This is a genomic window from Streptomyces sp. NPDC028331 (genome assembly GCF_055565775.1).
In genome coordinates this window covers 187,090-301,171 of sequence record NZ_JBVHTR010000007.1, presented here as the reverse complement: position 1 = coordinate 301,171, position 114,082 = coordinate 187,090, and the positions used below count along the sequence as shown (strand labels likewise).

At 71.7% G+C, this 114,082-nt stretch carries 96 protein-coding genes, 1 tRNA gene and 3 pseudogenes (2 of these 100 running past the window's edge); 45 read left to right on the top strand and 55 right to left on the bottom strand.

Annotated features, from left to right (window positions below):
• The 3 genes in view from ACZ4SW_RS13330 to ACZ4SW_RS13320 are tightly spaced (at most 20 nt apart) and all read right to left on the bottom strand, a layout consistent with a single transcriptional unit that may run on beyond the window.
• Positions 1 to 963 carry the beginning of an ABC transporter permease gene (locus ACZ4SW_RS13330; protein WP_468242017.1) on the bottom strand. It extends 1,038 nt beyond the left edge of the window, so the window shows 963 of its 2,001 coding nt (coding positions 1–963); its start codon is at positions 961 to 963; its stop codon lies off the left edge, out of view.
• Complete coding sequence (locus ACZ4SW_RS13325; protein WP_468241875.1) at positions 963 to 2,051, bottom strand: quaternary amine ABC transporter ATP-binding protein; 1,089 nt, start codon at positions 2,049 to 2,051, stop codon at positions 963 to 965. Before ACZ4SW_RS13325 ends, ACZ4SW_RS13330 begins: the two co-directional genes overlap by 1 nt.
• A 20-nt stretch (positions 2,052 to 2,071) precedes the next feature.
• A complete protein-coding gene (locus ACZ4SW_RS13320; RefSeq protein WP_468241873.1) occupies positions 2,072 to 3,541 on the bottom strand; it encodes an aldehyde dehydrogenase family protein in 1,470 nt (489 codons plus the stop codon).
• Positions 3,542 to 3,760: 219 nt separating this feature from the next.
• Between ACZ4SW_RS13320 and purU the strand changes: the two genes are divergently transcribed.
• Positions 3,761 to 4,633 (top strand): formyltetrahydrofolate deformylase, encoded by an 873-nt coding sequence (gene purU, locus ACZ4SW_RS13315; RefSeq protein ID WP_468241871.1) that lies wholly within the window; start codon positions 3,761 to 3,763, stop codon positions 4,631 to 4,633.
• Positions 4,634 to 4,863: 230 nt separating this feature from the next.
• Here purU and ACZ4SW_RS13310 read toward each other — a convergent pair whose 3' ends face one another.
• Both ACZ4SW_RS13310 and betA read right to left on the bottom strand, forming a co-directional pair.
• Positions 4,864 to 5,700 (bottom strand): methylenetetrahydrofolate reductase, encoded by an 837-nt coding sequence (locus tag ACZ4SW_RS13310; protein ID WP_468241868.1) that lies wholly within the window; start codon positions 5,698 to 5,700, stop codon positions 4,864 to 4,866.
• A 3-nt stretch (positions 5,701 to 5,703) separates the two neighbouring features.
• Positions 5,704 to 7,374 carry a choline dehydrogenase gene (gene betA, locus ACZ4SW_RS13305; RefSeq protein WP_468241866.1) on the bottom strand — a complete coding sequence of 557 codons (1,671 nt, stop codon included), beginning with the start codon at positions 7,372 to 7,374 and terminating at the stop codon, positions 5,704 to 5,706.
• 202 nt (positions 7,375 to 7,576) lie between these two features.
• On the opposite strand from betA, the gene ACZ4SW_RS13300 reads away from it, so the two are divergent.
• On the top strand, positions 7,577 to 8,323 hold the full coding sequence (locus ACZ4SW_RS13300; RefSeq protein WP_468242015.1) for an IclR family transcriptional regulator: 747 nt from the start codon (positions 7,577 to 7,579) through the stop codon (positions 8,321 to 8,323).
• A gap of 1 nt (position 8,324) precedes the next feature.
• On the opposite strand, the gene ACZ4SW_RS13295 is transcribed toward ACZ4SW_RS13300, so the two are convergent.
• The 5 genes from ACZ4SW_RS13295 to ACZ4SW_RS13275 all read right to left on the bottom strand — a co-directional run bounded on the left by ACZ4SW_RS13295 (position 8,325) and on the right by ACZ4SW_RS13275 (position 13,042).
• Positions 8,325 to 9,455, bottom strand: a complete 1,131-nt coding sequence (locus tag ACZ4SW_RS13295) for an aromatic ring-hydroxylating oxygenase subunit alpha (RefSeq protein WP_468241864.1) — start codon at positions 9,453 to 9,455, stop codon at positions 8,325 to 8,327.
• Positions 9,456 to 9,586: 131 nt separating this feature from the next.
• The gene (locus ACZ4SW_RS13290; protein WP_468241861.1) at positions 9,587 to 10,750 is read right to left on the bottom strand and encodes an NAD(P)/FAD-dependent oxidoreductase; all 1,164 of its coding nucleotides are present in this window, start codon (positions 10,748 to 10,750) and stop codon (positions 9,587 to 9,589) included.
• Positions 10,747 to 11,109: a bifunctional 3-phenylpropionate/cinnamic acid dioxygenase ferredoxin subunit gene (locus tag ACZ4SW_RS13285; protein WP_468241859.1), complete on the bottom strand. Its 363-nt coding sequence runs from the start codon at positions 11,107 to 11,109 to the stop codon at positions 10,747 to 10,749. Before ACZ4SW_RS13285 ends, ACZ4SW_RS13290 begins: the two co-directional genes overlap by 4 nt.
• 215 nt (positions 11,110 to 11,324) lie before the next feature.
• On the bottom strand, positions 11,325 to 11,957 hold the full coding sequence (locus ACZ4SW_RS13280) for an MBL fold metallo-hydrolase (protein WP_468241857.1): 633 nt from the start codon (positions 11,955 to 11,957) through the stop codon (positions 11,325 to 11,327).
• Complete coding sequence (locus ACZ4SW_RS13275) at positions 11,957 to 13,042, bottom strand: S-(hydroxymethyl)mycothiol dehydrogenase (RefSeq protein WP_468241854.1); 1,086 nt, start codon at positions 13,040 to 13,042, stop codon at positions 11,957 to 11,959. Before ACZ4SW_RS13275 ends, ACZ4SW_RS13280 begins: the two co-directional genes overlap by 1 nt.
• A gap of 61 nt (positions 13,043 to 13,103) precedes the next feature.
• On the opposite strand from ACZ4SW_RS13275, the gene ACZ4SW_RS13270 reads away from it, so the two are divergent.
• The gene (locus ACZ4SW_RS13270) at positions 13,104 to 13,334 is read left to right on the top strand and encodes a hypothetical protein (protein ID WP_468241852.1); all 231 of its coding nucleotides are present in this window, start codon (positions 13,104 to 13,106) and stop codon (positions 13,332 to 13,334) included.
• Between the two features lie 156 nt (positions 13,335 to 13,490).
• On the opposite strand, the gene ACZ4SW_RS13265 is transcribed toward ACZ4SW_RS13270, so the two are convergent.
• A complete protein-coding gene (locus ACZ4SW_RS13265; RefSeq protein WP_468241850.1) occupies positions 13,491 to 13,931 on the bottom strand; it encodes a VOC family protein in 441 nt (146 codons plus the stop codon).
• Positions 13,932 to 14,044: 113 nt separating this feature from the next.
• On the opposite strand from ACZ4SW_RS13265, the pseudogene ACZ4SW_RS13260 reads away from it, so the two are divergent.
• The 4 genes and pseudogenes from ACZ4SW_RS13260 to ACZ4SW_RS13245 form a co-directional block, all read left to right on the top strand.
• Positions 14,045 to 14,296 (top strand): annotated as a pseudogene (locus tag ACZ4SW_RS13260) (NUDIX hydrolase); the annotation flags it as partial.
• Positions 14,297 to 14,432: 136 nt separating this feature from the next.
• Positions 14,433 to 15,311 (top strand): universal stress protein, encoded by an 879-nt coding sequence (locus tag ACZ4SW_RS13255; protein ID WP_468241848.1) that lies wholly within the window; start codon positions 14,433 to 14,435, stop codon positions 15,309 to 15,311.
• Positions 15,312 to 15,476: 165 nt separating this feature from the next.
• Positions 15,477 to 16,103, top strand: a complete 627-nt coding sequence (locus tag ACZ4SW_RS13250; RefSeq protein ID WP_468241846.1) for an Rv1733c family protein — start codon at positions 15,477 to 15,479, stop codon at positions 16,101 to 16,103.
• Positions 16,104 to 16,301: 198 nt separating this feature from the next.
• Positions 16,302 to 16,790: a universal stress protein gene (locus ACZ4SW_RS13245; RefSeq protein WP_468241844.1), complete on the top strand. Its 489-nt coding sequence runs from the start codon at positions 16,302 to 16,304 to the stop codon at positions 16,788 to 16,790.
• A gap of 90 nt (positions 16,791 to 16,880) precedes the next feature.
• Here the strand turns inward: ACZ4SW_RS13245 and ACZ4SW_RS13240 are convergent, their stop codons facing one another.
• From ACZ4SW_RS13240 to ACZ4SW_RS13220, 5 genes are all read right to left on the bottom strand, one after another.
• On the bottom strand, positions 16,881 to 17,606 hold the full coding sequence (locus ACZ4SW_RS13240) for a CBS domain-containing protein (RefSeq protein WP_468241842.1): 726 nt from the start codon (positions 17,604 to 17,606) through the stop codon (positions 16,881 to 16,883).
• A 69-nt stretch (positions 17,607 to 17,675) separates the two neighbouring features.
• Positions 17,676 to 18,665 (bottom strand): Acg family FMN-binding oxidoreductase, encoded by a 990-nt coding sequence (locus tag ACZ4SW_RS13235; protein WP_468241840.1) that lies wholly within the window; start codon positions 18,663 to 18,665, stop codon positions 17,676 to 17,678.
• Positions 18,666 to 18,891: 226 nt separating this feature from the next.
• Entirely contained in the window at positions 18,892 to 21,189 is a 2,298-nt protein-coding gene (locus ACZ4SW_RS13230) for a heavy metal translocating P-type ATPase (protein ID WP_468242013.1), read from the bottom strand.
• Between the two features lie 57 nt (positions 21,190 to 21,246).
• Entirely contained in the window at positions 21,247 to 22,131 is an 885-nt protein-coding gene (locus tag ACZ4SW_RS13225; protein WP_468241838.1) for a universal stress protein, read from the bottom strand.
• A 41-nt stretch (positions 22,132 to 22,172) separates the two neighbouring features.
• A complete protein-coding gene (locus tag ACZ4SW_RS13220; RefSeq protein ID WP_468242010.1) occupies positions 22,173 to 22,331 on the bottom strand; it encodes a DUF1918 domain-containing protein in 159 nt (52 codons plus the stop codon).
• A gap of 294 nt (positions 22,332 to 22,625) precedes the next feature.
• On the opposite strand from ACZ4SW_RS13220, the gene ACZ4SW_RS13215 reads away from it, so the two are divergent.
• The 10 genes from ACZ4SW_RS13215 to ACZ4SW_RS13170 all read left to right on the top strand — a co-directional run bounded on the left by ACZ4SW_RS13215 (position 22,626) and on the right by ACZ4SW_RS13170 (position 33,970).
• Entirely contained in the window at positions 22,626 to 23,240 is a 615-nt protein-coding gene (locus ACZ4SW_RS13215) for a CBS domain-containing protein (protein ID WP_468241836.1), read from the top strand.
• A gap of 156 nt (positions 23,241 to 23,396) precedes the next feature.
• The gene (locus ACZ4SW_RS13210; protein ID WP_468241834.1) at positions 23,397 to 24,572 is read left to right on the top strand and encodes a 4Fe-4S dicluster domain-containing protein; all 1,176 of its coding nucleotides are present in this window, start codon (positions 23,397 to 23,399) and stop codon (positions 24,570 to 24,572) included.
• Positions 24,569 to 24,745: a hypothetical protein gene (locus ACZ4SW_RS13205; protein ID WP_468241832.1), complete on the top strand. Its 177-nt coding sequence runs from the start codon at positions 24,569 to 24,571 to the stop codon at positions 24,743 to 24,745. The genes ACZ4SW_RS13210 and ACZ4SW_RS13205 overlap by 4 nt, the downstream gene beginning before the upstream one ends.
• Positions 24,742 to 25,560: an FAD/NAD(P)-binding protein gene (locus tag ACZ4SW_RS13200; RefSeq protein ID WP_468241829.1), complete on the top strand. Its 819-nt coding sequence runs from the start codon at positions 24,742 to 24,744 to the stop codon at positions 25,558 to 25,560. Before ACZ4SW_RS13205 ends, ACZ4SW_RS13200 begins: the two co-directional genes overlap by 4 nt.
• Position 25,561: 1 nt before the next feature.
• A complete protein-coding gene (locus ACZ4SW_RS13195) occupies positions 25,562 to 26,503 on the top strand; it encodes an NADH-quinone oxidoreductase subunit B family protein (RefSeq protein ID WP_468241827.1) in 942 nt (313 codons plus the stop codon).
• Entirely contained in the window at positions 26,500 to 27,861 is a 1,362-nt protein-coding gene (locus tag ACZ4SW_RS13190) for a Ni/Fe hydrogenase subunit alpha (protein WP_468241825.1), read from the top strand. Before ACZ4SW_RS13195 ends, ACZ4SW_RS13190 begins: the two co-directional genes overlap by 4 nt.
• A complete protein-coding gene (locus ACZ4SW_RS13185) occupies positions 27,858 to 28,331 on the top strand; it encodes a hydrogenase maturation protease (RefSeq protein ID WP_468241822.1) in 474 nt (157 codons plus the stop codon). Before ACZ4SW_RS13190 ends, ACZ4SW_RS13185 begins: the two co-directional genes overlap by 4 nt.
• 256 nt (positions 28,332 to 28,587) lie before the next feature.
• The gene (gene mgtA, locus ACZ4SW_RS13180; RefSeq protein ID WP_468241820.1) at positions 28,588 to 31,320 is read left to right on the top strand and encodes a magnesium-translocating P-type ATPase; all 2,733 of its coding nucleotides are present in this window, start codon (positions 28,588 to 28,590) and stop codon (positions 31,318 to 31,320) included.
• A gap of 180 nt (positions 31,321 to 31,500) precedes the next feature.
• Positions 31,501 to 32,370: a universal stress protein gene (locus ACZ4SW_RS13175; RefSeq protein WP_468241818.1), complete on the top strand. Its 870-nt coding sequence runs from the start codon at positions 31,501 to 31,503 to the stop codon at positions 32,368 to 32,370.
• A gap of 124 nt (positions 32,371 to 32,494) precedes the next feature.
• The gene (locus ACZ4SW_RS13170) at positions 32,495 to 33,970 is read left to right on the top strand and encodes a bifunctional aminoglycoside phosphotransferase/ATP-binding protein (RefSeq protein WP_468242008.1); all 1,476 of its coding nucleotides are present in this window, start codon (positions 32,495 to 32,497) and stop codon (positions 33,968 to 33,970) included.
• Between the two features lie 159 nt (positions 33,971 to 34,129).
• Here the strand turns inward: ACZ4SW_RS13170 and ACZ4SW_RS13165 are convergent, their stop codons facing one another.
• Positions 34,130 to 35,233 carry a baeRF2 domain-containing protein gene (locus ACZ4SW_RS13165; protein ID WP_468241816.1) on the bottom strand — a complete coding sequence of 368 codons (1,104 nt, stop codon included), beginning with the start codon at positions 35,231 to 35,233 and terminating at the stop codon, positions 34,130 to 34,132.
• Between the two features lie 77 nt (positions 35,234 to 35,310).
• On the bottom strand, positions 35,311 to 37,680 hold the full coding sequence (locus tag ACZ4SW_RS13160; RefSeq protein WP_468241814.1) for a glycoside hydrolase family 65 protein: 2,370 nt from the start codon (positions 37,678 to 37,680) through the stop codon (positions 35,311 to 35,313).
• Between the two features lie 251 nt (positions 37,681 to 37,931).
• Between ACZ4SW_RS13160 and ACZ4SW_RS13155 the strand changes: the two genes are divergently transcribed.
• On the top strand, positions 37,932 to 38,900 hold the full coding sequence (locus ACZ4SW_RS13155; RefSeq protein ID WP_468241812.1) for a ferritin family protein: 969 nt from the start codon (positions 37,932 to 37,934) through the stop codon (positions 38,898 to 38,900).
• Positions 38,901 to 38,982: 82 nt separating this feature from the next.
• On the opposite strand, the gene ACZ4SW_RS13150 is transcribed toward ACZ4SW_RS13155, so the two are convergent.
• The 9 genes from ACZ4SW_RS13150 to ACZ4SW_RS13110 all read right to left on the bottom strand — a co-directional run bounded on the left by ACZ4SW_RS13150 (position 38,983) and on the right by ACZ4SW_RS13110 (position 50,571).
• On the bottom strand, positions 38,983 to 39,657 hold the full coding sequence (locus tag ACZ4SW_RS13150) for a helix-turn-helix domain-containing protein (protein ID WP_468241809.1): 675 nt from the start codon (positions 39,655 to 39,657) through the stop codon (positions 38,983 to 38,985).
• Positions 39,658 to 39,663: 6 nt separating this feature from the next.
• On the bottom strand, positions 39,664 to 40,404 hold the full coding sequence (locus ACZ4SW_RS13145) for a CBS domain-containing protein (protein WP_468241807.1): 741 nt from the start codon (positions 40,402 to 40,404) through the stop codon (positions 39,664 to 39,666).
• A 706-nt stretch (positions 40,405 to 41,110) separates the two neighbouring features.
• Positions 41,111 to 41,839: an L-ribulose-5-phosphate 4-epimerase AraD gene (gene araD, locus ACZ4SW_RS13140; RefSeq protein WP_468241805.1), complete on the bottom strand. Its 729-nt coding sequence runs from the start codon at positions 41,837 to 41,839 to the stop codon at positions 41,111 to 41,113.
• Positions 41,840 to 41,867: 28 nt separating this feature from the next.
• Positions 41,868 to 43,385: an L-arabinose isomerase gene (gene araA / locus ACZ4SW_RS13135; RefSeq protein ID WP_468241802.1), complete on the bottom strand. Its 1,518-nt coding sequence runs from the start codon at positions 43,383 to 43,385 to the stop codon at positions 41,868 to 41,870.
• 62 nt (positions 43,386 to 43,447) lie between these two features.
• Positions 43,448 to 45,130, bottom strand: a complete 1,683-nt coding sequence (araB, locus tag ACZ4SW_RS13130) for a ribulokinase (protein WP_468241800.1) — start codon at positions 45,128 to 45,130, stop codon at positions 43,448 to 43,450.
• Between the two features lie 100 nt (positions 45,131 to 45,230).
• A complete protein-coding gene (locus ACZ4SW_RS13125) occupies positions 45,231 to 46,250 on the bottom strand; it encodes an ABC transporter permease (RefSeq protein WP_468241798.1) in 1,020 nt (339 codons plus the stop codon).
• Positions 46,247 to 47,842 (bottom strand): sugar ABC transporter ATP-binding protein, encoded by a 1,596-nt coding sequence (locus ACZ4SW_RS13120; protein WP_468241795.1) that lies wholly within the window; start codon positions 47,840 to 47,842, stop codon positions 46,247 to 46,249. The genes ACZ4SW_RS13125 and ACZ4SW_RS13120 overlap by 4 nt, the downstream gene beginning before the upstream one ends.
• 2 nt (positions 47,843 to 47,844) lie before the next feature.
• On the bottom strand, positions 47,845 to 48,996 hold the full coding sequence (locus ACZ4SW_RS13115; protein ID WP_468241793.1) for a substrate-binding domain-containing protein: 1,152 nt from the start codon (positions 48,994 to 48,996) through the stop codon (positions 47,845 to 47,847).
• A gap of 543 nt (positions 48,997 to 49,539) precedes the next feature.
• Positions 49,540 to 50,571 carry a LacI family DNA-binding transcriptional regulator gene (locus tag ACZ4SW_RS13110; RefSeq protein WP_468241789.1) on the bottom strand — a complete coding sequence of 344 codons (1,032 nt, stop codon included), beginning with the start codon at positions 50,569 to 50,571 and terminating at the stop codon, positions 49,540 to 49,542.
• A gap of 698 nt (positions 50,572 to 51,269) precedes the next feature.
• On the opposite strand from ACZ4SW_RS13110, the gene ACZ4SW_RS13105 reads away from it, so the two are divergent.
• From ACZ4SW_RS13105 to ACZ4SW_RS13095, 3 genes are all read left to right on the top strand, one after another.
• Positions 51,270 to 52,763, top strand: a complete 1,494-nt coding sequence (locus ACZ4SW_RS13105) for an arabinofuranosidase catalytic domain-containing protein (RefSeq protein WP_468241787.1) — start codon at positions 51,270 to 51,272, stop codon at positions 52,761 to 52,763.
• Between the two features lie 159 nt (positions 52,764 to 52,922).
• Positions 52,923 to 55,544 carry a LamG-like jellyroll fold domain-containing protein gene (locus ACZ4SW_RS13100; RefSeq protein WP_468241784.1) on the top strand — a complete coding sequence of 874 codons (2,622 nt, stop codon included), beginning with the start codon at positions 52,923 to 52,925 and terminating at the stop codon, positions 55,542 to 55,544.
• Positions 55,545 to 55,688: 144 nt separating this feature from the next.
• Positions 55,689 to 57,854 carry a glycoside hydrolase family 36 protein gene (locus tag ACZ4SW_RS13095; protein ID WP_468241782.1) on the top strand — a complete coding sequence of 722 codons (2,166 nt, stop codon included), beginning with the start codon at positions 55,689 to 55,691 and terminating at the stop codon, positions 57,852 to 57,854.
• An 85-nt stretch (positions 57,855 to 57,939) separates the two neighbouring features.
• On the opposite strand, the gene ACZ4SW_RS13090 is transcribed toward ACZ4SW_RS13095, so the two are convergent.
• From ACZ4SW_RS13090 to ACZ4SW_RS13065, 6 genes and pseudogenes are all read right to left on the bottom strand, one after another.
• On the bottom strand, positions 57,940 to 58,863 hold the full coding sequence (locus ACZ4SW_RS13090) for an NADP-dependent oxidoreductase (RefSeq protein WP_468241780.1): 924 nt from the start codon (positions 58,861 to 58,863) through the stop codon (positions 57,940 to 57,942).
• Between the two features lie 245 nt (positions 58,864 to 59,108).
• Positions 59,109 to 59,219, bottom strand: a pseudogene (locus ACZ4SW_RS13085) (alpha/beta hydrolase); the annotation flags it as partial.
• Positions 59,220 to 59,227: 8 nt separating this feature from the next.
• Entirely contained in the window at positions 59,228 to 60,199 is a 972-nt protein-coding gene (locus ACZ4SW_RS13080) for an alpha/beta hydrolase (protein ID WP_468241777.1), read from the bottom strand.
• 187 nt (positions 60,200 to 60,386) lie between these two features.
• Entirely contained in the window at positions 60,387 to 62,138 is a 1,752-nt protein-coding gene (locus ACZ4SW_RS13075) for a pyruvate dehydrogenase (protein WP_468241775.1), read from the bottom strand.
• A 298-nt stretch (positions 62,139 to 62,436) separates the two neighbouring features.
• Positions 62,437 to 62,775, bottom strand: a complete 339-nt coding sequence (locus tag ACZ4SW_RS13070) for a GNAT family N-acetyltransferase (RefSeq protein WP_468241773.1) — start codon at positions 62,773 to 62,775, stop codon at positions 62,437 to 62,439.
• Between the two features lie 11 nt (positions 62,776 to 62,786).
• A complete protein-coding gene (locus tag ACZ4SW_RS13065) occupies positions 62,787 to 63,788 on the bottom strand; it encodes a pirin family protein (RefSeq protein ID WP_468241771.1) in 1,002 nt (333 codons plus the stop codon).
• 122 nt (positions 63,789 to 63,910) lie between these two features.
• On the opposite strand from ACZ4SW_RS13065, the gene ACZ4SW_RS13060 reads away from it, so the two are divergent.
• Positions 63,911 to 64,390 (top strand): carboxymuconolactone decarboxylase family protein, encoded by a 480-nt coding sequence (locus ACZ4SW_RS13060; RefSeq protein WP_468241769.1) that lies wholly within the window; start codon positions 63,911 to 63,913, stop codon positions 64,388 to 64,390.
• Positions 64,391 to 64,642: 252 nt separating this feature from the next.
• On the opposite strand, the gene ACZ4SW_RS13055 is transcribed toward ACZ4SW_RS13060, so the two are convergent.
• Positions 64,643 to 65,161, bottom strand: a complete 519-nt coding sequence (locus tag ACZ4SW_RS13055) for a YceI family protein (RefSeq protein WP_468241767.1) — start codon at positions 65,159 to 65,161, stop codon at positions 64,643 to 64,645.
• Positions 65,162 to 65,306: 145 nt separating this feature from the next.
• On the opposite strand from ACZ4SW_RS13055, the gene ACZ4SW_RS13050 reads away from it, so the two are divergent.
• Positions 65,307 to 65,819: a MarR family winged helix-turn-helix transcriptional regulator gene (locus ACZ4SW_RS13050; protein WP_468241764.1), complete on the top strand. Its 513-nt coding sequence runs from the start codon at positions 65,307 to 65,309 to the stop codon at positions 65,817 to 65,819.
• A 43-nt stretch (positions 65,820 to 65,862) separates the two neighbouring features.
• Here ACZ4SW_RS13050 and ACZ4SW_RS13045 read toward each other — a convergent pair whose 3' ends face one another.
• Positions 65,863 to 66,078 carry a Beta-galactosidase C-terminal domain gene (locus ACZ4SW_RS13045; protein ID WP_468241762.1) on the bottom strand — a complete coding sequence of 72 codons (216 nt, stop codon included), beginning with the start codon at positions 66,076 to 66,078 and terminating at the stop codon, positions 65,863 to 65,865.
• 407 nt (positions 66,079 to 66,485) lie between these two features.
• On the opposite strand from ACZ4SW_RS13045, the gene ACZ4SW_RS13040 reads away from it, so the two are divergent.
• The 5 genes from ACZ4SW_RS13040 to sbnA all read left to right on the top strand — a co-directional run bounded on the left by ACZ4SW_RS13040 (position 66,486) and on the right by sbnA (position 75,573).
• Positions 66,486 to 69,065 carry a Pls/PosA family non-ribosomal peptide synthetase gene (locus tag ACZ4SW_RS13040; RefSeq protein WP_468241760.1) on the top strand — a complete coding sequence of 860 codons (2,580 nt, stop codon included), beginning with the start codon at positions 66,486 to 66,488 and terminating at the stop codon, positions 69,063 to 69,065.
• 22 nt (positions 69,066 to 69,087) lie between these two features.
• Entirely contained in the window at positions 69,088 to 72,351 is a 3,264-nt protein-coding gene (locus tag ACZ4SW_RS13035; RefSeq protein ID WP_468241757.1) for a non-ribosomal peptide synthetase, read from the top strand.
• A 90-nt stretch (positions 72,352 to 72,441) separates the two neighbouring features.
• Entirely contained in the window at positions 72,442 to 73,446 is a 1,005-nt protein-coding gene (locus ACZ4SW_RS13030) for a TauD/TfdA family dioxygenase (protein WP_468241755.1), read from the top strand.
• Entirely contained in the window at positions 73,443 to 74,510 is a 1,068-nt protein-coding gene (gene sbnB, locus ACZ4SW_RS13025; RefSeq protein ID WP_468241753.1) for a 2,3-diaminopropionate biosynthesis protein SbnB, read from the top strand. Before ACZ4SW_RS13030 ends, sbnB begins: the two co-directional genes overlap by 4 nt.
• A gap of 34 nt (positions 74,511 to 74,544) precedes the next feature.
• The gene (gene sbnA / locus ACZ4SW_RS13020; RefSeq protein WP_468241751.1) at positions 74,545 to 75,573 is read left to right on the top strand and encodes a 2,3-diaminopropionate biosynthesis protein SbnA; all 1,029 of its coding nucleotides are present in this window, start codon (positions 74,545 to 74,547) and stop codon (positions 75,571 to 75,573) included.
• Between the two features lie 209 nt (positions 75,574 to 75,782).
• Here the strand turns inward: sbnA and ACZ4SW_RS13015 are convergent, their stop codons facing one another.
• The 5 genes and pseudogenes from ACZ4SW_RS13015 to ACZ4SW_RS12995 all read right to left on the bottom strand — a co-directional run.
• Positions 75,783 to 76,535, bottom strand: coding sequence for a metallophosphoesterase family protein (locus tag ACZ4SW_RS13015; RefSeq protein ID WP_468241749.1), 753 nt, complete (start codon positions 76,533 to 76,535; stop codon positions 75,783 to 75,785).
• Positions 76,532 to 76,822, bottom strand: a complete 291-nt coding sequence (locus ACZ4SW_RS13010) for a BON domain-containing protein (protein ID WP_468241747.1) — start codon at positions 76,820 to 76,822, stop codon at positions 76,532 to 76,534. Before ACZ4SW_RS13010 ends, ACZ4SW_RS13015 begins: the two co-directional genes overlap by 4 nt.
• Positions 76,819 to 77,502, bottom strand: coding sequence for a nucleotidyltransferase family protein (locus ACZ4SW_RS13005; RefSeq protein ID WP_468241745.1), 684 nt, complete (start codon positions 77,500 to 77,502; stop codon positions 76,819 to 76,821). Before ACZ4SW_RS13005 ends, ACZ4SW_RS13010 begins: the two co-directional genes overlap by 4 nt.
• 129 nt (positions 77,503 to 77,631) lie before the next feature.
• On the bottom strand, positions 77,632 to 78,870 hold the full coding sequence (locus ACZ4SW_RS13000) for a PP2C family protein-serine/threonine phosphatase (protein WP_468241742.1): 1,239 nt from the start codon (positions 78,868 to 78,870) through the stop codon (positions 77,632 to 77,634).
• 268 nt (positions 78,871 to 79,138) lie between these two features.
• A pseudogene (locus ACZ4SW_RS12995) lies at positions 79,139 to 79,621 on the bottom strand (ABC transporter transmembrane domain-containing protein); the annotation flags it as partial.
• A gap of 180 nt (positions 79,622 to 79,801) precedes the next feature.
• Here ACZ4SW_RS12995 and ACZ4SW_RS12990 point away from each other — a divergent pair.
• The 5 genes from ACZ4SW_RS12990 (at position 79,802) to ACZ4SW_RS12970 (ending at position 85,709) form a co-directional block, all read left to right on the top strand.
• Entirely contained in the window at positions 79,802 to 80,764 is a 963-nt protein-coding gene (locus ACZ4SW_RS12990) for a lysylphosphatidylglycerol synthase transmembrane domain-containing protein (RefSeq protein ID WP_468241740.1), read from the top strand.
• A 90-nt stretch (positions 80,765 to 80,854) separates the two neighbouring features.
• On the top strand, positions 80,855 to 81,619 hold the full coding sequence (locus ACZ4SW_RS12985) for a crotonase/enoyl-CoA hydratase family protein (RefSeq protein WP_468241738.1): 765 nt from the start codon (positions 80,855 to 80,857) through the stop codon (positions 81,617 to 81,619).
• Positions 81,620 to 81,825: 206 nt separating this feature from the next.
• Positions 81,826 to 82,908 carry a mechanosensitive ion channel family protein gene (locus ACZ4SW_RS12980; protein WP_468241736.1) on the top strand — a complete coding sequence of 361 codons (1,083 nt, stop codon included), beginning with the start codon at positions 81,826 to 81,828 and terminating at the stop codon, positions 82,906 to 82,908.
• 76 nt (positions 82,909 to 82,984) lie between these two features.
• Complete coding sequence (locus tag ACZ4SW_RS12975) at positions 82,985 to 83,386, top strand: DUF4186 domain-containing protein (RefSeq protein ID WP_468241734.1); 402 nt, start codon at positions 82,985 to 82,987, stop codon at positions 83,384 to 83,386.
• Positions 83,387 to 83,489: 103 nt separating this feature from the next.
• Positions 83,490 to 85,709, top strand: coding sequence for an NADP-dependent isocitrate dehydrogenase (locus tag ACZ4SW_RS12970; protein WP_468241732.1), 2,220 nt, complete (start codon positions 83,490 to 83,492; stop codon positions 85,707 to 85,709).
• A gap of 159 nt (positions 85,710 to 85,868) precedes the next feature.
• Here ACZ4SW_RS12970 and ACZ4SW_RS12965 read toward each other — a convergent pair whose 3' ends face one another.
• From ACZ4SW_RS12965 to ACZ4SW_RS12950, 4 genes are all read right to left on the bottom strand, one after another.
• The gene (locus ACZ4SW_RS12965; protein WP_468241730.1) at positions 85,869 to 87,242 is read right to left on the bottom strand and encodes an NtaA/DmoA family FMN-dependent monooxygenase; all 1,374 of its coding nucleotides are present in this window, start codon (positions 87,240 to 87,242) and stop codon (positions 85,869 to 85,871) included.
• 20 nt (positions 87,243 to 87,262) lie between these two features.
• The gene (locus tag ACZ4SW_RS12960; RefSeq protein WP_468241727.1) at positions 87,263 to 88,480 is read right to left on the bottom strand and encodes an LLM class flavin-dependent oxidoreductase; all 1,218 of its coding nucleotides are present in this window, start codon (positions 88,478 to 88,480) and stop codon (positions 87,263 to 87,265) included.
• A 120-nt stretch (positions 88,481 to 88,600) separates the two neighbouring features.
• Positions 88,601 to 88,711, bottom strand: coding sequence for a putative leader peptide (locus ACZ4SW_RS12955; RefSeq protein WP_468241725.1), 111 nt, complete (start codon positions 88,709 to 88,711; stop codon positions 88,601 to 88,603).
• 238 nt (positions 88,712 to 88,949) lie between these two features.
• Positions 88,950 to 89,834, bottom strand: coding sequence for a glutathione S-transferase C-terminal domain-containing protein (locus tag ACZ4SW_RS12950; RefSeq protein ID WP_468241723.1), 885 nt, complete (start codon positions 89,832 to 89,834; stop codon positions 88,950 to 88,952).
• Between the two features lie 481 nt (positions 89,835 to 90,315).
• On the opposite strand from ACZ4SW_RS12950, the gene ACZ4SW_RS12945 reads away from it, so the two are divergent.
• Positions 90,316 to 91,116 carry a COG4705 family protein gene (locus ACZ4SW_RS12945; RefSeq protein ID WP_468241721.1) on the top strand — a complete coding sequence of 267 codons (801 nt, stop codon included), beginning with the start codon at positions 90,316 to 90,318 and terminating at the stop codon, positions 91,114 to 91,116.
• 65 nt (positions 91,117 to 91,181) lie between these two features.
• Here ACZ4SW_RS12945 and ACZ4SW_RS12940 read toward each other — a convergent pair whose 3' ends face one another.
• The 3 genes from ACZ4SW_RS12940 to ACZ4SW_RS12930 all read right to left on the bottom strand — a co-directional run bounded on the left by ACZ4SW_RS12940 (position 91,182) and on the right by ACZ4SW_RS12930 (position 94,095).
• Positions 91,182 to 92,279 (bottom strand): ABC transporter substrate-binding protein, encoded by a 1,098-nt coding sequence (locus ACZ4SW_RS12940; RefSeq protein ID WP_468241719.1) that lies wholly within the window; start codon positions 92,277 to 92,279, stop codon positions 91,182 to 91,184.
• A 65-nt stretch (positions 92,280 to 92,344) separates the two neighbouring features.
• A complete protein-coding gene (locus ACZ4SW_RS12935) occupies positions 92,345 to 93,223 on the bottom strand; it encodes an ABC transporter permease (RefSeq protein ID WP_468241717.1) in 879 nt (292 codons plus the stop codon).
• Positions 93,220 to 94,095 (bottom strand): ABC transporter ATP-binding protein, encoded by an 876-nt coding sequence (locus ACZ4SW_RS12930; protein ID WP_468241714.1) that lies wholly within the window; start codon positions 94,093 to 94,095, stop codon positions 93,220 to 93,222. The genes ACZ4SW_RS12935 and ACZ4SW_RS12930 overlap by 4 nt, the downstream gene beginning before the upstream one ends.
• A gap of 285 nt (positions 94,096 to 94,380) precedes the next feature.
• Here ACZ4SW_RS12930 and ACZ4SW_RS12925 point away from each other — a divergent pair, with 285 nt between their 5' ends.
• The 3 genes from ACZ4SW_RS12925 to ACZ4SW_RS12915 all read left to right on the top strand — a co-directional run bounded on the left by ACZ4SW_RS12925 (position 94,381) and on the right by ACZ4SW_RS12915 (position 97,456).
• A complete protein-coding gene (locus ACZ4SW_RS12925) occupies positions 94,381 to 96,042 on the top strand; it encodes an ATP-binding protein (RefSeq protein ID WP_468241712.1) in 1,662 nt (553 codons plus the stop codon).
• Positions 96,042 to 96,731 carry a response regulator gene (locus tag ACZ4SW_RS12920; RefSeq protein WP_468241710.1) on the top strand — a complete coding sequence of 230 codons (690 nt, stop codon included), beginning with the start codon at positions 96,042 to 96,044 and terminating at the stop codon, positions 96,729 to 96,731. The genes ACZ4SW_RS12925 and ACZ4SW_RS12920 overlap by 1 nt, the downstream gene beginning before the upstream one ends.
• 188 nt (positions 96,732 to 96,919) lie before the next feature.
• A complete protein-coding gene (locus ACZ4SW_RS12915; RefSeq protein WP_468241707.1) occupies positions 96,920 to 97,456 on the top strand; it encodes an NUDIX hydrolase family protein in 537 nt (178 codons plus the stop codon).
• Positions 97,457 to 97,503: 47 nt separating this feature from the next.
• Here ACZ4SW_RS12915 and ACZ4SW_RS12910 read toward each other — a convergent pair whose 3' ends face one another.
• Entirely contained in the window at positions 97,504 to 98,490 is a 987-nt protein-coding gene (locus ACZ4SW_RS12910; RefSeq protein WP_468241705.1) for an aldo/keto reductase, read from the bottom strand.
• 173 nt (positions 98,491 to 98,663) lie between these two features.
• Between ACZ4SW_RS12910 and ACZ4SW_RS12905 the strand changes: the two genes are divergently transcribed.
• From ACZ4SW_RS12905 to ACZ4SW_RS12875, 7 genes are all read left to right on the top strand, one after another.
• A complete protein-coding gene (locus tag ACZ4SW_RS12905) occupies positions 98,664 to 99,815 on the top strand; it encodes an NAD(P)/FAD-dependent oxidoreductase (protein WP_468241703.1) in 1,152 nt (383 codons plus the stop codon).
• Entirely contained in the window at positions 99,812 to 100,111 is a 300-nt protein-coding gene (locus tag ACZ4SW_RS12900; RefSeq protein ID WP_468241700.1) for a (2Fe-2S)-binding protein, read from the top strand. The genes ACZ4SW_RS12905 and ACZ4SW_RS12900 overlap by 4 nt, the downstream gene beginning before the upstream one ends.
• Positions 100,101 to 101,591 carry an FAD/NAD(P)-dependent oxidoreductase gene (locus ACZ4SW_RS12895; RefSeq protein ID WP_468241697.1) on the top strand — a complete coding sequence of 497 codons (1,491 nt, stop codon included), beginning with the start codon at positions 100,101 to 100,103 and terminating at the stop codon, positions 101,589 to 101,591. Before ACZ4SW_RS12900 ends, ACZ4SW_RS12895 begins: the two co-directional genes overlap by 11 nt.
• 33 nt (positions 101,592 to 101,624) lie before the next feature.
• Complete coding sequence (locus tag ACZ4SW_RS12890) at positions 101,625 to 102,521, top strand: dihydrodipicolinate synthase family protein (RefSeq protein ID WP_468241695.1); 897 nt, start codon at positions 101,625 to 101,627, stop codon at positions 102,519 to 102,521.
• A gap of 14 nt (positions 102,522 to 102,535) precedes the next feature.
• Positions 102,536 to 103,537, top strand: coding sequence for a proline racemase family protein (locus tag ACZ4SW_RS12885; RefSeq protein ID WP_468241692.1), 1,002 nt, complete (start codon positions 102,536 to 102,538; stop codon positions 103,535 to 103,537).
• 89 nt (positions 103,538 to 103,626) lie between these two features.
• Complete coding sequence (locus tag ACZ4SW_RS12880) at positions 103,627 to 104,343, top strand: GntR family transcriptional regulator (RefSeq protein WP_468241690.1); 717 nt, start codon at positions 103,627 to 103,629, stop codon at positions 104,341 to 104,343.
• A gap of 317 nt (positions 104,344 to 104,660) precedes the next feature.
• Positions 104,661 to 105,911, top strand: coding sequence for an MptA/MptB family glycosyltransferase (locus ACZ4SW_RS12875; protein ID WP_468241688.1), 1,251 nt, complete (start codon positions 104,661 to 104,663; stop codon positions 105,909 to 105,911).
• A gap of 161 nt (positions 105,912 to 106,072) precedes the next feature.
• Here ACZ4SW_RS12875 and ACZ4SW_RS12870 read toward each other — a convergent pair whose 3' ends face one another.
• On the bottom strand, positions 106,073 to 107,326 hold the full coding sequence (locus ACZ4SW_RS12870) for a cytochrome P450 family protein (protein WP_468241686.1): 1,254 nt from the start codon (positions 107,324 to 107,326) through the stop codon (positions 106,073 to 106,075).
• A gap of 135 nt (positions 107,327 to 107,461) precedes the next feature.
• On the opposite strand from ACZ4SW_RS12870, the gene ACZ4SW_RS12865 reads away from it, so the two are divergent.
• Complete coding sequence (locus ACZ4SW_RS12865; RefSeq protein ID WP_468241684.1) at positions 107,462 to 108,697, top strand: FAD-dependent oxidoreductase; 1,236 nt, start codon at positions 107,462 to 107,464, stop codon at positions 108,695 to 108,697.
• 350 nt (positions 108,698 to 109,047) lie between these two features.
• Here ACZ4SW_RS12865 and ACZ4SW_RS12860 read toward each other — a convergent pair whose 3' ends face one another.
• The 6 genes from ACZ4SW_RS12860 to ACZ4SW_RS12835 all read right to left on the bottom strand — a co-directional run.
• On the bottom strand, positions 109,048 to 109,719 hold the full coding sequence (locus tag ACZ4SW_RS12860) for a hypothetical protein (RefSeq protein WP_468241682.1): 672 nt from the start codon (positions 109,717 to 109,719) through the stop codon (positions 109,048 to 109,050).
• 392 nt (positions 109,720 to 110,111) lie between these two features.
• Positions 110,112 to 110,185: transfer RNA gene (locus ACZ4SW_RS12855), tRNA-Pro, on the bottom strand.
• Between the two features lie 88 nt (positions 110,186 to 110,273).
• Positions 110,274 to 111,188: a YceI family protein gene (locus ACZ4SW_RS12850; protein WP_468241680.1), complete on the bottom strand. Its 915-nt coding sequence runs from the start codon at positions 111,186 to 111,188 to the stop codon at positions 110,274 to 110,276.
• Positions 111,189 to 111,363: 175 nt separating this feature from the next.
• On the bottom strand, positions 111,364 to 112,446 hold the full coding sequence (locus ACZ4SW_RS12845; RefSeq protein WP_468241678.1) for a maleylacetate reductase: 1,083 nt from the start codon (positions 112,444 to 112,446) through the stop codon (positions 111,364 to 111,366).
• A complete protein-coding gene (locus tag ACZ4SW_RS12840) occupies positions 112,443 to 113,318 on the bottom strand; it encodes an intradiol ring-cleavage dioxygenase (RefSeq protein ID WP_468241675.1) in 876 nt (291 codons plus the stop codon). Before ACZ4SW_RS12840 ends, ACZ4SW_RS12845 begins: the two co-directional genes overlap by 4 nt.
• A gap of 54 nt (positions 113,319 to 113,372) precedes the next feature.
• On the bottom strand, positions 113,373 to 114,082 hold the end of the coding sequence (locus ACZ4SW_RS12835; protein WP_468241673.1) for an FAD-dependent oxidoreductase. Its footprint extends 1,030 nt past the window's final position; the window shows 710 of its 1,740 coding nt (coding positions 1,031–1,740); its start codon lies off the right edge, out of view; it ends in the stop codon at positions 113,373 to 113,375.

Below are 114,082 nucleotides of genomic sequence, written 5' to 3'. Positions count from 1 at the left end.
GTTGAACGCCGTGCCGACGTCGAGCGACTGCAGCGCCTGGATGACGACCGGTCCGAGGCCGGGAGCGTTGATCAGGGCCGCGATGGTCACCATCGCCAGGGCGGCCATGATGGTCTGGTTGACGCCCATCACCACGGTCCGCTTGGACATCGGCAGCAGGACCTTCAGCAGCGACTGGCGGCGGGTGGCGCCGAGGGAGTCGGCCGCCTCGACCGTCGTCCTGGACACGTTGCGGATGGCGTGCGCCGTGATGCGGATCGTCGGCGGGGCCGCGTAGATCACGGTCGCGATGGTGGCGGAGGCCCCGCCGATGAGGAAGAACAGGGTCAGTGGCGCCAGGTAGACGAAGGTCGGCATCGTCTGCATGAAGTCCAGGAACGGCGTCATGATCCGGTTGAACCGGTCCGACAGCCCGGCCCACACCCCGAGCGGGATCGCGAACAGCAGGGCCACGAAGACCGCGGACAGGGTGAGCGCGAGGGTGTCCATGCTCTCCTGCCACAGCCCCTGCAGCCCGAAGAAGGTGAAGCCGGCCACGGCCAGCAGGGCGACCCGCCAGTTGCCCACGGCCCAGGAGACGTAGCCGGCGAGGCCGACGACGCCCAGCCAGCCGATCTGCGGGACCGGGCGGGCCCCGGACGGCTGGGAGATCAGGTGCTGGATGAAGGTCACCAGGTTGTCGACGACCAGCCGGATCTCGTTGAAGAAGTACAGGAAGAGCGGGTTGGAGTTGCGGTTGGCGCCGATCGAGTCGTTGAAGTCGTTGATCCACCGGTGCAGATCGGTCAGATCGGCCGCCGCCAGGGAGAGGGTCTGCCGTCCGCGCAGCGCGGCGAACAACACCAGCCAGACGACGAGGATCGCGCCGATCACCATCGGCCGGCTGAGCCTGCGGACACGCCTGGGGGGTTCGGGGGCGGGTGCCGCCTCCGTCTGCTCCGGTTTCTCCATGGCGACGGTCATCACGCGCCGCCTTCCTGCCCGGCGACCACCGCGAGGATCTCCTCGTCGCCGACGATGCCGAGCAGCTTGCCGTCCTCCACGACCTTGACCGGCTTCTCGGCCGCGAGGACGACCCGGGTCGCCTCGCGCACCACGACGTCCGGGCCGAGCTCGGGACCGTCCAGGTCGTCGCCGGCCTCCGGCGCCCGCATGATCCAGCGCAGGGTGAGGACCTCGCCGCGCGGCACGTCCTTGACGAACTCGCGGACGTAGTCGTCGGCGGGGGCGCCCACGAGCTCGTCGCCGGTGCCGCACTGGACCATCTTGCCGTCGCGCATGATCAGGATGCGGTCGCCCAGCTTGAGCGCCTCGGAGAGGTCGTGGGTGATGAACACCATGGTCTTGCCGACCTCGTGGTGCAGCCGGATGACCTCGTTCTGCATGTCCCGGCGGATCAGCGGGTCGAGCGCGGAGAACGGCTCGTCGAAGAAGAGCACATCCGGGTCGCCGGCCAGTGCGCGGGCCAGGCCGACGCGCTGCTGCATACCGCCGGAGAGCTGGTCGGGGTAGGAGTTCTCGTACCCGGCCAGGCCGACCAGCTCGACGACCTCCAGGGCCCGTTTCGTCCGCTCCGCCCTGCCCATGCCGCGGATCTCCAGGCCGAAGGCGACGTTGTCCACCACCTTGCGGTGCGGCAGCAGCCCGAAGTGCTGGAAGACCATGGAGAACTTGCTGCGGCGCAGTTCGCGCAGGCGTGCGGCGTCCGCCTGGCGGATGTCCTGGCCCTCGAAGACGACCTCGCCGGATGTGGGTTCGATCAGCCGGGTCAGACATCGCACCAGGGTGGACTTGCCGGAGCCGGACAGACCCATGACGACGAAGACCTCGCCGGGCGAGACGTCGAAGTGCACGTCGCGTACGGCGGCGGTGCACCCGGTGCGGTCCATGAGCTCGCGGCGGCTGAGTCCGCACAGCTCCTCCGATTCCGGCACCTTCTCGGCCTTCGGGCCGAACACCTTCCACAGATTGCGCACGGAGATGACCGGAGCGACGTCCGAGTCCTGGGGTGTGCCGCGCCGCTGCGGCACCTCGGTCTGTGTTGGGGTCACGATCGACCTCTTTTCGGCGTTCAGCCGCTAAACCAGCGCTGCGGCCGGGGGTGGATGTTCTGCCAGATGTGTTTGGGCTCTCGGTACTCGTCCAGGCCGGCCGGCCCCAGCTCCCGGCCCACACCCGAGTGCCCGAAGCCACCCCATTCGGCTTGCGGCACATAGGGGTGGTAGTCGTTGATCCACACCGTGCCGTGGCGCAGCCGCCGGGCGACGCGCTGGGCCTTGCCGGCGTCCTGCGTCCAGACGGCCCCGGCGAGCCCGTACTCGGTGTCGTTGGCGATGCGGACGGCATCGTCCTCGTCGCTGAAACGCTCGACGGTCAGCACGGGCCCGAAGGACTCCTCGTGCACCACGCTCATGTCCTGCGTGCACTCGTCGAGCACGGTCGGCGGGTAGTAGTGGCCGCCGGCGAGCGCCGGGTCGTCCGGCCGTGCACCGCCGCAGCGCAGTACGGCGCCCTCGGCGATCCCCGCGGCGACGTACGCCTCCACCTTGGCCAGGTGCTGCGCGGAGATCAGCGCGCCCGTCTCGGCCTCGGGATCGAAGGGCCCGCCCAGGCGGATTTGCGCCGCGCGGCGGACGACCTCGTCGACGAAGCGGTCGTGCAGGGAGTCCTCGACGATCAGCCGGGCGCCGGCCGAGCAGACCTGCCCGGAGTGCAGGAAGACGGCGGTGAGGGCGAAGTCGACGGCGGTCTCGAAGTCGGCGTCGGCGAAGACGACGTTCGGGTTCTTGCCGCCGAGCTCCAGCGCCACCTTCTTCACCGTCGAGGCGGCGGTGGCCATGATCCGCTTGCCGGTCTCCAGGCCGCCGGTGAAGGAGACCATGTCGACGGCCGGGTCCTCGGAGAGCGGGGCGCCGACCTCGGGCCCGGTGCCCAGGACGAGGTTGGCGGCGCCCGCCGGCAGCCCGGCCTCCTCGAGCGCCTTCATCAGCAGGATGGAGGAGGAGGGGGTGAGCTCGCTGGGCTTGAGGACGATCGTGTTGCCGGCGAGCAGCGCGGGGGCGACCTTCCAACTGGCCTGCAGCAGCGGGTAGTTCCAGGGGGTGATCAGCCCGCAGACGCCGATCGGCTCGTGGACGACGCGGCTGACGGCGTCGTCGCGGCCGGTGTCGATCACTCGGCCGGCGTCGGTGCCGCCGAGTCCGCCGTAGTAACGGAAGCAGGAGACGACGTCGGCGATGTCGTACTCGCTCTCCACCAGCCGCTTGCCGGTGTCCAGCGACTCGACGCGGGCGAACTCCTTCGCGTCCCGCTCGATCAGATCGGCCGCGCGCAGCAGCAGGGCGCCGCGCTCGCGCTCCGGGGTGCGGGGCCAGGGCCCTTCGTCGAAGGCGCGGCGCGCCGCGGCGATCGCCGCCTCGGCGTCGGGACGCGTCCCTTCCGATACGGTCGCCGAAAGCGTGCCGTCAGCGGGACAGCGGATTTCCCGGAGGCCTCCGGCCACCGGCTCCCGCCATTCACCGTCCACATACAGGTCTGCCACGCGCCAAGCCCTTCAGCCGAAATGCGTTGCGCATCGTGCATCCAATTGCTTGTGGTGGAACACCCTGGCGAATGTCCAGACAGACGTCAAGTGGTTGGTGGATGACGATTTCGCAAGGGGCCCCACGGCCCTCGATCCTCTTGACCGAGGGACCCATCGGCCCCGACCATGTTGCGCATCGCTCACTGAGTTGTGCATTACGCACCGACGGAGGCCGACATGTCACCTCGACCGCAACCTGGCCGCGAGTACGTCCTCACCCTCTCCTGTCCCGACAGCGCCGGACTGGTCCATGCCGTGAGCGGCTTCCTCGTCAGGAACTCGGGCAACATCCTGGAGAGCCAGCAGTTCGACGACCGACTCCAGGGCCGTTTCTTCATGAGGGTCCACTTCGACGTTTCCGACCCGGACGCGGACCTGAAAAATCTGCGTTACCGGTTCGGTCCGGTCGCCGAGGCCTACCGGATCTCCTGGACCCTGCGGGACGCCTCCACGCCGACCCGTACGCTCATCATGGTGTCCAAGTTCGGGCACTGCCTCAACGATCTGCTGTTCCGCCGGCGCACCGGCGCCCTCAACATCGAGATCCCGGCGATCGTCTCCAACCACCGTGACTTCGAAGGCCTGGCGGAGACGTACGGCATCCCCTTCCACCACATCCCGGTGACCAAGGAGACCAAGCCGGAGGCCGAGGCGCGGCTGCTGGAGCTGGTACGCGAGCTGGACGTCGACCTGGTGGTGCTGGCCCGCTACATGCAGGTCCTCTCCGACGACCTGTGCAAGCAGTTGGAGGGCCGCGCGATCAACATCCACCACTCCTTCCTGCCGAGCTTCAAGGGCGCACGCCCGTACGTCCAGGCCTACGACCGCGGGGTGAAGCTCGTCGGCGCGACGGCGCACTACGTGACGTCGGACCTCGACGAGGGCCAGATCATCGAGCAGGACGTGGTCCGGGTGGACCACTCGCTCGACCCCGGCGAGCTGGTCACGGTCGGCCGGGACGTGGAGGCCCAGGTGCTGGCGCACGCGGTGAAGTGGCACAGCGAGAGCCGCGTGATGGTGGACGGCAACCGCACGGTGGTCTTCCGCTGAGCGGTGACACGAGAAGGGGGCGGGCCGGTTCTCCGGCCCGCCCGTCGTCGTATACGGCCCTTGTCGCGTACGACGGTCAGCGGCTCGGCCGTGCGGCACACCACGAAAGCGCATCCGCGCTCACGGCACCGAACACGACCCGACCCCCGCCGACACGCCCCGGGGCGCCGCGCACGCCACACGCGACCGACCTCGGCGGCCGGGGCTCCACGGCCTTCTCCCCGGGCACCTCAGCCCGCGAGGCGCTCCAGGAGCGCGCGGCGCCATGACTCCGTCTCCGCGATCTGGTTGAAGGTGAACAGGTGCAGCCCGGCCACCCCGGCCGAGGGGGCCGTGAGAGCCTCCGCGGTGCGCGTCAGGAGCCTCTCCGGTGAGTAGCCGCCGGGCGCCGCGAAGCGCAGGAACCACGAGGTGTGCCTGGTCAGGAAGCGCGTCGACTCCCCCACTCCGATCTTCGTGGCCATCGCCAGCAGCTTCGCGCGCTGCACCGGCCCCGCGACGCCCAGGTGCACGGGCAGGGTGACGTCCCGGCGCCGTATCCGCGCCACCCATTCCGCCAGCACCCGCGGGTCGAAGCAGAGGTTGCTCACGATGTACGTGGCGTGCTCCCGCTTGTCCCACATCGACTGGACGGTGACGTCGTCGTGGATGAGCGGATGGCTCTCGGGATAGCCGGTGACGCCGACCCGGGCGAAGGGCCCGCCCAGCTCGCTCAGCCGGCGCAGCACCGGCAGCGCGCCCTGGTAGGCCCCGGCGGGCGGGTCGGCGTCTCCCGCGGGGACGAAGACGTCGTCCACGCCCACCTCGCGCAGCCGGTCGACCACCTCCTTCAGATGCGCGTCGTCCCGCAGCAGCCGCGCGGGCACGTGCGGGACGACGCGGTAGCCGTGCGCCGCGAGCCGGCCGGTGAGAGCGAGGGTCGGCTCCAGGCCCTTGACCGGTGACGCCGTGACCGTGACCACGACGTCGCGCGGGACATGGGCGAGGACCTTCTCCTCGGTCGCCTTCGCCGGCAGAACCTCGTAGCGGACGCCGTCCAGCAGCGCCCTCAGGCCGGTGGCGCCCAAGGTCTACCCGGCCTGGCTCTCGGCGTCGCGCAGGCGGTAGTACGCGGCCTTGGAGGGGGGCAGCGGCTCCTTGCCGAGGATGAGGTCGGCGGCCTTCTCCGCGACCATCATCACCGGCGCGTAGATGTTGCCGTTGGTGACGTACGGCATCACCGACGCGTCGACGACCCGCAGGCCCTCCACGCCGTGCACGCGCATGCTGGTGGGGTCGACGACGGACATCTCGTCGGTACCCATCTTGCAGGTGCAGGACGGGTGCAGCGCGGTCTCGCCGTCCTTGGCGACCCAGGCGAGGATCTCCTCGTCCGTCTGCACGGACGGGCCGGGCGAGATCTCGCCGTCGTTGTAGGGGGCGAGCGCGGGCTGGTTGAGGATCTTCCGCGCGACCCGGATCGCCTCGACCCACTCGCGGCGGTCCTGCTCGGTGGAGAGGTAGTTGAAGCGCAGCGCCGGGTGCTCGCGCGGGTCCTTGCTCTTGATCTTCACCGAGCCGATGGCGTCGGAGTACATGGGCCCGACATGGACCTGGTAGCCGTGGCCGCCGGCGGGCACGGAGCCGTCGTAGCGGACCGCGATGGGCAGGAAGTGGAACATCAGGTTGGGGTAGTCCACGTCCTCGTTGCTGCGGACGAAGCCGCCGGCCTCGAAGTGGTTGGTGGCGGCCGGGCCCTTCCGGAACAGCCACTGCAGGCCGATGAGAGGCGCCCGCCACTTCGCCAGGTACGGCTGCATGGAGACGGGCTGCTTGCAGGCGTACTGGATGTACACCTCGAGGTGGTCCTGCATGTTCTCGCCGACGCCCGGCAGGTCGTGTACGACGTCGATGCCGAGGGCGCGCAGCTCCTCCGCGTTGCCGACGCCGGAGAGCTGCAGGAGCTGCGGAGAGTTGATCGCGCCGCCGCAGAGGATGACTTCCTTGGCGCGCACCTGCTGCGGGGCGCCCTTGCCGCGCTGGAACTCCACGCCGACCGCCCGCGTGCCCTCGAAGAGGACGCGGGTCACGAGGGTGCGGGTCCTGACGGTGAGGTTGGGCCGCTTCCTCACGGGCTTGAGGTACGCCTTCGAGGCCGACAGCCGGCGGCCGCGGTGGACGTTGCGGTCGAACTTGGCGAAGCCCTCCTGCCGGTAGCCGTTGACGTCGTCCGTGGGGGCGTAGCCCGCCTCCTGGGTGGCTTTGAGGAAGGCGCCGAAGAGCGGGTTGGTGGCCGGGCCGCGCTCCAGGACGAGGGGGCCGTCGTGGCCGCGGAACTCGTCGTCCGGGTCGGCCGCCAGACAGTTCTCCATCCGCCGGAAGTACGGCAGACAGTGCGCGTAGTCCCAGGTCTCCATGCCCGGGTCGGCCGCCCAGCGCTCGTAGTCCATGGGGTTGCCGCGCTGGAAGATCATGCCGTTGATGCTGCTGGAGCCGCCCAGCACCTTGCCGCGGGCGTGGTAGATGCGCCGGCCTCCCATGTGGGGCTCGGGCTCGGACTCGTACTTCCAGTCGTAGAACCGGCTGCCGATCGGGTAGGTCAGTGCCGCAGGCATGTGGATGAAGACGTCCCACGGATAGTCGGACCGGCCGGCCTCCAGTACCAGCACCTGGTTCGCCGGGTCCGCGGAGAGTCTGTTCGCCAGTGCACTGCCGGCCGAGCCGCCGCCGACGATGACGAAGTCGTATTGCAGGGGAGCCATGGTGCCTCGTCTCGCTCGCGCCGTAGATACGCGAGGCATGCTAGTACCGGTAGCGCCATACGCACTAGGTTGCGTGAAACGCAACTTCCAAGATCATCGTTTTGGCATGGTCGGTTGCACTCGCGTTGTTTACTGCGCGTATAGTTTCGTTGTGAGCAACCACAGCCAAGACACCGAAACGTCGAATTCGCAAGCCGGCGGAGTGCAGTCGGTCGACCGGGCCATCAGCGTCCTCGAGATCCTGGCCCAGCGTGGCGAGGCGGGCGTCAGCGAGGTGGCCGCCGAGATCGATGTGCACAAGTCCACCGCCTTCCGCCTGCTCGGCGCCCTGGAGACGCGCGGCCTGGTGGAACAGGCGGGCGAGCGCGGAAAGTACCGGCTCGGCTTCGGCATCGTGCGCCTGGCCGGCGCGGTCACGGGACGCATCGACATCACCCAGCAGGGACGTCCGGTCTGCGAGCGCCTCGCCGAGGAGATCGGCGAGACCGTCAACATCGCGGTGTTGCAGGAGCACTACGCGATCAACCTCTACCAGGTGCGCGGCCCGGCAGCGGTCACCGCGCACAACTGGGTCGGCCAGCTGACCCCGCTGCACGCGACGTCGAGCGGCAAGGTCCTGCTGGCGTACCTGCCCGCCAAGGAGCGAGCCGCGCTGCTGGCCGAGGCGGGACTGAAGAAGGTCACGCCGCACACGATCACGTCGAAGGCGAAGCTGGAGAAGCAACTCGCCGAGGCGCGGGAGGCCGGCTACGCCTGGACCAAGGAGGAGCTGGAGATCGGTCTGCACGCCATGGCCGCGCCGGTCCTCGACCGGGACGGCCAGGTCATCGCCGCGGTCACCGCCTCCGGCCCCTCCTACCGCTTCACCGAGGAGCGGATGCGGGAGCTCGCCCCGGTGCTGATCAAGGGCGCCGAGGAGATCAGCCACCGCATGGGCTACCTGGGCTGAGTCACCCCTGGAGAGCGCCCAGGCGCTCGTTCACCCAGGCGTGGAAGGCTCCGATGTGGTGCTCGCTGGGCACCAGCACGCCACCCTTGGCGTACATGCGGGAGCCCATACCGGGCTGCGTGCGCTCGCAGGCGTCGAAGTCCTGCTGGTTGACGCGGTGGAAGAGTTCCACGGACCGGCTGACGTCCTTGCCGCTCTCGACGACGTGCGGGAGGTAGAGCCAGTCGCACTCGACGATCGTGCGGTCCACGGACACCGGATACATCCGGTGGAAGATCACGTGGTCGGGCACGAGGTTGATGAACACCTGGGGCCTGACGGTGATCGCGTAGTAGCGGCGGTCCTGGTCGTCGGCGACCCCGGGAATGCGGTCCAGGCCCTCGGAGCCGTCCACGGTGAACCCCTGGACGTCCTCGCCGAACTCGGCGCCGTGGCCGACGTAGTACTGGGCGGCGTAACCGTCCGCGAACTCGGGGAGCACCTCGGTGAGTTCGGGGTGGATCGTGGCGCAGTGGTAGCACTCCATGAAGTTCTCGATGATGAGCTTCCAGTTGGCCTTGACGTCGTAGACGATGCGCTTGCCGACGGCGAGGTTGTCGACGTCGTAGCGCTCGATCGACTCGACGTCGCCGAGCCGCTCGACGACCGCGCCGATGACGTCCTCCTCGAAGGAGGGCGGGTTCTCCGCGAGGCAGACCCATACGTAGCCGAGCCATTCGCGCACGGCCACGCTCACCAGGCCGTACTCGGTACGGCCGACATCGGGCATCTTGGTGAGGTTGGGCGCCGCGACGAGCTTGCCGTTCAGGTCGTACGTCCAGGCGTGGTAGGGGCACTGGAAGGCCCGCTTGACCTCTCCCGTCTCCTCCGTGCAGAGCCTGGCTCCGCGGTGCCGGCAGACGTTGAAGTACGCGCGGATCGAGTTGTCCCGGGCCCGGGTGACGAGGATGCTCTCGCGGCCCACGTCGACGGTGCGGAAGGCGCCCGGCTTGGCCAGTTCGGAGGCGCGCGCGACGCAGAACCACATCGTCTCGAATATGCGCTCCTGCTCCTGGGCGAAGATCTGCGGATCCGTGTAGGAGGAGCCGGGGAGGGTGGCGATCAGGCTGTCCGGCAGGCTGGTCGAGGTCACGGTGCACTCCTCGGGAGAACGTCGTGGAGGGGTCATTCACGCGCCGGGAAGAGCGACTCCGGACGGCGTTGTGCATGAAGCAACACTGCGTGTCATGTGCAACCGCAGCATGGGATGCCGCTGGGGCGGTGTCAAGACGTGGTGGCGGCGAGCTGCTTGCGCCACCGCGTGAACAGCCGCGGCTGGTTCATCCCGAGCACGGCGACCGGGTTCCCGGCCCGCCGGTAGACGGCCAGGACGTCGCGGTCGTCCGCGGCGCCCGCCTCGATGGTGACGCTGTCGGCGCCGGCCGCGTGACCGGCGAACTGGATCTTCACACCGTACTGGTCGGACCAGAAGTACGGCGGCCGGGGCACACCCGGTTCCACCGCACCGCCGGCCAGCAGCGCGGCGATCGCGGCGTCGGGACGCTCGCGCGCGCCGGTCCAGTGCTCGACGCGGCGATGGTGGCCGGCACGCGGGTCGTACCAGTTGGCGCAGTCGCCGACCGCGACCACACCGGCCAGGTTGGTGCGGCCGTCCGCGCCGCACTTGACGCCGTTGTCGAGCGCGATGCCGGAACCTTCCAGCCACTCGACGCAGGGACGTGCGCCGACACCGACCACGACGGTGTCGGCGGGGAGGGTGCGGCCGTCCTCGAGCAGGACGCCGTCGACACGGGTCTCCCCGCTCAGCCCCTTGACGCCCACGCCGCACAACAGCCGTACACCGTGGTCGGCATGGAGAGCGGAGACGAGGGCGCCCATGGTCTCACCGAGCGGTCCGGCGAGCGGTGTCGGGGCCACCTCCACGACGGTCACCTCGAGCCCGAGGGCGTACGCGGTGGAGGCGACCTCGGCACCGATGAAGCCGCCGCCGATCACCACCAGCCGTCCGCCGCGGGCCAGTTCGTCGCGCAGGGCACGGGCGTCGTCCAGCGTGCGCAGGGTATGCACTCCGGCCAGCCCCTCGGAGCCGGGGAGGCTGCGCGCGGCCGCACCGGTCGCGATGACGACGCCGTCGGCCCGCACCTCCCGGCCGTCGGCGAGCCGGACGGCACGGCCCCTGTGGTCCAGGCCCACGGCACGGGTGCCGAGCAGCCACTCCGCCCCGAGGTCCTCGTCGTCCGTCTCCAGGGCGAGTTCCGCCTCACCGAGGGTGCCGGCCAGGAACTCCTTGGAGAGCGGGGGGCGGTCGTACGGGCGGTGGAGTTCGTCCCCGATGACGACCAGCCCGCCGTCATAGCCCTGTCTGCGCAGTGAGCGCGCCGCCGACAGACCGGCCAGCGAGGCGCCGACCACGGCGACGGTCCTCACGCGAGACCCCCGGCGAGCCGGGCTGCGATACAGGGCGGCAGGTTGGGCGCCTCCGTGGACAGCCGGACGTAGATCATGCCGTCCTCGACGGAGACCTCGTGCGTCCGGACCGGCAGCTTGGCGGGCGGGGCGTCGACCGCACCGGTCCTCAGGTCGAACTTGGAGGCATGCAGCGGGCATTCCACCTCGCAACCCTCCAGCCAGCCGTCGGCGAGCGACGCGTCCTGGTGGGTGCAGGTGTCATCGATGGCGAAGAGCTCGCCGTCGTCGGTGTGGAACACCGAGACCGGCGGATCGATGTCGAGCCGGTGGGCCTCGCCTCGCGGGAGATCCTCGAGACGGCACGCGGGAATCATCATGACACCTCGGTGCGTATAGCGAAACGGATTGCGGTAAGCGCAACATCAGTCTGAGGTCGCCCCGAACCCTTGTCAAGGCATGCAGAGGGCCCACCAAGTCGTTCGTTGCGTTGCGTTATATAGAACTGAATTCGCATAGAACAACACCGCCCGCCGCATCGGCTCGCGGGGGCCGCGAGCCGGTGCGGCGGGCGCGTAAGGAACGCCGGCGGGCGTCAGAAACCGCGGTCGATCCACTCCTGGAGGTGCGGGGCCTCGGCGGCGACGGTGGTCGTCTCCCCGTGTCCGGTGTGCACGACGGTGTCGCCCGGCAGCGTCAGCAGCCGGTCCCGGATCGACTCGATGATGGTCGGGAAGTGGCTGTACGACCTTCCTGTCGCCCCCGGGCCGCCGGCGAACAGCGTGTCGCCGCTGAAGAGGGCCGCCAGCGCCGGCGCGTAGAGGCAGACCGCACCGGGGGCGTGGCCGGGCGTGTGCAGGACGGTCAGCTCGATGCCGGCCACCGCGATGCCCTGGCCGTCGGTCAGTTCGGCGTCCGGTGACGTGTCGGGATGGGTCTGCTTCCACAGCGGCAGATCGTCCGGATGGAGCAGGATCGGGGCGCCGGTGCGCGCCGCGAGTTCGGGTGCGGCGTCGATGTGGTCGTTGTGGGCGTGGGTGCACACGATGGCCCTCAGGGTGCGCTCGCCGACGGCCCGGGCGATCGCCTCGGCGTCATGCGCGGCGTCGATGACGACCGCCTCGGTGTCGTCGCCGACGACCCATACGTTGTTGTCGACGTCCCAGGTGCCGCCGTCCAGCGAGAACGTCCCCGACGTGACGAGATGGTCGATGCGCGCGCCGGTCATCACAGGACCACCACCGAGCGCAGCACGTCGCCGTGGTGCATTCGCTCGAAGGCCTTCTCGACCTCGTCCAGCGCGATGGTCTCCGTGACGAACGCGTCCAGGTCCAGTCGGCCCTGGAGATACAGGTCGATGAGCACCGGGAAGTCCCTGCTCGGCAGGCAGTCGCCATACCAGGAGGACTTCAGCGCGCCACCGCGGCCGAAGACGTCCAGCAGTGGCAGCTCCAGCTTCATCTCCGGGGTCGGCACGCCGACCAGGACGACCGTGCCGGCCAGGTCGCGGGCGTAGAAGGCCTGCCGGTACGTCTCGGGGCGGCCGACCGCCTCGATGACCACGTCGGCGCCGTGGCCGCCGGTCAGCTCCCGGATCGCCTCCACCGCGTCCGTGCTGCGGGAGTTCACGGTGTGGGTGGCGCCCAGCTTCCCGGCGGTCTCCAGCTTGCGGTCGTCGATGTCGACCGCGATGACCTTCGCCGCGCCCGCCAGGGTGGACCCGGCGATCGCGGCGGCCCCGACACCGCCGCAGCCGATGACGGCGACCGAGTCGCCGCGGCCGACGTTCCCGGTGTTGATGGCGGCGCCGATACCCGCCATCACGCCGCAGCCGAGCAGTCCGGCGGCGGCCGCGGACGCGGCCCGGTCGACCTTGGTGCACTGCCCTGCCGCCACCAGCGTCTTCTCCGCGAACGCGCCGATGCCCAGCGCCGGCGACAGCTCCGTGCCGTCGAGCAGGGTCATCTTCTGCTTCGCGTTGTGCGTGTTGAAGCAGTACCAGGGCCGCCCTCGCAGGCAGGCGCGGCACTGGCCGCACACGGCACGCCAGTTGAGGATCACGAAGTCGCCGGGTGCGACGTCGGTGACGCCCTCCCCCACGGATTCCACGACACCCGCGGCCTCGTGGCCCAGCAGGAACGGGAAGTCGTCGTTGATGCCGCCCTCGCGATAGTGCAGATCGGTGTGGCAGACCCCGCAGGCCTCGATCTTCACCAGCGCCTCACCCGGACCCGGGTCGGGCACGACGATCGTTTCCAGGCTGACGGGGGCGCCCTTGCCCCGCGCGACGACAGCACGGACCTGGTGCGTCATGGCCACTCCTCGGCTGATCGAGACCTGTTTCAGATGTTGCTCATTACGGCACACATCTCACGTGTCGCAACACAGCATCATGGAGCGCCGACTGGGGGTCAAGGACCTCGACGGGGGTTCCCTCAGCCGGGCGGGACCGCGGCACAGCAGCGCGAACGCCCGGCGTGGCCGCGACCGCACCTGTCGGCTCCACGACCCCGCCGGGCGCGGGTCCCGCCGCTCCCGGCGAGCGGAGCAGGTGGACGGCATGGCGTCGAGCGCGTCCAGGAACGCGTCGTCCGGCTTCTCGTAGATGCCCAGCGTGGCCGCGCACCGGGCACAGGCCGGCGCCGGGGCGTGGCCTGGTCCGGGTGATCGAGCGCGGTGAGTTCGCGGGTGATCACGGCGAACGTGCACAGCGCGGCGGCCGTTCTCTGACCGTCGACATGCTCCGCGCGGCAGGCCCGCGTCAGCCGATCTGTTCGGCCAGGGCGACGATGATGCCTGCGGGCCCGCGGAGGTAGCACAGCCGGAAGATGTTCTCGTACTGCGCTACCTCGCCGAGGAGTTCGGCGCCGTGGGCGCGCAGGCGGGCGATGGTGTCGTCGATGTCGTCGACGGCGAACATGACGCGATGCAGGCCCAGCGTGTTGGGCGGAGGGTTCCGCGGCTCGGCGCGGGATACCGCGGGGGTGTGGTATTTGGTCAGCTCCAGCTTGCTGTGGCCGTCCGGGGTCCGCATCACCGCGATGTCGCTCCGGACGCCGTCGAGTCCGACCGTGCGGTCCGCGTAAAGGCCTTCGATCTGCGCCTTGCCTTCCAGCTCCATGCCGAGCTCGGTGAAGAAGGCGACGGCCGCGTCCAGATCGTCGACGACGATGGCGACGTTGTCCATCCGCTGAATGGTCACGTCTCTGAGCCTAACGACTCGAGGACCGCATCCTCGTCCGGTGACCGAATGCCCACTCCATGTCTGCGCACCGAACGGGGACCATGGCTTGTGCCCCGTTCCCGACGGGATCACGCATCACCTTCGGCGCGCTCGTCACCCGATGGCGCGGGGAACCGGCCGACCAGCCCGACGAGAGCGTCGGCGACTGGCGCTGGTGGCCGCTGGACGCCCTGCCCCCGGATCTGTTCGAGTGCAGCGCCCAGATCCTCACCGCCTGGCGCCCCGACCTGCCCATCGACCACGCACCCGCCCGCTTCACCCCCGTCACCGACCCGCAGACGCCCTCCGTGGTGTCGGAGGAGGTGGCAGCGGTCACGCCCTGAGCCGTACGGGGACCTTCACAAGGTCGTTTCACGCCCCGTCGCAGGGCCGTCGCGCCTGTCGCGGGTCTCGGCGGACGGTGCCACGGTGGTGACAGGGGGTCCTCATGGTGGGCTGCGAGGGAAGGCGGTGGGGACCATGGAGCTGCCCCTGGTCGTCGGCATCGACGGTTCGGAGTGCGGTCTTCAGGCGGTGGACTGGGCGGTGGACGAGGCGGCGCGCCACGGACTGTCGCTGCGGCTGCTGTACGCCTCACTCTGGGAGCGCTACGAAGGGAGCCGGCCGTCCTTCAGCACCGAGCGTCCCTCCGAGCAGGCCATGGCGGAACACATTGCCGCCTCCTGCGCGGAGCGTGCCCGGCTCCGCGATCCGGAGGTCGAGGTGTCGGCCGAGGTGCTGCCCGACGAGGCCGCGCACGCGCTGGTCCAGGCGAGCCAGGAGGCTTTCGCCGTGGTGGTCGGATGCCGGGGCCGGGGTGAGATCGCCGGGACGTTGCTGGGCTCGGTGGGCCTGGCGGTCGCGGCGCGCGCCGTGAGTCCGGTCGTCGTGGTCCGTGGTCCCGAGCGGAACCGGGATGGCCGGCTCGGGCGGGTGGTGGTCGGCGTCGGGGACTCCCCCGGGAGCGGGACCGCCGTCGGTTTCGCCTTCCGCGAGGCCCGAGCGCGCGGTTGCGCCCTGCACGCCGTCCGCGCCTGGCGGCGTCCGGCCCATGAGCACCGGGACAGCCCCCTCATCGCTGACGACGCGGGCGCCGTGCGCGAGGAAGGTGCCGCCGTCTCCCTCATCGAGGCGCTCCGTGACGCCGAACGGGAGAATCCCCGTGTGGAGGTGCACCGCCGCACGGTGCAGGGACCGGCGCACAAGGTGTTGTCGGACGCCGCGGCGGATGCGGACTTGCTGGTCGTCGGCGCGCCGAGGAGGATCGGCCATCACCGGTGCCTGCAGCTGGGCCGGGTCGCCCACGCCGTACTGCACCACGCGGACTGCCCCGTCGCCGTCGTTCCCCACCGGGCGTGACGGCGCGGAACCCCTGCACGCTGCTCCTTCCGGCCAGTTGGCGCCATGCCGAGCGTGCATGGGGCCGATCGGGCACTGCAAGGGGCTGTACAGGCCCATCCGGTCCGGCGCCTGGCACGCCACGGTGGAAGGAGGCGCACATCACTGAGTCGAGGAGGCCGTGCCATGCGGACACCGCGTCTTCGGGGACACCGGCCTCCGTTTCAGTCGCGGCGGGGGCGGCATGCCGGGGCACCGGACGGCCGGGGCAACCTGCTCGAACGACCGTCGGACCGCTTCGAGCGCACATTCCGGATCCTGCTGATGGCCGTACTCGTGGTGGCCGTGCCGATGGCGGCGTGGCTCGCCGGAGGCGCCGCCTACAGCCATGACAGCCGGCTGCGTGAAGTGCAGCTGGCTGAACGGCACCCGGTCGCGGCACGGCTGCTGTCCGATGCCCACGACGGTGGTGATCGCGCCGACGGCACGCTCGGCTCCGATGCGTCGGTCCGCTGGAGCGATGCCCGCGGGACCCACGCCGCTCTCGCACCGGTGGGGGCATGGCAGCGGAGAGGAGACACCGCGACCGTGTGGCTGGATGCCCACGGCGACGTCACCACCCCGCCTCCCGCGTCGGACGCGGCGGCGCTCGCCGGTGTCGAAATCGGCTTCGCCGCCGCGGCGGGTGCTGTCTTGACGGTGGGCGGCGTGTGGAAGGGTGTTCGTCTCTGCCTCGATCGTCGCCGCTTGGCGCAGTGGGAGCGCGAGTGGGAGCTCGTGGAACCACGGTGGACGGGGCGTCGCGCTCGGTGAGGTGAAGGGAGGGACGACGCCCTCTTTCTCCGGCCCCACCGTTCGCCGCAGCCCGCCGAGGGACGATCGGCCCACCCGGTGGCGCGTACTGCCCACTCGGCCGCCCTTCTCTGGCGCGGCACCACGGAGTCGCGCAGCGTGGGATGAAGGACGGCATCCGGCGTGGTCGGCGCTCGGGCCGCGGGAGAGGTGAGGCATATGGGCACGGAGAGTTCCAGGCCCCGGGTCGTGGTCGGTGTCGATGGTTCGCCGTCATCGCACGCGGCGGTGCGCTGGGCAGTGCGCTACGCCCGCCTGATCGGCGGCACGGTGGACGCGGTGGCGGCGTGGGATCTGCCCGGTGCGTACGGCTGGTCGGCTCTGGCCGTGGACGCCGACTTCGACGAGGCCGTCGCCCGGCAGCGGCTGGGCCAGGAACTGAGCGATGTGCTGGGAGCCGACGAAGCCGGCTCGGTCAGGGGGCTGGTGGTCCGGGGGAACACCGTCGAGGTGCTTCTGATGGCCGCCGAGGGGGCCGAGGCGCTGGTGGTGGGGAGCAGGGGGCGGGGCGGCTTCACGCGCGCCCTGCTGGGGTCCGTCAGCCAGCACGTCGCTCAGCATGCGAAGTGCCCGGTCGTCATCGTGCGCCCCGAATCGCGAGGAGGAGGGTCCGGCAGGCCCGCCGGCACCAGCGGCTCCCAGAGCTAGTGCTGTGACCGGAAAGGTTCACCGGCTCGCGACGCCCGGCACGGCACCTCGCCGCGTTGTCGCATCACCCGAGTACATCCAGTACGCGGGTCACCCGGGGTAGGCCGACGTCTCCTGGCCGCTGCCTTCCCTGCCGGGTGGCCGTGGTGGCTCGAGGTCGGATCCGACGTCGTCGTAGGCGTGGCCGATCGACTGGTGCACGGCGACCACGCCGTCCACCGATCGGCACAGCCGCTCGATGACCGGGATCAGCGTTCTCTGCTCGACCCGGCCCTTCAGCGTCACCACGCCGTCCCGCACGTCGACCTGCACGGCGTCCGAGGGAAGACCCAGGGTCGCGCGCAGCACGTCCTGGTGGATCTCGTCGCTGATCGCCGTGTCGCTGCGCAGGAACGGCCGCAGCAGATCCGACCGGCTGACGATCCCGACGAGCCGGCCGGTCTCGTCGACCACGGGCAGCCGCTTCACCTTGTCGCGGTACATGGTCCTTGCCGTCTCGACCACGTTCCATCCCGGACGTGCCATCACCGCGGGGGTGGTCATCATCGCTTCCGCGGTCTCGGCACCGGCGCGTGCCATCTCCTCCGGACCCAGCCGGTGACCCATCGGGCGTCCCTCCGGGTCCGGCAGGCTCGCCGCCTTGCGCAGCAGGTCCGCCTCGGACACGACACCGACGGGGCGTCCCTCGTCGTCGACGACGGGGACGGCCGTGACGTCGTTGTCGCGCAAGAGCTGGGCGATCTGTTTGAAGGACGAGCGGGGGTGTGCCGTGACGACGCTGTGCGTCATGACTTCGGCGACTGTTCGGTGCTGCATGTTCCACTCCTTCCATGGGTGGTCGCACCCTCGTGGCTGTACGCAGGGGTTCGCGGCGAGGGCGAGCCGTCAGACGATGTCGAGCACATCGGCCACGGACCGTCGCGGAGTCGGGGCGCCCACGGGGCCGTATCCCAGACGGATCACCATCTGTACGTGCCCCATGGCCGTCGTCGGGTCCCGCACGGCCCACCGCAGTTCGGGCCACTCGAGAGGCTGGGAGGTCAGGGACGCGACGAGGCCGTCCAGGGTGGCCTGGAGCCACACCCGTTCCAGCGCCTGGCCCGCCCGCAGCCAGTCCAGCGGCCGGTCCTGCGTCGTCCCCAGCAGAGCGATCTGAGGGCGTTTCTCGAACGGGGCCCAGCCGCGCCCGGGAACCTCCCGGCCGACGGCGAAGTCCCGTACGGGGGAGTCGGCTCCCCACTGGCGGGGGCCGAACGCCTCGGCGGGAATCCCGTCCGAAGCCGCGGTCTCGTCGCCGGGCCCGGTCCGGGCCCAATGGGCCGTCTCACCCCGCACACCCGCGTTCCGTGCCTCGCGGCCTTCGGCGTCGCGCACCAGATCCAGAACCGACTGCACATGCCAGGCGTCGGGGAAGACCAGCCGGGCGCCTTCCAGACGGGCCGCCGCGCACAGTCCGTCCTTCAGGGCAGCCGGGATGTCGTCCTCGTGGAAGGGTTGGCGGCTGGTGTGGCGTCGGTGGACCGCCGGGTGGAGAAGGGCGAGGTCGTCGTCGGGGCGTGCGTCGTCCGTGAGGTCCACCTCGGCCAGCAACTCGGGGTCCGTGGAGTCGGGCAGGAGCCGGGTGGCGGGTTCCCGGCCTGCCGCCACCGCGGCCACCCGCAGGTTGAACAGTGCGGCACCACAGCCGAGGTGCATGCCGCGCCCGTCGGGGTCGCTCTTCGGGAGGGTGCGTTCCGGGTCGGCGTACAGCCGCAGAACGCCGCTGCCGCGGAGGAAGCGGAATCTCCAGGGCTGCGCATTGTGCTGGGACGGAGCGGCCGTGGCGTCTTCGACGCATGCGGCGACGACGGACACGTCCAAGCCCGGTGCGGTCACTGAACCCCTTCCGGAGTCGGTCCGTATGGTTGATCGCCTTCCAGACTGTGGGGCGCCCGGTGCGCCGGGGTAGGGCCGTTCGGGCCTCTTGGCGGACCATGCGGACCCAGCGCGCAGGGGCGGTGTTCGGCACCGGAACGGAGCCCCTGCGTCGTACGGGTGGGACACCCGCTGCCGCACCACGCCCAGTGCCCGGTGGCCGTCGTACCGGAGCTGCCGTGAGCGGTCACTGCGCCAGCGAGAAGTAGCTCTCCTCCTCCTGCGCGAAATGAAGGCGCAGGATCGTGTGGAGGCCGTACAGCGAGGCGCGCAGGTCGTCGAGTTGCTCCGGCTGGAGCCCTCCTTCCTCGTCGGCGAGGCGTAGGTGGGTGGCGATGCGGTCAGCCAGGCGTTCGATCTCGGCGTGGGCGCGGCTCATGGTGTCGGTGGCCTCCGGGCCCAGTCGCCGGTCCAGCGCCGGATACAGCTCCTGTTCCTCCGCGTGTTCGTGAGGAAGCAGGCGATGTCTGAGCAGGTGGTCGATCTCGCGTACGGCGGCCAGGGCGCGGGGGTCATGGTCCGTGGTGAGGAGGCCGGCGGCTTCCCGGATGGCGTCGAGGGCGTCCCTGAGGTCGTCGTGCTCGGCGGCGAACCGGTGGATGAGGCTCTCCGCCTCCGGTTCGAGGGTCGGGCGTACGCCGGGTGGCGGCAGCAGGGCCCGCAGCGCGTTGAGGATGACGGTCACGTCGATGGCCTCCTGGAGGAGGGCGCCGGGCGCGGGCGGGAGCAGGCCGAGGAGCGCGGCGGTCATGGCGGCCAGCGACATCGCCATGCCGCCCGCGGCGCTCTGCACCGCGATGCGGCGGGCGCGTGCGGCGATCTCCATCGCGTCGGCCAGGCGCGCCACGTGGTCCGTGGTGAGGACGATGTCGGCGGCCTCGGAGGCCGAGGTGGAGCCACGGGCGCCCATGGCGACACCGACGTCGGCCGCGGCGAGGGCGGGGGCGTCGTTGACACCGTCGCCGACCATGACCGTCACGGCCCGCTCGCTCTCCTCGCGCACCGCGGCGATCTTGTCGGTGGGCAGTTGCCCGGCGCGCACGTCGTCCAGGCCCAGGACGGCCCCCACCTCACGGGCCGGTTCGGGGCGGTCTCCGGTGAGCAGCAGCAGCCGCTCCAGCCCGGCCGCCCTGAGACGGCGGATGGTGCGGGGCGCATCGTGGCGCAGCGGGTCCCGCAGCAGCAGGGCACCGGACACCACACCGTCCACGGTCAGCCAGACCGTCGCGGCGCCGTCCAGCACGGCCCGGTTGTCCACCGCACGCGCCCAGCCGGGCAGGTCGGCCGGGGACAGTCCCGTCCTGCCCACGCCGATGCGCAGGCCGTCCACGGTGCCCGCGACCCCTCGACCGGGCTCCTCGGTGACGTCCTGCGGAACCGCCAGGGGCAGGTTGCGGGATCTGGCCTCGTGGACGATGGCCTGGGCCAGTATGTGGGCCGACACCTGGTCGAGCGAGGCGGCCAGCCGCAGCACCTGCGCCGGGGCCGGGCCGTCCGGAGCGCCCGCCACTTCCAGCACTCGCGGCCGTCCCACGGTCAGCGTGCCCGTCTTGTCGATCACGAGGGTGCGGGCCCGGCCCAGACGCTCCAGGGCGCCGCCGTCCCGGACGACGACGCCCCGCCGGGCGCACTGGGACAGGCCGGAGACGACGGCGACCGGGGTGGCGAGCAGCAGGGGGCAGGGGGTCGCGACGACGAGGACGGCCACGGCCCGTACCGCGGAGCCGCTCACCCCCCAGGCGACGGCGGCCAACCCCAGTGACAGGGGCAGGAACCAGGCGGCGTAGCGCTCCGCCAACCGCACCATGGGAGCCCGTTCCGCCGCCGCCTGCCGAGCCAGGCGCACGATCTCGGCGTAGGTGCTGTCGGCGGCGGTGGCCTTCGCCTTCAGCTCGAAGACGCCCCCGCCGCCCACGACACCGCTGCGCACCGTCTCGCCGACCCGGCGTTCGACCTGGGCGGACTCGCCCGTCAGCACGGACTCGTCGAGCACCGCCGGGCCGAGGGTGACCTCGCCGTCCACGGGGACCACCTCGCCCGGGCCGACCACCAGCACGTCGCCGGGCACCACCACGTCCAGCGGCACGACCGTGACGCCCGCGCCGTCGCGTCGGCGGGCCGAGCGCGGGGCGTGCTCCAGCAGGGAGCGCAAGTCGTGCGAGGCACGCCGTTCCGCCGCCGTCTCCAGGGACCGTCCGGTGGCCAGCATCAGGCCGATCAGCGCGCCTGCCAGGTACTCGCCCACCGCGAGGGTGCCGGCCAGCGCCAGTACCGCGATCACATCGACGCCGGCCCGTCCCCTGCGCAGACCGCCCACCACCCAGGCGACCGCCGGAACCAGAGCGAATACGGTGCCGGCCGCCCAGCAGGCGTCGGCGACGTCGTGACGGCCCAGCAGCCAGGCGACCCCGCCGGCGAGCAGGGCGCCCGCGGTCACCACCAGCAGTCCCGGCTCCAGCAGACGCCGGCCCTGCCGGACCGGCACCGTCCCGGCGCTCGTCTCCCGCCGTCCGTCACAGCCCCCGGCGTCCGTCTCCACGGCTCACGCCGAGGTGTGCGGGACGGCGATGACGGGACAGCGGGCGTAGTGCAGCACGCCCTGGCTCACCGAGCCGAGCAGCATGCCGGCGAAGCCGCCGCGACCGCGGGTCCCCACCACCAGGCCGAGAGCATGGGCGGACGCCTCGGTCAGCACCTCCACCGGATGGCCGCTGACGAGTTCGTGATGCAACTCCACGTCCGGATGCGCCGCGCGGCGCCCGGCGACGGTTTCGGACAGCACCCGGCGGTACTCCTCCTGCTCCGCGTGCTCGTCGAACATCCAGTGCAACAGGCCGGGCTGCCACACCAGCAGCGCGCGCAGCGCGGCGCCCCGCAGGGCGGCCTCCTGGAAGGCGAAGTCGACGGCGGCGGCGGAATGCGCGCTGCCGTCCACGCCTACGACGAAGTGCGCGGGCTCCTGGGTGACGTGCTCCGGCTCGGGCACCACGACCACCGGGCAGGGGGCGTGCGCCAGGACGGGCACGGCGACGGACGAGGAGCCGAACACCTCCCGCGCTCGGCTCAGGTGCCACGAACCCAGCACCACGGCCGTGGCCTGCCGGCTCTGCTCCCGCAGGACCCACGCCGGGTTCCCCTCGGCCAGCAGCCCGGACACCCGCACCTGCGGCTGCCGGGCCTCCACGAAGGACACCGCCGCCTTCAGCACCTCCTCGCCGGCCTGGTGCAGCACCTCGTTCCACGCCTCCCAGGAGGGCGGTACCTCCCATCTCCTGAACCCGACGGTCGGCATGCTCTCGGCGTGTACCAGTCGGAGCGGTACCCGGCGCCGTGCGGCCTCGTCAGCCGCCCAGGCCAGCGCCATGCGCTTCGCCGGGTCGGGATCCACGCCGACCACGATCGGCAGGCGGGCATCCGGTCGGGCCATCGTCATCTCCAGCCGTTTTCCCTGGGCGTGTCGGCGCCCCGTCACGAGCCGCGTTCAGGGGATGCGGTGCGTACACCCAGGTGCTCGACGTACGCGTCGGGTCCGGGGAAGTACAGCGTCACTCGTCCCGTGTCCCAGCGCACGTCGTACGGCGGGCTCCCGTCCGGGGAATGGACGGCGACGACTTCTCCCTCCCAGATCTTCCGGTGAGAAGCGCTTCACGCCCTTACATGAAAGGGCCGCCGTTCCGGGGTTTCCAGGGCCGTTGGTCCCGGGCCCCGGCACTCATCGGCCTCCACCCGGGTCGCGCCAGGTCGGCGACGCACGTCGCCGGCCTCGCACCGCAGGCCAGGGACCTTCGGGACCCGGGCATGGGCTGTTCGGCCTCTGCGGTCGGGAAGCACACGCGGTGGACTGGAGGGGTCGGCGGTCGCAGCCACGGGGCAGGAGGTACCGCGATGGCGACACTCTCACGCAGGCAGAGGGGCTGAGGGATGAGACACCGCAGCGTGGGCGATCTGATGACCCCGACCGCCGTGAGCGTGCGACCGGACACCACGTTCAAAGAGATCGCACGCCTGCTCGACGAGTACGACATCACGGCGGTTCCGGTGGTCGATGACGACGGCCGACCGGTCGGGGTGGTGTCCGAGGCCGACCTGATCCGCAAGCAGACGTCCCTCGGCGTCGGGAGCAGCGCGGGGGAGCTGATGACGAGCCCCGCCGTGGTCGCGGACCCGGGGTGGAACGCGGTGCGTGCGGCGCGGACGATGGAACGGCGCAACGTCAAGCGCCTGCCCGTGGTGGACGGCGACGGGCGGCTCATCGGTGTACTCAGCAGCAGCGACCTGGTGCAGCTCTTCCTCCGCAGGGACCGCGCGATCCAGGAGGAGATCCTCGAGGACGTCATCGTCCGGACGCTCGGACTGGCTCCCTCCGCGCTGACCGTGGAGGTCGCCGACGGCAGGGTCACGCTCAGCGGCACGGTGGAGGGCAAGAACATGGTGCCGGTCGTGGTGCGGTTGTGCGAGAGCGTCGACGGCGTGGTGGACGTGGTCGACCGGCTCGGCGTCACCGGGGACGACACCGTGGGCGGGGCCGCTCCGTAGGCGGGGCCGCTCCGGCGCGGACCTCGAAGGCCGTGAGGTCCGAAGTGGTGGCGGAGGTCGACTGCCTCGACGATGTGGTGGAGGGGACAACCACCTCACCACAGTGTGAGGCCGGTACGGCGGGCCCCGGAGGACCCGTACCGAGGGAGCAAGGCCATGAACACGGACACCGACGTGAACTCCTCGTCGCCCACCGCGTCCGACGGAATGGTGATCGACAAGGACGGGATGGCCGCGCTGGTGGACGTCCTGATCGGCCGCGGTTGCACCGTCGTCGGGCCGACGGTGCGGGACGGCGCGATCGTGCTGGCGGAGCTGGAGTCGGCCGACCAGTTGCCCTACGGATGGGGCGTGGAGCTGGAGGCCGGGCGGTACCGGCTGCGCGAGCGGCCGGACGGGGCGGCGTTCGCCAACGCGGCGGGTCCGCAGTCGTGGAAGACGTTCCTGCACCCGGCACGGGTACGGCAGTGGAGTGCCGACCGGGTGGGGAACGAGACGGTGTTCACCGCTGACGAGACCGCGCCCACCCGGTACGCGTTCCTCGGCGTGCGCTCCTGCGACCTGCGGGCCATCGCCGTCCAGGACCGGGTGCTCACCGGCGGGCCGCACCGCGACCCCGTCTACCAGGGGCGGCGCACCGGGGCGTTCCTGGTGGCGGTGGAGTGCACGGAGCCCGGCGGCACCTGCTTCTGCGTCTCCATGGGCACGGGACCCGCGGCCGGTCCCGGTTACGACCTGGTGATGACCGAGGTGGTCGACGACGACGGTCACCGCTTCTGGATCCGCGACGGCAGTCGGGAAGGCGCCGAGGTCCTCGCCGAACTGCCCGCCCGCCCGGCGGACCCCGCCACCCGGGAGGCGGCTCGCGCGGGCGTCACCGGCGCCGCGGACCGCATGGGACGGACCATGCCGGAGGCCGACCTGCGGGAGCTGATGGCGGGCACGCTGGACGCCCCCCGCTGGGACGACGTCGCCGGGCGTTGCCTGACCTGCGGCAACTGCACCATGGTGTGTCCCACCTGCTTCTGCACCACCACCGAGGACGTCACCGACCTCACCGGCGACCACGCGGAACGGTGGCGGCTGTGGGACTCGTGCTTCGACCTCGACTTCTCCCATCTGCACGGCGGCCCGGTCCGCGCCTCCGCGCGCAGCCGCTACCGGCAGTGGATGACCCACAAACTGGGCACCTGGTACGACCAGTTCGGCTCCTCCGGCTGTGTGGGCTGCGGCCGCTGCATCGTGTGGTGCCCGGTCGGCATCGACATCACCGAGGAGGCCGCCGCCCTGCACGACTTCACGCGGTCCCGGGCACCGGAGGAGGCCCCGTGACCCGCCTGCCGTCGTCCCCGGACCTCCTCCCTGCCGGACACCGCGAACGGCTGCCGGTCCCAGGACGGGACGTCTCCTTTCCGGCCGGTGCGCGGCTGTTCGACGAGGGCGGGAAGAGCACCCGCACCAGGTCGCCGGACCTGAGCGCGCCGTACGGAAGCGGCACGGCATGACCACCGTGACGCCTCCGCTGCCGTACCGGGTCGCCGGCACCCGACCGGAGACCGCCGACACCCGTTCGGTGGAACTGGTGCCGGTGGACCGGGAGCTTGCGCCGTTCTCGCCGGGCCAGTTCGCCATGGTCTACGCGTTCGGGATCGGGGAGGTGCCCGTCTCGGTCAGCTCGCTGCGGGGCCGGCACGGAGGGCTGGTGCACACCGTGCGCGCGGTGGGCGCGGTCTCCACGGCGCTGTACCGGCTGCGCCCGGGAGACACCGTGGGGCTGAGCGGGCCGTACGGCGCCGGCTGGGACCTGGACGCGGCGGCCGGTCACGACGTGCTGGTGATCGCCGGCGGCATCGGGCTGGCGCCGCTGCGGCCGGTGGTGCACACGGTGCTGGACCGGCCCGCGGCGTACGGCCGGTTCGGGATTCTGGTGGGCGCCCGCACCCCCGGCGACCTGGTCTACCGGGAGGAGATCGAAAGCTGGCGCGGCCCGGCCGAGGTGGGGGTGACCGTCGACCGGCCCGGCCCGGGCTGGCACGGCGAGGTAGGCGTCGTCACCGCGCTCCTGGACCGGTTCGGCTTCCCGCCCGACCGCACGTGCGCACTGGTGTGCGGCCCCGAGGTGATGATCCGCCACACCGCACGCGCCCTGACGGACCGGGGCCTGCCCCCGCACCGCGTCCAGGTGTCCCTGGAACGCAACATGCGCTGCGCCACCGGCCACTGCGGCCACTGCCAGCTCGGCCCCCTTCTGCTGTGCCGCGACGGCCCGGTCGTCGGCTACGACCGGGCCGAACCACTGCTCGCCGTACGGGAGCTGTGAGATGACCACCGACATCCCTCCTGACGCCGATCCCCGACCGGACGCCGACCCCCGAGCCGACGCCGACCCCCGAGCCGACGCCGACCCCCGGCCGAGCCTCGCCGTGTGGAAGTTCGCGTCCTGCGACGGCTGCCAGCTCACCCTGCTCGACTGCGAGGACGAGCTGCTCGGCCTGACCGACCGGGTACGGGTCGAGCACTTCCTGGAGATGTCCGCCGCCGAGGGACCGGACGGGGAGCGCGCGGAGCCTGCCGGGCGCGGACCGTACGACCTCTCCCTGGTCGAGGGGTCGATCACCACGGCCGAGGACGCCGAGCGGATCCGGCACATCCGGCGCATCTCGCGGCGCCTGGTCACCATCGGAGCCTGCGCCACCGCGGGCGGCATCCAGGCGCTGCGCAACTTCGGGGACGTCGCCGAGTTCCGCGCCGCGGTCTACGCCCGCCCGGAGTACATCGCCACGCTGGAGACCTCGACGCCGATCTCGGCCCACGTACCGGTCGACTTCGAACTGCGCGGCTGCCCCATCGACCGCCGCCAGCTCCTCGAAGTCATCACCGCCTACCTGGCCGGACGCAAACCAGGCATCCCCGACCACAGCGTCTGCTTCGAGTGCAAGAGGCGTGGCACCACCTGCATCACCGTGGCCCACGGCACCCCCTGTCTGGGACCGGTCACCCACTCCGGCTGCGGCGCCATCTGCCCCGCCTACGGGCGCGGCTGCTACGGCTGCTTCGGCCCGAGCGACAGCCCCAACCTGCGCGCCATGGTCCGGCAACTGCACCACGACGGGATGAGCGAGCGCGACATCCTGCGTGTCTTCCGCACCTTCAACGCCGCGTCGCCGGAATATGCCCCCGTACCCGATCTCGCGGCTGAGGCGGCCGAGGAGCAGGACGACTCTCAGGCCAGGACAGACACCACCCCGGAAGGGCCGGTATGAGCCATCGCGGATCCCGCGTCCTGCGGCTGGACGCACTGGCCCGCGTGGAAGGCGAAGGCGCCCTCCACCTGCGCGTTCACGACGGAACGATCGCAGAGGCCCGGCTGCGCATCTACGAACCGCCGCGGTTCTTCGAGGCGTTCCTGATCGGCCGGGGACACACCGAGCCACCGGACATCACCTCCCGCATCTGCGGCATCTGCCCGGTCGCCTACCAGATGAGCGCCTGCCAGGCGGTCGAGAACGCCTGCGGCGTCACCGTGGACGGCCCCCTCGCCGAGCTGCGCCGCCTGCTGTACTGCGGCGAATGGATCGAAAGCCAGACCCTGCACATCCACCTGCTCCATGCGCCCGACTTCCTCGGCTACCCCAGCGCCGTCGAACTGGCCCGCGACCACCGCGTCGCGCTGGAGCGCGGCCTGAGGACCAAGCAGACCGGCAACGCGATCCTGGAACAGCTGGGCGGACGCCCCATTCACCCGGTCAACGTCCGCGTCGGCGGCTTCTACCGCACGCCGACGGTCCGGGAGCTCCGCCCGCTGGCGGACCGGCTGCGGCAGGCCCGCGAGGACGCGCTGGAGACCGTGCGCTGGGTCGCCGCGTTCGACTTCCCCGACGCCGCGTGTGACTACGAGCTGCTCGCACTGCGGGACCCGGGCCGCTACGCCATCGACTCCGGAACACCGGCCGTCATGGCCGCCCCCGACGGCAGCGGCACCGGGCGGAGCCCGGCCCTGCGCGAGTTCCCGGTCACCGACTTCGAGCAGCACGTACACGAAGAGCAGGTACCGCACTCCACCGCTCTGACCGCCACCCTCGACGGCCGCCGCTACCTGACCGGCTCACTGGCCCGCTACGCCGTCAACGGCCGGTGGCTGCACCCCGTGGCGGCCGAGGCCGCGCGGGATGCCGGGCTCGGCGACCCGGCCGCGGGTGCGGTCTGCCGCAATCCGTTCCGCAGCATCGTCGTCCGAGCCGTGGAGGTCGTGCACGCCGTCGAGGAAGCCCTGCGGATCATCGACGCCTACGAACCACCTCCACGTCCGGCCGTCGACGTCCCGCCACGCAAGGCGGTCGGCACCGGCGCCACCGAGGCACCCCGCGGACTGCTCTACCACCGCTACGCCCTGGCGGAGGACGGCACGCTCACCGCGGCACGCATCGTTCCGCCCACCGCCCAGAACCAGTCGGCCATCGAGGAGGACCTGCGCCGGGCCGTCCAGGCGCGACTGGACAGGCCGGGCCCCGCCGCCGATGACGAGGAGCTCACCACCGTGTGCGAGCGCGCCATCCGGAACCACGACCCGTGCATCTCCTGCTCCACCCACTTCCTCGACCTCACGGTGGAGCGCACATGACCGGCCGGATCGTGGTGATCGGGGTGGGCAATCCCCTCCGCCGCGACGACGGCGTGGGCCCGGCGGTGGTGGAGGCACTGCGGCACCGGGTTCCCGACGGCACCGTGCTCGCGGTCGGCGACGGCGAACCCGGCCGGATGCTCGACCTGTGGCACGGCGCAGACACCGTCGTCGTCGTGGAAGCCGTCCGCACGCGCCCCGCCCGGCCCGGCCGGCTGCACACCCTCTCAGCGTCGGAAGCGGCCGCGCACCGGGCGGGTTCGGCGAGCACCCACGCCCTCGGCCTGGGCGAGTGCCTGGCCTTGGCGGAAGCCCTCGACCGGCTCCCGCGCGAGCTCGTGGTGCACGCCGTGGAGGCGTCCGACGTCGGCCTCGGCACGGGCCTGAGCGAACCTGTGCGGTCGGCCCTCCCCGAACTGATCGACCGCGTCGCCGATTCCGTACGGAAGGCACGCGACCGGCACTGCTAGGACGCGGTGGACGGCACCGGCGGCCGGCGTCGGGCTGCGACGCAGGTCCCGAGACAGGGCCCGGATGGCCCCTTGGATCCGGGCGGTACCGGACCCAAGGTGGAGCTGTGACACCGGTATCGGCACGTCCGTGCCCCGCACGCGGTTGCTGTCAGGGGCCCGTTGGATCCGTGGGTGTGTCCCGGGCACCCGGGCCCGGGCCTGGTGCGGGTCCCTCCCGCCGTGAGAGCGGCACGAGCCCCGGGAGCGGTCGGTGATGGTGACCACCGTCCCGGCGCGGCCGACGGCCGCGGGGCGTGCCGCCGCGGCGGCCGCCCGGCCCACTGCCGAGGTGCTGCTCGATCTGGGGGTGACCGGCGGCGGTCTTTCGTCGGACGAGGCGGAACGGCGGCTGAAGCTCTGGGGGCCCAACGCGGTCCACTCGCACCGGGCCCGGGCATGGCTCGTCCTGTGGCACCAGCTCCGGTCCCCGCTGCTGGGTCTGCTGCTGGCCGCAGCCGTCGTCTCCTACTCCGTCGGTGAGCGCAGCGATTCTCTGATCATCGGGGTGATCGTGGCGCTCTCCGTCGGTCTGGGCTTCGTCAACGAGTACCGGGCGGAGAAGACCGCCCAGTCGCTGCACGCGAGGATCCGTCACCGTGCGCTCGTGCTCCGCGACGGGCGACCGCAGGAGGTGGAGGTCACCGGGCTGGTTCCGGGCGATGTGGTGGAGTTGCGGCTGGGCGACATCGTGCCCGCGGATCTCCGGCTGCTTCAGGTCAACGGGCTGGAGTGCAGCGAGTCGGTGCTGACCGGCGAGTCGTTGCCGGTCGAGAAGAACATCGCTGCGGTGCCGGCCGGCGCGGCGCTGGCGGATCTGTCCGGGTGCGCTCTGATGGGCACCGTGGTGCATTCCGGAAGCGGCCGCGGCGTGGTGGTCGCCACCGGCGCGGAGGCCGAGTTCGGGAAGATCGCCGCCGGGCTGAGCGGCCACCAGCTGGAGACCGAGTTCCAGGTGGGGCTGCGCCGGTTCTCGATGCTGCTGGTGTACGTCGCCGGGGCTTTGACCACGTCGATCTTCATCATCAACGTCGTCCTGCACAAGCCGCTGATCGACGCGTTGCTGTTCTCCCTGGCCATCGCGGTCGGCATCACTCCGCAGTTGCTGCCCGCCGTGGTCTCCACCAGCCTGGCCGCGGGATCGCGGCGGATGAGCCGGCGCAAGGTGCTGGTCAAGCGGCTGGTGTGCATCGAGGACCTCGGTGACGTGGACGTGCTGTTCACCGACAAGACCGGGACGCTGACCCAGGGCCGTGTCGACTTCGTGCGGGCAGTGCCGGCCGGCGGTGGCTCGTCGGAGGAAGTGCTGCGCCTCGGGCTGCTGTGCACCGAGACGGAACTGGACGGCCAGGGCCGAGCCGTGGGCGCCAATCCACTGGACGGCGCCCTGTGGGACTCCCCTGCCGCCGCCCCCGGGCGCTCGGCGCTCAGCGGCAGCGGCTGGAAGCGGATCGCGACGCTGCCCTTCGATCACGAGCGGCGGATGGTCTCCGTCACGGTCGCCGATCCCGCCGGCGGCACCATGCTGATCACCAAAGGCGCCCCCGAAGCGGTACTGGAACGCTGCGCGGAGGTACCCGAGACGGCCCGTCAGGCGCTGGACGCCTGCTTCGCCGCCGCCAACCGCGTCGTGGCCGTGGCGACCCGTCCCGCCCGGGCGGCCACCGCCCTCACCGCCGCCGACGAGCGTGACCTGCGCCTGGCCGGTCTGCTGGTCTTCCTCGACCCGCCCAAACCCGACGCGGCCGAGGCGCTGGAACGACTGCACGACCTGGGCATCACCGTGAAGATCGTCACCGGGGACAACGCGGCGGTCGCCGCCAAAGTCTGCCAGGACCTGGGACTGAGCGATGTCGGCGTCCTGACCGGGACCGACCTGGACGCCCTGGACGACGACCAGCTCACCGCCGCCATCCGGCACACCACCGTCTTCGCCCGGGTCAGTCCCGAGCACAAGGCCCGCGTCGTGCGCCTGCAGCGGCGGACCGGCGGCGATGTGGCCTTCCTCGGCGACGGAGTGAACGACGCCCTGGCGCTGCACGCGGCCGACGTGGGCATCTCGGTGGACTCGGCGACGGACGTGGCCAAGGACGCGGCCGACGTGATCCTTCTGGAGAAGGACCTCGGGGTCCTGGCGGACGGGGTCGCCGAGGGGCGGCGGATCTTCGCCAACACCATCAAGTACGTGCTGATGGGCACCTCGAGCAACTTCGGCAACATGTTCAGCGCGGCGGGTGCCTCGCTGTTCCTGCCGTTCCTGCCGATGCTGCCTTCGCAGATCCTGCTGAACAACCTTCTGTACGACACCAGTCAGCTCGCCATCCCCACCGACGAGGTGGACGAGGAACAGGTGCGCCGCCCGGCGCACTGGGACATCGCCTTCATCCGGCGCTTCATGGTGTGCTTCGGGCCGATCAGCTCCCTGTTCGACTTTGTGACCTTCGCGGTGATGCTGGGGGTCTTCCACGCCGACGCGGCCCGGTTCCACACCGGCTGGTTCGTGGAGTCCCTCGCCACACAGACCCTGGTGATCTTCGCCATCCGCACCCGACGCAGCCCCTTCTGGCGCAGCCACCCCAGCCTGCCCCTGGCGCTGACGGCCCTGGGTGTCGTCGCTCTGGGCGCCGCCCTTCCGGCCACCCCACTGGCCCCCGTCCTCGGCTTCGAGCCGCTGCCGACCCTCTTCTTCGCCGCGGTGGGTGCCATGGTCGTCGTCTACCTCCTCCTCGTCGAGCTCGGCAAGCGGATCTTCTACCGGACCGCGCGTGCCCCGGCTCGCCCCCGTCCGGCCGTCGGTCACCGGCACCTGCGTCGCCGCGCCGCCCGGTTCAGCACCGTCACCCGCCTGCGGCAACCGAGAGCCGTCCGTCGTCCGCGCGCGGGCGGACCGCACACCACCGGCACCGCCGGACCTCGGCGCTCGGCGGCTCCCCGCGCCTCATCGCAGTGATCCGCGCGGGTCACGGTGAAGGCCACCGGCCGGAGCCCGGCGTGGTGCCGGGCATGCGCCGCACGGAGGCATGCGGTAGTCCTCGGATGAGAAGAAGTCACTGCTCGGCGTGCCGGTGCCGTTCGGGCGGACGGACTCCGCACCGTCATTCCGGCTTCCCACGAGACGGAGGCAGTCACCATGGACCCCGTAGTCACGGTGGGCCTGGACGGCTCGCCCGAGAGTCTTGCCGCTGCTCACTGGGCCGCCGACGAAGCCGAACGGCGCAAGCTGACTCTGCGCCTGCTGCACGCGTGGCCGCTGCTGGTGCCGGAACCGACCCGCCTTCCCTGCGAGGTCGATCAGAACTACTGGGCGAGGCGGCTGGTACACGACGCACGGGCGAAGCTCCAGGCGCGCCACCCGAACCTCACCGTCGTCGGCAGCCTGATCGCCGACGACGCCGAGCACGCACTGCTGCGAGCGGCAAGCGAGTCGGAGATGACCGTGCTCGGTTCCCGCGGGCTGGAGCCCGCCGAGAGCTACTTCCTGGGCGACGTCAGCATGCCGGTCGTGGCACGGGCCGAGCGGCCGGTGGTGCTGGTCCGCGCCGGAACCCGCGAAGAGGTGCCCACGCCCGCCTCCCACGGCGGCGTGGTGGTGGCGCTGAAACTGCACGGACCGTGCGACGACCTGCTCGCCTTCGCCTTCGCCACCGCCACGGCGAGGAACGTGGGCCTGCGGGCCGTCCACGGCCGCAGCGTGCCCGTCCACGCGCAGTTGCCCTGGGGCATCGACCACGACGTCGCCGAGGAGATCGGTCAGGACGCGCGGAAGCGGCTGAGCCAGGCGCTTGTCCCCTGGCGTGAGAGGTTTCCGCACGTCGATGTCGCCGACACCATCACGTTCGACAGCCCTGCCAAGGCCGTCGTGCGGGCGGCCGAGGGCGCCGGAATGCTGGTGGTGGGCAGACGCAGGCACCACGCCGTCCTCGCTCCACGCCTGGGCCCCGTGGCCCAGGCTGCCATCCACCACGCCCGTTGCCCCGTCGCGGTCGTATCCCATGACTGAGCCGGGCGATTCGAGGGAGCCGAACATGCCGGGGCATCACTCCGACGCGTCGGTGCTGCGGTCGGCCACGGGGGTCGACGCACCGACCGCGGCTCTCGCCGCTCCGGCGCTCCCTCGCGCAGAAGTGCGCGAGACGCACACCGCCGTCGTGTTCTTCGTCGGTGACCGGGCCTACAAGGTCAAGAAGCCGGTGGATCTGGGCTTCCTGGACTACTCCACCGTGGCGGCTCGCCGGGACGCGTGTGAGCGGGAAGTCGCGCTCAACCGCCGCTTCTCGCCCGACGTCTACCTGGGCCTGGGCGAGATCCGCAGCCCGGACACGAAGGCGCCCGAACCGCTCGTGGTGATGCGCCGCATGCCGGCCGACCGGCGCCTGTCCCTGCTGGTACGGGAAGGTGCCGCGATCGACGAAGACCTCCGCGCCGTCGCCCGGCAGCTCGCCACGTGCCACGCGGGCGCACCCCGCAGCCGCGAGGTCGACGAACAAGGCACGCGGGAGGCGCTGTCCTCGCGCTGGGAGGCCGGTTTCGCGCAGGTCCGCGCGGTGGCCGGCAACGGATCCGTGCCCGACGGGGTGGAAGAGGTCGAGCGGCTGGTGCGCCGTTATCTGGCCGGACGCAAGCAGTTGTTCGACACCCGCATCGAGCAGGGGCGGATCGTGGACGGGCACGGCGACCTGCTCGCCGAGGACGTCTTCTGCCTGGACGACGGGCCGCGCATCCTGGACTGCCTGGAGTTCGACGACCGCCTTCGGTACGTCGACGGCCTCGACGACGCCGCGTTCCTCGCCATGGACCTGGAACAGCTCGGCGCACCGGACGCGGCGGCCTTCTTCCTCGGCCAGTACAGCGAGTACTCCGGCGATCCGGCACCGCCGTCCCTGTGGCACCACTACGTCGCCTACCGCGCGTTCGTCCGCGCCAAGGTGTCCCTGATCCAGGCCCGACAGGGCGCGCCCGGCGCGGAGGCGGCTTCACGCCGGCTGGTCACGACGGCACTGCGGCACCTGCGCGCCTCCACCGTCGGCCTGACGCTCGTGGGCGGCCTGCCGGGCAGCGGCAAGTCGACCCTCGCAGGGGCGCTGGCCGACCGCCTGGGTGTCACGTTGCTCAGCAGCGACCGTCTCCGCAAGGAACTGGCGGGCATCCCGGCGGAGCAGTCCGCGGCGGCCGGCTACGGGGAGGGCCTCTACACGGCCGAGTGGACCGCCAGGACCTACGAGGCGCTGCTCGACCGGGCATCCGCCCTGCTGTCCTGCGGAGAGTCCGTCGTCCTGGACGCCACCTGGTCCGACGCGGGACAGCGCGAAGCGGCCGTTCGCATGGCCGAACGCACCAGCGCCGACCTGGTGGCCCTGCACTGCCGGGTCCCCGGCGAGATATCGGCGGCCCGCCTGACCACCCGAGCCCCGGGAGCGTCGGACGCCGACCTCGATGTCGCCGCCGCCATGGCGGCCAAGGAGCCGCCGTGGACGGAGGCCGTCCCGATCGACACCGGCGGCGCCCTGGAATCCGCTGTCGTCCAGGCGCTGGCAGCCGTACGCCCGTGGAGCATCGGCCAGGCCCCCCTGTTCCGGCGCCCGTACATGGAGCCGGACTGAGGACGGGACGCGCGGCGGCGCGCCCCCGCGGTACGGGCCCAGCCGTATCCCCTGCCGCGGTGTGCGGGGCGCCTGCCGCGGTGTGCGGGGCGACGACGAGCCCTCGGTGCGTCCCGGGGGCCGGGGGGGGCACCACGTGCGCACCCGCGCCGCAGGGTGTCAGCCGGGGGATGCGGGGTCGGCGTAGCGCAGCAGGACGCCCACGCCCTCCCGCAGCAGCAGCCGCTGCTCGGGGACCACGACCAGTTCGGCCCTCGTGCCGACCAGGGCCCGGGTCAGGGCCGCGTCGGCGCGCTCCTCGCGGACGTCCTGTACGCCGTAGGAGCGCAGCTCCTCTTCGGTGAGGGCGAGTTGTCCGGGTTCGGGACCCACCCACAGACGTAGCGTCGACTCGGGGTGGTCGTTGAGGAACAGGGCCTTGACCCGACCGCGTTGCAGGGCCGACACCGCGTTGGACAGGCCCTCGGCCGAGGCTCCGTCGCGCGCCTTCTGCGCGAGGAAGGCATCCAGCAGTGCCCGGTCGTGTGCGGCCATGCGCCCGCCGAAGAGGCTTTCGAGCCGGTGTTCCAGCAGCGCCCGCCCCGGCTGGGACTCGCCCGCGTCCTCGACCGTGGTGAGCCGGCCGCGCAGGGAAGCGGGGAGCCGGTTGACGAGGATGCCGCGAGCCCAGGCGTCTCCCGCGACGACCACCGCTTCCGTGTCGAGGCGCCGTGCATGGTCTTCCAGTTCCCGGCCGATCACTTCGGCGGCGTGCAGCCAGTCGGCCGCGGGGATCTCCTCGTGCAGGCGGTGCCCCGGTGTCACCTTGGTCAGGGGCCAGACGCCCGCCTCGGCGTCGATGCGCACGGTGCCGGTGGCGTCCGTGGAGTGCCGGCCGCCGTAGTGGACGTGGACCGCGAGATACGCGATGCCGGGCGCGTGCTGGACGATCAGGGGCATGGTGTCCGGCAGGGTCCCGTAGTGCGCCGTGTCCCGTGCGGGCGGGCTGGGCAGCTCGTCCAGCAGCGCCAGCCGGCCGTGTGCCGTGAACACGGCCTGACCGTGGGCGCCGGGGACGTCGGTGTCGCAGCCCACCGTGCGGGCCACCGCGGTGATGGAGTCCTGGTCCGCTCCCTCGGACATCAGGGTGTCCCGCAGATGCCGCCACCGCAGTTGCACGGCGGCGTCGGGATCCTCGACGGCGCTGTCGCGAGACGTGTCCAGATAGACCGACGCGAAGGGACCCGGTTGCTTGTACAGACGTTCGAGAAACGAAAGTCTCATGGCCACTCCCCCAGGTCGCTTTCCATCGTGCACGTTCCCGCACCACCGGGCGACTCGGCCGTAGGACGACCCTGGCATCACTCGGAGACGACCAACCGGCCCGTCTCCCCCGGCTGGAGGCACACCGCACGGTCCGGCAGCCGGATGTCGATGGGGGCGCGGTCGGACGACGGTACCGAGATCTCCAGCAGGCCGCGCTCCAGTCGCAGCCGTACGCCCCAGTGCCCCTGGTAGCGGAGGGTGAACCCGTACGACGACAGTTCCGGCAGCGGCACGGGGTCGAGCCACAGCGCGCCGTGGCGCGTCTCCAGGCCCGTCAGCCCGCGCTGGACGAGGTCGAGGGTGCCCGCCATCGCGCCGAGGTGGATGCCCTCCCCGGTGGTGCCGCCCTGCACGTCGGCGATGTCGCCGCGCAAGGTCTCCTGACAGAACGCCCACGCCTCGGCGCGCCGGGTCCGGGCCAGGACCCAGCCGTGGACCAGGCCGCTGAGGGTGGAGCCGTGGCTGGTGCGGGCGAGGTAGTAGTCGACGGTGCGCCGCCAGGTGTCCTCGTCCAGCCGGTGGCCCAGGCGGGCGAAGAGGGCCCGCAGTTCCGACGGTGCGAACAGGTAGCCGAGCATGAGCACGTCGGCCTGCTTGGAGGCGCGGTAGCGGTTGACGGTGTCGCCCTCCGCCTCCAGGATCCGGTCGAGGCGCCGGATGTCGCCGTACCGCTTCCGGTAACCGTCCCAGTCGAGTTCGGCGAGGTCGCCGTAGCCGTCGAACTGGCTGATGACGTCGTCGTGGAACGGCACGTGGAGCGTGCGGGAGACCTCCTCCCACCGCTGGAGTTCGCCGTCGCCCAGCCCGGTGCGCTCCGCGAGTTCCAGGCGCCGGGGTTCGGGCAGGGTGCGCAGCAGTTCCAGGGTGCGGGTGAGCACCCAGGCGGCGGTGACGTTGGTGTACGCGTTGTCGTCGAGGCCGGGCTGTTCGGCGCCGGGGTACGCGTCGTGGTACTCGTCGGGGCCGGCCACGCCGCGGATGCGGTGCCGCCCGAGCGCGGGGTCGTAGGTCGCCGAGTCAGCCCAGAAGCGGGCGATCTGCAGCAGCATCTCGGCGCCCTTGGTGTGCAGGAACTCGACGTCGCCGCCGGCCTCGCAGTACTGCCACACGTTGTAGGCGACGGCCGAGCCGACGTGGTGCTGCAGTCGGCTGTGGTCGGGCACCCAGCGTCCGGAGCGCGGGTTGAGGTGGACCTCCTGGGACTCCTCGCGCCCGTCGCTGCCGCTCTGCCACGGGTACAGCGCCCCGCGCCGGCCGATCGCGCGCGCCGCGGCCCGGGCTCGGTCCAGGCGACGGTGGCGGTAGTGCAGCAGGGCCCGGGAGACCTCCGGGAAGTGCAGGTTGAGGTACGGCAGCACGAACAGCTCGTCCCAGAAGACGTGCCCGCGGTAGGCCTCTCCGGTCAGGCCGCGGGCGGGCACGCCGACGTCCAGGTCGGCGGTGTGCGGCGAGAGGGTCTGCAGGACGTGGAAGAGGTGCAGCCGCAGCACGCGGCCGGCCTCCCCGGGGATGTCGAGGTCGGCCCGCCGCCACAGCAGGTGCCAGGCGGTGCGGTGGGTTTCCAGCAGTGCGTCGAAGCCGGGGGCTTGCCGGACGCGGTCGATCGCGGCCTGCAGCGGGTCGCTGATGGCGGGGTCGCGGGAGGTGTGCAGGGCCACGGTCTTGTCGACGGTGACGGTCCGGTCGGGTGCCAGGTGCAAACCCAGGCTCTGGACGGCGCGTGGAAACGGGTGCCCGGTGACGACGGGCGCGGCGGCGGTCAGCCTGCCGGCCAGGCCGATCCGGATGTCGGAGGTGCGGGTGCGGCAGCGCAGCCACACCGTGTCCGGGGCGTCCGTGCCGGTGTGCACATGGGTCAGGTGGCGGCCGTCCAGGTCCCGGTACCGCGCCACGCCGGCGTTGGTGACGCCGCCGTCCAGTGCGGCCTCGACCTGGAGTGCGACGGCGGCGCCCTCCGCGGTGAATTCCGTGCGCAGGGCGGCGAGGTGGGGGTCGGCCATGTGCACGATGCGCTGCTGGCGCACGGTGAGCGCGCGGCCGTCGTCGAGACCGTACCGGGTGCGGCGCTCCAGGAGGCCCGAGGACAGGTGCAGGACTTGACGGTGGTCGAGCACGGTCCCCGTGTCCGGCGTCAGCCACTGCCGTCCGGCGGCGCGGAAGCGCAGCGGCAGCCAGTTGGGAAGGTTGACCATGTCCTCGTTCTCGACCCGGCGGCCCGCCACCTCGGAGACGAGCCTGTTGTAGCAGCCGGCCGCGTAGGTGCCCGGGTAGTGCACGTCGTCCGCAGCGCACTCGGGCAGCGCCCCCCGGGTGGCGAAGTAACCGTTGCCGAGCGCGCACAGGGATTCCCGCAGGCGCTCCGCGGCGGGCTCATAGCCCTCGTACTGCCAGCTCCAGCCGGTCACTGCGGGGCTCCTCCCACAAGCCATGGAGCGGTGGGCTCCGTCTCCACCGTCACACAGGCCCGGCACGGCGGCAGCAGGGGCGCACCGGCTCGGCGGGCGAACCGTACGCGCCCCGGAACGCGCGGCCACTTCACCTCGCGTCACGCCGAGTAGTCACCCGAGTGGGTTAGGTGAGAAGGCAGCGACAGACACCTCCCGCTCGGATGAGGGAGGGGGCGCTTCGCTCCAAGACACCCCCGGAGGAGGACGTCATGTTCCGCCACTCGATACGCACGCTCCTGGTCGGCCTGTGCACGTTGGGCGCCGCGTCCCAGGCAGCCACAGCCCTGGCCCTCGCCGCGCCGACCGGGTCTCACCCGGGGACGCACGCCGCTGCCCGGGCTCTGCGCTCGCAGACCCTCGCCGACCTCACCACCGCCATGAAGGGCGAGGCGTTCGCCCACGCGTCCTACGGTCTCTTCGGCGCCCAAGCCGACCGCGAGGCCCACTCCGCCGTCGGCGGGCTCTTCCGCACCACGGCGCAGACCGAGCTTGACGAGCATCTGCGCGAGGCGGCCACCCTGGCCGGCGTCGTCGGCACGAACGCTGCCGACCTGCGCCAGGCCGTCAACGGCGAGACGTACGAGCACCAGGTCATGTACCGCGGCTTCGCGGACCAGGCCCGCAAGGACGGAGACCTTGACGCGGCCAAGCTGTTCACCGAGATCGCCGGGGACGAGGGCCGCCACCGCGACGCCTTCCGCACCGCCCTCACGGTCGTGACCACCGGCCGCGGCACCATCCCGGCGCCGCCGAAGGCCGACACGGTGTCGGTGCCCGCGGGGCTGCCGAAGGTGAAGGCCGCCCGTACGAAGGCCAATCTGGACACCGCGATGCACGGCGAGGCGCTCGCCCACGCCAAGTACATGCTGTTCGCCGCACGCGCGCAGCAGACCGGCAACCCCGCGCTGGCCCGCCTGTTCGAGGGCACAGCCGCAGTGGAACTGCACGAACACTTCGCCGGCGAAGCGGTGCTGGCCGGGCTGGTGCGCAGCACCAAGGAGAACCTGCGCAAGGCCATCAGCGGGGAGCACAACGAGGCCGTCAACCTGTACCCGGGGTTCGCCGCCCGGGCCACCGCCGTCGGTGACGCCACCGCCGCCCGCTACTTCCGCGACACCGCCGCGGACGAAGCCCGGCACGGCACCGCCTTCCAGCAGGCGCTCGACCGACTGCGCTGACCGCGCTCTCCGCACTCCGCGCCCGGCCGGCTCATGTGCCGTGCCCGGCCGACGAGTACCGGGCTGCCGGGCGACCGGGTCGTCACACGGTGATCCGGCGCCCGGTGATGTCGAGGGGTTCGATGCGGATCCACAGCTCACGTTGTCCGCCGGCCCAGGGTGTGCTGTACGCCTCTTTCTCCAGCCGCCGTACGGAATCAGGATCCGTCACGGCTCGGGCAGGTCCGCGCACCAGGACGCTCCAGCCCTGGCTCCAGGCTCCGTCGATGTGGTCGACCTCGAAGGCCACCTGGGAACCCGACGCCTGGGAAGGCACGGTGTGGGGGCGGGTCCTGAAGACGAGCGTCCCCTCCACGACGCTGTAGTTCACCGGGACGACGACCGGTCCGGAGTCGGTGGGCACCGCGAGCCTTCCCACGCCGTGCGTGGAGAGCAGCTCCCGGCACTCCTGCGCGGTCAGTTCCGTGAACTTCGGGTGCCGGCCCGCCTGTCCGAGGCCGGGTGGCAGATCGACGTCGCCGCCGGAGAGGTCCCGGACGGTGGTCTCGAGCGCTCCGGCCAACCGCAGGAGGGAGGCCGCGCTCGGCGCGGCGGTGGGCTGCTCCTCCAGGTACCGCAGGTAGCCGGCAGCCATGCCGGCCCGGTCGGCCGCCTCCTCCCGGGTCAGGCCGAGTTCCTCACGCCGCAGGGCGATCCGGCGCCCGAGGTCACCGGTCGGGTGGCCGCCCGCCGCGTCCGACGATGCTTGTGCGGCCACGGCCCGTCACCTCCTCTCGGAGGTCGCGCGGTCGGTCGTGGGCAAGTCGTACGGTGACCGCTCGCCGGACGACAGGCGGGAGTCGTCGAACCGGTAGGTGAGCTGGTCGATCACCGCGACCACTCCGTCGGTCTGCCGGGCCATGGAGACGGCGATCTCCGTCTCGCTCTTGCGTTCCAACCGGCCGGTGAGAGTGACCACGCCTTCGACCACGAAGACGTCGATGGACATGGGCGGCAGCCGCAGTGTGCGGACCAAGACCTCCTCGATCACTTCGTCGCGGATCTCGGCGTCGGGCCGCAGGAAGACCTGGAGCAGGTCGCGGCGGGTGACGATGCCGACGAGCCGGTCCTCCTCGTCCAGTACGGGCAGCCGCTCCACGCGGCGCTGCACCATGGTCCGCGCGGCTTCGGCGATGGTCTCCTCGGCGTGAACGGTGACGGGCGGGGCGGTCATGAGCTGACCGGCGGTGAAGGCACGGGACTTTGCGGCCTGCCTGCGAGCCCTGGGCCCGCGCTGCGCGAACCGGAAGCGACGGTTGGTCCCGTCCCTGTCCAGGGCTTCCGACTGCCTGGTCACCAGGTCGGTCTCGGAGATGACGCCGATGACCTTGTCGTCGTCGTCCACGATGGGCAGTCCGCTGATCCGGCGGTCCGCGAGGAGCCGTGCGACCTCCTTGAACGGAGTGCGGTATTCGGCGCGGACGACATCCGTGGTCATCACGGAGCCGACCTTGTTGTGCTTCATGTCCGTTCCCTCCTCAGCGCAGGCGGCGCACAGACGGGTCCCGGGGCCTGCGGGGCAGCAGGCGCACGCGTGCACCGAGGTGCCGCGGTGGTGCGGTCCCTCGGCCACGGCGACGGAAACCTCGGCCGCGCCCCTGTCGCCCCGGTGTCGTACTCGGCCGGGCCCACTGCCCGGCCCCTGGCCCAGGCGGTGCCACCGTCCGCGAGCAGGGCGTGGATCCGGGGGCGGCTGTGTGTGCCGTCCGTCATCCCGGTTTCCTTCCGCCATTCGACATTTCGATCATCCGCGGCTTTGCCGGCGATCACATGGGCTGACCGGGGTGGGACGAGGGCCGGTCGGCCCTGATGTCGAATCGCGGTCCCGCCGGAGTTCTCGGACACGGGGCGCCCGCGCCCGCTCGACGATCAGGTCCGCAGGACGCGGAGCACGAGGAGGCGGTACGACGACGCGCGGGGCGGCACGCACGGACTGCGATGGTGCGACACCGGACGGCGCTGTCCGGCATTCATCCCTTCGGGTTTCCCGAGCCGTCCACGTCGGCGGACCTGCGGTGACGCCGGGTCCGCCGCCGTCTTCGCGTGAAGACCACGCGACAGTCAACGCGCCCTGACGCCGGGGTGGACGACCGCGCCCTGCCGCTCCCCGGCAGGCGCTCGCGCGCCGGGGAGCGGTGCGTCGTCGGCCGGGCCGACGACGACGTGCGGGGTCACCTGGGGACCGCTGTCATGTCCGGGTTGCCGTAGTAGGCGTCCGGGCCGTGCTTGCGGGTGTAGTGGCGCTCGAGGAGGTGGCGGGGCGGTGGGGCGGTCGGGGCGAGGCTGAGGGTGTGGAGGGCGATGTCGGCGACCGCCTCGCAGATGATCGCGTGTTCCAGGGACTTGCGGGCGGTGGCGCCCCAGGTGAAGGGGCCGTGGTTGGCGACGAGGGCGGCAGGGACCTCGGCGGCCTTCTGGTCGTCCTCCTCGAGCATGTCCACGATGACGCGGCCGGTGTTGTACTCGTAGTCCTTGGCGCACTGCTCCGCGGTCAGGTCGGGGGTGCAGGGGATGGGACCGTTGAAGGTGTCGGCGTGGGTGGTGCCCAGGACCGGTATGTCCCGCCGGGCCTGGGCGAAGGCGACCGCGTGGGTGGAGTGGGTGTGGGTGACCCCGCCGACGGAGGGGAACGCCAGGTACAGGCAGCGGTGGGTCTCGGTGTCGGTGGAGGGCCTCAGGTCGCCGTCGACGACGGCGCCGTCGGACAGGCGCACGGTCACCAGGTGGTCGATGGCGAGGTCCTCGTAGGGGACCCCGGAGGGCTTGATGACGAACACCCCTGCCTCCCGGTCGACCCCGCTCACGTTGCCCCAGGTCAGGGTCGCGAGGCCGACCTGGGGTATGGCGAGGTTCGCCTCCAGTACCTCCTGCCGCAGGCCGTCGCGTACAGCTACGGTCATCGATCGTCTCCTTCGGTGCGGTCGTGCGTCACAGGGCCTGGGCGAGCCGGTGGTAGGCGGCGTTCCAGCGGATTTCCTTGGCGAGTTGCTCGGCGGTGGTGTTCTCGTCGATGGTCAGCAGTTCGACGCCGGTCATGGCGGCGAAGTCGGTCAGCGTCTCGGTGTCGACGGCGGAGCTGAGCACGGTGTGGTGCGGCGCGCCGGCGAGCAGCCAGCTCTCGGCCGATTCCGCGAGTGAGGGGCGCGGCTTCCACACGGCCCGGGCCACGGGCAGGTGGGGCAGCGGCTGGCTGGGGGCGACGACGTCGACCTCGTTGGCGGTCAGCCGGAAGCGGTCGCCGAGGTCGGCCAGGCCGACGACGACGGCGGGGCCGGGAGCCGCGTCGAAGACGAGGCGGACGGGGTCCTCACGGCCGCCGATGGACAGCGGGTGGATCTCGCAGCTCGGGCGGTCGGCGGCCACCGACGGGCAGACCTCCAGCATGTGCGCGCCGAGGATGCGGGGCGTGCCCGGCCCGAGGTGGTAGGTGTAGTCCTCCATGAACGTGGTGCCGCCGGGCTGCCCCTGCGCCATGACCTTCATGACGCGCAGCAGTGCGGAGGTCTTCCAGTCGCCCTCGCCGCCGAATCCGTAGCCGTCGGCCATCAGCCGCTGCACCGCCAGACCGGGCAGTTGGCGCAGACCGCCCAGGTCCTCGAAGTTGGTGGTGAAGGCGGTGAAGCCGCCCTCGGTGAGGAAGGTGCGCAGGCCGAGCTCCTGGCGGGCGGCGTACAGCAACGAGTCGTGGCGGATGCCGCCGGGGCGCAGGGCCGGGACGACGTTGTAGGACTCGACGTACTCCGCGGCGAGTTCGGCGGCCGCCTTGTCCTCCACGGCGTCGACGACGGCGACCAGGTCGTTGACCCCGTAGGTGTTCACGGAGAACCCGAACCGCATCTGGGCCTCGACCTTGTCGCCCTCGGTCACGGCCACGTCCCGCATGTTGTCCCCGAAGCGCGCCAGACGCAGGGTGCGGGCCGCGTGACGCCCGGCGGCGGCCCGCGACCAGGCCGCGATCCGCCCCACGACCCGGGGGTCGGTGGCGTGACCGGCGACGACCTTGCGGTCGATACCGAGCCGGGCCTCGATGTGGGCGAACTCGCGGTCTCCGTGGGCGGCCTGGTTGAGGTTCATGAAGTTCATGTCGATGCTCGACCAGGGCAGCGACAGGTTGTACTGGGTGTGCAGGTGGAGCACGGGCCGGTCCAGTGCGCTGAGACCGGCGATCCACATCTTGGCCGGGGAGAAGGTGTGCATCCACACGATCACCCCCACACAGTCGTCGGAGGCGGTGGCCTCCCGGCACAGCCGGCGGATCGCTTCGGCATCGGTGAGGACCGGCTTCCACACGATCCGCAGCGGGATCGGGTCGGCCGAGTCGAGCCGTTCGGCTATCTGCCGGGACTGGTGGGCGACCTGCTGCAGCACGTCGTCGCCGTACAGGCCCTGGCTGCCGGTGAGAAACCAGATCTCCTGGCCGGCGGACGGCTTTTCGGGTGCGGTCATGACGGAGGTTCCTTTCGAGTGGAGCGACGTGCGGGCGGGAACGGCACGAGCGACGGGGCGGCTCAGGCGGATGCCTCGGCCCGAATACGGCGCAGGCGGTGCATGACGTCGTTGGTGCCGCGGCCGAAGTAGTCGTGCAGGAGCCGGTACTCGGCGTACAGCCGGTCGTAGGCTGCGGCGCGGTCCGGGTCCGGCTGGTACACGCCCCGGTCGGCCTTGCCCATGGACCGGGCGGCGGCCTGGATGTCGGGGTACGCCCCGGCCGCGACCGCGGCGTGCATGGCCGCGCCGAGAGCGGGCCCCTGTGTGGAGCCGATGACGCCGAGGGGGCGGCGGGTGACGTCCGCGTAGATCTGCATCAGCAGCGCGTTCTTCGTCAGACCGCCCGCGATGATCAGCTCGCCGACCGGCACTCCGGACGCCTCGAACGCCTCGATGATGGTGCGGGTGCCGAAAGCCGTGGCCTCCAGCAGCGCCCGGTAGACGTCTTCCGGCCGGGTCGACAGCGTCAGGCCCACGACCACACCGCTCAGATCGTGGTCGACCAGCACGGAACGGTTGCCGCTGTGCCAGTCCAGTGCGATCAGCCCGTGCTCGCCCACCCGCTGTCCGGCCGCGAGCGCCGTCAGGTGCTCGTGCGCGTTGCGGCCCAGCGCGGCGGCCTGTTCCGCGTACTCGGCGGGCAGGCCGGTGCGCACGAACCAGGCGAAGATGTCACCGACCCCGCTCTGCCCGGCTTCGTAACCCCACAGACCCGGCAGGATGCCTCCGTCGACGACACCGCACATGCCCGGCACCGTGCCCTGCTGGTCGGAGCTCATCACATGACAGGTCGACGTGCCCATGATGGCCACCATCTGCCCCGGCTCCACCGCCCCCGCCGCGGGCGCCGTCACATGGGCGTCGACGTTGCCCACGCACACCGCGATGCCCTCCGGCAGGCCCGTCCAGGCCGCCGCCTCGGCCGTCAGGCTCCCGGCCTTCGCGCCCAACTCGCCGATGGGGTGCTCCAGTTTCTCCGTCACGAAGTCGGCGAAGCCGGGGTTGAGTGATTCCAGGTAGGCACGGGAGGGGTAGACGCCGTCCTGGAACTGGCCTTTGTAACCGGCGGTGCAGGCATTGCGCAGGTACGTCCCGCACAGTCGCCAGACGATCCAGTCCGCCGCCTCCACCCACCGCTCCATGCGGTGGTAGATCTCGGGGTCCTCCTCCAGCACCTGCAGCGCCTTGGCGAACTCCCATTCCGAGGAGATCTTCCCGCCGTACCGCTCCAGCCACGGCTCCTTCCGCTCCGCGGCCAGTGCCGTGATCCGGTCGGCCTGGCCCTGGGCGGCGTGGTGGCGCCACAGCTTGACGTAGGAGTGCGGGCGGCCGGAGAGGCCGGGCAGCTCGCACAGCGGCGTGCCGTCCGCGAGCACCGGCAGCACCGTGCACGCGGTGAAGTCCGTGCCGATGCCGATGACCTGCTCCGGCCGCACACCGGCGGTCGCGAGCGCCGCCGGCACCGCGTGGCGCAGCACGTCCACGTAGTCCGACGGCACCTGGAGTGCCCAGTCCGGGGGCAGCCGGGTACCGTCCGGCAGTTCGCGGTCCAGGACCGCGTGCCGGTACGCGTGCTCGGCGGTCCCCAACTCCGCGCCGTCCCGTACGCGGACCACCACGGCCCGGCCGGACAGCGTCCCGAAGTCGACTCCCACGACGCAGGGTTCCGGGTTCCCGGCCATCTCGTCCGCGGCGTTCACCATCAGCCTCCTTCACCAGAATGTTCGATATACCGATCAATGTTCGATCTTTAGTCGACGCCGACGTGACGTCCCGCGTGGATCAGCGGAGTCGGCCGGTGTGCTAACTCCGGCTCCTGCCGAAGTAACGGGCGCGCACCCGGTCCAGGAGGATGGCGACGCCGAGGACCGCTCCCTGCACCACCTGCTGGTCGTACGGGCTGACCTTGAGCGCGAGCAGGCCGTTGGTGATGAACTCCAGCAGGATCGCGCCGGCCGCGATGCCGGCGATGCGGCCCTCGCCGCCGGAGAGCGACATCCCGCCGACCACCGCGGCGGCGATCGCGGTCAGCTCCCAGCCCGCGCCGACCGAGGGGTCGGCCACGTTCATCCGGCCGATCACCAGGACGCCGACCACACCGGCCAGCACGGCGCTGGCGACGTAGGTGGAGGTGATCCGGCGGGCGGTCGGGATGCCGGCGAGCCGGGCGGCCTCCTTGTTGCCGCCGACGGCGTAGATCTGGCGGCCCACGTAGGTGCGCTCCAGCACGAACCAGGCGATGAGGGCCGCTCCGACGAAGAACAGCGCGGGGACGGGCACTTCGCCGATGTAGTACTGGCTCAGGTTGCTGAACAGCGGGTCGAGGTTGTTGATGGGCGAGCCGCTGGTGATGGCGAGCGCCAGGCCCTGGGCGACGGTGTAGGTGACCAGGGTGATCACGAAGGGCGGCACGTTCAGGCGGGTGACCATGATGCCGTGCCAGAGGCCGACCCCGGCGCTGATCACCAGCGTGAGCAGGATCGCGAGGGGCGCGGGCATGCCCTGGTTCACGTTCATCCAGGCGGCCAGGATGCCGGACAGGCCGGCCAACGCGCCCACCGAGAGGTCGATGCCGCCGGTCAGGATGACCAGCGACTCGCCGATCGCCAGGATGCCGACCTGCGCCAGGTCGCGGCCCATCACCTGGAGGTTGCCCACCGCGGTGTAGGTGTCCGCGTTGGCGGCGATCCCGACGAACACCAGCACACAGGCGATGATCACACCGGCCTCCGGGGAGGCGGCGAGCTTGCGGGCGAGGCTCGAGACGGCCGGGCGGGACCGGGGTGCGGTCTCCTCGGGGGCGAGCGTGCTCTGCGCGCTCATGCTGTGGCTCCGTTCGTCAGGTGTTCCTGCCCGGGCTTGCCCTGGTCGGGCAGGTCCGGGATGAGGGGTGAGGTTCCGGCCGCGGCCGTCATGATCCGTTCCTTGGTGGCGTCGGCCCGGTCGATGACCGTGGCGACCCGCCCGTGGTTCATCACCGCGATGCGGTGGCAGATCCACAGCAGCTCCTCCAGTTCGGAGGAGGCGACCACCACGCCCATGCCCTCCTGGGCCGCCCGGTCGATCAGCTGGTAGATCTCCGCCTTCGCGCCGACGTCCACGCCGCGGGTCGGCTCGTCGAGCAGCAGCAGGCGCGGCTGCGCCGCGAAGGCGCGGCCGAAGATGGCGCGCTGCTGGTTGCCGCCGGACAGCGAGCCGATCGGCTGCTCCACCGACTGCATCCGCACGTTGACGTTCTCGGTGATCTTCCGCGCCTCGGCGCGTTCCCGGCCCGGGCCGAGCAGGCCCCGGGTGCTGATCCGCTTGAGCACCGAGACGACGACGTTGGACCGGATCGACGCGAACAGCACCAGCGACTGTTCCTTGCGGTCCTCGGGGATCAGTGCGATCCCGGCCGCCACGCCGTCACCCGCGCCGCGCGGGTGGTAGGCCTCGCCGCCCAGCCGCATCCGGCCGCCCGTCGAGGGCTGCGCGCCCGCGATCGTGTGGACCAGACGGCTGCGGCCCGAGCCCATCAGCCCGGCCACGCCCAGGATCTCGCCCTCGCGCACCTCCAGGTCGACCGGTCCCAGACCGTCCGCGGTCAGGCCCTCGACCTGCAGCAGGACCGGGCTCGTCGCCGGCGGCGCCTTGGGCTCGCCCTGCGCGACCTCGCCGCCGACCATCTCCCGGATGAGCCGTTCCTCGGAGGCCTCCGCGGGTTCGAGGTCGGCCACCAGCCGCCCGTTGCGCAGCACCAGGACGCGGTCGCTGATGTCCCGCACCTCGTCCAGGCGGTGCCCGATGAACAGCACCGTGCCGCCCCGTTCCGCCAGTTGCCGGGCCAGGCCCAGCACCATCTCGGCCTCGACGGGACCCAGTGAGGAGGTCGGCTCGTCCAGGATCAGCAGCTTGGGTTCGCGTCCCCAGGCCTTGGCGATCTCGATCATCTGCCGGGTCGGCACCGGAAGGGTGCGCACCTCCCGGCTGACCGGGATCGTCGCGGCGGACAGGCCGATCTCCGCCAGCATCGCCTCCGCCTCGGCCCGCTGCGCGGCACGGTCCACCAGGAACCGCCGCTTCGACTGCCGCGGGCGGCGGCCCAGCAGCAGGTTCTCCGCCACCGAGAGCTGGCCGACCAGGGGGAACTCCTGGGAAACCATGGCGACACCGAGCTGGCCCGCCGCCTCCGTGGACCCCGGCGCGAGGGGCTCGCCGTCGATCAGGATCTCGCCGCCGTCCCGGTGGACCGAACCGGCCAGTGTGCCCATCAGCGTGGACTTCCCGGCGCCGTTCTCGCCGACCACACCGATCACCTGGCCGGCGTAGAGGTCGAGTTCCGGCAGGTCGAGGACGCGCACCGGTCCGTAGGACTTGTGCACTCCCCGCAGCCGCGCGGTGATCGCGCGGCCCGGGGCGTTCTTCGTGGCCGTCATGCTCAGCCGATCCCGAGCTGCGATTCGAGGGACTGGTACGCGCTCAGGTCGGACTTGGTGACCAGGCCGACGCCGGAGCTCAGGGTCGAGCCGTCCTTCTCCAGGTAGGGCTTGACGATCGCCATCGTCTTGTCCTTGCCCAGCACCTTCTCCGCGGCCAGGATGTACGCCCCGGTGTAGCCCTGCTGGTACGGCATCTGCACCACGGTGCCCGAGATGACGCCGGACTGGATGAACTTCAGCGTCTGGGCGTCGGAGTCGTCCGACACGATGTGCACCGAAGAGGTCTTGCCGGCCGAGGTCACCGCCTGCGCCAGCGCGGGGCCGTCGTAGGAGTAGACGCCGTACAGGCCGTTGACGTCGGGGTTGTTGGCGAGGATGGTCTCCGCGTCGGAGGTGGCGGTGCTGGCCTGGAGGTTGTCGTTGACCTTCTGCGCGACCGTGATCTGGCTGCCCTTGAGCGCGTCCTCGAAGCCCTGGATGCGCTGGGTGGCGTTCGACGCGGTGAGCGAGCCGACCAGGATCGCCACCTTGCCCTTGCCGCCCAGCACCTGCTTCATCGCGGTGCCCGCCTGGAATCCGGCGGTGTAGTTCGGGGTGCCCAGGTAGAGCGAGGCGGCGTCGGTGCCCGGCAGGGGCGAGTCGATCGCGAGGACGTCGATGCCCTTCTGGACGTCGGTGTGGATGGTCCCCGCGGCCGAGGTCGGGTCGATCGCCGAGATCGAGTAGCCGGTGACGCCCTGCGAGCGCAGGGTCTCCAGCTCCGAGTTCTGCTCCGTCAACTTGCCGTTGGGCGGGGCGAAGTAGGTGCACTTGCTCTTCGCGATGCCGAGGTCGGAGCAGCCCTTGAGGAAGCCGACCTGACCGGCCTTCCAGTAGTCGGCGGCCACGTTCACGACCATGGCGATGTCGACCTTCGACAGGTCCTTGCCGGCGAGCGCGGACTTCAGCGCCGCGTCGAGCTTGGCCAGGTTCGTCTGGTTGAAGGTGACCGAACCGGCCAGGGTCACCGGAGCCGCGCTGGAGCCCGCGCTCGACCCGGCCGAGCTGGAGGCGTCGGAGCCGCCCGCGCTCTTGGAGCAGCCGGCAGCGGCGAGCGAGATGAGAACGGCGGTGGCGGCGGCCACGGTGCGGGACCGTCTGGTACGGATCATGATCAGCACCCTTCTAGGCGTGTCGTGGTGGGACGAGCCCACGGCCGGGGGCGGATGTGGGCAGATCGGGGATGACGGGGATCGCGGACCCGTGCGCAGGCCGCGGCCGATGGGCAGGCCGGTGCCTGGCAGGGGGCGAAGGTGGTGGGGTGATGGTTCCGCCGGGGGGCGGTGGGCGGCGCAGCGGGCGGCCGTCGCCGAGCAGGAGCCGCCCGTGGTGCGCCGCGCGGCCACGACGTACGGGTGCCCGACGGCGAGTCGGGGCCGGGGAGCCATCGGGGGGCACCGTGGCCGGGGTGGAGCTGTCACGACCGGCGGGTGCCGCGGAGGACCGCACCGGACCGGCGCATCACTTCGCCGGTTGCGGGTCCCAAGTGGTATGGGGAAAAAAATCGTTCGGCAGACGGCACTCACGTGTGACGGCCCTGGTGATCAGGGGTGTGGTCCCGCAGCCGGATCGTCTGCGCTCACGCTAAGTGCAAGGGCGGCCCATGGCGGAAGTCCCTTTCTCTGGGCAGGCCGGTGGTGCGACCGCGGCGTCGGTCAGTACCGGGGGCGGGTCGCCGAGGTTCGCACCACCAGACTGGGCGGGATGATGATGTGGGGCGTCTCGTCGGCCGCCGGGATCCCGGCGTCGGGATCGCCGACGAGTTCGATCAGTGCGCGCAGGGCACGTCGGCCGAGTTCGTCGAAATCCTGGCGGACGCTGGTCAGTGACGGTCCGAAGTACTCGGTCTCCGGCATGTCGTCGAAACCGACGACGCTGATGTCCTCGGGCACCCGGTGCCCGGCCTGTTGCAGCGCCCGCAGCAGGCCGAGCGCCATGTGGTCGTTGGCGCAGAACACCGCGGTGACGTCGGGGTCGGCGGCGATCCGTTGACCGAGCTCGTATCCGGTGCGGGCCGTCCAGTCGGCGCCGACCAGCGGTTCGGCCACCGGAGCACCCCGCTTCGCCAGGGCGCTGCGCCAGCCGGCCTCGCGTTCCTGCGCGTCGAGCCAGGAACGCGGCCCGACCAGGTGGTGCACCGTGCGATGGCCGAGGTCGAGCAGGTAGTTGGTGGCGAGTTCCGCACCCGCCTCGTTGTCCACGGCGACCGAGGCCAGCGCGGTGTGGGTACCGCAGCCGACCGCGACCAGGGGCACGTCCGGCGGTACGTTCGCCAGTGCGCCGACCGCGGAGGTCTGCGGGGCGATGACGATGATTCCCTCGACACCCTGGTACCGAAGCCGGTCGACGGCGTCCAGGACCGACCGCCGGTCGAGCGTGCCGACCGCGGCCACGGTGACGAAGTACTCGTGCTGCCGGGCCGCCTGCTCGATGCCGTAGAGCATGCAAGCCGGGCCGTACAGCGTGGTGTTGAAGCTGATCACACCCAGGGTGCGGGTGCGCCGGGTCGCCAGGGTGCGGGCGGCGGCGTTGGGGCGGTAGCCGAGTTCGCGGACTGCGGCGAGCACGCGGTCCCGCGTGGCGGGCCGCACGTTCGGGTGGTCGTGGAGGACCCGCGAGACGGTCTGGTGCGAAACGCCTGCGATCCGGGCCACGTCCGCCATCACCGGTGCACGTTCCGCGTCCATGCTCCACCTCCTCACAGGCCGTCAGGTTACCGATCGGGTGCTTCTCCGGTGGGAGCCGGCTCAGGTGCTTCTCGAAGGGCGAGAGTACGAGCCGACGCGCCGTGGAGAATTGTTAACGCACACAATCCGACGGGGTCAAGGCTCACCCACGCTCGCCCGCGGCATCCTCCGAGGGCCTCAGTGCACCCCCAGGACCCTTCTGGCCTGCGACTTCTTCCTGGGATCCGCACCGCTGCACCGCGGCCGCGCACCAGGGTCAACAAAGTTCCCAGCTTTGTTTCCCCACTCTTGACTGTTCAGCAGTGTTGACCGGCTATTCACGCCAGCGTAAAAAGACGGAGTCGCGAGACCTGTCGATCACCCCCCCGACCACGCGAGAACGGCCCACGCGCAACACCCCCGGCCCACACCGGTCGGATGCTCTGACCTGCTGCATCACGCCCCGAAACGGGGCCGGAACAGAGCAGCACGCGGGTCGGCCGTACCCCGTCCCCTTGGAACTCGGATGAGTGGCGGCATCCGAGCACCTGGTTTGTTAGCGCCCACAACAACCGTGGGTGGCGAGGTCGCGTTCAGCGCCGGTTCCGAGTCCCGGCGGCAGTTCCCGGATGCGCGCAACACCGCGCACCGGACGTCCCCCTGCTCCCCGCGCACGCAGCGCCGGGCCAGAGAAGAACGCAAGACGGAAGAGGTTCACAGTGATAGGTAGACACCTGAGAGGGCTCCTGCTGTCGGTGGGCGGGGTCCTCACCCTTCTCGCCGGCATCCTCGCCGGGGTCGTGGGCACGGCGGACACGGCGCTGGCCGCATCCTCCCTGCCGTGCGACATCTACGCCTCCGCCGGTACCCCCTGCGCCGCCGCGCACAGCACCACCCGGGCGCTCTACGCCTCGTACAACGGCCCGCTCTACCAGGTCAAGCGCGCCTCGGACGGCGCGAGCACCGACATCGGCGTCCTGAGCACCGGCGGCTACGCCAACGCCGCGGCGCAGGACTCGTTCTGCTCCGGCACGACCTGCGTCATCACCAAGATCTACGACCAGAGCCCGAACCACAACGACCTGACCATCGAGGGGCCGGGCGGCAACGGCGGCCAGGACGTCGGCGCCATCGCCGACGCCCTGCCGGTCACGGTCGGCGGGCACGCGGCGTACGGCGTCTTCGTGTCCGCGGGCGTCGGCTACCGCGACAACAGCACCACGGGCATCGCCACCGGCAGCTCCCCCGAGGGCACCTACATGGTGACCAGCGGCCACCACGTCAACAACCGCTGCTGCTTCGACTACGGCAACGCCGAGACGTCCACCACGGACACCGGCAACGGCCACATGGACGCGATCAACTTCGGTACCGAATGCTGGTTCTCCCCCTGCTCGGGCTCGGGCCCGTGGGTCCAGGCCGACCTGGAGAACGGCCTGTTCGCCGGCGCGAACGGCTCGGACACCAACAACAAGGGCAACTCCAGCGAGTACGTCACCGCCATGGAGAAGAACAACGGCACGACGACCTACGCGATCAAGGGCGGCAACGCCCAGTCGGGCTCGCTGACCACCTGGTACAACGGGGCCCTGCCCAACATCGGCGGGTACACCCCGATGCACAAGGAGGGCGCCATCGTCCTCGGCACCGGCGGTGACGACAGCAACGGGTCCGACGGCTCCTTCTTCGAGGGCGTCATGACCTCCGGCTACCCGACCGACGCAGCCGACAACGCCGTCCAGGCCAACATCACCTCCGTCGCCTACACCACCCCGGCCGCCGCCTTCCCCGTCCCCGGGACCGCCTACCGCCTGACCAACACCAACTCCGGCAAGGTCCTGGACGCGGTGAACTGCGGCACGGCCAACGGGACGTCGATCGACATCTGGGCCTCGCTCGGCAACACGTGCCAGCAGTGGAAGTTCTCCAGCGCGGGCAACGGCCACTACACCATCACCAACGTCAACAGCGGCACGGTGCTGGACGACAAGAACTGCGGGCAGAGCAACGGCACGGCCGTCCAGCTGTGGGCCTCGCTCGGCAACACCTGCCAGCAGTGGGACGTCACCAAGGTCGGCACCCACTACACCCTCACCAACGTCAACACCGGCATGACGCTGGACGTCGCGAACTGCGGAACGGCCAACGGCACCGTGGTCCGCCAGTGGCAGCAGCTCGACAACACCTGCCAGCAGTGGAACATCGCTCCCTGACCGGACCGACCGAGTCATCACCGACGGCGGGCGGCGGCACAAGTGCCGCCCGCCGTCCGCCGGCGGTGGAGGCCGCGCCACCCGGGTTCACACCTCCTCCCCCGCCGATGACCCCGCAGTCGCCCTGACCGACTCCTCTCTCACCAAGGAATGTCGCACATGTCTTCAGAAGCCGGGCTGCCCCGCAGGACCGTCCTCACAGCCGCCCTCGGCGCCGCGTCCCTCGCCGGGACCTTCGCCGCCTCCGCCCCCGCCCGGGCCGCCGAGCGCTCCGGCGCCGCCGCGGACGCCCCTGCCGCGGACCTCCCCGCCGCGGCCGCGCACTGGACCTTCGACGAGGGCTCCGGTACCTCGGCCGCCGACTCTTCGGGCAACGGTCGCACCGCGGTCCTCCAGGACGCGGCCGCCTGGGACACCGGCAAGGTCGGCGCCCACTGCCTGAACCTCAAGGCGGGCGGCAACGCCACGGCGTCCGGGCCGGCCCTCGACACCTCCAAGGCGTTCTCGGTGGCCGCATGGGTCAACCTCGCCCAGACGGGCGGCTACCAGACCGCCGTCAGCATCGACGGCAAGGTCGTCAGCGCCTTCTACCTCGGGCTGCGCGACGACACCGGCACCTTCGCCTTCGCCCGGCTGAACGGGGACGCCACCGGAAGTGCCGCCGTGGCGGCCGCCGCCTCCGCCCCCGCCACCGGCGTCTGGACCCATCTGGTCGGCGTCAGCGACCCCTCAGCCGGTGTCACCCGCCTCTACGTCAACGGCGTGCTGGAAGGGGAAACCGCCTACACGGCGGGCTGGGCCGGCAGCGGCGCCACCGCCATCGGCCGCGCCCTCTACGGCGGCGGGCACGTGGACCAGTGGCACGGCCTGATCGACGACGTGTGGATGTTCCCGTCCGCCCTCACCGCCGACCAGGTCGCGGCGCTGGCCGGGGTGCCGGTGGAGACCACGACACCGCTGCTGAGCGTGGACGTCGCCAACCCCGCGCACGCCGTGTCCCCCATCCTTCCCGGTCTGATGTTCGAGGACATCAACCACTCGGGCGAAGGAGGCATCTACGCCGAACTCGTGCAGAACCGCTCGATGATGGCCAGTGACACCGCGCCGGTTCACTGGTCCGCCGTCGGCGGGACGACTCTCGCGCTCGACACCGCCACTCCCCTCAACGACGCGCTCAAGCGTTCCCTCAAGGTCGTGCTGCCGACGGGCACCGGGGCCGGAAACCGGGCCGGGGTCGCCAATGACGGCTTCTGGGGAATACCGGTGCGGCCCGGAACCACCTACACGGCCCGGCTGTTCGCCAAGGCATCGCGCCGGATCGGGCCCCTCACGGTGAGCGTCGAGTCGGCGGACGGCGCGACGGTGTACGCCTCCGCACATGTGCCCCACGTCGGCACCACGTTCCCCGACCGCCCCTTCGAGCTCACCCTGCGCACCGGTGCGGGTGCCCCCGTGACCGGTGACGCGAGACTGACCGTCACCACCGCCGATCCCGCCGCCGCGGGCGAGACCCTCTGGCTCCAGCACGTCTCCCTCTTCCCACCCACCTACAACAACCGTCCCAACGGACTGCGCATCGACCTGATGGAGAAACTGGTCGCTCTCAAGCCGAAGTTCCTGCGCTTCCCCGGCGGGAACTTCGTCGAGGGCAACACGATCGCCACCAGGTTCAACTGGAAGAACACCATCGGTCCGGTCTGGGAGCGCCCCGGCCACATGGACGACGCCTGGGGCTACTGGTCCACGGACGGGCTCGGCCTGCTGGAATACCTGGAATGGGTCGAGGACATGAACGCCCAGCCGGTGCTCGCCGTCTTCGCCGGGTACGCGCTGAACGGCGAACACGTGACCGGCGACGCGCTCAAGCCCTACGTCCAGGACGCGCTGGACGAGATCGAGTACATCACCGGCTCCGTGACCAGCACGTGGGGCGCCAAGCGGGCCGCCGACGGACACCCGAAGCCGTTCCCACTGGAATTCGTGGAGATCGGCAACGAGGACTTCTTCGACCGCTCCGGGTCGTACGAGGAGCGCTACGCGGCCTTCCACGACGCGATCAAGGCGAAGTACCCGCAGTTGAAGCTGATCGCCACGACGCCGGTGACGAGTCGCGAGCCGGACCTGATCGACGAGCACTACTACCTCGCGCCGTCCGCCGCCCAGGCCGCCACCCACAAGTACGACAGCCGGGACCGCAACTCGACGAAGGTCTTCGTCGGGGAATGGGCCGCGCAGGAGGGGCGTCCCACACCCGACCTCAACGCCGCGCTGGGCGACGCCGCATGGCTGGCCGGCCTGATCCGCAACTCCGACCAGGTCCTCATGGAGTGCTACGCGCCGCTCTTCTCCCACGTCAAGAACAACGTCTGGGCGACCAACCTGATCGCCTACGACAACCTCACCAGCTATGTCTCGCCCAGCTACTGGGCGCAGCACATGCTGACGAGCAGGCTGGGCAGCACCGTGCTGCCGGCCTCCGCCCGCGCACTGCCCGCCGTCGCCACCGTCGCCACCCGCTCCGGCAACCGCCTCTATCTCGCGATCGTCAACTGCGGGACGGAGAAGGTGAGTGTGCCGGTCGAACTGAAGGGGCTGGCCAAGGGCGTCAAGAGGAACGCCACCGCCACCGTCCTGACCGGACCCTCACGTACCACCACCAACACGCTGACCGAACCCACCACCCTGGTGCCCAGGACCAGCACCGTCACCGGCGCCGCGGCCTCCTTCACCAGCACTCTGCCCCCGCTCTCCGTCACCGTCCTGGAGCTCACCCTGACCTGATACGCCACTCCGGCAACGCCAGGCCATCGCCCGGGAGCACGGCAGCGCTTCAGCCCGCCTGCTCCCGGGCTCCGTCCGGTCGTGCGGCCAGTCCGACCCGTGTCGGACCACGGAACGATCACTTGTTCCAGAAGGGAAATCGCGTTGACACCTGCTGTCGAGATCTCCCAGGAGTCCCCGCTGTGGAGTGATGAAGCCTTCGGGTTGCGCGCCGTGGCGGACCCTTCGGGGTCGGTCGGACTCACCGCCGACGGCAAGGCGGGGGACTCCCTCGTCCCCCTCGTCGAGGTGATCCTCACGGGGCACGGACGAGCCTGGTCGGGGGAACGCTTCATCGAGACGACCGTCGGCGGCCGCCTGGTCCTCCGCGACCACGAGAAGGCCGAAGACGGAGAGTGGCGGCGCACCACGATCCGGCTGACCGACCCCGAAACCGGACTCGCCGCCGACGTCACCCTCAGCACCGTTCCGGGTGCGGGCTTCCTGCGCTCGCAGGTCCGTCTGCTCAACGAGGGCGACGCCCCCTTGCACCTGGAGAGTGTCTCCACCCTCACGCTCGGCGGGATCACCGACCGGGCGAAGGGCCTCGACGGCCTGACCCTGCACTGGGCGGACAACGACTGGCTCGCCGAATGCCGCTGGCGGCAGGCCCCGTTCCGCGACCAGGTCGTCTCGCTGAACAGGGCCGCCCACGGCCACGAGGGCCGCGGCTGCTTCGAGCGCCACTCCCAGGGCTCCTGGTCGACGGGCCGGCACCTGCCGGTCGCCGCGCTCACCGACGGCGGCGGGGGCGCCTGGCTCTGGCAGATCGAGTCCAGTGCCGGCTGGCGCTACGAGACCGGGGAGCGCGAGGGCGCCGCCTACCTCGCCCTGTTCGGACCGGACGACCCGCATCACCAGTGGCGACAGACGCTGGCCCCGCGTGAGCAGTTCAGCACGGTGCCCGCCGTCCTGGTCCACACCGGGACCGGCGGCCTGGATGCGGCATTCGGTGAACTAACCGCCTATCGCCGCCGCATCCGTCGCGCCCACCCGGACCACACGGCACTCCCCGTGATCTACAACGACTACATGAACACCCTGATGGGTGACCCCACCACCGAGAAGCTCCTGCCGCTCATCGAGGCGGCCGGTGCCGCCGGCGCGGAGGTCTTCGTCATCGATGCCGGCTGGTACGACGACGACGCCCAGGGCTGGTGGGACGCGGTGGGCGCCTGGGAACCGGCCGGGCGCCGCTTTCCGGGCGGCATCGAGGAGGTTCTCGACGCCGTCAGGCGGCACGGCATGACACCCGGACTGTGGCTGGAACCCGAGGTGGTCGGCGTACGCAGCCCACTGGCCCGGACCCTGCCGGACGAGGCGTTCTTCAGGCGCAACGGGGTCCGGGTGACCGAGCACGGCCGCCACCACCTCGACCTGCGCCACCCCGCCGCCCGCGCCCACCTCGACCGCGTCGTCGACCGGATCGTGGGCGAATGGGGCGTGGGCTATCTCAAGCTCGACTACAACATCAACGTCGGCCCCGGCACCGAGAACGGCACCGAGAGCGCCGGCGCGGGCCTGCTCGGGCACCACCGCGCACATCTCGACTGGCTCACCTCCCTCCTGGACCGGCACCCCGGCCTCGTCCTGGAGAACTGCGGCTCGGGAGGGCTGCGCATGGACTACGCCCAGTTGGCGGTGGCCCAGGTGCAGTCCACCAGTGACCAGCAGGATCCCCTGCGCTACCCGCCCATCGCGGCGGCGGCCGCCACCGCGGTGACCCCCGAACAGGCAGCCGTCTGGGCCTACCCCCAGCCGCACTTCGGCCTCGACGAGATCGCCTTCACCATGACCACCGCCCTTCTGGGCCGCGTCCACCTCTCCGGCTTCCTGCACCGCATGGACGAGGAACAGGCCGCCCTCGTGGGTGCGGGCATCAAGCTGTACAAGCGCATCAGGCCGGAGATCAGCGGCGCCCGCCCCTTTTGGCCGCTCGGCCTTCCCGGGTGGGAGGACCCCTGGTTGGCCTACGGACTGCACGGGGAGTCCGCGACGTACCTCGCGGTCTGGCGTCGCGAGCCGATCGGGGACGGTCGGAGCGGCGTCCCCGACGGAGCGGCTCCGCAGGACGCCGACAGCGACGTCCGCGGGGTCCGCATCCCGCACCTGCGTGGCAGCCGCCTGCGCCCCGAGGTGCTGTACCCGGCCGACTCCGGCGCCACCGCGAGCTGGGACGCGGCCGACGGAACCCTCACGGTGTCCCTGCCCCGCCTCAACACCGCGGTCCTGCTGCGTCTCGATCCGGCCTCGTCGTCCCCCAGCGGATGAACTCCACGGCCGGGGCCCTGAGAGGCGGCAGCCGCGGGGCGGTCCCCGTACGCTGCCGCCTCCGGTCCCTGCCGGGGACGGCCGGTCAGTCGGCCTCGAGCACGATCTTGCCTCGGGTTCGCCCGCTCATGCTGAGACGGAACGCCTCGGCGGCCTCGGCCAGCGGCAGGGCGTGCTCGATGTGGACGCCGAGCTTGCCGGCGTCGGCGAGTCGGCCGAGCTCCGCGAGATCCGCGCTGTCGGGCCGGACCCACACGTGGTGCCCGCCGTGCTCGGTGACCGCGGGGTCGACGATCGACGCGAGGCGGGAGGCGTCCTTCAGCAGTTCCCGTGAGACGGCGACCGCGTCACCGCCGACGTAGTCCACCGCCGCGTCGATGCCCTCCGGTGCCAGCTTCCGCACCCGATCGGCCAGGCCGTCCCCATAGGTGACGGGTTCCGCGCCCAGGGACCGCAGGAAGTCGTGGTTGTGTTCGCCGGCCGTGCCGATCACCCGTGCTCCCTTGGCCACCGCGATCTGCACGGCGAAGGACCCGACGCCGCCGGCCGCCGCGTGGACCAGGACCGTGTCACCCTCGGCGACCCCCACCCGGGCCAGTGACTGCCAGGCGGTGAGCCCCGCCAGCGGGACGCCCGCCGCCTGCTGCCAGCTCAGCGACGCGGGCTTGCGGGCGAGGGTGCGCACGGGCGCGGCCACCAGCTCGGCATAGGTGCCGTGCTGCACTTCGTCCTTGCGGACGTAGCCGAAGACCTCGTCGCCGACGGAGAATTCGGAGGCGTCCAGGCCGACCGCCTCGACGACGCCCGCCACATCCCATCCGGGGACGAAGGGAAAGTGGACGTACATGATCGGGTCGAGGTAACCGGCGACGATCTTCCAGTCCACCGGGTTGACCCCGGCGGCCTTCACCCGCACGAGCACCGAGTCGGGCCCGACCTTGGGGTCGTCGGTCTCGGTCAGTTCCAGGGTCTCCGGGCCGCCGTAACGGTTGACGATGATTGCGCGCATAACAGACACCATAGGCGTCGGGGTGTGACCATTTCGCGACTTCCGGCGCCAGGTGGTGTGCAGGACACACGGCCGCCCCGCGGCTGACGACGGGTGGGATCACGGTGGGACGCGGGCCGCCCGCCGTACCGCCCAGGGCGGCAGGCGGTGATGCCGGGGCCGCGGGGGCCCCACGACTCGCTCGTGGTGCGGCCGCGCGGACGCGGTACGGGGAGTGCGTTCGCGCGGCCGCCGGGGCCGGCCGGTCAGCCCGTCGCGCGGACCGCGTCCCGGATCAGGTCGGCGACCTCCTTGGGCCGCGACACGGCGACCGCGTGCGACGCGCCTTCCAGCTCGACGACGATGTCTCCGTGTCTCCCCGGCGTCAGGTGGTGTGCAGGGCCGCGTGCAGCGTGCGCGCCGCCAGGGTGATGGCGGCCTCGGCGGCGTGGGTCCCGCGCAGGGCGTTGAGCATCACGAAGTCGTGGATGATCCCCTGGAAGCGCACGGCGGTGACCGGAACTCCGGCCTGGCGCAGCTTGTTGGCGTACGCCTCGCCCTCGTCCCGCAGCACGTCGGCCTCGGCGGTGATGACGAGGGCCGGGGGCAGGCCCTCGAGCTGCTCGGTGGTGGCCCGCAGCGGGGACGCGGTGATCCGGGCGCGCTCGCTCTCGTCGGTCGTGTACTGGTCCCAGAACCACTGCATGCCGTCCCGGCGCAGGAAGTATCCGGTGGCGAACTGGTGGTAGGAGCCGGTGTCGAAGCTCGCGTCCGTCACCGGGTAGAACAGCACCTGCTGGACCAGCGGGAGGCCGCCGCGCTCCTTGGCCATGAGGGTCAGGGCGGCGGTCATGTTGCCGCCCACGGAGTCGCCGGCGACGGCCAGCTTCGACCCGTCCAGGCCCTTGGACGCGCCCTCCTCCACGACCCACCGGGCGACCGCGAAGTTCTGCTCGACGGCGACCGGGTAGCGGGCCTCGGGCGACAGGTCGTATTCGGGGAAGACGACCGCGGCGTCGGCGCCGACGGCGAGTTCACGCACCAGGCGGTCGTGGGTGTGGGCGTTGCCGAAGACCCAGCCCGCGCCGTGGATGTAGACGATCACCGGGAGCGTTCCGGTCGCGCCGGCGGGCTTGACGATGCGCGTCCGGACACTGCCCGTCGGACCGCCGGACACGGTGATCCACTCCTCGTCGATCGCCGGCTTGTCGATGTCGCCGGACTGCACCTCGTCGACGGCCTTGCGCCCTTCCGCCGGGGGCAGGTCGAAGAGGTAGGGCGGATTGGCGGTCGCCTCGGCGAACGCGGCTGCGGCCGGCTCCAGTACCGGCTGGACCGGCGCGACGGCATCGGACATGGAAGACTCCTCGGATTGCGTGCAGGGCGCCGGTCCTGCCGGCGAACGACCCGGTTCGTGTGCTGACCACTCCGGTGCCGCTGACCGTCACCGTAGAACCGCCGCGTGGGCGGCGGTTGACGCTGCGCGCACGACTGCTGTGCCCACAGCGCACGGCCGTCGTCCGGAGCGGCCGGCGGCCGGCCGGTCACCGCCCCTGGGGGCGCGGGATGTTGCGCAGGTTGGCCCGGGCGAGGTGGACCATGCGTCCCACGCCGCCGGTCAGGACCGTCCGGCTCGCCGACAGCGCGAAGCCGCTGATCTGCTCGGCGGTGATCTTCGGCGGGACGGCCAGTGCGGCCGGGTCGGTGACGACGTCGACCAGCGCCGGTCCGTCGTGGGCGAAGGCCTCGCGCAGCGCGTCGCGCACCTCGGCGGGCTTCTCCACCCGGATGCCGCGCGCGCCGGCCGCCGTGGCGATCGCCGCGTAGTCGGTGTGCGGGTAGGTCGTGGCGTGCGGCGGCAGTCCGTCGACCATCATCTCCAGGTCGACCATGCCGAGGGAGGAGTTGTTGAAGACCACCACCTTCACGGGCAGCCCGTACTGGACGAGGGTGAGGAAGTCGCCCATGAGCATGGAGAAGCCGCCGTCGCCGGAGAGGGAGACGACCTGTCGGCCCCGGTCGAGGAACTGCGCGCCGATGGCCTGGGGCAGTGCGTTGGCCATCGAGCCGTGCACGAAGGAGCCGAGGATGCGGCGGCGCCCGTTCGGCGTGAGGTAACGCGCCGCCCACACACAGCACATGCCGGTGTCCACGGTGAACACCGCGTCGTCCGCGGCCTCTTCGTCGAGCACCGCGGCGACGTACTCGGGGTGGATGGGGGTGTGCTTGTCGACATTGCGGGTGTAGGCGTTCACGGCGCCTTCGAGCGCGTGGGCGTGCCGTTCCAGCATGTGGTCGAGGAAGCGGCGCGACTGCTTCTCCGCGACCGCCGGGGTCAGGCAGCGCAGGGTCTCGCGGACGTCTCCCCAGACGGCGAGGTCGAGTTGGGTGCGCCGGCCCAGCCGCTCGGGCTGCACATCGACCTGGACGGTCCGCACGTGGCGGGGCAGGAAGTCGGTGTACGGGAAGTCGGTGCCGAGGAGCAGCAGCAGGTCGCACTCGTGCATGGCGTCGTACGCGGCTCCGTAGCCGAGCAGGCCGGACATGCCGACGTCGTACGGATTGTCGTACTGGATGTGCTCCTTGCCGCGCAGGGCGTGGCCCACGGGTGCCTTGACCTTCTCGGCGAAGGCCATCACCTCGGCATGGGCGCCGGCGACGCCCCGCCCGCAGAACACCATGACACGTTCGGCGGCGTCCACCAGCTCCGTGAGCCGGGTCACCTCCTGCTCGCTCGGGCGGATGGCGGGCAGGTCCAGGGGCATCGCGAGCTCGGGCGCCGCGTCCGGGGTGTTCTCGGCTGCGGTGTCGCCGGACAGGGCCACCACGGAGACGCCGCGCCGGCCGACCGCGTGCTGGATCGCCGTCTGCACCACGCGCGGCATCTGGCGGGGCGAGGAGATGAGCTCCGAGTAGTGGCTGCACTCGGCGAACAGCCGGTCGGGGTGCGTCTCCTGGAAGTATCCGGTGCCGATCTCACCGCTGGGGATGTGGGCGGCCAGGGCGAGGACCGGCGCCATGGAACGGTGGGCGTCGTAGAGGCCGTTGACGAGGTGGAGGTTGCCGGGTCCGCAGGAGCCCGCGCAGGCGGCCAGCCGGCCGGTGAGCTGGGCCTCGGCCCCGGCGGCGAACGCGGCGACCTCCTCGTGCCGGACCTGGACCCATTCGACGGCGCCGTGCCGTCTGACGGCGTCGACCACGGGGTTCAGGCTGTCCCCGACCACCCCGTAGATACGGCGTACACCGGCCCGGGCCATCAGGTCGACGTACTGTTCGGCGATGGTCTGCTTGGGCATGGCACTCCTCGGTTGCGTGCTCGGGGGCGGGCGCCGCCGACGCGGGCACGGCGGTGCCCGCGTCGCGCCCGGACGACCGTAGTGAGCGCGGGTGAGCGGCACTTGTCCGTCAGTGCACGAGACCGGTTCCGGCAGCGCACTCCTCGACGACGGACCGGTGCCGGTTCTGGTCCGCCGTCGGTGAAGGGGCCCTGCCGAAGGGGGAGCGGACGGCCGCCGCGGCCGCCGTGCGCGGCCGGGAGTGCGGGGCCGTGGCGCGCTCGGCGGCACCGGCGGCGGCCGGGCCGGGGGTGGGCCGTCAGCCCAGTTGCGTGTCCAGCCAGCTCAGGACGTCGGGCGTCACGGGGTCGGTGATGTCGGCGAACTCCTCGTGCCTCTTGAGGAACTTGGCCACGTAGGGGCAGACGGGCACGATCCGCTTCCCGGCGGCACGCACGTCGGTGAGCGCCTGCTGGACGAGCTGGGAGGCCAGGCCCTGGCCGGCGAAGGCGTCGTCGACCTCGGTGTGGTAGAAGACCCGCTGTTCACCGCGGTCGCGGTAGGCGGTCAGCCCGGCGCGCGTACCGTCGAGCAGGATCTCGTAGCGGTTCTCGGCGTCTCTCCGCTCGACGACGGGAGCGGCGGAAGACTGGCTCATGGGGGTGCCCTTCAGGATGAGGTTCGGTGACGCGACGGATTTCTGCGCGGTGTGATGACGGCGTTCGGCAGGGCGGGCGCGGGAAGTCGGTCTCCCGCATACCCTTCCACGGCGCCGAAACGGTCCGAGGAGTTCTGCCATTCCTCGCGGGCCTTCGCGATGTCCTCGTGGCTGCGGCCGATGAAATTCCACCACATGACGATCTCCTCCTCGAAGGGAGTTCCGCCGAGCAGCACCGTCCGTGCGGTGCCGTCCGACTCGTTCGCCAGGGTCAGGGTGCCGGTGCCCGGGTGCGCATAGCCCAACTCGGCGCGGTGCAGCAGGACGTCGGCGAGGCGTACGTCTCCCTGGTCGACGAGGAGGCCGTGTTCGAAGCCGGGGTCCACCGCGAGTGTGACGGTCGCGCGGGGCGCGAGGACGATCTCGGCGCCGAGCAGGGGGCTGAAGGTCCGCACCGGCGAGGTGACTCCGGCGAGGGATCCCAGGAAGACCCTGATCTCGGCCCCGTCGATCCGTACGGGCTCGGGGACGTGGTGCTGGAAGTCCCGCGCGGTGGCACGGTGTTCGTCCGGCAGCGCCACCCAGAGCTGGACGCCGTGCAGGATCGTGGTCCGCGGGGTGGAGACCTCCGAGTGGCTGATGCCGTACCCGCCCGTCATGAGGTTCAGCTCGCCCGGCCGTACGAAGGCGTGGCTGCCCAGGCTGTCGCGGTGCTCGATCTCGCCGCTGAACAGCCAGCTCACCGTCTGCAGCCCGGTGTGGGGGTGCGGGGCCACGTCCATGCCGCCCGTCTCGGAGACGTCGTCGGGCCCGTAGTGGTCCGCGAAGCACCAGGCTCCGATCAGGGTCCGGGCACGCTGCGGCAGTGTGCGCCGCACGCTCATCGCCCGCGGGCCGCCCAGGGGCACGTCGCGCGGGGTCAGTACCTCGACCCGCGGCGTGGTGGCCGGCCGCCGGCCGTCCACCGGTGCGCCGCAGCGCAACTCCGTCGGTTCGGTTTCGACATTGCTCACCGTGGACCGCCTCCCAGCCCGCAATTTGTTCTATATTCAACTAGCACGCCCGATCATAGGGCGGCGGCGCGGCGCACACCAACAGCGAGGGAGTCCCCGGCGGCTCCGGAAGGAGTCCCAGGGTGAGCACCCACACCACCGGGTCCGCGAACCAGCGGATCTTCATCGACAAGCAGAGCCCGGCTGCCTACCAGGCGCTGGTACGGACCTCGGAAGCCGTGCGGGCGGTCGCCGCCGAGGCGGGGCTCGACCGGACGCTCGTGGAACTGGTCAATCTGCGCGTGTCGCAGATCAATGCCTGCGCGTACTGCCTCAACGTACACACCAACGCCGCCCTGCGCGCGGATGAGACCCCGCAGCGACTCGGTGTGCTGGCGGCCTGGCGGGACACGGACCTGTTCACGCCCGACGAGCGCGCGGCGCTCGCGCTCGCCGAGGCGACCACGCACCCCGCCGACGCCGCCGCGCAGGAAGCCGCGTACGCGACCGCCCGGGAGGTGCTCACGGACGACCAGATCTCGGCCGTGATCTGGGTGGCGGTGACCATCAACGCCTTCAACCGGGTCTCGGTGATGAGCGGGCACCCGGTACGGCACCGGTAGACGGTCCCTGGGGCGGTCGCCTCCGAACGGGACCGCCCCCGGCCCCGTCGGCCACCGTGCGCCCGGTGCGCGGACGGGCACCACCCCGTGCGCTCCCGGTCAACCCGTCCTCCCGCTCAACCCGTCCCCCGGTCAACCCGTCCCCTTCCCGCCGCCGGCGTCGGCCGGGTGTTCACGGCTGCGCACTGCGGGAGGCACGTCATGACCGGACCGCGACGCCCCTGGAGCCGGCGGCCCGGCGGGCGCCCGTCCTCACGCGGAGGTGCGCTGGAAGCGCAGGGTGGCGTCGACGGTGGTCAGGCCGCGCATCATGCCCATCTGGTTCCAGGTGAGGCCGAACTCGGTGCGGTCCACGGTGAACCGGGTGGTCAGGGTGACCGCGTCGGGTCCGGCCTGGGTGAGGGTGGCGGTGACGGTCTGGGGCCGGGTGATGCCGCGTACGGTCAGCCGGCCGCGCACGGTGACGGTGCCGTCGCCGCCGCGGGCCGCCTCGAGTACCTCGAACACGATGGCGGGGAACTGGTCCGTGGCGAAGAAGTCGTCGGTGCGCAGGTGCGCGTCGCGCTTGGCGTGCTTGGTGTCCAGGGAGGCGGCGTCCAGGCTGACCGTGCCGGTGGCGGTGCCGTCCGCGCGCACCTCTCCCTGGCCGGTGACCGAGGTGAAGGTGCCCTTGACGGTGACCAGGCCCCACATCGTCTTCTGCTTCAGGGCGACGGTGGAGGCGGCGGAGTCCAGCACGAAGAGGCCGGTTTCGACTGCTGCGGTGGTCATGGGGGTCTCCTGAGGGCGGCGGGGGTGGCCGAAGGGACGGCCACCAGTCATCCAAATTTGGACAGCATCGTAGCAGGTGATTCGAATTTGGACCATCGTTCAGCGGCGAGGTCGTTCAGATTTGGAGCACTGTTATCCTGGGCGCATGGCCGATCACTCCTCTCCCGCCGCCTCGTCCGCCGACGCGCCGGCGGACGGGAGCGGACTGCTGCCGGACGACCTGCGCAGGTATATGCGGGTCGTGGCCGCCACCGGAGCGATCGAGCAGCAGTTGCGCGCGCACGTCAAGAAGGCCCTCGGGGTCTCGCACGACGAGTTCCTGGTGCTGTGCCTGCTCGCGGACCAGCCGGGCACCACGTTGCGCATGACGCGGATCGCCGAACTCCTCGGCCGCCCGAAGACCCGGCTGACCTACCAGGTCGGCTGTCTGCACCACATGGGGCTCGTCAGCCGTGAGTCGGTCTGCGGCGATCGGCGCGGCATCGCGCTCACCCTCACGGACAAGGGCCGGCGGCTGCTCGCGGAGAACGGCCCCGCCGTCGCCCAGGCCCTGGCCGGCATCATCGGCCCGGACCACTGCGCGGCTCTGAGCGGCCTGTTCGCCCAGGGGCCGCACACCCCCGACGAAGACGGACACCCGCGGACGTCCCCTTCGTAGGTCTCGTTCGCGGGCGTCCGCTGCGGCGCGCCGGTCGCGTCGTTCAGTCGCCGACGAACACCCGCACGTCCCAGGGCCCCAGCTCCAGTGTGGTACCCGCCGCGACGGAGCCGTGGTCCAGCACGTCGGTCAGACCGGTCGGGGCGGCGACGGAGACGGGCTCCCAGCTCCAGTTGTGCACCACGTGGACCCGGCGGCCGCCGGGAGAGGCCCCGGTGGTCGCGGTGACGGACGACGGCAGGTCCCGCCAGAGGACCACCCGGGGCCGAGCCGAGGCGGATGCCTGCCGGACCGAGCCGCACGCCCGAGGTCGGACCGATCCGGGCGCCCCGGCCGGCACCTCGGCGGCTCCTCACCATCCCCCCTTCGGCGTCACCGCCACGCCCCGCCGGGGTGAACCCCCATACGGGTGACTTGTCACTCACCCCACCGGGGTACGGCACGGGGAACACTGCCCTGTTCAGCGCTACTGTCGTTTCGTCGCGATCGAATACGAGTGGCAACTTGAGTACGCCCGACACAAACTGAAGCGCGTGGTCCCGTGATCAGATAAGAGCGCGCGACACCGGGCCTTCCGGATTGCTCGGTCCGGGCAATACCGAGCACGGAAGGCACCGGACCGGTCATCCGTGGCCGGTAGTTGTCGGATTTCCTCAAGGAGCGTGAATGGTAGACAAGTCTGCCGAGGCACTGGTCCTCGGTCAGGACGAACCCTCGATCGCCCGGCATGGCGGCGCCGGACCGGCGACGGACATCCAGAGGAAATTCGCCGAAGTTCTGGCCGAGGTCATCGACGTCGAAAGCGTATCGTCCGACAGTCATTTCTTCGAGGATCTCGGTGCGAACTCCTTGGTGATGGCCCAGTTCTGCGCACGGGTCAGGAAGCGCCCGGACCTTCCGTCCGTGTCGATGAAGGACATCTACCGGCACCCCACGGTCCGCTCTCTGGCGGCGGCCCTGGCGGACGCCGCACCGGCTCCCGCGGACTCCCCCACGCCGACGGCACCACCGGCACGGATGCCGGCACCGGCTCCGGGGAGCACCCCGCGTTACGTCCTGTGCGGCGCACTCCAGTTGCTGTGCTTTCTCGGCTATTCCATCGTCACCGGTCTCGTCACCGCCAAGGGTTACGACTGGATCAGCGACGGACCGGATCTGGCGGACACCTACCTGCGGTCGTTCCTGTTCGGGGGGATGTGCTTCATCGCCCTGTGCGCGTTCCCGATCGCGGCCAAATGGATCCTCATCGGCCGCTGGAAGCCGTGCGAGTTCCCGGTCTGGGGCCTTGCCTATCTGCGCTTCTGGCTCGTCAAGGCGCTGCTCCACGCCAACCCGATGCTCTTCTTCGTCGGCAATCCGCTGTACGTCCTGTACCTGCGGGCCCTCGGCGCGCGGATCGGCAAGGGAGTGACGATCCTCTCCCGCTCCGTGCCGGTCTGCACCGACCTGCTCACCATCGGCGCCGGAACGGTGATCCGCAAGGACTCGTTCTTCCTCTGCTACCGGGCGCACGCCGGGCGCATCCAGACCGGCCGGGTCACGCTCGGCCGGGACGTGTTCGTGGGCGAGAAGACCGTGCTCGACATCGACACGTCGATGGGAGACGGGGCTCAGCTCGGTCACGCGTCCGCCCTCCACCGCGGCCAGACGATCCGGGACGGTGAGCGCTGGCACGGATCCCCGGCGCAGCCCACGGACCTCGACTACGTCAGGGTCGCGCCGGCCCGGTGCGGCACGCTGCGCCGCTTCTGCTTCGGCTTCTTCTCCCTGGTCCAGCTCTTCTTCCTGTACGTACCGCTGGCCGTCGGCGGTGTGTACATGGTGTTCACCCAGGTTCCGGCGCTCGGCGACCGGCTGGACCCGGACACCGTCGACATCACGTCGCCGGCGTTCTTCGTCCAGTCGCTGGTCGTGTCCGCCGTGCTGTTCTTCGGCCTCCTCGTCGTGGGCCTCGCCGTGCTGTACACCGCGCCGCGGGTGCTGCGTCTGGTCGTCAAACCCGACACGGTGTATCCGCTCTACAGCTTCCAGTACGCGGCGCACCGGGTGGTGGCGGCCCTGACGAACATCAAGTTCTTCACCTGGCTGTTCGGTGACAGCTCCTACATCGTGCACTATTTGCGCGGTCTCGGATACGACCTGTCCCGGGTGGAGCAGACCGGCTCGAACTTCGGTACGGAGGTGCTGCACGAAACCCCGTATCTGGTCACCGTCGGCAGCGGAACGATGGTGGCCGACGGTCTCTCCGTGGTGAACGCGGACTTTTCGAACACGTCTTTCCGGGTGTCCCGGGCATCCATCGGAGCGCGTAATTTCCTCGGCAACAACATCGTCTTTCCGGTCGGGGCCAGGACGGGCGACAACTGCCTGCTCGCGACGAAGGTGATGGTTCCCCTCGACGGCGAGGTTCGTGAAGGCGTCGGGCTGCTCGGGTCGCCGTGCTTCGAGATTCCCCGGACGGTGGAGCGCGACACCCGGTTCGACCATTTCAGGGCCGGTGACGAACTGCGCCGCCGACTCGGCGCGAAGAACCGTTACAACCTCCGCTCGATGGCTCTCTTCCTGTTGCTGCGGTGGCTGCACACCTTCGTCCTCACCGCATTCGCTCTCGCCACCGTCGATCTGTACGGCGTACTCGGGTATGCGGTGATCTCCGGCTATCTGGCGCTCACCCTCGGGTTCACCACCGCCTATTTCATCCTGGTGGAGCGCTGCGTCGCCCGGTTCCGTCCGCTGAGCCCCCGGTTGTGCTCGATCTACGACCCGTACTTCTGGTGGCACGAGCGCCTGTGGAAGGTGCCGGACAAATACCTGAACGTGTTCAACGGGACGCCCTTCAAGAGCCTGGTCTGGCGGCTTCAGGGAGTCCGCATCGGCAGAAGGGTCTTCGACGACGGCTGCTATGTGACGGAGCGGACGCTCACCGCCATCGGTGACGACTGCACGCTCAATGTCGGGTCCAAGATCCAGTGCCACTCCCAGGAGGACGGCACCTTCAAGTCCGACCGGACCACGCTCGGTGCCGGTTGCACCCTCGGGGTCGGCGCCCATGTGCACTACGGCGTGACGATGGGCGACGGCGCCGTCCTGGCACCCGACTCCTTCCTCATGAAGGGCGAGGAAGTCCCCCCGAACGCCCTGTGGGGCGGAAACCCCGCCGCCGAGCTGCCCCCTGCGCCGGTCGGCGGTTCGACGGCTCAGGCAGGCACGTCCTCGGCGAACGGCGCCGCGCGGACGGCGGGTTGAGCAACTTCAGGAAGGCCGATCGATGGGAGCGCTCGTGGAAGCGGACCGGGAGTACTGGCGCGGCGTGCTGACCGCCGGCGGTTTCACCGCGGTACCCCGCTGGGTGCGGGAGCCGGCGGCGGGTGCGGCCGAGCACGTGACGGTGCTGCCGGACGACGTCGCCGCAGCGGTGCGCGGGTTGGCGGACGACCTGCGCGTGCCGGTGAGTTCCGTGCTGCTGGCGGCGCACGCCAAGGTGCTGGCCGCGCTGTCCGGTGAGCGGGAGGTGGTGACGGGCTACGCCGCCGGGGTGGCGGGCGGGCCGCTGCCGTGCCGCCTGGCGGTCGACCCGGGGTCGTGGCGCGAACTGGTGCTCGGCGCTCACCGCGTCGAGGCCCGGGTGCTGGCACACCGGGAGTTCCCGGTGGACGCGCTGCGCCGGGAGCTGGGGCTCGAGGGGCCGTCGTACGAGGTCGTCCTGGACCCCACGGGCGCCGGGTACGAGCCGGCCGGCGACACGGTGCTGGCCGTGGACTTCGGTGACCGGGGCGGGCGGCCGGTGATGCGGGTGCGGTACCGCACCGACGTCCTGGACGCCGCGTGCGCGGCCCGGATCGGCGGCTACCACCTGACCGCGCTGCGGCTGATCGCGGCCGACCCGGACGCCGGGCATGCGCGGCAGAGCCTGCTGTCGGCGGAGGAGATGCGGTACCAGCTCGAAGGACTGGCCGGACCGTACCGGGCCCTGCCCGACATTCGGGCGCACGAACTGTTCGAGCAGCGGGTGCGGGCCCACCCCGAGGCGGTGGCCGCCGTACACGGCGAGCGCAGGTGGACGTACGCGGAGCTGAACGCGCGCGCCAACCGGCTCGCCCGGGCCCTGCTGGCCCGTGGACTCGGCCGCGAGGACGTCGTGGCGGTGGTCACCGAACGCGATCTCGACTGGCTGGCCTCGGTGCTGGCGGTGTTCAAGGCCGGAGGCGTCTACCTGCCCATCGAGCCGCACTTCCCGGCGGGCCGTATCGGCACCACGCTGTCGCGTGCCGGGTGCCGGCTGGTGCTCACCGAGTCCGGCAGCACCGACACCCTCGACCGGGCCCTGGCCACGCTGCCGGGCGTCGAGAAGCTGCTGGTCGAGACGGCGTACGCGGAGGAGCACGCCGAGGACGACCTCGGCCTGGAGGTGAGCGCCGGTCAACTGGCGTACATCTACTTCACCTCCGGCTCCACCGGCGAGCCCAAGGGGGCGATGTGCGAGCACGCGGGCATGCTCAACCACCTCCACGCCAAGATCGAGGACCTCGAGATCGGCCAGGGGCGGGTGGTGGCGCAGACGGCCCCGCAGTGCTTCGACATCTCGCTGTGGCAGTTGCTGGCCGCACTGCTGGTCGGCGGGCGGACGCTGCTGGTCGAACAGGACGTGGTCGTGGACGTCGAGCGGTTCGTCGACACCCTGGTCCGCGGCCGGGTCGCGGTCGTCCAGGTCGTGCCCTCCTACCTGGAGGTGGTGGTGTCGTATCTGGAGCGGCACCCCCGCGAACTGCCGGACCTGACGTGTGTGTCGGTGACCGGTGAGGCCCTGAAGCGGGAACTGGTGCAGCGCTGGTTCGCGATCCAGCCGGGGATCCGACTGCTCAACGCCTACGGGCTGACCGAGACCTCCGACGACACCAACCACGAGGTCCTGGACCGGGTACCCGAACGGGTGCTGCTGGGGCGTCCCGTCAGCAACGTGCGCGTCTACGTCGTCGACGAGCATCTCTCGCTGGTGCCGCTGGGCGCCCCCGGGGTGATCGCGTTCTCCGGGGTGTGCGTGGGGCGCGGGTACGTCAACGATCCCGAGCGGACCCGTCAGGCGTACCTGCAGGATCCGTACCGGCCCGGCGAGCGCCTCTACCTGGGGGGTGACTGGGGGCGCTGGCATCCCGACGGCAAGCTGGAGTTCCTGGGCCGCCGGGACAACCAGGTCAAGATCCGCGGTTTCCGCATCGAGATCGGCGAGGTGGAGAACACGCTGCTGCGGGTGCCCGGGGTGCGGGACGGCGCCGTGGTCACCGCCGAACTGGCCGGTGGCAGCACGCACCTGATCGCCTTCTACACCGGCCGGCGCCAGGACACGGAGGCACTGCGCGAGACGCTGGGCGCCGCGCTGCCCGCCTACATGGTCCCGACGGCCTTCCACTGGCAGGACAGCCTGCCGCTGACCGCCAACGGCAAGATCGACCGCAAGGCCCTGACCGCGCTCGCCGAACGGACCGAGCCGGCCCCGGACGGCGACCGGGCCGGGGTGCAGGACCGTGCCCCGCGCACCCCGACCGAGCGGAAGCTTGCGGCGACCTGGGCCGATCTCCTGGGCGTACCCGAGCACCGGATCGGCCGGCAGGACCACTTCTTCGACTCGGGCGGTACCTCCCTGTCGGCGGTCAAGCTCACCATCGCCCTGGACCGGGCGGTGTCCCTGAAGGACATCACCCGGCACCCGGTGCTCGCCGACCTCGCCGCCCTCCTGGACGGCGCCGTCCCCCAGCGCCCGGAGCTGCTGCAGCCGCTGTCGCAGCCGGACGGTGTGCCGGAGTGCGCCCTCGTCTGCTTCCCCTACGCGGGCGGCAACGCGGTCAACTTCCGTCCGATGGCCGGTGCCCTGGCGGACGCCGGGCCCGCGGTGTACGCCGTCGAACTGCCCGGTCACGACCTGGCCGCCACCAGCGAGCCGTTCGCGCCGATCGCCGAGGTGGCCGAGCAGGTCGTCGCCGAGATCACCGGTCGTGGCCTGACCAGGGTCATGCTGTGGGGCCACTCCTCGGGTACCGCGCCGGCGCTGGAGACCGCGAGGAGGCTGCGGGAGCGCGGTGTGGACGTGCCGCGGGTGTTCCTCGGTGCCCAACTGCTCGGGACGGCGGCCGAGCGGCGCGCCGCCGTCACCGAGCTGACGCAGCGGGGCAACGCCGAGATCGCCGCCCGGCTGAGCGCGGACAGCGGCTACACGGAGCTGGGCGAACTGAGCGTGCAGCACGCCGAGCACGTCGGCGCCGCCTACCGGCACGACTGCATCGGTGCGCACCAGTACTTCGCCGACGCCCTGGAAGCCCCGCCCGCCGTGCGGCTGTCCACGCCGGTCACCGTGGTCGTCGCCGCGGACGACCCCCACACGGCGGATTACCGCGACCGGTACCGCGAGTGGGAGCTGCTGGCCGAGCACGTGGAGCTGTGCGAACTGCCGGACGGCGGCCACTACTTCCCGCGCACCCGCCCGGACGGGGCGGCGCAGGCCGTCCTGGGCGCGACCGAACTGCTGCCCTCCGGGTGAGCCCCCGTCCATCCGTCAGCCCCAGTCCAACCGTCAAGTCCCCGTCTCCCCGTCGGCCTCTCCGCGAGGCGAGCGAAAGGAAGAACCGAGATGTCGTCATCGTCCCTGGCCTCGCTGCCCGAGGTGGCACTGCAGCCGGGCAGACCGCCGATCCTGCGCGTCGAGGCCGCCGGTGACGCGGCGCGCTGGGCGGCCGAGAACCGGGAAGCGCTGCGCGCGCGGGTCGCCGAGCACGGCGCACTGCTCGTCCGCGGCCTGGGACTCAAGGAGGCGGGGCAGGCCGGCGCCGTCTTCACCGCGCTGGCCGGGGAGCTGATGACGGAACGGGAGGCCTTCGCCCCCCGGCAGACGCACGGGCCCGGGCTGTACTCCTCCGCGACCTGGCCGGCCAACCAGCCGATGTGCATGCACCACGAGCTGAGCTACACCCTGGAGTGTCCCGGCCTGATGCTGTTCGCGTGCCTGACCGCGCCGGGCCAGGGCGGGGCGACCGCGGTGGCCGACGCGGAAGAGGTGCTGCGGGCGCTGCCGGCCGACATCAGCGAACGGTTCGAGCGCGAGGGCTGGCTGCTCACCCGCAGCTACAACGACGAGATCGGGGCGTCCCTGACGGAGTCGTTCGGCACCGACGACCGGGACGCCATCGAGCGCTACTGCCGCGAGAACGCCATCGACGCCGACTGGCGGCCCGACGGGTCGCTGCGCACCCGGCAGCGGCGCGCCGCCGTGGTGCGGCACCCGGTCACCGGACGGCGCTGCTGGTTCAACCAGATCGCCTTCCTCAACGAATGGACGCTCGCGCCCGAAGTGCGCGAGTACCTGGTGGACGAGTACGGGGAGGACGGGCTGCCGTTCAACACCCGCTTCGGGGACGGCAGTCCCATCGGCGAGGACATCGTCGACCTGCTCAACACCGTCTACGAGCAGCACACGCGTCGCGAGCCCTGGCAGGCGGGCGACGTGATGCTGGTCGACAACATCCGCACCGCACACAGCAGAGAGGCCTACACCGGGGACCGCCAGGTGCTGGTCGCCATGGCCGAGCCGCGCCGCCTGGCCGACTGCTGCCCGACCCCGGAGGTGACCCGGCGATGACCGTCCTGTCGTCCCCCACCGCCCAGCCCGCACCCGGCCCCACGGCTGAGCCCACCTTCGCGGTGATCTCCGGCGCCGAGGTGCGGCAGGCCCTCGAAGGGCGCGAACAACAGATCGTGGAACTGGTCGAGGCAACCTACCGGCTCCACGGCGCCGGTGACTCGGTCAATCCCCCGTCGTACTTCCTGCGCTTCCCCGACCGCCCCACCTCCCGGATCATCGCGTTGCCGGCCTCCATCGGCGGCCCGAACCGGGTGGACGGCATGAAGTGGATCTCCAGCTTCCCGGCCAACGTCACGTCCGGACTGCCCCGGGCCTCGGCGGTGCTCATCCTCAACGACCACGAGACCGGGTACCCCTTCGCCTGCCTGGAGAGTTCCATCATCAGCGCCACCAGGACGGCGGCGTCCGCCGCGCTGGCGGCCGACCGGCTCAGCCGCGGGCGGTCCCGCCCGACCCGGGTCGGCTTCTTCGGCACCGGCCTGATCGCCCGCTACATCCACACCTTCCTGGCCGGCACCGGCTGGACCTTCGACGCCATCGGCCTGCACGACCTGTCCGCCGACAGCACCGCCGGCTTCCGCGGTTACCTCGAACAGGCGGGCACCGGCGGCGAGGTCACGGTCCACGACAGCGCCGAGGCGCTGATCCGCTCCAGCGACCTGGTCGTCTTCGCCACCGTCGCCGGCACTCCGCACGTCTCGAACCCGGCCTGGTTCTCCCACCACCCCCTGGTTCTGCACGTGTCCCTGCGCGACCTCGCTCCCGAGGTCCTGCTCGCGTCCGCCAACGTCGTCGATGACGTCGAGCACTGTCTGAAAGCCGACACCTCTCCCCATCTGACCGAGAAGCTCACGGGCGGCCGCGACTTCCTCGACGGCACCCTCGACGACGTCATGGCCGGACGGGTGACCCTGCCGGACGACCGGACGGTGATCTTCTCGCCGTTCGGGCTCGGCGTCCTCGACCTCGCCGTCGGCAAGTACGTCTACGACGAAGTGGCGCGCTCCGGACACCTCCACCTCATCGACCACTTCTTCCACGATCTGCGCCGCTACGGCTGAAGGTATCCCTCAGTCCTGGCATCAGGAGGCCACCGTGCCTGTCATCTCCGCTCCCCATGCCTTCAACGAGAGCCAGCTCTACGTCGACCTGCGGTCGATCCTCGGCCGCCCCCTCTATCTGAAGTGCGAGGGCTTCAACTTCGCCGGTTCGATCAAGTTGAAGGCCGCGACCGAGATGGTCGAGACCGCCGAGAGGGACGGGCTCCTGACGCCGGATTCGATCCTGGTCGAGTCCTCGTCGGGCAACCTGGGCGTGGCGCTCAGCATGATCGCCGCGAGCAAGGGCTACCGGTTCCTGTGTGTGACGGACTCCCGGTGCAACCTGTCGACCAGGCTGCTGATGGAGTCCCTGGGCAGCAAGGTGCACATCATCTCCGACCTCGACGCCAACGGCGGGTTCCTCGGCGCGCGGATCGAGTACGTCCGCGCGCTGTGCGCCGCCGACGACCGGTACGTGTGGCTCAGCCAGTACACCAACCCGGGCAACTGGCGGGCGCACTACCGCAAGACGGCTCCGGAGATCGCATCCCAGTTCCCCCGTCTCGACGTGCTGTTCGTCGGGGCGGGCACCACCGGGACTCTCATGGGTTGCGCGCGTTACTTCCGCCAGTGGCACCGGCCGGTGCACATCGTGGCGGTCGACGCCGTGGGATCGGTGGCCTTCGGTGGCGAGCCGGGCCGCCGGATGATCCCCGGTCTGGGCATGAGCATGCGCCCGCCGCTGCTGGACGAGTCGTACGTCGACGAGGTGATCCGGGTCGAGGAGGCGGACACCATCCGTGCCTGCCACCGTCTGGCCCGGCGGGGGTTCCTGTTCGGCGGCTCCACGGGGACGGTGGTCAGCGGCGCCATGGACTGGCTGTCCCGGCACGACACCCGGAACCTCACCACGGTCGCCATCGCACCGGACCTCGGCGAGCGCTATCTCGACACCATCTACCAGGCCAACTGGCTGCACGACCTGTACGGCGAACACATACTCGACTCCGAGGAGATGGCCGCCGGTTCCCACGAGAGAGGGGAGCCCATGACACGGACGTCGGGCCGCCGGCGGAAGTCGTAGCACGGCGGCGCCCGCCGCTCCGGTGGGGGGTTGCCAGCTCCGCAGCCGGCCGCCGCCGGGTCGAGGGGGCGCGGCCGGGCGCCGGGCGTGGCGGTCACGGCCGACCGGCCTGCCGCAGGGCGCCGGGTGTTCGTACGGCGGTCCCCCGTGCCCCTGGGGCCCCGACCGGGAGCGCGACCGCCGTCACGGCACCCCCGGGGAGCCGGTGCTCAGGTCGAGGCGTCGGCGCCCACCGGTTCCCGCGCCCGCAGGTGGTAGACGCGGAAGGCCCGCCCGATGACCGGCTGGGCAACGTTGCGCACCTTGACGCCGCCGGCGGTCATGCCGTGTTCCGTGCCGGCGTGCGCGTGCCCGTGCACCGCGAGGTCCGCACCGGCCGTGTCGATCGCCTCGGCCAGCAGATAGGTCCCGAGGAACGGATAGATCTCCAGGGGTTCGCCGGCCAGCGTCTCCGGGACGGGCGAATAGTGGGTGAGCGCGATCCGGGCGTCGCAGCCCTGCTCGTCCAGCTCCTCCAGGGCCTTGCGCAGGGCGTCGGCCGAGCGGCGCGAAGTCCGCACGAACTCCTTCATCAGCGGTTCCCCGAACTCCCCCGCGCTGCGGCCGACGAATCCGCCGCAGAACCCCTTGGTGCCGGCCACGCCAACCCGCGGGCCCCCGGCCTCCACGACGGTTCCCTCTCCCTCGAGGACCCGCGCCCCGGCGTCCCGGAGGATGGCGGTGACCTCGTCCGGCCGCTCGTCGTGGTGGTCGTGGTTGCCCAGCACCGCCACGACCGGCACCGCGAGGTCCTTGATCTCCTGCGCCACCACGCGGGCCTCCTCCGGTGTGCCGTGGCGGGTGAGGTCCCCGGCCAGCAACAGCAGGTCGGCACATTCGGGCAGGGATTCGAACGCGGGCCGCAGCACGCCCTGGCTGCCGGATCCCATGTGGATGTCCCCGACGGCTGCCACGCGGATCATGTGAGCTCCTCCGCCTGGTCGGGAGACGAGGCGTCCGCGACGACGATGTCGTAGTGGACCGGTATGCCGGCCAGTTCCTCGCGGACCATGCCGAGGATTTCGTCACGGCACTGGACGGAGGCGACCGTGCCGGTCAGCAGCACCGCCTCGCCGCGCACCTCGACCCGGACACCCAGTTCACCGGGGTGCCCCCCGGCCAGGTGCTCCAGGAGGTGGGCGACGCGGTACTCCGCGTTCAGAGCGGGTGCGGCACCGGGTGGTGCCTGCTCCGAGCCGTGCTGGGTCATGGTGCCTCCCTGTGCGGGGCGATGACGTTCAGGCGTTCGAGGAGGAAGAAGAAGGCGGCGGGCATCGGTTCGTCGCCGCAGTCGCGCCGCACCCGCTCCCAGTCGACCTTCTCGCGCAGCGCGCGGGCGACGGGCAGGACCGCTCCGAAGTCGCAGTGGTGCTCCGAGAAGGCGGCGATCAGACTCCACAGCAGGTCGGTGGGCGACAGCACGGGCATACGCACCGAGGCGACGGAGAGCTCCTGTGCCCGGGCGAGCATGTCCGTGGTGACGGGCCGGTGCGCCAGCTCGAAGATGACGTCGATGTCCTGGTCGAAGCACGTCGCCTTCAGCAGCCAGTCCTCCGGGGGCCGGTAGACCGTCAGGCCGGCTTCGCTCAGCGTGTCCGCCACCGCCTCGGCGTCCTCCGGCCGCACACAGAAGTCGGTGTCGTGCTGCAGGTTCTGGCTGCCGCCGTGGGCGTACACGGCCACGCTTCCGGCCAGGGCGAACGCGTGGCCCTTGCCCTTGAGCACGGCGCCGACCCGTTTGGTCGCCTCGAGGATGGCCTGGTGGCGGTCGTGCGGCAGTCCGCGCTCCCCCGGACGTGGATCGGACTGTTCGGGATTCTTCGTCGCCGGACGCAGTTCGCGCACCTCCGATCGCCGGGCAGGGGCCGCGTGATCCCCGTGCTGTGCCATGGTCACTCCATCGCCGTCCCGAGCAGAGCCCGGTGCCGTCGTTCCCGGGCAGCCCTTCGTGCTTCGTCTGAGTACCCGGTCCGCTGCTCTCGACACAGAACCGTCCGCGGGCCCCGGCGGGACGGACGGTCACAGCCGGGCGACGACCAGGGCGATGTCGTCGCGGGCGCCGCCGGCCACGCCGAGCCGGGCCAGCAGGGTGTCGGCGAGGCGCTCGGGGCCGAGGGAGCACTGGCGGCACAGGACGTCCGTCAGGCGGTCCAGGCCCGCTCCTATGCTCTGGTCGCGGCGTTCGATCAGCCCGTCGGTGTAGAGCACGAGCGTGTCGCCGGGGGCGTAGGTCTGGCCGGCCTGCGGCCGGGGCACATGCTGCGGCCGGGCGCCCAGCGGCGGGTCGGTGGCCCGGTCCAGCATCTCGCAGCTGCCGTCCTGATGGACCAGAACCGGCGGCGGGTGACCCGCGCTGCTGTAGATGAGCAACTGGCTGCGGGGCTCCACCATCACCTTGACGGCGGTGGTGTTCAGCGCGCCCTCGACGGAGCGGGCGTACAGGCTCAGCACCTCCAGGGCCTGGGCGGGCCACTCCAGGGCGCGGGTGGCCGCGCTGAGCGCGCTGCGGAGCATGCCCATGACGGCGGCGGCCTCCAGGCCGTGCCCGACGACGTCGCCGACGGCCACCGCGAAGCGCTCGTCGGGCAGGTCGACCAGGTCGTACCAGTCGCCGCACACGTTCAGCGAGCCGGTGGCGGGCAGATAGCGCACGGCGACGTTCTCGTGGTGGGCGAGGTCGGGGGACTGGAGCATGGCCTCCTGCAGGGTCAGGGCCACCTGGCGCTCCCGCCGGTGGGCATGGCGCAGCTCCTCGTTCAGCCGCTGCAGCTCGCGCGCCCGTGCGTACAGCTCGGCCTCCAGTGCCTCCCGCTCGGTGAGCTTGTTCGTCAGCCGCAACTCGCCCGCGCCGTGGGTCTGGACGTACGCGGTCACGTCCTCCACGCCCAGGATGATCGAGCCCACGCTGCCGTCGCGCCGCAGGATCGGTGTGTTGATCGGCGACCACCACCGCTCCTCGAAGACGCCGGGGCGGCCCATGATGGGGATGTCGTACTTCTGCAGCGCCATGGTGTCGGGCTGCCGGGTGACCAGGACCCGGTGCAGCGAGGCGTTCAGGTTCCGCACCCCGTCGGCGCCGGGGTCGTCCGGGTTGTCGGGGAAGGCGTCGAAGACATGCCGTCCGATCAGGTCCTGGCGGGTGCGCCTGGTGGCGTCCAGGTAGGCCTGGTTGACCTCCACGATGACCAGGTCGGTGCCCAGCACCAGGTAGGGGCTCGGTGTGGCGGCGAACAGGGCCGCGTAGTCGATGTCCGGCATCGTCACCGTCTCCCTTCGCGCCCCCCTGGTGCCCGCCCCTTCACGCTACGGTCATCGCAGGTCGGACGCCCACCGCGACAGGCCCTGCGGTGCGGGCGACGGCCTCCGTCCCGGTCTCCGGCCGGGTCCGCGCCGCTGCCCCCGCCCGCCCCGTCCGCGGCCCCGTCGGCGAGAACGTCCTGTCGAACCGGGTCCGGTACGGCTCCGGGTACCGGGCGCCCGACGCGGGGAGCTCCGCGTGCCCGCCCCGCTCCGCGACCCGCCCGGTCAGGGCGAACGTGAGCAGCGGCGTGACCACCTTTCCGGCGACCCCGGACAGCGTGTGGCCGAAGGCGCGCTGGGCGCCGATCACGTCGTTGTTGAGACGACTGACGAGCGCTCGCGTACGAGTACGTGTGAAGAACGCGACCGGCATGCGCTGCACATGATCGAACACAGTCGTCCGCAGGTCGAGGATGAGGCCCTCGCCGAGCGTGGCCGAAAGCCCGCGGCCGAGAAGCCCGAGCGCCGCCTCGGCGAGCGCGATGAGGGCGAGGAGCACCGACGGCCGTACGACCGTGCCGCGGTCGCCGTGCGACACGATCGCGTCGACGACACGGCCGGCGAGCACGGGCGTGGCGACGGCGAGCAGTGCGGTGAGCACACCCTCCACGACGAACTGCGCCACGCGCCGCCGGTGCGGGCGGGCGAACGCGCCGATGCGGCGCGGCACGGCCCGGGCGAAGGGGCGGCGCTCCGCCTGCGCGGTCATGACACCGTGGAGCCGCCGTCAGGCCGTGGTCTCCCTGCTCATGGGACCGGCGACAGGACCTCGAGCTTCGTCGAGGTCCACGAGCGGCGCGCGGGCTCTCCCGTGGCTTGCCCGGCGCGTCAGCCTCCGTCCCCGCGCACGCAACCTCGCGTTGGTGCGGTGCGGAGAACCTCTGCCGGTGTGACTGTTCTGCGTCTCCCTCAGGGACTCCCCAGACGTGTTCCGGTCCGCCAGGTGCTGTGCCTGCTCCCGCTCGTCCTTGTGACCGTGGTCGCGGTGCGGCACCGCTCGGTGCTCGCGGAGGGCTTCGGTCATCTCCGGGCGGCCGAGTGGCCGTGGCTGCTGGCCGCCGCGGGCGCCACCTGTCTGACGTGGGTCGCGGCCGCCGTCACCCGGCAGGGCGCGGTGGTGCAGCGGTTGCCCCTGCGCCGGCTGGTCGCCACCCAGTTCGCGGCGGGCGCCGCCAACCACCTGCTGCCCACGGGCCTGGGCGCCGGTGCGGTCAACCTGCGGTTCATGACCGTGTGCGGGGTGCCGCTCGCCCGTTCCTCGGCGGCGCTCGCGCTGTACCTGCTCGCCGAATCGGTGACCCGGGTCGGTCTGCTGCTGGTGCTGCTGATCACCTTCCCGGACGCTCTCCACCTCGGCGGTCTCGTGCCCGCCTCGGCGGCCGGGCCGCTGCTGCCGGCGGCGGCCGGGGCGGTGTGCGCGGCGGTGGCGGTGCCGCTGCTGGTGCGGCGGGTGCGGACAGCGGTGTGGTCCTTCCTGCGCACGGCGCTCTGCGAGGCACGCTCGGTGCACACCCGTCCCGCCCGGGCGCTCGCCCTGTGGGGCGGCTCGCTGGCCTTTCCCACGCTGCAGGCGGCCGGGCTCGCCGCGGTGGGGCGGGCGCTGTCGCTTCCGGTGTCGCCCCTGCACATGGTGGTGGCCTATCTGGCGGCGACCGTCGCGGTCGCCATGGTGCCCACCCCGGGCGGTATCGGCTCGGTGGAGGCGGCCCTGGTGATCGCCCTGGTCGCGGCGGGCGGCCCGGTGGCCGTGGCGACGGCGGTGGTGCTGGCGTACCGGATCATCACGGTGTGGCTGCCGCTGCTGCCGGGGGCGCTGACCCTGGGGGCGCTGGTACGGCTGAGGGTGATCTGACGGTGGTCTGACCCGGGACGGCGGCTGTACCGGGGAGTAACCTCTGGGCCTTCTCCCCGCCCTTCCGAGAGCAGCCGAAAGGGGCAGCCGATGCCGGTCCGCGTCGAACGTCAGGAACACGTTTTCACGGTCGTCCTCTCCCGGCCGGAGGCCCGCAACGCGGTGGACGGGCCGACGGCCGCCGAACTGGCGGCCGCGTTCCGCGAGTTCGATGCGGACGAGACGGCGCGGGTGGCGGTGCTGTGGGGCGAGGGAGGGACGTTCTGCGCGGGCGCCGACCTCAAGGCGGCCGGGACCGGACGCGGCAACCGGGTCGCCGAGGACGGCGACGGTCCGATGGGCCCGACCCGGCTGAGGCTGTCCAAGCCGGTGATCGCGGCGGTCGCGGGGCACGCCGTGGCCGGCGGTCTCGAACTGGCGCTCTGGTGCGACCTGCGGGTGGCCGAGGAGGACGCGGTGTTCGGGGTGTTCTGCCGCCGCTGGGGAGTGCCGCTCATCGACGGCGGGACCGTCCGGCTGCCGCGGCTGATCGGCACCGGCCGGGCGATGGACATGATCCTCACCGGCCGCCCGGTGCCGGCCCGGGAGGCGTATGAGATGGGGCTCGCCAACCGAGTCGTCCCGACCGGGCGCGCTCGTGCCGAGGCGGAGGAACTGGCCGCCGCGATCTCCCGCTTCCCCCAGGCCTGCCTGCGCGGCGACCGGGCCTCGGTGCTCGACCAGGAAGGGCTGGACGAGCGGGCGGCCCTGCGCGGCGAACTCCGGCACGGCATGGACGTACTGGCCGAGGGCCTGGAGGGCGCTGCGCGGTTCGCGGCGGGTGCCGGCCGGCACGGATCGTTCTCGGACATGTGACGACCGGGCGCTCGTCGTGACGCCGATGGCCGCTTCCCGCCGTTCCGGTGAGGGGAGGTCAGAAACATACGGCAGGATGAATCCCCGCTCCGGACGGCGAACACCTGTCCGGACGTGATCGTGCAATCCGTGATTCGAGCAGGTGGCAAGGTGACGATTCATCACTTCCGGCCCTGGGGCCTCTTCTGCCGTGCGGGAGGTGACCGGTGAACCGTGCTGTGACCCTGGACGACCTCATCCTCGGCGGGATCGCCCTGGCCGCGGGGTTCCTGACGGCGTTCTCGTCGCGCACGCTGCTGCGCTGGCTGGCCAAGCACGCCAAGCGCACTCGCTGGAGCGGTGACGACGTGATCGTGGACGCGCTGCGCACGGTGGTGCCGTGGGCGGCGATCGCGGGCGGCGCGGCGGTCGCGGCCGCGGTGCTGCCGCTGACGCGCACGGTCCAGCGTCACGTCAACCAGAGCCTGACCGTGCTGCTCATCTTCGTGATCACCCTCTCCGCGGCCCGCGTGATCGCGGGCCTGGTGCGGACGGTCACGCAGTCCCGCTCCGGAGTCGCGGGGTCCGCCACGATCTTCGTCAACATCACGCGGATCCTGGTCCTGGCCATCGGCTTCCTGGTGGTGCTGCAGACGCTGGGCATCTCCATCGCGCCGCTGCTCACCGCCCTGGGCGTGGGCGGCCTGGCGGTCGCGCTGGCTCTGCAGGACACGCTCGCGAACCTGTTCGCGGGCATCCACATCCTCGCCTCCAAGACCGTCCAGCCCGGCGACTACATCCGGCTGAGCAGCGGCGAGGAGGGCTATGTCGTGGACATCAACTGGCGGCAGACGACCGTCCGCCAGCTCTCCAACAACCTGGTCGTGATCCCCAACGGTCAGCTCGCCAAGACGAACATGACCAACTACACCCGTCCCGAGCAGCAGCTGACGGTGCTCGTCCAGGTCGGCGTCGCCTACGACAGCGACCTTGAGCACGTCGAGAAGGTCACCACCGAGGTCGTCGCCGAGGTGATGGCGGAGATCGCCGGCGCGGTCCCGGACCATGAGCCGGCCGTCCGCTTCCACACCTTCGGCGACTCGCGCATCGGCTTCACGGTGATCCTCGGCGTCGGCGAGTTCAGCGACCAGTACCGGATCAAGCACGAGTTCATCAAGCGCCTGCACAAGCGGTACCGGGCCGAGGGCATCCGCATTCCGGCGCCGACGCGGACGGTGGCGCTCCAGCAGGGCTCGGTCGTCATCCCGCCGCAGCGCAGCGGCGAGGACCGGGTGGTCGAGGCCGGTTAAGGCCACGGTCGGGCCGGCCGGGCCGGAGTCGGGTGGGCGGCGGTCGGACGACCGGCGGTTCTATGCTCGAGAGAGCATGATGTCTTCGTCAGAATCCCCCACTCCGGCTCCGGCGGCCCGCTCGCTCGACCAGAAGCTGGACGCGGTCGCGCGCCAGCCGTTCCGCGCGAAGTTCCGTCTGCGCGGGCGCGACCTGGCCACGGCCCGGCTGAGGGGCCCCGCCACGATCCGCTGGCACGCCTACGACCTCGTAGCGAAGCGTCTGGCGCCCGCCGAACCGTACAAGGACGGCAGGCAGACCCCCTACCGGGGCCACCCGGTCTTCGTCGCCCAGCACGCGACCGCGACCTGCTGCCGCACCTGCCTGGAGCGCTGGCACGGGATCCCCAAGGGGCGGGAGCTGAGCCGCGCGGAGCACGCCTACGTGGTCGCCGTGATCTGCCGTTGGATCGAGCGCGAGGCGGCGGAGGCGTCCTGAGACCGGCATCGGGGCGTCCGTGGCGCAGGCCACTGTCGAGCGGGGTCCGCCTACGAGATATCTTGATGTCGAGCAATGTTGCAGACGTGGAGCGGAGCACCCGGTGACTGACTCGACCATCATTTACACGCACACTGACGAGGCCCCGGCCCTGGCGACGTATTCCTTCCTGCCGGTGGTCAAGGCCTACGCCGGGAAGGCGGGTGTCGCCGTCGAGACCCGTGACATCTCGCTGGCCGGGCGCATCCTCGCGGTCTTCCCGGAGTACCTGAACGAGGACCAGCGGATCAACGACGACCTCACCGAGCTGGGCGAGCTGGCCAAGACCCCCGCGGCCAACATCATCAAGCTGCCGAACATCTCGGCGTCCGTACCCCAGCTCAAGGCGGCCATCGCCGAGCTGCAGGGCAAGGGCTACGCGCTGCCGGAGTACCCGGACGAGCCGAAGACGGACGAGGAGCGGGAGATCCGCGCCCGGTACGACAAGGTCAAGGGCTCCGCCGTGAACCCGGTCCTGCGCGAGGGCAACTCCGACCGCCGGGCCCCCGCCTCGGTCAAGAACTACGCCAAGAGCCACCCGCACCGCATGGGCGCCTGGACCTCCGATTCCAAGACGAACGTGGCGACCATGGGCGTGGACGACTTCCGCTCCACCGAGAAGTCCGTGGTCATCTCCGAGGCCGGTTCGCTGCGCATCGAGCTGAAGGGCGACGACGGCACCACCACCGTGCTGCGCGAGTCGGTGCCCGTCCTCGAGGGCGAGGTCGTCGACGCCTCCGTGATGCGCGTCGCCGCCCTGCGCGAGTTCCTCACGGCGCAGGTCGCCAAGGCCAAGGAGGAGGGCGTCCTGTTCTCCGTGCACCTGAAGGCCACGATGATGAAGGTCTCCGACCCGATCGTCTTCGGTCACGTGGTGCGCGCCTTCTTCCCGAAGACGTTCGCGAAGTACGGCGAGACGTTCGCCGCGGCCGGTCTGACCCCGAACGACGGTCTGGGCGGGATCTTCAAGGGTCTTGAGGCCCTGCCGAACGGCGACGAGATCAAGGCCTCCTTCGACGCCGAGCTCGCCGAGGGCCCGGATCTGGCCATGGTCGACTCCGACAAGGGCATCACCAACCTCCACGTCCCGTCCGACGTGATCGTCGACGCCTCCATGCCGGCCATGATCCGCACCTCCGGCCACATGTGGGGCCCGGACGGCCAGGAGCACGACACCCTCGCGGTGCTGCCGGACTCCAGCTACGCGGGCGTCTACCAGGCCGTGATCGACGACTGCCGCGCCAACGGCGCCTACGACCCGGCCACCATGGGCTCGGTTCCGAACGTCGGCCTGATGGCGCAGAAGGCCGAGGAGTACGGCAGCCACGACAAGACGTTCGAGATCCCGACCACGGGCACGGTCCGGCTGGTCGACGGCAACGGCAACGTGGTCATCGAGCAGACCGTCTCCGCCGGTGACATCTTCCGCGCCTGCCAGACCAAGGACGCCCCGATCCGCGACTGGGTGAAGCTGGCCGTGACCCGTGCCCGCGCCACCGGCGACCCGGCCGTCTTCTGGCTGGACGCGACCCGCGCCCACGACGCCAACCTGATCGCCAAGGTCGAGCAGTACCTGCAGGAGCACGACACCGAGGGCCTGGACATCCGGATCCTCGCTCCGGTCGAGGCGACCAAGCTGTCCGTGGAGCGGATCCGCCGCGGCGAGAACACCATCTCCGTCACCGGCAACGTGCTGCGCGACTACCTGACCGACCTGTTCCCGATCCTGGAGCTGGGCACCAGCGCCAAGATGCTGTCGGTCGTCCCGCTGATGGCGGGCGGCGGCCTGTTCGAGACCGGCGCCGGCGGCTCCGCCCCGAAGCACGTCCAGCAGCTCGTCAAGGAGAACTACCTGCGCTGGGACTCCCTGGGTGAGTTCTTCGCCCTGGTGCCGGCCTTCGAGCAGTACGCGAAGGTCACGGGCAACGCCCGTGCCCAGGTCCTGGCCGACACCCTCGACCGTGCCACGGCGACCTTCCTCAACGAGGACAAGTCCCCGACCCGCCGCGTCGGCGGCATCGACAACCGCGGCAGCCACTTCTACCTGTCCCTGTACTGGGCGCAGGAGCTGGCCAAGCAGACCGACGACGCGGACCTCGCCAAGGCGTTCGCCCCGCTCGCCGAGACGCTCACCGCCAACGAGCAGAAGATCGTCGAGGAGCTGATCGCCGTCCAGGGCAAGCCGGCCGACATCGGCGGCTACTACCAGCCCGACCCGGCGAAGGCCGCCGAGGTCATGCGCCCGTCGGCGACCTGGAACGAGGCGCTGGCGTCCCTGAGCTGACCTAAGGGGCCCGATCCCCTTCCGCGCCACCGCCCCGCCCGGGCTCTCTCCCGGGCGGGGCGGTCGCGTCTCCCGGACTCGCCGGGCATCGGCTCGGGGGAAAGCGTGACGCCGTCCCCCGCGCCCGCGCCCGCGCCCGCGGCGATCTTCGCCGGAACCTCAGGACGCCACCCGCACGCCGCGCTCCTCGTCCGGGTGGGCCAGGCCCAGGTGGTCGCGCAGGGTCGTGCCCTCGTAGTCCGTGCGGAAGACGCCCTGCTCCTGGAGGAGGGGGACGACCTTGTCGGCGAAGTCGTCCAGGCCGCCGGGGGTGATGTGCGGGACGAGGATGAAGCCGTCGGACGCGTCGGCCTGCACGAACTCGTTGAGGGTCTTCGCCACGGTGAGCGGGGAGCCGACGAAGGTCTGCCGGTTGCCGGTGTGGATGACCAGGTCGCGGATGGACCAGTCGTTCGCTGCCGCCAGCTCCCGCCACTCACGGGCGGTGGCCAGCGGGTCGCGGTACATGCGCACCTGGGCGCGGCCGCGGGAGATGTGCTCCTCGCTCACGATCGGGTCGACGTCGGGCAGCGGGCCGTCGGGGTCGTACACCGACAGGTCCCGGTTCCAGACGAACTCCAGGTGTTTGATGGCCGTGGCGCCGCTGACCTGCTGCCGGCGCACTTCCCCGGCGAGTTCCTCGGCCTCGGCGTCGGTGTCGCCGAGCACGAAGGTGGCGGCGGGCAGGATCAAGAGTTGGTCGTGGCGGCGGCCGTACTTGGCGAGGCGGGACTTCACGTCGGCGTAGAAGGCCCGGCCCGCCTCGAGCTCGGCGTGCCGGCTGAAGATCGCGTCGGCGCCGGCGGCGGCGAACTCGCGGCCCTCGTCGGAGTCTCCGGCCTGGAAGATCACCGGGCGGCCCTGCGGTGAGCGCGGGACGTTGAACCGGCCGTGGATGTCGAAGTGCCTGCCCCGGTGCACGAAGGCACCGGCCTGTGCGTCCCGCAGGAAGGTGCCGGTGGCCTGGTCGGCGATGATCTCGTCCCCCCGCCAGGAGTCGAACAGTTCGTTCGCCGTGGCCAGGAACTCCTTGGCGCGCGAGTAGCGCTCCTCCTGCGGCAGGAAGCCGCCGCGGCGGAAGTTCTCGCCGGTGAAGGCGTCCCAGGAGGTGACGACGTTCCACGCCGAGCGACCGCCGGAGAGGTGGTCGAGGCTGGCGAACTGGCGGGCCACCTCGTAGGGCTCGTTGAAGGTGGAGTTGATGGTGCCGGCCAGACCTATGCGATCGGTGACCGCGGCCAGTGCGGCGAGCACGGTGAAGGTGTCGGGACGGCCGACGACGTCCAGGTCGTAGATCTTCCCGCCCTGTTCCCGCAGGCGCAGGCCCTCGGCGAGGAACAGGAAGTCGAACTTGGCGCGTTCGGCGGTCTGCGCGAAGTGCACGAAGGAACGGAACTCGATGTGGCTGCCGGCGGCCGGGTCGCTCCACACCGTGGTGTTGTTGACGCCGGGGAAGTGGGCGGCCAGGTGGATCTGTTTCTGCGGCTTGCTCATGGGGGTGCGGTCCCTCCGGCTCAGACGGTTGCGGCTGCTGGGGAGTAGCGGTTGGCGGGGCGGGCGAGCCCGAGCAGTCCGCGCAGGGTGTCGGCCTCGTAGGCGCGCCGGAAGGCGTTGCGGCGCTGGAGTTCGGGCACCAGCCCTCGGGTGATCTGCGGGAGGTCATGGCCGAGGACGGCCGGACGCAGCCGGAAGCCGGTCAGTCCGGCGGACCGCAACTCCTCCAGCAGGTCGGCGAGTTGGGCGGGGCTGCCGGTGAAGACGCGGGCGTCGCCGGTGTACTGGTGTCCGGCGAGGTCGTCGAGGCGGTTCTTGCGGTCCGCGGCCGTTGCGGGGTCGTCGTCCAGGAAGACCACGAGGTCGCCGAAGACGTGCAGCGGCTCCGCGGCCCGCCCCGCCCTCGCCTGCTCCGCGCGGATCTCGGCGACGATCGCACGGGCCTGGGCGACGTCGTGCGGGGTGACGTAGCCGACGTCGGCCTGACGGGCCACCAGCCGGTAGGGGACGGTCTGGTGGGCGAGAGCGGTGACGAGCGGCTGGCCCTGCGGCGGCCGGGGTGTGATGGACGGGCCCTTGACGCTGAAGAACCTGCCTTCGAAGTCGATGTAGTGCAGCTTGTCGCGGTCGATGAAACGGCCGGTGGCGACGTCCCGGATCTCCGCGTCGTCCTCCCAGCTGTCCCACAGGCGCCGCACGACCTCGACGTAGTCGGCGGCCTCGTCGAACAGGTCGGTGAGCGGGCCTTGTGCGGCCGGGCTGTCGTAGGCGTCGATGCGCGGGATCGTACGGCGGCCGAAGTGCGCGGCCTCGTGCGGGCGCGCGGTGATCTGCACGCGCAGGCCCGCACGCCCGGTGCTCACATAGTCCAGGGTGGCGATCGCCTTGGAGATATGGAACGGCTCCGTGTGGGTGGCCACCACAGTCGGCACCAGCCCTATGTGACGGGTCAGCGGTGCGACACGGGAGGCGATGAGCACGGCGTCCAGACGTCCGCGTACCTGGTCGGTGCGCTCGTCCGGGTCCAGGAAGTGCGAGGACTGCGGGCCCAGGCCGTCCTCGAAGGTCACGAAGTCGAGCAGGCCGCGCTCGGCCTCCGCCACGAGGTCGGCCCAGTATCCGGCCGTGAACAGCTCCTGCGGCCGCGCCGCCGGCTCGCGCCAGGAGGCGGGGTGCCAGCCGGTGCCGTCGAGCGCGACGGCGAGGTGCAGAGGAGAAGGGGAGGGAGATGAGGACACGAGGGTGCCTTCCTGAAGGTCCGTAGGGAACGCCGGCCTCACCCGTGGGGGCGCGGCGGGACGGGGCCGACCCGGGTCGAAGTCCCCCGGCCTCCGGCCGGGGGTGCCCCCAGGGAACGGTCAGGAGCGACAGAGCGCGCCGGCCACGCGCAGCAGATCGATGTGGGCGCGGGAGTGCAGAAGCGGACGGCGGGACGGGGTCAGGGCGCGGACGTGCACGGTACGGGTCACGTCCGTCACCTCCGTCCCCGTGGCCGTCGTGGCGCGCGGCTCGTCGTCGGTGACAACGGTTCGGCGCCGCCGGCTGTTCCGCACTCCTGCGATCCCCTCGGTCAGGAGTTGCCGAGCGGCAGCCCGGGCCTCTTGCCGCCGGTCGGCGCCGGACAGGTGCCGTCGCGGTCCGGGCGCCGCAGGCGATGTCACCGTGCGTCCAGCGGGTGATACGTGCTCGGCAGCACCTTTCGCCGTGTCAACGGGTGTGGTCCGCACCGTTGTCGGGGATGTACGAGGCCCAGTCCAGGATCTGCACCGCGGCGCCCGCGGCCTCGAGTCCCCGGCAGTGCGCGTGGTGCCGCCGGGCGATGCCGACGTGGTCGAGGTGGGGGCCGAAGGCGGGGTGGGCGGCCAGCCTGCGCGCGTACGCCCACAGGTGCGGGTGGTCGGCGATGCGGTGCACCGCGGCGGCGTCCAGGTGCCAGCGGTGTACGGCGTCGAGCTGCACCAGGCTGACCCACACCTCCACGTCCGCGGCGGTGAGCCGGTCGCCGAGCAGGTGGTCCTGACGCGCGAGCCGGCCCTCCAGCGAGCGGAGGGTGCACAGCAGCGAGGCGAGCGCGGCGTCCCGTTCGTCCGCGTCGGCGTCGGCGCGTCCGGCACGCTGGGCGGCCGCGTCGATGCCCTGTTCGCACAGCCGTTGGACGCCTGCGATCTCGGCGTCCGACCCCTGCGGATACAGGGCGGGGCGGTCCGCGCCGAAGTGCCGCGCCAGGTCGCGCATGATGTCCGGAGCGTGCGTGCTGACGATCCGGCCCGACCAGTCGTCGCTGAGCACCGGGGCCAGGGCCGCCCCGGGGTAGCGGTGCGCGCTGGCCTCGTAGAGCGGACGCAGCGCGGAGTACCCGCCGCCGGGTCCGTCGGGCACCGCGGGCAGCAGCGTCACGGGGCAGACGTCCTCGAGGCCGAGCAGGCTGTGCGTGATGGCTATGCGCAGACAGTGCGGACAGGCCAGGGACAGGTGGAGGCGGTAGCGGCGCGGTACGGCGTAGTGGCCGCTTCGCGCGTCGCAGCCGATCCGGCCGCGGAAGGCCGGGACGGGCTGCGCGGACGCGAGTGCGGTCAGGGCATGGGCGGACATGTCTCTCCCGGGGTTCTGGGACGCGGGGGGGATGGGCTGGTTGCCCACGGGCGGGCGGCGCTCCCCGGCGCGAACGGCGCGGGGTGGCGGGGGCGCGGCGTGGTTCCGCCGGATCAGCGCAGAGGGCTGCTCGCGCTGCAGACGCGCAGCAGATCGATGTGCCGGCGGGAGGTCAGCAGGAGGGGCTGCCGGCGCGCGCGGTGAACACGGCTGACGACCGGCTCCAGGCGCCCCATTTTTCCCTACCAGTTCACTAGGAAATCTTCCTTGGAGTGTCGATCCGGCTCCGGCCCGCGTCAAGAGGGAGGTCCGCACTTCGAGAGGGCGGCGGCCGAGGGGCGAGATGGAGGGGGCCTCGGCCCGAGCGCGAACACAGGGCCGCCACCAGGGGAAACGCTGGGGCAATTCATGCACACGAAGCGCCAAAGCAATGGCAAAGGCATCTGGGTGCACAGCAGTTCGCCATGTCATCGTGCGTGCCATGAGCACTGAGCACGTCCTTGATGACCGGCCCCACGCCCACCCCCGGATACGCGGGATGGCGAACAAGGTGCCGGAAGTGACCGTCTACTTCTGGATCATCAAGGTTCTCACCACGGGAATGGGCGAGACCGCCTCCGACTACCTTGCCCATCTGCTCGGCCCGATTCCCGCGGTCGGCCTCGGCGCCCTCGCCCTGCTGGGGTCTCTGGTGCTGCAGTTCGCGGTCCGCCGGTACGTGGCCTGGATCTACTGGACCGCCATCGTCATGGTCAGCGTGTTCGGCACGATGGCCGCCGACGTCCTGCACGTGGGCCTCGGCGTTCCCTACACGCTCTCGACGCCGCTGTTCCTGGTGGCGCTGGCCGCCGTCTTCGCCCTGTGGTACGCGAGCGAGCGGACCCTGTCCATCCACAGCATCTCCACCCGCCGCCGCGAGACGTTCTACTGGGCGGCCGTGCTCGCCACGTTCGCGCTCGGTACGGCCGCGGGCGACCTGAGCGCCACGATCGGCCTCGGCTACCTGGGGTCCGTCGTTCTGTACGCCGTCGCGATCTGTGTGCCCGCGGTGGCCCACCGCGGGCGACTGCTGGGCGCGGTGCCCGCGTTCTGGGCCGCGTACGTCATCACCCGTCCCCTCGGCGCGTCGATCGCCGACTGGATGGCCGTGCCTCACAGTCGGGGCGGGCTGGACTGGGGCCTGGGCCCGGTCACCCTGTCGTGGACCGTCGCGATCCTCGGCTTCGTGACCTATCTGGCGGTCTCGCGACGCGATGTGCGAAGCGACCCGGCCGCCGTGTGACATGGCACCGCCCCGCCTGCCGCTGATGCGGGCAGGCGGGGCGACGTCGTGTCGGTGCCGCGGGCTCAGCCGTTCGGCCCGGCAGGGGTCGTGGTCGTCTTGAAGCCCTCGGTCTTGTTGGCCTGGATGGCGAAGTCGTTGGTGAACGTCTTGCTGAGGTCCACCGATCCCTTCACGTTGCCGACCAGCTTCTCCGTCGCCAGCGAGGTCTTCGGACCGCCGGCCGGCATGATGCCGTCCGGCAGGAACTGCCCCTTGTCCTCGGTCAGGGCCGTGATGTAGTCGGCCTTGGTGACCAACTGGTTCTGCACGAACGACGCGGGGAGCTTGTTCGCGATGTCGGCCGCGCTGTGCGTGTTGATCCAGTGCATGGTGGCGACCAGCGCGTCGACGACCTTCTGCACGGTGGCCTTGTTCTGGTTCACCCAGTCGGTGCGAGCGAGCACACTGGCCGCGGGGTACGCACCGCCCATCGCCTCCGTGGCGCCCTGCGTGGTGGCCAGGTCGATCGCGGAGGTGCCGACGCCCTTCTTCTGGATCGCGGCGACCGTGGGCTGCGTCGTCATGACGCAGTCGACCTTGCCGTTCTGCAGCGCGGCGATCGCGGTGGAGCCGGCGCCGACCCCGATCCGGTGGAACTCGCTGGTCTTGACGCCCTTCTTGGCGGCCAGGAACTGGGTGAGGGTGTCGGTGCCCGAACCGAGGTCGGTGACGCCCAGTGTCTTGCCCTTGAAGTCGGCGCCCGAGGTGACGCCTGCCTTCTTGGAGCACATCTCGCGTTCGCCGGGCGCGCCGGAGAGCTGGACGACGTCCTCGACCGCCTTGCCCTTCGCCTGGAACTCGATCGTGTGGTTGTACCAGGCGCCCGCCATGTCCACCTGCCCCGAGGCCATGGCCTCCTCGGCGCCGACACCGCCGTCCTGCTCGGTGCTGAGCTGGACGTCGACGCCGTACTTCTTGTAGAAGCCCAGGTCCTGGGCGAGCTGGTACGGCAGGTAGATCTGCTTGTCGATGCCGCCGACCATGAGCTTCACCGTGGGCACACCACCCGAGCTGCCGACGCTCTGGGAGCCGCTGTGGGAGCCGCTGGAACAGGCGGAGGCCGTGCCGAGGGCGAGGACGGTGAGGAGGGACGCGGTGACGGTGGCGGATCGTCTTGACATGGCTGGCCACATTCCTTTTCTGAGGTGGGACGGGGGAGGAGCGGAGGGGACGGGGAGGCGCGGAATCAGAGGGCGTTCGCGGTCTCGGAAGGGGACGGCGGGCGCCAGGACAGCAGCCGGTGCTCGAGCTTGCCGATCAGCCACTCGGCGCCGAGCACGATGACCGAGATGACGAGCATCGTGGCGAACACGCCGTTGGGGTCGAAGTTGTTCTGCGCGGTCTTGATGACCAGGCCGAGGCCGCTCTGCGCACCCAGTACCTCGCCGACCAGCGCGCCGACGATGGCGAAGCCGAAGGCGCTGTGCAGGCTCGCGATGATCCAGGTGAGTGCGGAGGGCACGATGACGTGGCGGATGATCTGCATCTGCGAGGCGCCGAGCACCCTGGCGTTGGCGAGGATGTTGCGGTCGACCTCACGGACGCCCTGGAAGGCGTTGAAGAAGACGATGAAGAACACCAGCACCGCGGCGAGCAGGATCTTCGGGGTCACACCGATACCGAAGGCGACGATGAAGATCGAGCCGAGGACGATGCGCGGGATCGCGTTGACCATCTTGATGTAGGGGCCGAGCACGTCGGAGAGGAACCGGCTCTGTCCCAGCGCGACACCGAAGATCACTCCGGTGACGGACCCGACGGCGAAGCCGGCGAGCGCCTCCTGGATCGTGGTCCAGATGTTCGAGTAGAAGGACCCGAACTCGGTGCCGTTCTGGAAGAGGTCGACCAGCCGCTTGGCGATGCCGGACGGCTGCCCGAAGAAGAACGGGTCGACGATCCCCCACGTGGTGAACGCCTGCCAGCCGCCGATGACGACGACCGCGAGGCCGATGCGGCCCGCCCACACCAGCGCGACGCGGCGTCGGACGGCGCTCTTGGCCGCGGCGGCGGCCGATACCTGGCCGCCGTTGACCGGAGCGGCGGGAGCGGTGGACGTCGTGGTCATGCCTTACCTCCTGCGGTGCGTGCGTAGGCGCGCTCCACCTCCTCGCGCAGCGTGTCCCAGATCTGGTGCTGCAGTTCGATGAAGCGGGGCTCGAAGCGGATCTCCTGGACCGAGCCGCGCGGGCGCGGCAGGTCGATGTCGAACACCGCCTTGACCGACCCGGGGCTGGACGTCATGACGACGACCCGGTCCGCGAGTGCCACGGCCTCGTCGAGGTCGTGGGTGATGAAGACGACCGACGGACGGATCTGCTCCCACAGGGCCAGCAACTCGGTCGACATGATCGCCTTGGTCTGCACGTCGAGGGCACCGAACGGCTCGTCCATGATCAGGATCTTGGGTTCGTTGATCAGCGCCGCGGCCATCGCCACGCGCTTGCGCATACCGCCGGAGAGCTGGTGCGGGTAGCGGTCCTCGAAGCCGGACAGGCCCACCCGGCGCAGCCAGTCGCGCGCCGAGGCCTGTGCCTGCTGCTTGGGAACGCCGCGGAAGACCGGACCCATCAGCACGTTGCCGAGGACGGTCTTCCAGGGCAGCAGCGCATCGGCCTGGAACATGAAGCTGACGCCGTCCGTGATGCCGTCCACCTCACGGCCGCCGACCCTGACCGATCCCTCGCTCGGCCGGTCCAGCCCAGACACCATGCTCAGCGTCGTCGATTTGCCGCAGCCGGTCGGGCCGACCACCGCGCAGAACTGGCCCGGCTCCACGGTGAACGACACGTCTTGCAGTGCCGTGAACACCTCACCGGCGGGGGTCAGGAATCGCTTGGTGAGCCCGGAGATCTCGATGCGCGCATCCTCACGCGCTGCTGCGCCTGCGGTCGCCGCACCGGTGATCGGGCTCTTCGCGACATCGTTTCGCGAAGCCATGGGGGGCCGTCTCCTTCCACGCCTCGAGGGGCGAGTGCCACACCTCGTCGGGTCGAGTTCCGCACCTCGTCGGGAGCGGGTGAAGGCAGACGCTAGAGGCCACCCGGTGTTACGTCGCTGTTTCACAGCTATCCCGCGATAGCCGCGTAACCCGGGGTTCTGCTCGTTCTGCTCAGCGATACGGGGGTGGGCAGAATTTCGGCCATCAGGCACAATCACGCCACGCGGGTCCGGCGCAGGGGCCGGACCGAGACGACATACGACGGGGGCAAAGAGGCGCCTGTGATGCCCATCCGTACCTGGATCGCCCGCGGCGGCAGAGGGAAGCTCTCCGCCCGGATCCTCGCCAACCAGCTCTTCATCCTCGCTCTCACCGGTGTGATCGGCTTCGCGCTGTTCGCCTTCGCACAGCGGGGCGAGCTCGACCGTTCCTACGAGCAGCGGGCGCTGGCCATCGCGCAGACCACGGCCGCCGAGCCGCAGATCCGTCTCGCCATGGAGAAGGGCACCGACGACGGCGTGGTGCAGACCGCCGCCGAACGGATCCGGAAGGCCTCGGGGGCGTCGTACGTGGTCGTGCTCGACCTGCGCGGCATCCGTCACTCGCACCCCATGCCGCAGCTCATCGGCGAGCCGGTGAACGAGCCGATCGTCGTGCTGGACGGCCGTCCGCGGGTCGGCAGCGACCAGGGCGCCACCGGGCGGTCCGCCAACGCCAAGGCGCCCCTGTACGGGCCGTCGGGCAAGCTGGTCGGCGAGGTGTCCGCAGGTCTTCCGGAGCGGTACGTGCTGGGCGAGCTGTGGCGTGAGCTGCCCACGTTCGGCCTGTACGCGGCGATCGCCACCGCGCTCGGTTCGGCGGCCGCGTATCTGCTGGCGCGGCGGTTGAAGCGCACCACCTTCGGCCTCGAACTGGAGGAGATCGCCGGGCTCTTCCAGGATCGCGAGGCGATGCTCCACGGCATCCGGGAGGGCGTGGTCGCCTTCGACCCCGACGGCAGGGTCACCGTGGTCAACGACGAGGCCCGGCGACTGCTCGGGCTCGGCACCGCGCTGGGCAGCAGGCTCGACGAGGTGCTGCCCGACGGCCGGCTGCGGCGCGCGCTGGACGGCACCCTGAGCGGCACCGACGTCAGCGTCCTGACCGACGAACACTGCCTCGTCGTCAATCGCATGCCGGTCACGCTGCGCGGCCGCGAACTCGGCGCGGTGGTCACCGTACGCGACCGCACCGAGCTGATCGGACTGCTGCGCGAACTGGACTCCGTGCGCGGGCTCACCGACGCACTGCGGGCCCAGCAGCACGAGTTCACCAACCGGATGCACACCCTGGCCGGACTGCTGGACATCGGGGACCACGACGCGGCGTACGAGTTCGCCGTCGGATCGGCCGGGGCCGCGCAGGCGCTGACCGAGTCGGTGCGCAGACGGATCGGCAACTCGCTGATGGTCGGGCTGATCGTGGCCAAGACCACGGTCGCCGCCGAACGCGGGGTGCGGATCGTGCTCGACGAGGACTCCGAGCTCGGCCAGAACCCGCCGCATCTGCGCCGGTTGCTGACGATCGTCGGCAACCTGCTGGACAACGCGGTCGACGCCGCCGGCGACGGACCGCCCCCGGCGGGCGGCCGTCAGGTTCGCCTCACTCTTGCCGAGGACTGCGGCCACGTGACCGTGAGGGTGGCGGACACCGGGCCGGGGATCCCGCCCGGCGCCGCCGAGGCGATCTTCGAGGACGGCTGGTCGACCCGGCCCGAGCGCGGCACCGCCCGGCGCGGCCTGGGGCTCGCCCTGGTGCACCGGCTGGTGCAGCGGCACGGCGGCACGGTCACCGTCAGCGAGGGCCCGGGTGCGGTCTTCACCGTCGTCCTGCCGCTGCCGGACTCGGCCCCCGCGCCGCAAGGAGCACTGTTCACGACGGCGTTGCCGGTGGGAGGCGACCGCTGATGATCCGCACCCTGGTGGTGGACGACGACTTCCGGGTGAGCCACATCCACAGCGAGTACGTGAGCCGGGTCCAGGGCTTCGAGGTGGTCGGCGAGGCGGCGACCGTGGCAGACGCCCTGGAGGCGGTGCGCACCCTGCACCCGGACCTGCTCCTGCTCGACATCTTCCTGCCGGACGGCAGCGGGCTCGATGTGCTGCGCCGGCTCACCGGCGACGAGGGCGGCTCCCGGCCGGACGCGTTCATGATCACAGCGGACCGGGACATCGAATCGGTCCGCACCGCGATGAAACTGGGCGCCGTGGGCTACCTCGTCAAGCCCTTCGGCTCCCCCGACCTCGCCGGACGGCTGACCGCCTACCGTGAACTCCAGCACCGTGTGGATGCGCTGGGACCGGCCGCCGAGACCGACCAGGCCGATGTGGACGCCCTGTTCAGCGCCGCCCGGCCGCCGGCCGTCCCGCGGGTGCCGGCCAAGGGGCACTCCGCGCCCACCCTGACCCTCGTCCATCAGGCGCTGCGCTCCGCCTGCGGTCCCGTGTCGGCGGCCGAGGCCGCCGAACTCACGGGGGTCTCCCGCGCGACGGCGCAGCGGTACCTGTCCTACCTCGTCAAGGAGGGCATGGTCCGGCTGGAGCTCCGGTACGGGGCGACGGGGCGTCCGGAGCACCGGTACCGCATCGTCACCTGACGCCGTCCTCCCCGCCCCGCCCCGTTCCGTCCCGTCCCCCGACCGTCACCTTCCCTTCACCGACCTGATTTCGCCCGTGCGGGGACAGCGGACCCAGTGGGCGGCCGACCGCGTGCCACGGGTGTGACTTGCGTCTGACCTGGTGTGACACGCACCCGCTCGCGGCGCGTTGACCGTACGATCGGGCAATGCCTGACACGACCGAAACCACGCCCGGCTGGCTGACACCCGACGAACTCGAGCTGGCGCGTGCCCGCATGCCGATCCTGTACGTGGAAGCCGTGCCGGTGCGCGTCGACGACAGCGGTGAAGTGACCAGCATCGGACTGCTGCTGCGGATAGGGCCCGACGGGACCGTCAGCCGCACCCTGGTCTCGGGACGGGTGCTGCACCACGAACGGGTCCGCGACGCCCTGCTGCGCCACCTCGAGAAGGACCTCGGACCGGTGGCGCTGCCCCGTGTCCCGCCGTCCCTGCAGCCCTTCACCGTCGCCGAGTACTTCCCCACGCAGGGGATAACCCCCTTCCACGACCCTCGCCAGCACGCGGTGGCGCTCGCCTACATCGTGCCCGTGGCCGGTGACTGCCGCCCCCGCCAGGACGCGCTCGATCTCGAGTGGTTCAGCCCCCAGGAGGCCGCCTCGGCCGTGGTGCAGAACGAGATGCCGGGCGGCCAGGGAGTCCTGCTCAAGCAGGCGCTGGCGCACGTCGGCTGTCTGGCGTGAGCGACGGGGCCGCCGGCCCGGCCTCCCGGGCCGGCGGCCCCGCCCTCTCAGTACGCCGCGTCCAGCCGCGCCCTCTGCTCCCCCGTCAGTTCGAGGTCCACCGCCGCCAGATTCTCCTCCAACTGCGCCACCGACGACGCTCCGGCCAGCGGGATCACCGGCAGGCCGCCGCCGATCTGCCAGGCCAGCACGACCTGGTTGACACTCGCTCCGGTCTCCCGCGCCACCTCCCGCAGCACCGCCAGCCGCTCCGGGGTGCCCGGGTGGTCGTAGTCCCGGGGCAACGGGACGTCCTGCCGCACGTAGGCGCCCTTGAGCAGGGGTGAGTACGCGACCAGGGTCAGGTCCGGCTCGGCGCGCAGATAGCTCAGCAGCTCCGCGGTGGTGCCGCCGAGGCTGCCGTCCGGGAAGATCTCCTCGGGTATGTCGGTCCGCGGGCGCAGATGGCTGTGCTGGTACTGCAGCACCTCGTAGCCGGGAAGTCCCGCCGCGGCCGCGAGGGCGCGGGCCCGCTCCACCCGCCAGACCGCGTGGTTGCTCACCCCGAGCAGGCCGACCGTCCCCTCCGCCACCAGCTCGGCGAACCCCTCGACGGTCTCGCGCAGCGGCACCGTGTGGTCCTCGATGTGCGCGTACAGCAGATCCAGGCGGTCGACGCCGAGGCGTTCCCTGCTGCGCTCGGCCGACTCCCGTATCACCTTCGCGGACAGGCCCTCGGCGTTGTCGACGTAGCTCGTGCCGGGGGCCAGCGGGCGAGCGCCGAGCTTGGTGGCGATCACGATCTCGTCGCCGATGCCGCGGCTGCGGCGCCAGCGGCCGAGCAGTTCCTCGCTCTGCCCGCCCTGGCTGCCGTCGACCCAGAACGCGTAGTTGTCGGACGTGTCGATGAAGTTCCCGCCGGCCTCGACATAGCGGTCGAGCACGGCGAAGGCGGTCTTCTCGTCCGTCCGGGAGCCGAACATCATCGCGCCGAGCGCGAGCACGCTCACCTCACGACGGGTCTTCGGGTCGGTGCCGATCGTGCGGTACTTCATGGTGATCCTCCCGTCCGGACCCGAGGCTCGGGCCCGGACGGGAGTGTTCAGCTTGGAGCGCGCTTCAAGTCAAGGGCGGCGGACCGGAGGAGTCGGGGAGTCCACCGCGCGGGGCACATCCAGGGCGGCGGCGGGCTTGCGTCGAGACGAGAACCATGTGACATAGTACTGCCGTGAGCCAGCGACTGACCTGCGATGTCGTGGTCGTGGGCGCCGGGATGGTGGGCGCCGCCTGCGCGCTGTATGCCGCCCGGGCCGGTCTGGACGTGGTCCTCGTGGACCGTGGCCCCGTGGCCGGCGGTACGACCGGCGCCGGCGAGGGCAATCTGCTCGTCTCCGACAAGGAACCCGGGCCCGAACTCGAACTCGCCCTGTACTCGCTGCGATTGTGGGCGCGGCTGGCCGAGGAGTTCGGGCCGTCGATCGAGTACGAGCCCAAGGGCGGTGTCGTCGTCGCCTCGGCCTCCGAGGGGCTCACCGCCCTGGCGGACTTCGCCTCGCGCCAGCGGGCCGCCGGGGTGGAGGCGGTCGACGTCGCCCCCGACCGACTCCGGGAACTGGAACCGTACCTGGCCCCGGACCTCGCGGGCGGCGTGCTGTACCCGCAGGACCGCCAGGTGATGCCCGCGCTTGCCGCCGCGCACCTGGTACGGGCCTCGGGCGCCCGGCTGCTGACCGGCCGGACCGTGACGCAGGTGCTGCGCTCGCCGCCCGGCGCGGTACGCGGGGTGCGCACGACCGGTGGTGACATCCACGCCCCGGCTGTCGTGAACGCCGCCGGCACCTGGGGCGGCGAGGTGGCCGCGTCGGCGGGCACGCACCTGCCGGTGCTCCCCCGGCGCGGGTTCGTGCTCGTCACCGAGCCGCTGCCGCGCCGGGTGCGGCACAAGGTGTACGCCGCCGACTATGTCGCGGACGTGGCCAGCGACTCCGCCGCCCTGCAGACCTCGCCGGTCGTCGAGGGCACGGCCGCGGGACCCGTCCTGATCGGGGCGAGCCGCGAACGGGTCGGTTTCGACCGGTCGTTCTCCCTTCCGGTCGTCCGGGCGCTCGCGGCGGGCGCGACCCGGCTGTTCCCGTTCCTGGAACGGGTCCGGGCGATGCGTGCCTACCTCGGCTTCCGGCCGTACCTGCCCGACCATCTGCCCGCCATCGGCCCGGACCCCAGGGTTCCGGGACTGCTGCACGCGTGCGGCCACGAGGGGGCCGGCGTCGGACTCGCGCCCGGAACCGGGCAGTTGATCGCGCAGGTGCTGAGCGGCAGGGCGACGGAACTGGACCTCGCTCCGTTCCGGCCGGAGCGTTTCGAGCGGGAGGCCGCGTGAATCCACTGGAGTTGACCGAGGCCCGGCCGGATCCCCCCTTCACGGTCACCTTCGACGGCCGTGAGATCGAGGCGCTGCCCGGCCAGACGGTGGCCGCGGCGCTCTGGGCGGCGGGCATCACCTCCTGGCGCAGCACCCGACGCGAGGGGCGTCCGCGCGGGGTGTTCTGCGGGATCGGCGTGTGCTTCGACTGCCTGGTGACCGTCAACGACCGGCCGAACAGACGGGCTTGCCAGGTCCCGGTGCGGGCGGGCGATGTGATCCGTACGCAGGAGGGGACGGGGCATGCGGACTGACCTGGCGGTGATCGGCGCGGGTCCGGCGGGGCTCGCCGCGGCTCTCGCGGCGGCCGCGCGGGGCGTACGCGTCACGCTCGTGGACGCCGCTCCCGAGGCGGGCGGCCAGTTCTACCGTCAGCCCGCCGCCGCACTCGGCGCGCGACGCCCGGACGCGCTGCACCACCAGTGGCGTACCTGGCTGCGGCTGCGCACGGGGCTGGATCGGCACCTCGCCGCCGGACACGTCAGCCACCTGACGGAACATCATGTGTGGTGCGTGGAAAGGGATCCCGAGGGCTTCACCGTGCACGCCCTGGCCGGGCCCGAGCAGGAGCAGCCGGTCGCCGTGCGGGCCGGCGCCGTCCTGCTGGCTACCGGCGGCTACGAGCGGGTGCTGCCCTTCCCCGGCTGGACGCTGCCCGGGGTCGTCACCGCCGGCGGTGCGCAGGCCATGCTCAAGGGGGGTCTGGCGGTGCCGGGGCGCAGGGCGGTCGTGGCCGGAAGCGGGCCGCTGCTGCTGCCGGTGGCGACCGGGCTGGCGGCGGCGGGGGTCACGGTCGCCGCGCTCGTGGAGTCGGCCGACCCGAAGGCCTTCGTACGACACGCCGGGGCCCTGGCCGCACAGCCCGGGAAGGCGGTGGAGGCGGCGGTGTACGCGGCTCGCCTGCTGCGGCACCGGGTGCGGATCCTCGCCCGCCACACCGTGATCGAGGCGCACGGCGCCGACCGGCTGGAGGCGGTGACCGTCGCCGCGCTGGACACCGGCGGACGGGTCCGGGCCGGGACCGCGCGCCGTGTCCCCTGCGACACCCTCGCCGTCGGGCACGGCATGGTCCCGCACACCGACCTCGCCGAGAGCCTCGGCTGCCGTATCGACGGGACGAGCGTCGTCGTCGACGGCGAACAGCGCACCGACGTCCCGGGGGTCTGGGCGGCGGGCGAGAGCACCGGCATCGGCGGCGCGGAGCTCGCCCTGGCCGAGGGGCACATCGCCGGGCGGTCCGTCGCCGCGCGGCTCGCCGGTGCCGCACCCGATCCCCGGGGATGGGAGCGCGCCGTGCGACGCCGGGCGGCGCTGCGCGGGTTCTTCGCGGCCCTCGACAGCGCGTACGCACCGCCCGCCCACTGGGCCGAGCGGGTCACCGACGACACGGTGGTGTGCCGTTGCGAGGAGGTGCGCGCCGGGGCCGTGCGGGAGGCGGTCGCGGAGCTGGGCGCCGGTGATCTGCGGACCGTGAAGCTGCTGACGCGCGCCGGGATGGGCTGGTGCCAGGGCCGGATGTGCGGGCCCGGGGTCGCGGGGATCGCCGGGTGCGCGGAGACGGCGGCGCGGAGGCCGTTCGCGCTGCCGGTGCCGCTGGGGGTGCTGGCCGCGGAGAGCGGGGAGGCGGTCGGCCGGGAGCCCGGCGGGGAGGGCGCCCGGAGGCCGGGCGAGCCGGGCCGCCGCGGTGCGGACGGGGAGGGCCGCCGCAGCCGGGGCGAGGAGGGCTCTCAATAACATGTCACACGTCATCGAGATGGGGTATCGCGTATGACCGTCCCACAGCACCGCCCCTGGCGCGGCGTTCTCGTCGCCACCGCGCTTCCGCTCACCCGTGAACTCGCCGTCGACCACGCCAGGTTCGCCGAGCACTGCTCCTGGCTGGTCGAGAACGGTTGCGACGGTGTGGTGCCGAACGGCTCGCTCGGCGAGTACCAGGTGCTCACCCCCGAGGAGCGGGCCCGGGTCGTGGAGACCGCCGTGTCCGCGATCGGAGGGGCCCGGGTGATGCCCGGCGTCTCGGCGTACGGCGCGGCGGAGGCCCGCCGCTGGGCCGAGCAGGCACGCGACGCGGGCTGCGAGTCGGTGATGCTGCTGCCGCCGAACGCCTACCGTGCCGACGAGCGGTCCGTGCTCGCGCACTACGAGGAGGTCGCGAAGGCGGGCCTGCCGGTCGTGGCGTACAACAACCCCATCGACACCAAGGTCGACCTGGTCCCCGAACTGCTCGCGAAGCTGCACGGCGAGGGCTTCGTCCAGGGCGTCAAGGAGTTCTCGGGCGACCCGCGCCGCGCCTACCGTCTCGCCGAACTCGCCCCGGACCTCGACCTGTTGATCGGCGCCGACGACGTCCTGCTGGAACTCGCGGTCGCCGGCGCCAAGGGCTGGGTGGCCGGTTATCCCAACGCCCTCCCGCGCGCGTCGGTGCAGTTGTACCGTGCGGCGGTCGAGGGCGATCTGGACACCGCGCGGCCGCTGTACCGGCAGTTGCACCCGCTGCTGCGCTGGGACTCCCGCGTGGAGTTCGTGCAGGCGATCAAGCTGTCGATGGACGTCGTCGGCCGCTACGGCGGCCCGGTACGCCCGCCACGCATGCCGCTGCCGCCCGAGCAGGAGGCGGCCGTGCGCGCCGCGACGGAGAAGGCCGTCGCGGCGGGGCTCGCGTAACAGGGAGGCAGGTCATGCGCAGCAAGCTCGTCCTGCACGCCGTCGACTCGCACACCGAGGGCATGCCCACCCGGGTGATCACCGGCGGCATCGGCACGATTCCCGGCGCCACCATGAACGAGCGGCGCCTGTGGTTCCGCGAACACCGCGACGACGTCAAGCAGTTGCTGATGAACGAACCGCGCGGGCACGCGGCGATGAGCGGCGCGATCCTGCAGCCGCCCACCCGCGCCGACTGCGACTGGGGCGTCGTCTACATCGAGGTCTCCGGCTATCTGCCGATGTGCGGCCACGGCACCATCGGGGTCGCGACCGTACTCGTGGAGACGGGCATGGTGGAGGCCGTCGAGCCGGTGACCACCATCCGTCTGGACACCCCGGCCGGCCTGGTCGTGGCCGAGGTCGCGGTCGACGGCGGCGCCGCCAAGGCGGTGACCCTCAGGAACGTGCCGTCCTTCTCCGTGGGCCTCGACCGCAAGGCCACCCTGGCCGACGGGCGCACGGTGACCTACGACCTCGCGTACGGCGGCAACTTCTACGCGATCCTGCCGCTCGCGGAGTTCGGACTGCCGTTCGACCGTGCCCGCAAGGACGACATCCTGGCGGCAGGGCTCGCGCTGATGGAGGCGATCAACGCCGAGGAGGAGCCCGTCCACCCGGAGGACCCGACGATCCGCGGCTGCCACCACGTGCACCTGTACGCGCCGGGGGCCACCGCCCGGCTGTCCCGGCACGCCATGGTCATCCACCCGGGCTGGTTCGACCGCTCCCCGTGCGGTACGGGTACCAGCGCGCGCATGGCGCAGTTGTACGCGCGCCGCGAACTTCCCCTGCACACCGAGTTCGTGAACGAGTCCTTCATCGGGACGCGGTTCACCGGACGCCTGCTCGGGACCACGGAGGTCGCCGGCCGCCCCGCGGTGCTGCCCAGCTTCACCGGGCGGGCCTGGATCACCGGCACGGCACAGTACCTTCTGGACCCGGAGGATCCGTTCCCGGCGGGGTTCGTGCTGTAGCGCATGCCACCGCTCCCCCGCACGGGAAGACCGGAGCACCGGGACACTGGTGCTGCGTGACATTGCACAGCCGAGGAGACAGAAACACCATGGCCGCCCCGCGCCCCAGCTCCCCCTCCCCCGTTCCCGCCCTGCCCACGCTCGGCGGCAAGAAGAGCAGTTACCGCGAGCGGGTGGCCGACGCCCTGCGCGCCGCGCTGATCGCGGGTGAGCTGCGCCCCGGCGAGGTGTACTCCGCTCCGACGCTCGCCGCCCGCTTCGGCGTCTCGGCGACCCCGGTGCGCGAGGCCATGCTCGACCTGGCGAAGGAGGGCCTGGTCGACACCGTCCCCAACAAGGGGTTCCGGGTCACGGAGGTCTCCGAGAAGCAGCTCGACGAGTACACCCACATCCGCTCTCTCGTCGAGATCCCCACCACCGCGGCGCTGGCCCGCACCGCCGACCGGGTCTCGCTCGAGGCGCTGCGCCCGGCCGCCCGGGAGATCGTCGCCGCCGCGGCGGCCGGGGACCTCATCGCGTACGTCGAGGCCGACACCCGCTTCCATCTCGGCCTGCTGGCCCTCGCCGGCAACGCGCACCTCGTCGAGGTGGTCGGTGACCTGCGCAAGAGGTCGCGCCTGTACGGGCTGACCGCGCTGGTGGAGTCCGGCCGGCTGCTCGCCTCCGCCCAGGAGCACCTGGAGCTCCTCGACGCCCTGCTGGAACGCGACGAGGAGGCCGTACGGACGGTGATGAGCCGCCATCTCGGCCATGTCCGCGGTCTGTGGGCGGCCCGTGGCCGGGAGGAGGACCACGCCCTCGGGTGACGAGCCCCGCAGGGCCCCGGCCCCCGGGCGGTTCGCGCGGCGCCGCGTCGTCCGCATCCCGGACTTGATTCGTCCGCGTACCACTGCCAGGCTCCAAGATCGGGCCGGGTGCGGATCCCGGTGGCCGCGCGGCTCTTCGTCCGCGGTCCCCTGGACCCGCCCCTGGCCGGGACCGACACCACCCGACTGCGACTCAGCGAGTGACCGTGACGACCGACGACAATCAGTGGGCTCCGCGTTCCGCGGGTCGGATCCGGACGGCTCCCCGGCCGGGGCCGACGGCCGCCGAGCAGCCCCGGCCGCACGCGGCTGTGGCGATGGCCGGGGCAGGTGTCGTGCTGTTCGTGCTGGTCGGCGCGAGCGCCCCGAACCACAACACGCTCAGGGTCCCGATCACCTGGCTCAGATTGCCCGCCATGCCGGGCACGGTCTCAGCGGCGCTCACCTACGCGGCCATCGTGCTGTCGTGTCTCGGCACGCTCGCCCTTCTGCGCGCCCATGGGCGGGGCTGGAGGCCGCACCCGCGGCTGCTGTTCCGCGTCGGCGCACTCGCCGTGTTCGCCGCCGCCAACCTCACCCCCGTCGGCTCCTCCGACATGGCCAGTTATGCCGCGTACGGCCGAATCGCCGCACTCGGCGGTGACCCGTACGTGACGACCCCCGCCCAGCTGGGAGGCGTGTACGCCGATCTGGTGAGCGAGGGCTGGCGGACCACCCCGTCCGTGTACGGGCCGGTCGCGACGTGGTGGCAGGCCGCTGGGGCGTTCGTCGGCGGTGACCGGCCGTGGCTGACGATATGGGCGCTGATGCTCTTCAACGCGGCCGCGTTCCTGGGCACCGGCTACCTGCTGATCCGGACCGCCGACGATCCGGTCCGGGCCGGCCTGCTGTGGATCGCCAACCCGCTCCTGATCGGCGTGCTGGTCGCCGGCGGGCATCTGGACACCATCGTCGCGTGCCTGGCCGTCTGCGCGATCCACTTCGCCCGCAGGGCCACCCGATGGCACCACGACCTGCTCGTCGGGGGCCTGGTCGGTCTGGCATGCGGTGTCAAGATCAGTGCCGCCCTGCTCGGCGCCGGACTGGTCTGGCCGCTGCTGCGTGCGGGCGCCTGGCGGCAGGCCGCCCGGCAGGCGTGCGCTGCCGCGCTGACGCCGGCCGTCCTGTACGGCGCGTACGGCCCGCACGCCCTCGCCCCGCTCTCCGCCGCCTCACGCCTGATCTCCCAACCGTCGCTGTGGGCGGTGTTCGAGCAGTTGGGCGCCTCGTTGCTGGGCCCTCGTACGGCCACGACCGCCATCGGTGTCCTCTGGCCCTTCGTGATGCTCGCGCTGGCCTTCGCACTCCACCGCCGCATCCCCGAGGACACTCCCGCCGTCGCCGCCGTACCGTTCGCGCTCTCCTTCGCCTGGGTCCTCACGGCGCCGTGGACGATGCCTTGGTACACGGCGCTCCCCTGGGCACCGGCGGCCTTGTTCCGCCAAGGCCGCCTCACTCGGTACCTGGTCGTGACCACCGCCGTCCTGGCCCTGTCCCACAACAGCGGCGGTCACGGCTGGACATTGTGAACCGGGCCGCCCGGACGCCCCGGCTCCGCACGGCTCGGGGCCGGTTCGGGGCGCGGTGGACGCCGCGCGGGCGGTAGCCCAGGAGGTCGGCGAGGGAAGAGCGCCTCCACCGCCCCCGGCGCGGCCGGTTCCGTGCCCAGGCGCAGGTTCCAGTGTCCGGATCAGGACGGAGTGTCCGGGCCCGGCACGTCGGGGACGGAGCCGGGCGTGAACGTGACGGGCAGGTGCTCGGGGCCGCGCAGGACGCTCGGCCTCCACCTCAGCTCGCCCGGCGGCACGGCCAGGGCGAGACCGGGAAGGCGGCGCAGGGCGGTCCCGATGGCGACCTGCCCCTCCAGCCGGGCCAGCGGCGCGCCCAGGCAGTAGTGGATTCCGTGCCCGAACGCGAGGTGGGCGTTGTCCCGGCGGGTGATGTCCAGACGGTCCGGGTCCGGGAACCGCGCCGGATCGCGGTCGGCGATGGCGGAGGCCACCAGCACGGTGGCGCCGCGCGGGATCGTCTCGCCCGCGATCTCGACGTCCTCGCGTGCGAAGCGGACGATGCCGGGGTTGACCGGTCCGTCGTAGCGCAGGAACTCCTCGATGGCGTCCGGCAGCAACGCCGGGTCGTCCCGCAGCCGCTGGAGCTGGTCGGGGTGGGCGAGCAGTGCGGCGATGCCGGCGCCGATCAGGTGGACCGTGGTGATGTATCCGGCGACCAGCAGCAGGAACGCCGTGGCGACGAGTTCGTCCCCGGCCAGCCGGTGCTCCTCGTCACGGGCGGTGATCAGAGCACTGAGCAGGTCGTCGCCGGGGTCGGCTCGTTTGGCTTCCAGAAGCTCGGTGAGGTACGCGCGCAGCTGCTGCCACGCGGCGTCGACCACGGCCGGGTCCGGGAGCTCTTCTCCCCGCAGGGTCATGTCGTCGGTCCACCGCTGGAAGTCGTGCCGGTCCGTCGTGGGCACCCCGAGCAGTTCGCTGATCACGGTGACCGGGAGCGGCAGCGCGAAGTCCGCGACGAGGTCCGCGTGGCCGACCGGCACGATCGCGTCGAGCAACCCGTCGGCGATGGCCTGCACGCGGGGCCGCAGCTCGGCCACTCGGCGCGCGGTGAACGCCTTCGAGGCCAGGCGGCGCAGGCGGGTGTGGTCGGGCGGGTCCGCCCGGAGCATGTTGCGCAGCATGGACTCGCGCTCCGTCGCGGGGAGCTGTCGCAGGAGCCGGGGGTCCGACGCGTCGCGGATGTCGCTGCTCAGCCGCGGGTCGCAGAGCGCGGCGAGTCCGTCCTCGTAGCGCGTGACCAGCCAGGCCTCCAGACCGCCTGCGAGGACCGCCCGCCGCACGGGCCCCTCCTGGCGCAACTGCCGGTAGAGCGGGAACGGGTTTGCCACGAAGGCGGGGTCGGCATAGGGAAGATGGACCGGCTGCTCGCTCATCGTGGTCTCCCGAGGTGCGTCGAAGTGCGTCACAGGACATCTGCGGTGGCCACGGACCGCATGGCTGATCGGTCAGATTTTGATGGCATATGTCCAAGTATGACCATTCTGCGGTTCCGCCGAAGGGAAAGCCTGATGGAGCAGACCACGTGCTGTGTGGTGGGCGGTGGTCCCGCCGGAATGGTGCTCGCCCTGCTGCTGGCCCGGTCCGGCGTGGAGGTCACCGTCCTGGAGAAGCACGGCGACTTCCTGCGCGACTTCCGCGGCGACACGGTGCACCCCTCGACCCTGGCCCTGCTGGACGAGCTGGGCCTCGCCGAGCGGTTCGCCCGTCTGCCGCAGCGGCGGGTGACGACCGTACAGCTGCCGATCGGCCGGGACCGCTCGCTGGTCACCGTGGGGGACATCGGCGCACTGCGGGGCAAATACAACTACGTCGCCATGGTGCCGCAGTGGGACCTGCTCGATCTCCTGGCCGACGAGGCCAGGAGGGAGCCCACGTTCTCCGTGCGGATGAACACGGAGGCGACGTCGTTCCTGGTGGAGGGCGCGGGAAGGGTCACCGGAGTGCGGTACCGCACGGCCGACGGCCGTACCGGCGAGCTGCGGGCCGCCCTCACCGTCGCCTGCGACGGCCGCGCCTCGCTGGCCAGGTCCCTGGCCGAGCTGCGGCTGCGGCAGTTCCCCTGCCCGATGGACGCCTGGTGGTTCCGGCTGCCGCGGCGGGAGGACGACCCGCACGGGCTCGTGGGAGGCACCGGTGACCGGTTCCTCACCGCCATGATCGATCGCGGGGACTACTGGCAGTGCGCCGTGCTGATCGCCAAGGGCTCCGACGGCCGGCGCCGCGCGGCCGGCCTCGAGCGGTTCACGGCCGACTTCGCGGCCGCCGTCCCCTGGCTCGCCGACCGTGTGCACACGCTGCGGTCGTGGGACCAGGTGAAGCTGCTCGACGTGCGCCTCGACCGTCTCAGGCGCTGGCACCGCCCGGGCCTGCTGTGCATCGGCGACGCGGCCCACGCGATGTCGCCGGTCTTCGGCATCGGCATCAACCTCGCCGTGGAGGACGCCGTGGCCGCCGCTCGGTATCTCGCCGAGCCCCTGCGCACGGGCACGGTCGGCCTGCGTGCCGTACGCGCCGTGCAGCGCCGCCGCCTGCCCACCACGGCCGTGACACAGGCGCTGCAGCGGGCCGCGCACGCCCGGGTCATCGAGCCGCTGCTCGCGGGCCGCCCGCCCTTCGGCAGCCCCGCGCGGGCGGAGCGACTGGCCGCGCTGCTCACCACCTCGCGGTGGCTGAGACGGGTGCCGGCGTACTTCCTCGCCTACGGCGCCATACGCGAACGGCCGCCGGCTGAGGCGGTCCGCTGACACGGCGGACCGCCGACACGGTGCGCCGGCCGCACCGGGTGGTCGTCCGAGCCGGCCCCCGGCCCGTCGCCGGCCTCGGCGGACACCGCACGTGGAAGGATGGAAGCAACCTGCGTAGCCGAACTTGCATCCGCTCTCACGCAGTACGCCCGCCCCCGCACCCCGATCTGCGCCGCCCGGCGAGACGATCGCCGGTCCCTCCGGTGAAAGAGCCGCGTCCACGCAGCTACGCCCGCCGGACAGCCACCTCCCGCGCGTCGGCGCGCCCGCTGCGGCGGGCCACGGCGAAACCGCGTGACGGATGCCTCAGAGCCGAGCGGCGGCTCTGGGACACACGCACATCCGGGCGGCTACGGGCAGCTCTCACCGAACTTCACCACGGCGAACTCCACCGGCTGCCCTCTCAACGCCGCGCCGGCGGCCGGGTCCTGGCCGCACACCTGCCAGTTCGACTCGACGAGCACCATCCGGTCCTGCCCGGACGCGTCCTTCACCGTGATCGACGTGCTCGAGTCGAGCGCCTCCCGGGCGGCCTTCACGCTCTTGCCGCGGAAGTCCGGCATCTTCCCGCCCGCGGCCGACGGCGGCGCCTGGTCGTGGGCGGGGCAGGTTTCGGCGAGCTTCACCGCGCCGAAGTCCAGCTCCGTGCTGGTGGCCGCCGCGCTGCCCGCCTTCACGTTCTGGGAGCAGACCTTCCAGTCGCGGTCGAGGATCTGGTGCCGGGCGCGGCCGAGGGCGTCGTGCGACTTCAGCGCGTAGAACCCGGCGGACTGGGCGGCGTCTTGGGCGGACTGGAGGCCCATGCCGACGAAGTCGGGCACCGCCTTCCGGGGGGCGGTCGTGCTGACGCCGCCGCTGCCGGCGGCGGTCGCGGTGGCGGCTGTCGCGGCTGCGGCTGTGGCGGTGGCGGTGGCGGTGGCGGTGCTGCCGCCACTGCCGGTCGTCTTGGTGGGCTGGCAGGCGGTGCCGGCGCCGAGGACGGCGATGACGGCGGCGGTACAGGCGAGTGTTCTGCGGCTCATGATCCCCCCTGGGTTCACTGGTGTTACATGTGCAGGACATGTAAAGGAACCGTATGGTTGCACGAACCACGGAAAATATTTGAGCACCGAAGCAACCCGAACGCCCATTCCAACGCCCGCACCCGGCGCCACTTGTGCCCTCGCTGCAGAAGTGGGCGGCGGTGCGGGTACGGCTTGCGCGCACGCCGGGCCAGCCGACTGACGTGGTCGGGTACGACGCGTGACAGTCGACCGGATCGGGCGACGGCGATCGACACCGACCGAGGCCGCCGTCGGCGACTGGGAGCGATGGGAGCACGGGGAGCGGCAGAGGGCTCCCGCATCGCTCCCACGCACACGTCAGGGGCCCTCCGAAGAGAGCCCCTGACCCGCGAAAACTTCCGACTTCACCGTCGGGACGACAGGATTTGAACCTGCGACCCCTTGACCCCCAGTCAAGTGCGCTACCAAGCTGCGCCACGTCCCGTCGCGCTCCCACGCGGAGTATCCGCGTGATCGCGCGGGTAAACCCTACCGCACCGCTGCGAGGGTCCTCACCCGAAGGCTCGCGTGCCCTACTCCGGCGGGGTCGGCGTGTCGTGGGTGCGGTACATCGCCTGGACGTCCAGTTCCAGTTGCACCGTCGGGCCCACCACCGCGATGCCGCGGGCCAGCATGGAGCGCCAGTTGAGCGTGTAGTCCTCGCGGTGCAGCTCCGCCTTGGCCAGGGCCGCGCAGCGCAGCTCCTCGCCGTAGCCGCCGTTCACCATGCCGAGGTACGTCGTGTCCAGCGCGACCGAGCGGCTCACGCCGTGCATCGTGAGGGAACCCTGCAGGGTCCACCTGCTGCCGCCCCGGTACGCGAAGCGCGTGCCGGCGAAGTCGATGTACGGGAAGCGCTCGACGTCCAGGAAGTCGGCGGACCGCAGATGGTTGTCGCGGGTGGTGTTGCCGGTGTTGATGCTGGCGGCGTCGATCCGGACGTGGACGCGGGACTGCGTCATGTCCTGGGCGATCTGGATACCGCCCTCGAAGCGTTCGAAACGGCCGTGGACGTTGGCCATGCCGACGTGCTTGGCGATGAAGCGGATCGCTGTGTGCGGCGGGTCGAAGAGCCAGGCGCCGGGCCTCGGGAGCTGCTGGGCCTCGGCCGGCTGCAGCCAGACCCGCTCGGTGGGGGCCGCGGTGCCCGCCACGATCCCGACGGTCTCGTGGTGCGGCCTGAGGCCCTCCGCCGAGACCAGCAGGCTGTACTGCCCGGGCGGCAGCGCCGCGAGGAAGAAGCCGTACGGGTCGGTGCTGCCGCGGGCCGCGACGCGGTGCGTGTCCAGGGCGGTGACGGTGACGTCCGCGGACGCCATCGGCGAGCCCATCGGGTCGACGATCTCTCGGGCGACGGCGCCCGCGCCGGGCGGGAGGGGGAGCGAGAGGCCCGCCGCCTCGGCCGAGGCGCCCCGGAGGCGCCGACGCCGGAGCAGTGCGAGGGCCATGATGTTCACCTTTCTTCACGGTGGCGCAGCCGTGCGAGCGGCGGCTCGGGGCACGCCGAAGCGGCCACGCCTGCATGCGGTCCCCCCCTCTCGATCTTGGGTCGTGGGACGCCGCCGCGGGTGTCTCATTACGAGACAGTGGGCGGACACGGTGCAAGCGCCGTGGGGAAGGAACCTACGCCGCGGCGGTCTCCGGTTCCCGCCCTTCGTACGCCGCCCTCAGCACGCCCCGCACCCCGTCGGCCGTCACCGGGCGCGGGTTGGCGTACGGCTGGGCCGTCACCTGCGCGGCGGCCGCCGCCACATCGCGCTCCGCGAGGCCGAGGCCGGCGAGGGAGCGCGGCGCGCCGAGGCGTCCGCCGAGCTCCCACAGGGCGCGCGCCACGTCCTCGGCGCCGAGCGCCCGCCGCAGCGCGGCCACCGCCTCGGGTGCCGCGGGCGCGTTGTAGGCGAGGACGTGCGGGAGCACCACGGTGTGCGTCTCCGCGTGCGGCAGCCCGAAGGTGCCGCCCAGCACATGGCACAGCTTGTGGTGCAGCCCCATGGTGGTCGAGCCGAGGCACGCCCCGCACAGCCACGCCCCGTACAGTGCGCGGCTGCGCGCCTCCAGGTCGCCCGGGTCCGCGGCGAGCAGCGGCAGCGCCTCGGCCATCGCCCGGGTGCCGTCCTCGGCCATCAACTGGACCAGCGGGGAGGTGTCGGGGGCGTACAGGGCCTCGACGGCGTGGGCGAGCGCGTTGATGCCGCTGGTCACGGTGAGCGGTACGGGCAGGGAGAGGGTCAGTTCGGGGTCGTAGACGACGCTGCGGGGCTGGACCTGCGGGTCGCGGCCGGTGCGCTTGGCCCCGTGTTCGGTCAGCCCCCACACGGGGGTCATCTCGGAGCCGGAGTAGGTCGACGGCACGGCGATCAGCGGCAGCCCGGTGCGCAGCGCGATCGCCTTGCCGAGGCCGATCGCGGAGCCGCCGCCGACCGCGACGCACCCGTCGGCCCCGGCCGCCCGCGCCGCCTCGACACCCCGGTCGGCGACGTCGGCGGGCACGTGCATACGGGCCTCGGGGTGCACTCCCGCGCAGGCGTCGCCGAGCGCGGCCGCGACCGCCTGTGCGGTGGGTTCGCCACGGCTGCCGGAGATCACGAGCAGCCGCCGCAGGCCCAGGCGCGCGGCCTCGTCCGGGGTCGCGGTGACGGCGGCGCCGGGCCGGAAGACGACCCGCACGGGCCGCGTCTCGTAGGTGAAGTCGGTGGTGAAGGTCATGTCGCACGCTCCAGGACGAGGTCGAAGCGGGCCTGCCGGAACGGGTTCGGTACGCCGAACTCCCGCGCCAGGGACGGGTCGTCGGTGACCGTGAAGTCCTGCACCAGGCTCTGCTTCACCGCGAAGACGGCATCGGAGTCCAGGTAGTCGCTGCCGGCCACGAAGATGTGCGTGGTGACGGGGGTGTGTCCGTCGGCGGTGGCGATGAAGTGGATGTGCGCGGGACGGTACGGGTGCCGGCCGGTGGCCCGCAGCAGTGCGCCGACCGGGCCGTCGGTGGGGATGGGATACGGGGCCGGTACGCAGGTGCGGAACCAGAAGCGGCCCTCGGTGTCGGCGGTGAACAGCCCGCGTCCGTTGCCCGGCGGCTGGAGCTCCGGCTGCTGCACGTCGTAGTGGCCCTCGGCGTCGGCCTGCCACACGTCGAGGACCGCGCCCGGCAGGGGTGTGCCGTCCTCGGAGAGCACCCGGCCGCTGACCACGCACGCCTCGCCGCTGCCCACCAGGTCGATGTCGTCGCCCAGTTCACGCACCGGCGAGGCGGTCAGGTGGAAGGGGCCGAGGACGGTCGACTCGGTGGCGCCCGGGGCGCGGTGGCCGTTCAGGGTCTCGACGAGCATGGAGACGCCGAGGACGTCCGACAGCAGGATGAACTCCTGACGGGTGTCCGTGCAGGTCTGCCCGGTCGCGGTCAGGAATCCGACGGCCTTCTCCCACTCCTCCTGGGTGAGCCGCGTCTCCCGTATGAAGGCGTGCAGATGGCGGATCAGGCCCGTGAGCAGCTCGCGCAGCCGGGGATCGGCGGTCGCGCCGAGACTGGCGACGGCCTCCTCGGTGACCGTGGTCTCGCGGGCGGTGCTGTCGATGGTCATGCCGCGCTCCTCGTCGTCCACGACGTAGCTGTCGCTTCCCCCATGATCTCGCGTTCAGGCGTGTCCGAGGATGCGCCGCAACGCCTCGGACAGCAGTTTCGGGGCGTCGGGTGCGGCGGAGGCGTGCCGGAACGCGACGAAGCCGTCGGGCCGCACCAGCAGGGCGCCCGCGTCGGGCACCTCGCGCAGCAGCGCCCAGTCGCCGTAGGGGTCCTCGTACTCCTGGCCCGGGCCGATCACCACGGTGGCGATCTCGACCTCCTGCGCCTTCGCCGCCCGCACCCAGCACTCGCCGCCGATGCCGGTGAGGAGGGTGAAGCGGCCCTTGCCGACCGTGTCGAGGGTGGACAGGGTGCGCGTGCCGGAGGTGATCCAGGCGTGCGGAATCCGGGCCCCGGGGCGGGAGGAGGGCTGGTGGTACAGCTCGGGATCGCGGGGGAAGCCGGGGTCGGGGGTGCCGTCCGGGACGATCGCATCCGAGACGTAGCGCTGGTTGAGGTCGACGCCGTGCGCGTTGAACTCGTACACCTTGAAGGCGATCGCCTCCCGCAGCTTCGCGCGCTGCTTCTCGGCCGCCTCGGTGGCCTGCTTGCGGGCGGCGATGTTGGCCCAGAGCTGCTCGGGGGTCTGCGGGGCCAGGCCGTCCAGCGCTTCGAAGACGGGCGCGGTCTCGCCGATGGACCGGTTGGCGCGGGTGACGACCTGCCTGCCGACGGGGGCGCGCTCGGCGGTGTAGGACTCCAGCAGCTTCGGGCTCGCCGTGC

Bases quoted from the DNA above. Each gene is read 5' to 3' on its own strand.
- purU (WP_468241871.1), top strand. From the start codon at position 3,761: ATGTCACCTCGACCGCAACCTGGCCGCGAGTACGTCCTCACCCTCTCC.
- betA (WP_468241866.1), bottom strand. From the start codon at position 7,374: ATGGCTCCCCTGCAATACGACTTCGTCATCGTCGGCGGCGGCTCGGCC.
- ACZ4SW_RS13285 (WP_468241859.1), bottom strand. From the start codon at position 11,109: ATGATGATTCCCGCGTGCCGTCTCGAGGATCTCCCGCGAGGCGAGGCC.
- ACZ4SW_RS13280 (WP_468241857.1), bottom strand. From the start codon at position 11,957: ATGACCGGCGCGCGCATCGACCATCTCGTCACGTCGGGGACGTTCTCG.
- ACZ4SW_RS13275 (WP_468241854.1), bottom strand. From the start codon at position 13,042: ATGACGCACCAGGTCCGTGCTGTCGTCGCGCGGGGCAAGGGCGCCCCC.
- ACZ4SW_RS13255 (WP_468241848.1), top strand. From the start codon at position 14,433: ATGGAGCTGCCCCTGGTCGTCGGCATCGACGGTTCGGAGTGCGGTCTT.
- ACZ4SW_RS13250 (WP_468241846.1), top strand. From the start codon at position 15,477: ATGCGGACACCGCGTCTTCGGGGACACCGGCCTCCGTTTCAGTCGCGG.
- ACZ4SW_RS13245 (WP_468241844.1), top strand. From the start codon at position 16,302: ATGGGCACGGAGAGTTCCAGGCCCCGGGTCGTGGTCGGTGTCGATGGT.
- ACZ4SW_RS13240 (WP_468241842.1), bottom strand. From the start codon at position 17,606: ATGCAGCACCGAACAGTCGCCGAAGTCATGACGCACAGCGTCGTCACG.
- ACZ4SW_RS13225 (WP_468241838.1), bottom strand. From the start codon at position 22,131: ATGGCCCGACCGGATGCCCGCCTGCCGATCGTGGTCGGCGTGGATCCC.
- ACZ4SW_RS13215 (WP_468241836.1), top strand. From the start codon at position 22,626: ATGAGACACCGCAGCGTGGGCGATCTGATGACCCCGACCGCCGTGAGC.
- ACZ4SW_RS13210 (WP_468241834.1), top strand. From the start codon at position 23,397: ATGAACACGGACACCGACGTGAACTCCTCGTCGCCCACCGCGTCCGAC.
- ACZ4SW_RS13200 (WP_468241829.1), top strand. From the start codon at position 24,742: ATGACCACCGTGACGCCTCCGCTGCCGTACCGGGTCGCCGGCACCCGA.
- ACZ4SW_RS13195 (WP_468241827.1), top strand. From the start codon at position 25,562: ATGACCACCGACATCCCTCCTGACGCCGATCCCCGACCGGACGCCGAC.
- ACZ4SW_RS13190 (WP_468241825.1), top strand. From the start codon at position 26,500: ATGAGCCATCGCGGATCCCGCGTCCTGCGGCTGGACGCACTGGCCCGC.
- ACZ4SW_RS13185 (WP_468241822.1), top strand. From the start codon at position 27,858: ATGACCGGCCGGATCGTGGTGATCGGGGTGGGCAATCCCCTCCGCCGC.
- mgtA (WP_468241820.1), top strand. From the start codon at position 28,588: ATGGTGACCACCGTCCCGGCGCGGCCGACGGCCGCGGGGCGTGCCGCC.
- ACZ4SW_RS13175 (WP_468241818.1), top strand. From the start codon at position 31,501: ATGGACCCCGTAGTCACGGTGGGCCTGGACGGCTCGCCCGAGAGTCTT.
- ACZ4SW_RS13165 (WP_468241816.1), bottom strand. From the start codon at position 35,233: ATGAGACTTTCGTTTCTCGAACGTCTGTACAAGCAACCGGGTCCCTTC.
- ACZ4SW_RS13155 (WP_468241812.1), top strand. From the start codon at position 37,932: ATGTTCCGCCACTCGATACGCACGCTCCTGGTCGGCCTGTGCACGTTG.
- ACZ4SW_RS13145 (WP_468241807.1), bottom strand. From the start codon at position 40,404: ATGAAGCACAACAAGGTCGGCTCCGTGATGACCACGGATGTCGTCCGC.
- araD (WP_468241805.1), bottom strand. From the start codon at position 41,839: ATGACCGTAGCTGTACGCGACGGCCTGCGGCAGGAGGTACTGGAGGCG.
- araA (WP_468241802.1), bottom strand. From the start codon at position 43,385: ATGACCGCACCCGAAAAGCCGTCCGCCGGCCAGGAGATCTGGTTTCTC.
- araB (WP_468241800.1), bottom strand. From the start codon at position 45,130: ATGGTGAACGCCGCGGACGAGATGGCCGGGAACCCGGAACCCTGCGTC.
- ACZ4SW_RS13125 (WP_468241798.1), bottom strand. From the start codon at position 46,250: ATGAGCGCGCAGAGCACGCTCGCCCCCGAGGAGACCGCACCCCGGTCC.
- ACZ4SW_RS13120 (WP_468241795.1), bottom strand. From the start codon at position 47,842: ATGACGGCCACGAAGAACGCCCCGGGCCGCGCGATCACCGCGCGGCTG.
- ACZ4SW_RS13115 (WP_468241793.1), bottom strand. From the start codon at position 48,996: ATGATCCGTACCAGACGGTCCCGCACCGTGGCCGCCGCCACCGCCGTT.
- ACZ4SW_RS13110 (WP_468241789.1), bottom strand. From the start codon at position 50,571: ATGGACGCGGAACGTGCACCGGTGATGGCGGACGTGGCCCGGATCGCA.
- ACZ4SW_RS13100 (WP_468241784.1), top strand. From the start codon at position 52,923: ATGTCTTCAGAAGCCGGGCTGCCCCGCAGGACCGTCCTCACAGCCGCC.
- ACZ4SW_RS13090 (WP_468241780.1), bottom strand. From the start codon at position 58,863: ATGCGCGCAATCATCGTCAACCGTTACGGCGGCCCGGAGACCCTGGAA.
- ACZ4SW_RS13080 (WP_468241777.1), bottom strand. From the start codon at position 60,199: ATGTCCGATGCCGTCGCGCCGGTCCAGCCGGTACTGGAGCCGGCCGCA.
- ACZ4SW_RS13075 (WP_468241775.1), bottom strand. From the start codon at position 62,138: ATGCCCAAGCAGACCATCGCCGAACAGTACGTCGACCTGATGGCCCGG.
- ACZ4SW_RS13070 (WP_468241773.1), bottom strand. From the start codon at position 62,775: ATGAGCCAGTCTTCCGCCGCTCCCGTCGTCGAGCGGAGAGACGCCGAG.
- ACZ4SW_RS13055 (WP_468241767.1), bottom strand. From the start codon at position 65,161: ATGACCACCGCAGCAGTCGAAACCGGCCTCTTCGTGCTGGACTCCGCC.
- ACZ4SW_RS13050 (WP_468241764.1), top strand. From the start codon at position 65,307: ATGGCCGATCACTCCTCTCCCGCCGCCTCGTCCGCCGACGCGCCGGCG.
- ACZ4SW_RS13040 (WP_468241760.1), top strand. From the start codon at position 66,486: ATGGTAGACAAGTCTGCCGAGGCACTGGTCCTCGGTCAGGACGAACCC.
- ACZ4SW_RS13035 (WP_468241757.1), top strand. From the start codon at position 69,088: ATGGGAGCGCTCGTGGAAGCGGACCGGGAGTACTGGCGCGGCGTGCTG.
- ACZ4SW_RS13030 (WP_468241755.1), top strand. From the start codon at position 72,442: ATGTCGTCATCGTCCCTGGCCTCGCTGCCCGAGGTGGCACTGCAGCCG.
- sbnB (WP_468241753.1), top strand. From the start codon at position 73,443: ATGACCGTCCTGTCGTCCCCCACCGCCCAGCCCGCACCCGGCCCCACG.
- ACZ4SW_RS13015 (WP_468241749.1), bottom strand. From the start codon at position 76,535: ATGATCCGCGTGGCAGCCGTCGGGGACATCCACATGGGATCCGGCAGC.
- ACZ4SW_RS13010 (WP_468241747.1), bottom strand. From the start codon at position 76,822: ATGACCCAGCACGGCTCGGAGCAGGCACCACCCGGTGCCGCACCCGCT.
- ACZ4SW_RS13005 (WP_468241745.1), bottom strand. From the start codon at position 77,502: ATGGCACAGCACGGGGATCACGCGGCCCCTGCCCGGCGATCGGAGGTG.
- ACZ4SW_RS13000 (WP_468241742.1), bottom strand. From the start codon at position 78,870: ATGCCGGACATCGACTACGCGGCCCTGTTCGCCGCCACACCGAGCCCC.
- ACZ4SW_RS12985 (WP_468241738.1), top strand. From the start codon at position 80,855: ATGCCGGTCCGCGTCGAACGTCAGGAACACGTTTTCACGGTCGTCCTC.
- ACZ4SW_RS12975 (WP_468241734.1), top strand. From the start codon at position 82,985: ATGATGTCTTCGTCAGAATCCCCCACTCCGGCTCCGGCGGCCCGCTCG.
- ACZ4SW_RS12965 (WP_468241730.1), bottom strand. From the start codon at position 87,242: ATGAGCAAGCCGCAGAAACAGATCCACCTGGCCGCCCACTTCCCCGGC.
- ACZ4SW_RS12950 (WP_468241723.1), bottom strand. From the start codon at position 89,834: ATGTCCGCCCATGCCCTGACCGCACTCGCGTCCGCGCAGCCCGTCCCG.
- ACZ4SW_RS12945 (WP_468241721.1), top strand. From the start codon at position 90,316: ATGAGCACTGAGCACGTCCTTGATGACCGGCCCCACGCCCACCCCCGG.
- ACZ4SW_RS12940 (WP_468241719.1), bottom strand. From the start codon at position 92,279: ATGTCAAGACGATCCGCCACCGTCACCGCGTCCCTCCTCACCGTCCTC.
- ACZ4SW_RS12935 (WP_468241717.1), bottom strand. From the start codon at position 93,223: ATGACCACGACGTCCACCGCTCCCGCCGCTCCGGTCAACGGCGGCCAG.
- ACZ4SW_RS12930 (WP_468241714.1), bottom strand. From the start codon at position 94,095: ATGGCTTCGCGAAACGATGTCGCGAAGAGCCCGATCACCGGTGCGGCG.
- ACZ4SW_RS12925 (WP_468241712.1), top strand. From the start codon at position 94,381: ATGCCCATCCGTACCTGGATCGCCCGCGGCGGCAGAGGGAAGCTCTCC.
- ACZ4SW_RS12920 (WP_468241710.1), top strand. From the start codon at position 96,042: ATGATCCGCACCCTGGTGGTGGACGACGACTTCCGGGTGAGCCACATC.
- ACZ4SW_RS12915 (WP_468241707.1), top strand. From the start codon at position 96,920: ATGCCTGACACGACCGAAACCACGCCCGGCTGGCTGACACCCGACGAA.
- ACZ4SW_RS12910 (WP_468241705.1), bottom strand. From the start codon at position 98,490: ATGAAGTACCGCACGATCGGCACCGACCCGAAGACCCGTCGTGAGGTG.
- ACZ4SW_RS12895 (WP_468241697.1), top strand. From the start codon at position 100,101: ATGCGGACTGACCTGGCGGTGATCGGCGCGGGTCCGGCGGGGCTCGCC.
- ACZ4SW_RS12890 (WP_468241695.1), top strand. From the start codon at position 101,625: ATGACCGTCCCACAGCACCGCCCCTGGCGCGGCGTTCTCGTCGCCACC.
- ACZ4SW_RS12885 (WP_468241692.1), top strand. From the start codon at position 102,536: ATGCGCAGCAAGCTCGTCCTGCACGCCGTCGACTCGCACACCGAGGGC.
- ACZ4SW_RS12880 (WP_468241690.1), top strand. From the start codon at position 103,627: ATGGCCGCCCCGCGCCCCAGCTCCCCCTCCCCCGTTCCCGCCCTGCCC.
- ACZ4SW_RS12875 (WP_468241688.1), top strand. From the start codon at position 104,661: ATGGCCGGGGCAGGTGTCGTGCTGTTCGTGCTGGTCGGCGCGAGCGCC.
- ACZ4SW_RS12870 (WP_468241686.1), bottom strand. From the start codon at position 107,326: ATGAGCGAGCAGCCGGTCCATCTTCCCTATGCCGACCCCGCCTTCGTG.
- ACZ4SW_RS12865 (WP_468241684.1), top strand. From the start codon at position 107,462: ATGGAGCAGACCACGTGCTGTGTGGTGGGCGGTGGTCCCGCCGGAATG.
- ACZ4SW_RS12860 (WP_468241682.1), bottom strand. From the start codon at position 109,719: ATGAGCCGCAGAACACTCGCCTGTACCGCCGCCGTCATCGCCGTCCTC.
- ACZ4SW_RS12850 (WP_468241680.1), bottom strand. From the start codon at position 111,188: ATGGCCCTCGCACTGCTCCGGCGTCGGCGCCTCCGGGGCGCCTCGGCC.
- ACZ4SW_RS12845 (WP_468241678.1), bottom strand. From the start codon at position 112,446: ATGACCTTCACCACCGACTTCACCTACGAGACGCGGCCCGTGCGGGTC.
- ACZ4SW_RS12840 (WP_468241675.1), bottom strand. From the start codon at position 113,318: ATGACCATCGACAGCACCGCCCGCGAGACCACGGTCACCGAGGAGGCC.